This is a genomic window from Algisphaera agarilytica, assembly GCF_014207595.1.
Taxonomy (GTDB): domain Bacteria; phylum Planctomycetota; class Phycisphaerae; order Phycisphaerales; family Phycisphaeraceae; genus Algisphaera; species Algisphaera agarilytica.
On record NZ_JACHGY010000001.1, the window covers coordinates 3,769,032 to 3,884,374 of the forward strand.

93 protein-coding genes and 1 pseudogene (2 of these 94 cut by a window edge) are annotated in these 115,343 nt (G+C 63.0%); 46 read left to right on the top strand and 48 right to left on the bottom strand.

Going from position 1 to position 115,343, the window contains the following annotated elements:
- A protein-coding gene (locus HNQ40_RS16340) for an MGH1-like glycoside hydrolase domain-containing protein (RefSeq protein ID WP_184678887.1) crosses the window boundary here: on the bottom strand, positions 1 to 21 show its 5' portion. It extends 2,676 nt beyond the left edge of the window; only the first 21 of its 2,697 coding nucleotides appear in the window; it begins with the start codon at positions 19 to 21; its stop codon lies off the left edge, out of view.
- A 19-nt stretch (positions 22 to 40) separates the two neighbouring features.
- Between HNQ40_RS16340 and HNQ40_RS16345 the strand changes: the two genes are divergently transcribed.
- The 5 genes and pseudogenes from HNQ40_RS16345 to HNQ40_RS18755 all read left to right on the top strand — a co-directional run bounded on the left by HNQ40_RS16345 (position 41) and on the right by HNQ40_RS18755 (position 5,480).
- Positions 41 to 2,002: an ABC transporter ATP-binding protein gene (locus HNQ40_RS16345; RefSeq protein ID WP_184678888.1), complete on the top strand. Its 1,962-nt coding sequence runs from the start codon at positions 41 to 43 to the stop codon at positions 2,000 to 2,002.
- A gap of 139 nt (positions 2,003 to 2,141) precedes the next feature.
- Positions 2,142 to 2,522: a nuclear transport factor 2 family protein gene (locus tag HNQ40_RS16350; protein WP_184678889.1), complete on the top strand. Its 381-nt coding sequence runs from the start codon at positions 2,142 to 2,144 to the stop codon at positions 2,520 to 2,522.
- A 49-nt stretch (positions 2,523 to 2,571) separates the two neighbouring features.
- The gene (locus HNQ40_RS16355; protein ID WP_261356887.1) at positions 2,572 to 3,099 is read left to right on the top strand and encodes a DUF2721 domain-containing protein; all 528 of its coding nucleotides are present in this window, start codon (positions 2,572 to 2,574) and stop codon (positions 3,097 to 3,099) included.
- Between the two features lie 127 nt (positions 3,100 to 3,226).
- Entirely contained in the window at positions 3,227 to 3,508 is a 282-nt protein-coding gene (locus tag HNQ40_RS16360) for a DUF1622 domain-containing protein (protein WP_261356959.1), read from the top strand.
- Positions 3,505 to 5,480 (top strand): annotated as a pseudogene (locus HNQ40_RS18755) (thiamine pyrophosphate-binding protein). The gene HNQ40_RS16360 and the pseudogene HNQ40_RS18755 overlap by 4 nt, the downstream one beginning before the upstream one ends.
- 8 nt (positions 5,481 to 5,488) lie before the next feature.
- Here the strand turns inward: HNQ40_RS18755 and HNQ40_RS16370 are convergent.
- From HNQ40_RS16370 to HNQ40_RS16380, 3 genes are all read right to left on the bottom strand, one after another.
- Positions 5,489 to 6,820 carry a Y-family DNA polymerase gene (locus tag HNQ40_RS16370; protein ID WP_184678892.1) on the bottom strand — a complete coding sequence of 444 codons (1,332 nt, stop codon included), beginning with the start codon at positions 6,818 to 6,820 and terminating at the stop codon, positions 5,489 to 5,491.
- A 102-nt stretch (positions 6,821 to 6,922) separates the two neighbouring features.
- Complete coding sequence (locus HNQ40_RS16375; RefSeq protein ID WP_184678893.1) at positions 6,923 to 8,173, bottom strand: aminotransferase class V-fold PLP-dependent enzyme; 1,251 nt, start codon at positions 8,171 to 8,173, stop codon at positions 6,923 to 6,925.
- 132 nt (positions 8,174 to 8,305) lie between these two features.
- Positions 8,306 to 9,358: a hypothetical protein gene (locus HNQ40_RS16380; RefSeq protein ID WP_184678894.1), complete on the bottom strand. Its 1,053-nt coding sequence runs from the start codon at positions 9,356 to 9,358 to the stop codon at positions 8,306 to 8,308.
- A 180-nt stretch (positions 9,359 to 9,538) separates the two neighbouring features.
- Between HNQ40_RS16380 and HNQ40_RS16385 the strand changes: the two genes are divergently transcribed.
- The gene (locus HNQ40_RS16385) at positions 9,539 to 10,375 is read left to right on the top strand and encodes a peptidylprolyl isomerase (protein WP_184678895.1); all 837 of its coding nucleotides are present in this window, start codon (positions 9,539 to 9,541) and stop codon (positions 10,373 to 10,375) included.
- A 46-nt stretch (positions 10,376 to 10,421) separates the two neighbouring features.
- Complete coding sequence (locus tag HNQ40_RS16390; RefSeq protein ID WP_184678896.1) at positions 10,422 to 11,627, top strand: aminotransferase class I/II-fold pyridoxal phosphate-dependent enzyme; 1,206 nt, start codon at positions 10,422 to 10,424, stop codon at positions 11,625 to 11,627.
- Between the two features lie 112 nt (positions 11,628 to 11,739).
- Here the strand turns inward: HNQ40_RS16390 and HNQ40_RS16395 are convergent, their stop codons facing one another.
- Positions 11,740 to 11,928 (bottom strand): hypothetical protein, encoded by a 189-nt coding sequence (locus HNQ40_RS16395; protein WP_184678897.1) that lies wholly within the window; start codon positions 11,926 to 11,928, stop codon positions 11,740 to 11,742.
- A gap of 77 nt (positions 11,929 to 12,005) precedes the next feature.
- Between HNQ40_RS16395 and HNQ40_RS16400 the strand changes: the two genes are divergently transcribed.
- From HNQ40_RS16400 to HNQ40_RS16425, 6 genes are all read left to right on the top strand, one after another.
- A complete protein-coding gene (locus tag HNQ40_RS16400; protein WP_261356960.1) occupies positions 12,006 to 13,166 on the top strand; it encodes a Nif3-like dinuclear metal center hexameric protein in 1,161 nt (386 codons plus the stop codon).
- Positions 13,167 to 13,257: 91 nt separating this feature from the next.
- Positions 13,258 to 13,566 (top strand): 30S ribosomal protein S18, encoded by a 309-nt coding sequence (gene rpsR, locus HNQ40_RS18550; protein ID WP_315852781.1) that lies wholly within the window; start codon positions 13,258 to 13,260, stop codon positions 13,564 to 13,566.
- A 99-nt stretch (positions 13,567 to 13,665) separates the two neighbouring features.
- Positions 13,666 to 16,584: an excinuclease ABC subunit UvrA gene (gene uvrA, locus HNQ40_RS16410; RefSeq protein WP_184678900.1), complete on the top strand. Its 2,919-nt coding sequence runs from the start codon at positions 13,666 to 13,668 to the stop codon at positions 16,582 to 16,584.
- Positions 16,585 to 16,674: 90 nt separating this feature from the next.
- Entirely contained in the window at positions 16,675 to 16,947 is a 273-nt protein-coding gene (locus tag HNQ40_RS16415) for a F0F1 ATP synthase subunit epsilon (protein ID WP_184678901.1), read from the top strand.
- Between the two features lie 200 nt (positions 16,948 to 17,147).
- The gene (locus HNQ40_RS16420; protein ID WP_184678902.1) at positions 17,148 to 19,670 is read left to right on the top strand and encodes a penicillin-binding transpeptidase domain-containing protein; all 2,523 of its coding nucleotides are present in this window, start codon (positions 17,148 to 17,150) and stop codon (positions 19,668 to 19,670) included.
- Positions 19,667 to 20,899, top strand: coding sequence for an FtsW/RodA/SpoVE family cell cycle protein (locus tag HNQ40_RS16425; protein ID WP_184678903.1), 1,233 nt, complete (start codon positions 19,667 to 19,669; stop codon positions 20,897 to 20,899). Before HNQ40_RS16420 ends, HNQ40_RS16425 begins: the two co-directional genes overlap by 4 nt.
- A 112-nt stretch (positions 20,900 to 21,011) precedes the next feature.
- Here the strand turns inward: HNQ40_RS16425 and HNQ40_RS16430 are convergent, their stop codons facing one another.
- The gene (locus HNQ40_RS16430) at positions 21,012 to 22,730 is read right to left on the bottom strand and encodes a hypothetical protein (RefSeq protein ID WP_184678904.1); all 1,719 of its coding nucleotides are present in this window, start codon (positions 22,728 to 22,730) and stop codon (positions 21,012 to 21,014) included.
- An 89-nt stretch (positions 22,731 to 22,819) separates the two neighbouring features.
- Here HNQ40_RS16430 and rsmG point away from each other — a divergent pair, with 89 nt between their 5' ends.
- The 3 genes from rsmG to HNQ40_RS16445 all read left to right on the top strand — a co-directional run bounded on the left by rsmG (position 22,820) and on the right by HNQ40_RS16445 (position 25,571).
- Complete coding sequence (gene rsmG, locus HNQ40_RS16435; RefSeq protein ID WP_184678905.1) at positions 22,820 to 23,539, top strand: 16S rRNA (guanine(527)-N(7))-methyltransferase RsmG; 720 nt, start codon at positions 22,820 to 22,822, stop codon at positions 23,537 to 23,539.
- 114 nt (positions 23,540 to 23,653) lie between these two features.
- A complete protein-coding gene (locus HNQ40_RS16440) occupies positions 23,654 to 24,883 on the top strand; it encodes a VWA domain-containing protein (protein ID WP_184678906.1) in 1,230 nt (409 codons plus the stop codon).
- Positions 24,884 to 24,911: 28 nt separating this feature from the next.
- On the top strand, positions 24,912 to 25,571 hold the full coding sequence (locus HNQ40_RS16445) for an MBL fold metallo-hydrolase (protein WP_184678907.1): 660 nt from the start codon (positions 24,912 to 24,914) through the stop codon (positions 25,569 to 25,571).
- 8 nt (positions 25,572 to 25,579) lie between these two features.
- Here the strand turns inward: HNQ40_RS16445 and HNQ40_RS16450 are convergent, their stop codons facing one another.
- The 4 genes from HNQ40_RS16450 to aspS all read right to left on the bottom strand — a co-directional run bounded on the left by HNQ40_RS16450 (position 25,580) and on the right by aspS (position 31,640).
- Positions 25,580 to 26,686 carry an alpha/beta hydrolase gene (locus tag HNQ40_RS16450; protein ID WP_184678908.1) on the bottom strand — a complete coding sequence of 369 codons (1,107 nt, stop codon included), beginning with the start codon at positions 26,684 to 26,686 and terminating at the stop codon, positions 25,580 to 25,582.
- 69 nt (positions 26,687 to 26,755) lie between these two features.
- Positions 26,756 to 27,706, bottom strand: a complete 951-nt coding sequence (locus HNQ40_RS16455) for an endonuclease/exonuclease/phosphatase family protein (protein ID WP_184678909.1) — start codon at positions 27,704 to 27,706, stop codon at positions 26,756 to 26,758.
- A 101-nt stretch (positions 27,707 to 27,807) separates the two neighbouring features.
- The gene (asnB, locus tag HNQ40_RS16460) at positions 27,808 to 29,763 is read right to left on the bottom strand and encodes an asparagine synthase (glutamine-hydrolyzing) (RefSeq protein ID WP_184678910.1); all 1,956 of its coding nucleotides are present in this window, start codon (positions 29,761 to 29,763) and stop codon (positions 27,808 to 27,810) included.
- Between the two features lie 89 nt (positions 29,764 to 29,852).
- Entirely contained in the window at positions 29,853 to 31,640 is a 1,788-nt protein-coding gene (gene aspS / locus HNQ40_RS16465) for an aspartate--tRNA ligase (RefSeq protein ID WP_184678911.1), read from the bottom strand.
- Between the two features lie 95 nt (positions 31,641 to 31,735).
- Between aspS and HNQ40_RS16470 the strand changes: the two genes are divergently transcribed.
- Positions 31,736 to 32,407 carry a riboflavin synthase gene (locus tag HNQ40_RS16470; RefSeq protein WP_184678912.1) on the top strand — a complete coding sequence of 224 codons (672 nt, stop codon included), beginning with the start codon at positions 31,736 to 31,738 and terminating at the stop codon, positions 32,405 to 32,407.
- 28 nt (positions 32,408 to 32,435) lie between these two features.
- On the opposite strand, the gene HNQ40_RS16475 is transcribed toward HNQ40_RS16470, so the two are convergent.
- The 4 genes from HNQ40_RS16475 to gluQRS all read right to left on the bottom strand — a co-directional run bounded on the left by HNQ40_RS16475 (position 32,436) and on the right by gluQRS (position 36,659).
- Positions 32,436 to 33,719, bottom strand: a complete 1,284-nt coding sequence (locus HNQ40_RS16475) for an HD-GYP domain-containing protein (RefSeq protein WP_184678913.1) — start codon at positions 33,717 to 33,719, stop codon at positions 32,436 to 32,438.
- Positions 33,720 to 33,883: 164 nt separating this feature from the next.
- A complete protein-coding gene (locus HNQ40_RS16480) occupies positions 33,884 to 35,164 on the bottom strand; it encodes a PP2C family protein-serine/threonine phosphatase (protein WP_184678914.1) in 1,281 nt (426 codons plus the stop codon).
- 50 nt (positions 35,165 to 35,214) lie between these two features.
- Positions 35,215 to 35,727, bottom strand: coding sequence for a DUF192 domain-containing protein (locus tag HNQ40_RS16485; RefSeq protein WP_184678915.1), 513 nt, complete (start codon positions 35,725 to 35,727; stop codon positions 35,215 to 35,217).
- On the bottom strand, positions 35,706 to 36,659 hold the full coding sequence (gene gluQRS, locus HNQ40_RS16490; protein ID WP_184678916.1) for a tRNA glutamyl-Q(34) synthetase GluQRS: 954 nt from the start codon (positions 36,657 to 36,659) through the stop codon (positions 35,706 to 35,708). Before gluQRS ends, HNQ40_RS16485 begins: the two co-directional genes overlap by 22 nt.
- Positions 36,660 to 36,678: 19 nt before the next feature.
- Between gluQRS and purN the strand changes: the two genes are divergently transcribed.
- Positions 36,679 to 37,323 carry a phosphoribosylglycinamide formyltransferase gene (gene purN, locus HNQ40_RS16495; RefSeq protein ID WP_184678917.1) on the top strand — a complete coding sequence of 215 codons (645 nt, stop codon included), beginning with the start codon at positions 36,679 to 36,681 and terminating at the stop codon, positions 37,321 to 37,323.
- A 132-nt stretch (positions 37,324 to 37,455) separates the two neighbouring features.
- Here purN and HNQ40_RS16500 read toward each other — a convergent pair whose 3' ends face one another.
- Entirely contained in the window at positions 37,456 to 38,433 is a 978-nt protein-coding gene (locus HNQ40_RS16500; RefSeq protein WP_184678918.1) for an MDR/zinc-dependent alcohol dehydrogenase-like family protein, read from the bottom strand.
- A gap of 150 nt (positions 38,434 to 38,583) precedes the next feature.
- Between HNQ40_RS16500 and HNQ40_RS16505 the strand changes: the two genes are divergently transcribed.
- Both HNQ40_RS16505 and HNQ40_RS16510 read left to right on the top strand, forming a co-directional pair.
- A complete protein-coding gene (locus tag HNQ40_RS16505; protein WP_184678919.1) occupies positions 38,584 to 39,480 on the top strand; it encodes an NAD(+)/NADH kinase in 897 nt (298 codons plus the stop codon).
- Between the two features lie 26 nt (positions 39,481 to 39,506).
- On the top strand, positions 39,507 to 40,214 hold the full coding sequence (locus HNQ40_RS16510; RefSeq protein ID WP_184678920.1) for an HAD family hydrolase: 708 nt from the start codon (positions 39,507 to 39,509) through the stop codon (positions 40,212 to 40,214).
- An 11-nt stretch (positions 40,215 to 40,225) separates the two neighbouring features.
- Here HNQ40_RS16510 and HNQ40_RS18145 read toward each other — a convergent pair whose 3' ends face one another.
- Together HNQ40_RS18145 and bcp are read right to left on the bottom strand one after the other, a co-directional pair.
- Complete coding sequence (locus HNQ40_RS18145; RefSeq protein ID WP_221435592.1) at positions 40,226 to 40,522, bottom strand: DUF2934 domain-containing protein; 297 nt, start codon at positions 40,520 to 40,522, stop codon at positions 40,226 to 40,228.
- A 243-nt stretch (positions 40,523 to 40,765) separates the two neighbouring features.
- Complete coding sequence (gene bcp / locus HNQ40_RS16520; RefSeq protein ID WP_184678921.1) at positions 40,766 to 41,242, bottom strand: thioredoxin-dependent thiol peroxidase; 477 nt, start codon at positions 41,240 to 41,242, stop codon at positions 40,766 to 40,768.
- 188 nt (positions 41,243 to 41,430) lie between these two features.
- Here bcp and gmd point away from each other — a divergent pair, with 188 nt between their 5' ends.
- The 9 genes from gmd (at position 41,431) to HNQ40_RS16565 (ending at position 52,760) form a co-directional block, all read left to right on the top strand.
- Positions 41,431 to 42,495 carry a GDP-mannose 4,6-dehydratase gene (gene gmd / locus HNQ40_RS16525; RefSeq protein WP_184678922.1) on the top strand — a complete coding sequence of 355 codons (1,065 nt, stop codon included), beginning with the start codon at positions 41,431 to 41,433 and terminating at the stop codon, positions 42,493 to 42,495.
- A gap of 2 nt (positions 42,496 to 42,497) precedes the next feature.
- Complete coding sequence (locus HNQ40_RS16530) at positions 42,498 to 43,466, top strand: GDP-L-fucose synthase family protein (RefSeq protein WP_184678923.1); 969 nt, start codon at positions 42,498 to 42,500, stop codon at positions 43,464 to 43,466.
- A 125-nt stretch (positions 43,467 to 43,591) separates the two neighbouring features.
- Entirely contained in the window at positions 43,592 to 44,608 is a 1,017-nt protein-coding gene (gene fbp, locus HNQ40_RS16535; RefSeq protein WP_184678924.1) for a class 1 fructose-bisphosphatase, read from the top strand.
- A 35-nt stretch (positions 44,609 to 44,643) separates the two neighbouring features.
- A complete protein-coding gene (gene ribF / locus HNQ40_RS16540) occupies positions 44,644 to 45,645 on the top strand; it encodes a bifunctional riboflavin kinase/FMN adenylyltransferase (protein WP_184678925.1) in 1,002 nt (333 codons plus the stop codon).
- Positions 45,642 to 46,733 carry a DHH family phosphoesterase gene (locus HNQ40_RS16545; protein WP_184678926.1) on the top strand — a complete coding sequence of 364 codons (1,092 nt, stop codon included), beginning with the start codon at positions 45,642 to 45,644 and terminating at the stop codon, positions 46,731 to 46,733. The genes ribF and HNQ40_RS16545 overlap by 4 nt, the downstream gene beginning before the upstream one ends.
- A 567-nt stretch (positions 46,734 to 47,300) precedes the next feature.
- The gene (gene dcd / locus HNQ40_RS16550; RefSeq protein WP_184678927.1) at positions 47,301 to 47,873 is read left to right on the top strand and encodes a dCTP deaminase; all 573 of its coding nucleotides are present in this window, start codon (positions 47,301 to 47,303) and stop codon (positions 47,871 to 47,873) included.
- Between the two features lie 93 nt (positions 47,874 to 47,966).
- A complete protein-coding gene (locus HNQ40_RS16555) occupies positions 47,967 to 48,245 on the top strand; it encodes a hypothetical protein (RefSeq protein WP_184678928.1) in 279 nt (92 codons plus the stop codon).
- 27 nt (positions 48,246 to 48,272) lie between these two features.
- Positions 48,273 to 49,058 carry a hypothetical protein gene (locus HNQ40_RS16560; protein WP_184678929.1) on the top strand — a complete coding sequence of 262 codons (786 nt, stop codon included), beginning with the start codon at positions 48,273 to 48,275 and terminating at the stop codon, positions 49,056 to 49,058.
- Positions 49,059 to 49,154: 96 nt separating this feature from the next.
- Positions 49,155 to 52,760 (top strand): adenosylcobalamin-dependent ribonucleoside-diphosphate reductase, encoded by a 3,606-nt coding sequence (locus tag HNQ40_RS16565; RefSeq protein WP_184678930.1) that lies wholly within the window; start codon positions 49,155 to 49,157, stop codon positions 52,758 to 52,760.
- 344 nt (positions 52,761 to 53,104) lie between these two features.
- Here the strand turns inward: HNQ40_RS16565 and HNQ40_RS16570 are convergent, their stop codons facing one another.
- The 11 genes from HNQ40_RS16570 to HNQ40_RS16620 all read right to left on the bottom strand — a co-directional run bounded on the left by HNQ40_RS16570 (position 53,105) and on the right by HNQ40_RS16620 (position 67,751).
- On the bottom strand, positions 53,105 to 53,428 hold the full coding sequence (locus tag HNQ40_RS16570; protein WP_221435593.1) for a hypothetical protein: 324 nt from the start codon (positions 53,426 to 53,428) through the stop codon (positions 53,105 to 53,107).
- Positions 53,425 to 53,850 (bottom strand): HIT family protein, encoded by a 426-nt coding sequence (locus HNQ40_RS16575; protein ID WP_184678932.1) that lies wholly within the window; start codon positions 53,848 to 53,850, stop codon positions 53,425 to 53,427. Before HNQ40_RS16575 ends, HNQ40_RS16570 begins: the two co-directional genes overlap by 4 nt.
- A gap of 11 nt (positions 53,851 to 53,861) precedes the next feature.
- Positions 53,862 to 57,119, bottom strand: coding sequence for a hypothetical protein (locus tag HNQ40_RS16580; RefSeq protein WP_184678933.1), 3,258 nt, complete (start codon positions 57,117 to 57,119; stop codon positions 53,862 to 53,864).
- 83 nt (positions 57,120 to 57,202) lie between these two features.
- Positions 57,203 to 58,708, bottom strand: coding sequence for a PilW family protein (locus HNQ40_RS16585; protein WP_184678934.1), 1,506 nt, complete (start codon positions 58,706 to 58,708; stop codon positions 57,203 to 57,205).
- Positions 58,705 to 59,610 carry a PulJ/GspJ family protein gene (locus HNQ40_RS16590; RefSeq protein WP_184678935.1) on the bottom strand — a complete coding sequence of 302 codons (906 nt, stop codon included), beginning with the start codon at positions 59,608 to 59,610 and terminating at the stop codon, positions 58,705 to 58,707. The genes HNQ40_RS16585 and HNQ40_RS16590 overlap by 4 nt, the downstream gene beginning before the upstream one ends.
- 8 nt (positions 59,611 to 59,618) lie before the next feature.
- On the bottom strand, positions 59,619 to 60,518 hold the full coding sequence (locus HNQ40_RS16595; RefSeq protein WP_184678936.1) for a prepilin-type N-terminal cleavage/methylation domain-containing protein: 900 nt from the start codon (positions 60,516 to 60,518) through the stop codon (positions 59,619 to 59,621).
- Positions 60,519 to 60,520: 2 nt separating this feature from the next.
- Positions 60,521 to 61,099: a prepilin-type N-terminal cleavage/methylation domain-containing protein gene (locus HNQ40_RS16600; RefSeq protein WP_184678937.1), complete on the bottom strand. Its 579-nt coding sequence runs from the start codon at positions 61,097 to 61,099 to the stop codon at positions 60,521 to 60,523.
- A 61-nt stretch (positions 61,100 to 61,160) separates the two neighbouring features.
- Positions 61,161 to 62,483: a type II secretion system F family protein gene (locus tag HNQ40_RS16605; protein WP_184678938.1), complete on the bottom strand. Its 1,323-nt coding sequence runs from the start codon at positions 62,481 to 62,483 to the stop codon at positions 61,161 to 61,163.
- A 103-nt stretch (positions 62,484 to 62,586) separates the two neighbouring features.
- Positions 62,587 to 64,263, bottom strand: a complete 1,677-nt coding sequence (locus tag HNQ40_RS16610) for a GspE/PulE family protein (protein ID WP_246402917.1) — start codon at positions 64,261 to 64,263, stop codon at positions 62,587 to 62,589.
- A 463-nt stretch (positions 64,264 to 64,726) separates the two neighbouring features.
- A complete protein-coding gene (locus HNQ40_RS16615; protein WP_184678940.1) occupies positions 64,727 to 65,854 on the bottom strand; it encodes a type IV pilus twitching motility protein PilT in 1,128 nt (375 codons plus the stop codon).
- A 133-nt stretch (positions 65,855 to 65,987) separates the two neighbouring features.
- Positions 65,988 to 67,751, bottom strand: coding sequence for a GspE/PulE family protein (locus tag HNQ40_RS16620; RefSeq protein WP_184678941.1), 1,764 nt, complete (start codon positions 67,749 to 67,751; stop codon positions 65,988 to 65,990).
- A gap of 208 nt (positions 67,752 to 67,959) precedes the next feature.
- Here HNQ40_RS16620 and HNQ40_RS16625 point away from each other — a divergent pair, with 208 nt between their 5' ends.
- Together HNQ40_RS16625 and HNQ40_RS16630 are read left to right on the top strand one after the other, a co-directional pair.
- Positions 67,960 to 68,952, top strand: a complete 993-nt coding sequence (locus tag HNQ40_RS16625) for a S1C family serine protease (protein ID WP_184678942.1) — start codon at positions 67,960 to 67,962, stop codon at positions 68,950 to 68,952.
- A gap of 106 nt (positions 68,953 to 69,058) precedes the next feature.
- Positions 69,059 to 69,490 carry a PilZ domain-containing protein gene (locus tag HNQ40_RS16630; protein ID WP_184678943.1) on the top strand — a complete coding sequence of 144 codons (432 nt, stop codon included), beginning with the start codon at positions 69,059 to 69,061 and terminating at the stop codon, positions 69,488 to 69,490.
- A 322-nt stretch (positions 69,491 to 69,812) separates the two neighbouring features.
- Here the strand turns inward: HNQ40_RS16630 and glyA are convergent, their stop codons facing one another.
- Positions 69,813 to 71,105: a serine hydroxymethyltransferase gene (gene glyA, locus HNQ40_RS16640; protein ID WP_184678945.1), complete on the bottom strand. Its 1,293-nt coding sequence runs from the start codon at positions 71,103 to 71,105 to the stop codon at positions 69,813 to 69,815.
- A 101-nt stretch (positions 71,106 to 71,206) separates the two neighbouring features.
- Positions 71,207 to 75,514: an outer membrane protein assembly factor BamB family protein gene (locus HNQ40_RS16645; protein ID WP_184678946.1), complete on the bottom strand. Its 4,308-nt coding sequence runs from the start codon at positions 75,512 to 75,514 to the stop codon at positions 71,207 to 71,209.
- A 101-nt stretch (positions 75,515 to 75,615) separates the two neighbouring features.
- Here HNQ40_RS16645 and HNQ40_RS16650 point away from each other — a divergent pair, with 101 nt between their 5' ends.
- From HNQ40_RS16650 to HNQ40_RS16660, 3 genes are read left to right on the top strand one after another with little or no spacing between them, the layout of a single operon-like run.
- Entirely contained in the window at positions 75,616 to 76,707 is a 1,092-nt protein-coding gene (locus HNQ40_RS16650; protein WP_184678947.1) for an aspartate-semialdehyde dehydrogenase, read from the top strand.
- A gap of 57 nt (positions 76,708 to 76,764) precedes the next feature.
- Positions 76,765 to 78,063, top strand: coding sequence for a hypothetical protein (locus HNQ40_RS16655; protein WP_184678948.1), 1,299 nt, complete (start codon positions 76,765 to 76,767; stop codon positions 78,061 to 78,063).
- Positions 78,064 to 78,122: 59 nt separating this feature from the next.
- Positions 78,123 to 79,481: a hypothetical protein gene (locus tag HNQ40_RS16660; protein ID WP_184678949.1), complete on the top strand. Its 1,359-nt coding sequence runs from the start codon at positions 78,123 to 78,125 to the stop codon at positions 79,479 to 79,481.
- A 3-nt stretch (positions 79,482 to 79,484) separates the two neighbouring features.
- Here the strand turns inward: HNQ40_RS16660 and HNQ40_RS16665 are convergent, their stop codons facing one another.
- From HNQ40_RS16665 to HNQ40_RS16675, 3 genes are all read right to left on the bottom strand, one after another.
- A complete protein-coding gene (locus tag HNQ40_RS16665; protein WP_184678950.1) occupies positions 79,485 to 81,002 on the bottom strand; it encodes a sensor domain-containing diguanylate cyclase in 1,518 nt (505 codons plus the stop codon).
- A gap of 273 nt (positions 81,003 to 81,275) precedes the next feature.
- Positions 81,276 to 83,855 carry an ATP-dependent Clp protease ATP-binding subunit gene (locus HNQ40_RS16670; RefSeq protein WP_184678951.1) on the bottom strand — a complete coding sequence of 860 codons (2,580 nt, stop codon included), beginning with the start codon at positions 83,853 to 83,855 and terminating at the stop codon, positions 81,276 to 81,278.
- A 249-nt stretch (positions 83,856 to 84,104) separates the two neighbouring features.
- Positions 84,105 to 84,647: a c-type cytochrome gene (locus tag HNQ40_RS16675; protein WP_184678952.1), complete on the bottom strand. Its 543-nt coding sequence runs from the start codon at positions 84,645 to 84,647 to the stop codon at positions 84,105 to 84,107.
- A 192-nt stretch (positions 84,648 to 84,839) separates the two neighbouring features.
- On the opposite strand from HNQ40_RS16675, the gene HNQ40_RS16680 reads away from it, so the two are divergent.
- The 3 genes from HNQ40_RS16680 to HNQ40_RS16690 all read left to right on the top strand — a co-directional run bounded on the left by HNQ40_RS16680 (position 84,840) and on the right by HNQ40_RS16690 (position 87,270).
- On the top strand, positions 84,840 to 85,643 hold the full coding sequence (locus HNQ40_RS16680) for an enoyl-ACP reductase FabI (protein WP_184678953.1): 804 nt from the start codon (positions 84,840 to 84,842) through the stop codon (positions 85,641 to 85,643).
- Positions 85,644 to 85,766: 123 nt separating this feature from the next.
- The gene (locus HNQ40_RS16685) at positions 85,767 to 86,660 is read left to right on the top strand and encodes a hypothetical protein (protein WP_184678954.1); all 894 of its coding nucleotides are present in this window, start codon (positions 85,767 to 85,769) and stop codon (positions 86,658 to 86,660) included.
- Positions 86,584 to 87,270: a hypothetical protein gene (locus HNQ40_RS16690; RefSeq protein WP_184678955.1), complete on the top strand. Its 687-nt coding sequence runs from the start codon at positions 86,584 to 86,586 to the stop codon at positions 87,268 to 87,270. The genes HNQ40_RS16685 and HNQ40_RS16690 overlap by 77 nt, the downstream gene beginning before the upstream one ends.
- A gap of 145 nt (positions 87,271 to 87,415) precedes the next feature.
- Here HNQ40_RS16690 and queG read toward each other — a convergent pair whose 3' ends face one another.
- The gene (gene queG, locus HNQ40_RS16695) at positions 87,416 to 88,642 is read right to left on the bottom strand and encodes a tRNA epoxyqueuosine(34) reductase QueG (protein WP_184678956.1); all 1,227 of its coding nucleotides are present in this window, start codon (positions 88,640 to 88,642) and stop codon (positions 87,416 to 87,418) included.
- Between the two features lie 114 nt (positions 88,643 to 88,756).
- On the opposite strand from queG, the gene HNQ40_RS16700 reads away from it, so the two are divergent.
- The 6 genes from HNQ40_RS16700 to HNQ40_RS16725 all read left to right on the top strand — a co-directional run bounded on the left by HNQ40_RS16700 (position 88,757) and on the right by HNQ40_RS16725 (position 94,564).
- Positions 88,757 to 90,070, top strand: coding sequence for an NADH-quinone oxidoreductase subunit D (locus HNQ40_RS16700; RefSeq protein WP_184678957.1), 1,314 nt, complete (start codon positions 88,757 to 88,759; stop codon positions 90,068 to 90,070).
- 216 nt (positions 90,071 to 90,286) lie between these two features.
- Entirely contained in the window at positions 90,287 to 90,808 is a 522-nt protein-coding gene (nuoE, locus tag HNQ40_RS16705) for an NADH-quinone oxidoreductase subunit NuoE (protein ID WP_184678958.1), read from the top strand.
- A gap of 56 nt (positions 90,809 to 90,864) precedes the next feature.
- Positions 90,865 to 91,059, top strand: a complete 195-nt coding sequence (locus HNQ40_RS16710; protein ID WP_184678959.1) for a hypothetical protein — start codon at positions 90,865 to 90,867, stop codon at positions 91,057 to 91,059.
- Positions 91,060 to 91,111: 52 nt separating this feature from the next.
- Complete coding sequence (locus HNQ40_RS16715; protein WP_184678960.1) at positions 91,112 to 92,002, top strand: hypothetical protein; 891 nt, start codon at positions 91,112 to 91,114, stop codon at positions 92,000 to 92,002.
- A gap of 78 nt (positions 92,003 to 92,080) precedes the next feature.
- Entirely contained in the window at positions 92,081 to 93,445 is a 1,365-nt protein-coding gene (nuoF, locus tag HNQ40_RS16720) for an NADH-quinone oxidoreductase subunit NuoF (protein WP_184678961.1), read from the top strand.
- Between the two features lie 3 nt (positions 93,446 to 93,448).
- The gene (locus HNQ40_RS16725) at positions 93,449 to 94,564 is read left to right on the top strand and encodes a hypothetical protein (RefSeq protein ID WP_184678962.1); all 1,116 of its coding nucleotides are present in this window, start codon (positions 93,449 to 93,451) and stop codon (positions 94,562 to 94,564) included.
- 61 nt (positions 94,565 to 94,625) lie between these two features.
- Here HNQ40_RS16725 and HNQ40_RS16730 read toward each other — a convergent pair whose 3' ends face one another.
- Positions 94,626 to 95,033 (bottom strand): tetratricopeptide repeat protein, encoded by a 408-nt coding sequence (locus HNQ40_RS16730; RefSeq protein WP_184678963.1) that lies wholly within the window; start codon positions 95,031 to 95,033, stop codon positions 94,626 to 94,628.
- A 1,796-nt stretch (positions 95,034 to 96,829) separates the two neighbouring features.
- On the opposite strand from HNQ40_RS16730, the gene HNQ40_RS16740 reads away from it, so the two are divergent.
- From HNQ40_RS16740 to HNQ40_RS16750, 3 genes are all read left to right on the top strand, one after another.
- Positions 96,830 to 98,308, top strand: a complete 1,479-nt coding sequence (locus HNQ40_RS16740; protein ID WP_221435594.1) for an MFS transporter — start codon at positions 96,830 to 96,832, stop codon at positions 98,306 to 98,308.
- A 184-nt stretch (positions 98,309 to 98,492) separates the two neighbouring features.
- Complete coding sequence (locus HNQ40_RS16745; protein ID WP_184678966.1) at positions 98,493 to 100,181, top strand: SulP family inorganic anion transporter; 1,689 nt, start codon at positions 98,493 to 98,495, stop codon at positions 100,179 to 100,181.
- Positions 100,182 to 100,426: 245 nt separating this feature from the next.
- Complete coding sequence (locus HNQ40_RS16750; protein ID WP_184678967.1) at positions 100,427 to 101,896, top strand: alkaline phosphatase PhoX; 1,470 nt, start codon at positions 100,427 to 100,429, stop codon at positions 101,894 to 101,896.
- 220 nt (positions 101,897 to 102,116) lie between these two features.
- Here HNQ40_RS16750 and ccoS read toward each other — a convergent pair whose 3' ends face one another.
- The 13 genes from ccoS to HNQ40_RS16815 all read right to left on the bottom strand — a co-directional run.
- Positions 102,117 to 102,260, bottom strand: coding sequence for a cbb3-type cytochrome oxidase assembly protein CcoS (gene ccoS, locus HNQ40_RS16755; RefSeq protein ID WP_184678968.1), 144 nt, complete (start codon positions 102,258 to 102,260; stop codon positions 102,117 to 102,119).
- Positions 102,251 to 104,782, bottom strand: a complete 2,532-nt coding sequence (locus tag HNQ40_RS16760) for a heavy metal translocating P-type ATPase (RefSeq protein ID WP_184678969.1) — start codon at positions 104,780 to 104,782, stop codon at positions 102,251 to 102,253. The genes ccoS and HNQ40_RS16760 overlap by 10 nt, the downstream gene beginning before the upstream one ends.
- Positions 104,779 to 105,618, bottom strand: coding sequence for a sulfite exporter TauE/SafE family protein (locus HNQ40_RS16765; protein ID WP_184678970.1), 840 nt, complete (start codon positions 105,616 to 105,618; stop codon positions 104,779 to 104,781). Before HNQ40_RS16765 ends, HNQ40_RS16760 begins: the two co-directional genes overlap by 4 nt.
- Positions 105,615 to 106,160, bottom strand: a complete 546-nt coding sequence (locus HNQ40_RS16770) for a FixH family protein (protein WP_184678971.1) — start codon at positions 106,158 to 106,160, stop codon at positions 105,615 to 105,617. The genes HNQ40_RS16765 and HNQ40_RS16770 overlap by 4 nt, the downstream gene beginning before the upstream one ends.
- Positions 106,153 to 107,613 carry a cytochrome c oxidase accessory protein CcoG gene (gene ccoG / locus HNQ40_RS16775; RefSeq protein WP_184678972.1) on the bottom strand — a complete coding sequence of 487 codons (1,461 nt, stop codon included), beginning with the start codon at positions 107,611 to 107,613 and terminating at the stop codon, positions 106,153 to 106,155. Before ccoG ends, HNQ40_RS16770 begins: the two co-directional genes overlap by 8 nt.
- A 122-nt stretch (positions 107,614 to 107,735) precedes the next feature.
- On the bottom strand, positions 107,736 to 108,359 hold the full coding sequence (locus tag HNQ40_RS16780) for a cbb3-type cytochrome c oxidase N-terminal domain-containing protein (RefSeq protein WP_184678973.1): 624 nt from the start codon (positions 108,357 to 108,359) through the stop codon (positions 107,736 to 107,738).
- Between the two features lie 42 nt (positions 108,360 to 108,401).
- Positions 108,402 to 108,611 carry a CcoQ/FixQ family Cbb3-type cytochrome c oxidase assembly chaperone gene (locus tag HNQ40_RS16785; protein ID WP_184678974.1) on the bottom strand — a complete coding sequence of 70 codons (210 nt, stop codon included), beginning with the start codon at positions 108,609 to 108,611 and terminating at the stop codon, positions 108,402 to 108,404.
- Positions 108,611 to 110,995 carry a cytochrome-c oxidase, cbb3-type subunit I gene (ccoN, locus tag HNQ40_RS16790; protein WP_184678975.1) on the bottom strand — a complete coding sequence of 795 codons (2,385 nt, stop codon included), beginning with the start codon at positions 110,993 to 110,995 and terminating at the stop codon, positions 108,611 to 108,613. Before ccoN ends, HNQ40_RS16785 begins: the two co-directional genes overlap by 1 nt.
- A gap of 58 nt (positions 110,996 to 111,053) precedes the next feature.
- A complete protein-coding gene (locus tag HNQ40_RS16795) occupies positions 111,054 to 111,533 on the bottom strand; it encodes an RrF2 family transcriptional regulator (protein WP_221435596.1) in 480 nt (159 codons plus the stop codon).
- A 314-nt stretch (positions 111,534 to 111,847) separates the two neighbouring features.
- The gene (locus HNQ40_RS16800; protein ID WP_184678976.1) at positions 111,848 to 112,366 is read right to left on the bottom strand and encodes a MogA/MoaB family molybdenum cofactor biosynthesis protein; all 519 of its coding nucleotides are present in this window, start codon (positions 112,364 to 112,366) and stop codon (positions 111,848 to 111,850) included.
- A gap of 10 nt (positions 112,367 to 112,376) precedes the next feature.
- Positions 112,377 to 113,759: a magnesium transporter gene (gene mgtE, locus HNQ40_RS16805; protein ID WP_184678977.1), complete on the bottom strand. Its 1,383-nt coding sequence runs from the start codon at positions 113,757 to 113,759 to the stop codon at positions 112,377 to 112,379.
- Between the two features lie 10 nt (positions 113,760 to 113,769).
- Entirely contained in the window at positions 113,770 to 114,519 is a 750-nt protein-coding gene (gene surE, locus HNQ40_RS16810; protein ID WP_184678978.1) for a 5'/3'-nucleotidase SurE, read from the bottom strand.
- A gap of 119 nt (positions 114,520 to 114,638) precedes the next feature.
- On the bottom strand, positions 114,639 to 115,343 hold the 3' portion of the coding sequence (locus tag HNQ40_RS16815; protein WP_184678979.1) for an SDR family oxidoreductase. The gene runs 21 nt beyond the window's last position; only the last 705 of its 726 coding nucleotides appear in the window; its start codon lies beyond the right edge, outside the window — the gene reads right to left on this strand; it ends in the stop codon at positions 114,639 to 114,641.

The window sequence follows — 115,343 nt, forward strand, 5'->3', positions numbered from 1 at the left end:
GTTGGGTTTAGGTTTAGGCATCGGACTATTATTGTCACCGATGAGCCGTTCGTCTTCCAGCCGTGCCCGCTTCGCCGATTACAAAATCAAACTGCGCGACCGCCGCAGGGAACCCAAGAAGCGCGACAAACGCGGCAACGAGATCAAACGCACCCGCAGTTTCACCCAACTCCTGCGAGCCTTTCTCGGTTTGCTGCGTGGGCACCGGCTCATCCTCGCCGCGGCGCTGACGACGCTCACCTCCGCCACGCTGATCGCTCTCGTCCCGCTTTACGCGCCGAAGATCGTTGTGGATAACGTGCTCGGCGGGCAGCCCGTTCCCGAGGGCTTGGCCCGTTGGCTGCCCGGCTCGAGCGGCGACACCCCGAAAGCACTGCTGGTCACGCTGGTTGTATTCACTCTGATTCTGGCCTTCGTTTCCGTGGTGATTGGTCTCTGGGGGCGGTGGCACGCCACGCGCATCACCAAGCGGTTGCAGTCGGATGTGCGTCGCCGGGCGTTCGAGCACGCCAGTCGACTCCCGCTGCACCGGGTCTACGAGCTCAAGACCGGCGGGGTCGCGGGCATCCTGCGTGATGACGCCGGGGCGGTGGGCAACCTCGTCTTCGGGATGATCTACAACCCCTGGCGGGCGGTGATCCAGTTCCTGGGCACGCTCATCGTGCTGACCACGATCGATTGGAAGCTGTTGCTCGGCGGGTTATGCATCCTGCCGGTCGTCTGGATCACGCACCGCACCTGGATCGGCCGGATCCGCCCGATGTTCCGCGACGTGCGCAGGACCCGGCAACACATCGACGGCCACGCCACCGAGGTCTTCGGCGGGATGCGCATCGTCCGTGCCTTCGGCCAACAACGGGCCGAGTCGGGCCAGTTCGTCGGCGGCAACCACATGATGATCCGCCAGGAACTCAACACCTGGTGGTGGATGCGCGGCATCGACACGGCGTGGGCGGTGATCATCCCCGTCGCCTCGGCGTTGCTGCTGCTCTACGGCGGGCTGCGCATCCTGGACGACAACGCCGCGGTTGAAGCGGGCACGCTCGCCCCGGGCAAGGCGCTGACCATCGGCGATCTGGTGGTGTTCCTCGGCTACCTCGCGGCGCTGCTCGGGCCTATCGCGACTCTCGCCGCCACGGCCGCCTCGCTGCAGAACGACCTGGCGGCGCTCGACCGCACACTCGACTTGCTCGAGGAGCCGCGCGAGATGCCCTCGCCGCTCGACGCCTTGGCGGTCTCGCGGGACACAGTGCACGGCCGGGTTGAGTTTGATGGCGTGAGCTTCACCTACCCCAAGGCGGAGAAGCCGGTCTTTGCCGACATATCCTTCACCGCCGAGCCCGGGCAGACCGTCGCGCTGGTCGGCCCCAGCGGCGCGGGCAAGACCACGCTCTGCAACCTCGTCGCCCGCTTCTACGACCCGACTGTCGGGCGGGTCACCCTCGACGGCACCGACCTCCGCGATATCGACGTCGACAGCTACCGCAATCTGCTGGGCGTCGTCGAGCAAGACGTGTTCCTCTTCGACGGCAGCGTTGCCGACAACATCGCCTACGCCAAGGCCGATGCCACGGCCGATGACATCCAACGCGCCGCCGAGCAAGCCAACGCCCACGAATTCATCAAGGACATGCCCGAAGGCTACGCCACGCTCATCGGCGAGCGCGGCGTCAAGCTCTCGGGCGGGCAACGCCAACGCCTCGCCATTGCCCGGGCCATCCTCGCCGACCCGCGCATCCTCATCCTCGACGAAGCCACGAGCAACCTCGACACGGAATCCGAACGCCTCATCCAGGCGTCGCTGTCCGATCTCATGCAGGACCGCACGAGTTTTGTCATCGCTCACCGCCTCTCCACCATCACCCACGCCGACCGCATCCTCGTCATCGCCCACGGCCAGATCCTTGAGCAGGGCACCCACGACCAGCTGATGCAAGCGGGGGGCACCTACCGCGGGATGATCGAGATGCAGCTGGAATCCACGCCCACCCCAACGCTTTAAGCCCACTCTCGATATGCCTCCGGGTTTTTCCTAGGCCACCTCCGGAATAGTTATTTCGGAAGGCTTGTTATGAGAACGCTGCAAGTCGTTTGCGGCGTTTCTGAATCTCGACTCACCCACGAATCTTGGAGGCTTACCCATGAGCGAATCACTACTCGATAAGACGAAGACCATTCTCGAACAATTGAAGAACGGACAATTTGTGGAAGGCATGGAAGAGTTTTATGCCGACAACGTGGTCAACGAAGAGCCCACCGGCGCGACGATTGAGGGCAAAGCCGCGCTCATCGCACACGAACACGAGGTGCTGGCGAACGTCGCGGCCTATCACGGCTGCGAGGTGCGCTCCGTCGGCGTAGGCGAAGACGACGGCCAGGGTAACGGCGTAACTTTCGCCGAGTACAAGCTGTCGGTCGACATGAAAGACGGCAGCAAGTTCAACCCGGATCAAGTCCAGGTGATCCGCTGGGAGAACGGCAAAGCGATCCACAACAAGTTCTACTACAACCCGGATTTCTGATCGTCGAACGACCGAATCGCCGCTGGGCTTAACGGCCCAGCGGTGTTTTATGGAATCTCCGATTCAACAACTTCTCCCACCGGTGGTGATCATCTCGGCGTGTGGTCTGCTGTGCATGGCGCAATTCGCGCGCTACACGGCGATCGTCGGTCGGGTTCGGCAGTTCCACCGCGAGTACCTCAACGCATACGCCAAGCTCCAGCACTGCGCGCCCGACGAACGCCCGCTGCTGCAAGGCATATGCGCGGAGCTCGAGCAGCAGGCCCACGGCGTGCTCCGCCTCGCCTGCATGATCCGCAGCGCCCTGATGTTTCTCGTCGTCGCGGTCATCTGCATGATTGTCACGTCGCTGCTGATCGGGCTCGAATTGGTCTGGCCACGCGTCGGCGCGGGCTTGGGATTGGCGGTATTCGTGTCGGGCCTGGTGATGATGCTGGTGGGGATGGGGTATGTCTTCGCCGAGGTACGGATCAGCCTCCGTCTGGTTCAGCACGAGCACGCCGAGCTTGAACGGCGGGCCGCGGTTGGGGTGTCGTACTCCGGCATGAGCGATTCGAACTCCGAGGCGGAGGCGTGATCATGAGCTTGATCCTCGCCGCATCTGAAGTTCGTGCATTCGATCTCCGGCACCTCTGCGAAATGTTGGCGGCGGTGATCGCCTGGATCGGCGTGGCTGTCCTGGTTTACGGCGTGGGGAGAGCGGTCTGGTCTTTCATCCGGATCGAAAGCCACGGCAGCCCGCACGCAATCGGCTCCGCATGGACTTGGGGTTTTACCTGCTTCTTTCTTTGGAAATCCTGCTGGCCGCAGACATCATCGAGACCTTAAATGCCCCGGACCTCGAACACATCGTGGTCCTCGGAGCGATCGTGCTGATCCGGACGGTGATCAGCGTTTCATTGAACTGGGAACTGACCCAGGAGCGTAAGCAGCACACTTCTCCCTCCTCCCCGCCCCTGGCGGAATCCGTAAGCGAGACACGATGAGCCATCCTTCAGAGATCCCGGTTGAACTCACTTGGCACAAAGCCCTCGACCCCGAAGAGCTACCTGAGGGCCGGGTCAAGACGGTTACCCTCGGCACCAACACGCTCTGCCTCACCCACTACGACGGCAAATACGGTGCGCTCGACAACCGCTGCCCCCACCAAGGCGGTCCGCTGGGTGAAGGCACGATCGAGAACGGGATGCTCCGTTGCCCGTGGCACGGGTGGGACTACTGCCCGCTGACCGGCACACCCCCGGGAGACTACGACGACGGCGTCGAAACCTTCCCTACCGAAACCCGCGAAGATGGGGTCTACGTCGGCCTGCCCCCCGAGCCCGAACACGTCCGCGATGTGTCGGACGTGATGATCGAGACGATGGTCAACTGGGGCGTGAAGTGGTGCTTCGGCATGGTCGGCCACTCGAACCTGTCCGTCGCCGATGCGCTGCGGCGTCAGGAAGAAGCGGGCAACCTGAAATACATCGGCATCCGCCACGAAGGGGCCGCGTCGTTTGCGTGCAGCGCCTACGGCAAACTCACCGGCCGCCCCGCGTCCTGCCTCGCGATCGCCGGGCCCGGCGCGACCAACCTGCTCACCGGGCTGTGGGACGCCCACGTCGACCGTGCCCCCGTAATCGCGCTCACCGGCCAGGTCGCCTCTCAGGTACTGGGTCGGCACAACTTTCAGGAGCTCCCGCTCGAAAAGCCTTTGGGGGTGTGGCGAATTACACCCAAACCGTCTTGCCCAACTCGGCCCACGCCGAGTTGATGAACCTCGCCTGCAAGTCGGCCCTGCTCGATCGGGGCGTGACGCACCTGATCTTCCCCGACGAGGTTGCCGGGCTCGAAGCTGCGGAGAAACCCGTCGGAACCCCCGAGGGTCGCATCACCTCCACGAAGATCGCGCCGCCGGAAGATTCGCTCGGCGAAGCGGTCGAGATGCTCAAGACCGCCGAGCGGCCCGTGATCATCGTCGGCCACGGCGCACGGTACGACATGCCCGCGATCATCGAACTGGCCGAGTCCTTGAACGCCCCGGTCCTCACCACGTTCAAAGGCAAGGGGCTGATCCCCGACGACCACCCGCTGGGCTGCGGCGTGCTCGGCCGATCGGGCACGCCCGTGGCGTCGTGGTTCATGAACGAGAGCTCTCACCTGCTGGTGCTCGGCGCGTCGTTCAGCAACCACACCGGCATCACGCCCAAGAAACCGACGATCCAAGTCGACCTCGACCCGCACGTGCTGGGCAAGTTCCACGCGGTGGACGTGCCGGTGTGGGGTGAGCTGTCGGTGACGGTGAAGCTGCTGCAAGAACGACTGGCGGGCGTACGCGGCCAAGACGTCACGGGCGAGATCGCCGAGCGTTGGCGGATCTGGCGTGACGAGAAAACCAGCCGCCGCAGAGACGATCGCGGGCAGGGCGTCAACAGCGCGTCGATCTTCGAGTCGCTTTGGCAAACGATCCCGGACGACGCGATCTTGTCGGTCGACGTCGGCAACAACACCTACAGCTTCGGCCGGTACTTCGAGTGTCGGCGGCACGCGGTGCTCATGTCGGGCTACCTCGGCTCGATCGGCCACTCGTTCGTTGGCGCACTCGGCGCCTGGGTGGCGACGCAGGAAGACGACGAGCGTTTCCGCGGGCGGAAGGTCGTGAGTGTCTCGGGCGATGGCGGCTTCGGTCAGTACATGGGCGACTTCAACACCGCGGTGAAGTACGGCATGGACATCACCCACGTCCTGCTGAACAACACCAACCTCGGCAAGATCACCAAGGAGCAGCGGGCGGGCCACTGGCCGGTCTGGCAGACCTCTTTGACCAACCCGAGTTTCGCGGAATACGCCAAGATCTGTGGCGGCTTCGGCATCCAGGTCACCCAGGCGGATCAACTCGACGAGGCGATCGCCCAGGCCTTGGCCCACCCCGGACCGGCGATTGTTGAGGTGATGGCCGACCAGGAACTGGTTTAAGCCGCGCGTCACATCGCGATGTCTTTCTCGGGGATGCGGCCGAAGGCGATTTTGTCGTCCATTGCGTAGTCGACGACGTGCGTCATCGAGCCCGGGTGCAGGGCGTGGGCTTTGAACCGGCGGTTCACGCGGTCGATCACCTCGGACAGCTTGTCCTGCTTCTGGGTCTGCGCGAACAGGTGCCCCGGGGTCGAGCCTTCGGGGGTGAGTCCGCTCAGATCGACCGACACCTTCAGCGGCACGGGCATGGGTTCGGTCGAGCCCGGCAGCGCGTCCATCCCGCCGCGCCACGGCCGACGCCGCCACAGCCGTTCGTAATGCTCAAGAACAGTCGGCGTGTCGTGCACCGACGGCAGGGCGATCTCCTCGGCCCATGCGCCGCCGCCGACCAGCGACACGTGGACCCGCAAGCGGTGGGCGAAATACCCGTCGCGGCGGCAGCGCATCACGGCTTTGCACAGCAGGCGGGTCATGATGCCGTGGGCGCCTTCGTCGTTGCGGTACTGCGGCGGGAGGATGTGGGCGTGGCCCATGCTCGATCGGCGGGTCTTGGGTTCCTCGGCTTCGTGGCCGTGGTAGCCCATCCAGAAATACTCGCCCTGCACCGAGCCCCAGATGCGTCGGCAGTCGGCCTTGGTCAGCTCCCACAACGCCTCGGGCGTGGTGATGTCGTGCTGTCGGAGACGGGTGTCCATGCCGCTGCCGATGCCGGGGATGTCGCGCAGCTTCATCGGCGAGAGGATCCCGGGCATGCGGTCCATCGTGAGCACGGTCAGTCCATCGGGCTTCTGCAGTTCACAAGCGGTCTTGGCCAGCAAGCGCGACGGCGCGATCCCGACCGAGCAGGGCAGCGCATGATTGTGGTCCTCGGCGATCTGCTGCTTGATGCGTTTGGCCAGCTCCACCGCACGCTCGGGCCGACGCTCTTCGCCCATCAGGCGGATGGCCCATTCGTCGATCGAGTAGGTCTTGGTGGTGGGCAGGTGCTTCTCGATGCTGGCGTGGATCGAGTGGTGGAGTTCGACGTAGCGGGCGGGGCGGGCCTGCAGCAGCGTGATGTCGGGGCAGAGCTTGCGGGCCTCGGCCCCGCGCACGCCCATGCCGACACCGCGGGCCTTGGCCTCGTAGCTCGCTGCGATGACCGCACCGCCCGACGCCAACACCGGGCAGACGCCCACGGGCTTCCCACGCAACTCCGGCCGATCGTACTGCTCACAGGACGCAAAGAAGCTGTTGAGGTCGAGAAAAAACCACGACACCCGCGCCTCGCTCAGGGCTTGGCTGGAGGCGTGATGGGCCGGTTCACGAGCCGGGACGGATGGCGAGGGCTTCTGCCACATATACCAAACATAATCCTATCACTTGAATTTGTCCACCGTAAAAACACGCTGGCCACATCGGGGCAGGGCAAGCGTTGTTTACCGCGATCGGGGTGCGAACGGTTAAGACGAAACCGCGTGCGCCGCGGCCGATTCGCAGAGCTGCGCCAACGCGTCACAGGCGTATTTCACGTCTTGTGCAGTGACGAACGGGCCGAAGGACAGGCGGGTGGTGCCGCCCAGGGCGTGGGTGCCGACGGTCTGGTGGGCAAGCGGGGCACAGTGGATGCCCGCGCGGGTGAGGATGCCGTAGTCCTGTTCGAGGGCTTGGGCCAAGGCGTTGGGGTCGGCGAACCGGCCATCTTCGCTGTCGATGCGGACCGAGAAGACGCCGCATCGGTACTTGATCCCTTGCGGGCCGACACAGGAGAAGCCGGGCATGCTGGCGGTGTCGTGCAGGCCGTCGATCATGGTCTCGGTGAGCTTGCGGTCGTGGGCCCAGAGTTTCTCGACGGTCTGGTCGAGGATCCAGCCGAGCGCGGCGTTGAGGCCGACGATGCCCGGGGCGTTGTGGCTGCCGGGCTCGAAGCGGTCGGGCATGAAGGTGGGCTGGACGTCGAGCTCGGAAACGCTGCCGGTGCCGCCTTCGCGGACGGTGCGCATCATGTTCTCGATGCCGGGGCGGATGTAGAGGAAGCCGGTGCCCAGCGGCCCGAGCAGCGACTTGTGCCCGGGCGCAGCGAGCAGGTCAATGTTGTCCCGCTGCACATCCAGCGGCACGTGGCCCGCGGTCTGGGCCGCGTCGACGAGAAACGGCACGGCCGACTCACGGCAGATCTGGCCGATCTCGTAGATGGGTTGCAGCGTGCCGGTGACATTGCTGCCGTGGACAATGGCGACGAGGCCGGTGTCGGGGCGGATGGCGGCTTTGATGTCGGCCGGATCGACACGGCCGGTCCGCGGATCACACTCAACGCGGGTCTGCGTCGCCACGCCCTGGCTGACCAGCTCGTTGAACGGGCGGAGCACCGAGTTGTGATCGAGGTGGCAGGTAACGACGTGGCGGCGCTTGGCCTGGGGGTGTATCAGGCCGTGGATCGCCAGGTTCAGTGCATCGGTGGTATTGAGCGTGAAGACGACGTGGTCGGGCGACTCGCCGTTGAGCAGGGTGTTGATGCGTGAGCGGCACTCGACGAACAGCGCGGTGGCCTCGCGGGCCTCGGCGTAGGCTCCTCGGCCAGGCGATGCACCGAGCTGAGTGGCGTAGTGGTTCATGGCCTCGAGGACGCAGGGCGGCTTGGGGAAGCTGGTCGCGGCGTTGTCGAGATAGATACGACGAGGCGGGTTGGAGGCAGCGGAGTTCAGGTCGTTCACTAGGGCTTTCGGGATCGATGGCTAGGCCGGTGGGGCTGTCCAGAGGGACGAAAAGATCGGGGGTGGTACAGCGTCACCCGGCGTGGGCCGAGGTTTCGGGAAGCAGGCTTGTCGTGAATCGGGAGAGAGAGTTTAGCCTTCTCCGCTCCGCGTGGCGACAAAGGCAATCACCGCGGCGGCCACCAGCACGTTCAAGGCCACCAGCAGGACGACCAGCCAGTTGATCTCCCGGCGGGGCGGCAGGGCGGCGGGATGGGGCTCGTCGGGGGTTGAGGCGGTCAGCGGGGCCGGGGTTTCGGCCCGCTGGGGCGGGGCGTCGGGCAGGGGAGCCGGGTCGGGCGGCGGGGCGGGAGCCGAGGGCGGCGTCGGCACGGTGTCACCCAGCAAGTCGCTGATGAGGTCACGCTGCTGGTCGTCGGCGGCGGCGATAGCGGGGGTGCCCGCATCCTGCTCGAAGATCGATTCGGGAGCCTGATCGCCCGCTGCAGCGGCGGCGGCGACGACCTGATCCTGGTCCTCGCTCATGGATTCGGCGTCTTCGGCGGTGGTTTCGGGGACCTCGCCGTCGGCCTCGGCGGGGGCGATCCCCAGCAGGCGATTCAGCGAACGCTGCGCGGCCTCGGCCGCTCGGCGGTTGGGGAACTGCAAGCCCAGCTCGTTGCGCTGTTTCACGGAACGGAACACCGCGTCGCAGCTCGGGCAATTCTTCAGGTCCGCATCTTTGTCCACGTGTGCCCCGCAAGCGTGGCAGTAGCCCAGCATGTGAGCGATCCCCGGGACGTTGCGGGCGACCGACCAGAACTGACGCGTCGTCGGCCCACGCAGTACCGTCATTGGGCCGACGCCACCGGCCTCGATCATCTTGACCAACACCTCGTAGCTACAGCCCGGGCGGAACGGGCTGTTCTTGTTGCGGATGTACCACGGCCCCATCGCGATCTGCGTCGCCCGACGGCTGAGCGGCTCGAACAACCCGCCGCAGTCCGAACACCGGTCCGATTGCTGCTGGGCGTGACCGCAATACGGGCAGAGCACGACCTTGGGCTTCTTGGGCTTGGGCTCGTCACCGTTCTTGTTGACCGCCACCGGGGTCTCGACCGGGGCTTGGCTCGCCGGGGTGGGCTCGGCGGTGTCGGTGGCGGGCGACTCCTCGGGGGAATCGTGATGAGAATCCGAATCGGTCATGCGGCCTCCTTTGACAGTCTGGCGAGCCGGCCGTAGCGTGCGGGGACGATGCTGCGTGGTGTATTACTCCTGATGATTGTCGCCTTTATCGGCCCCGGCTGCCAGTCCCCAAACGCGGATTCCGGATCGGCGTCACCCGCCGTCCCAGCCCGTTCGGGGCAAACGTCTTCGGGCAAGATCATGGCTTACGTTGGCGGTGAACCGCTGCGCAGCGGCGACCTGCTCCCGCCGATGCTCGAAGCCACCGGCGGCGAAATCCTCAGCGAATTGGTCCTCGACGAAATGCTCCAACGCCGACTGGACACGGCTGGAATCACCCTCACCGAGGCAGACCTCGACACCGAGCGCCAAGTCCTGCTGCAAACACTGTCGGACGACGAAGACCAGTCGGTCCGGTTGCTGACGGAAATGCGCCAACGACGCGGCTGGGGCGAGGTGCGTTTCGCGGGGCTCTTGCGGCGAAACGCGGGGCTTCGGGCGTTGGTGAAGGACCAAGTCACGGTGCCCGACGCGGCGGTCGAGCAGGCCTACCGCTTGCGTTATGGCCCGTCGTCGCGCGTCCGGCTGATCGTCGCCGGTTCATTGAAGGACGCCCGCGATCTTCGCGACCGCATCACCACCGGGGGCGAGCCGTTCGGCGAGGTCGCCGCCCTGGAGTCCACCGACGTCAGCAAAGCCCAGGGCGGGCTGCTCTCGCCCATCCGCCCGGAGGACACGTCCTACCCGGCGGCGATGCGGCAGGCGATCGAACGATTGGAGGTTGGCCAGGTTAGCCAGCCGATCGCGATCGACGGCGGATTCGCGCTTCTGAAGCTGGAAGAAAAAATCGCGCCCGCTGAGGTAGAATTCGACGATGTGAGAGAAAGCCTGGAGCAAGCCGTCCGCGGCCGCACCGAGCGGGTGCTGATGCAGCAGCTGGCCCGGGAGCTCCTGAGCGGTGCCGAGCTGGTGGTGCTTGACCCCACCCTCAAGGCCCTCTGGCAAGCCCAGCGTGAGTCGCTGCTGACCCCCCAATAACCCGAAACCCCAGTCCGTCCCCCGGACACCCACCCAAGAGAACCCCGTGGAAATCAATTACTCCAACCGCATCGAACGCCTGCCCCCTTACGTCCTGGGCCGCCTCAAGCAGATGATCTACGACCGCCGCAAAGCCGGGGCGGACGTGATCGACATGAACATGGGCAACCCGTCGGATGCCCCGCCGGACGCGGTGGTGGAGAAGATCCGCGAGGCCGTGCTCGATCCGCGCAACAGCCGCTACTCGGTCAGCAAGGGTGTGTACAACCTGCGCCGCGACATGGCGCTGAAGTACGAGCGTAAGTGGGGCGTCGAGCTCGACCCCGACAAGGAAGTCATCGCCACCATCGGCAGCAAGGAAGGCTTCAGCCACCTCATGCTGGCCCTGCTGGGCCCGGGCGACACCGCCGTCGTCGCCGACCCCGCGTTCCAGATCCACACGACCGCCGTGGTCCTCGCGGGCGCGTCGACGATCAGCGTGCCGCTGGGCAACGACGACTCGTTCCTCGACTCGATCGACCACGTGCTCGACTCGATGCAGCCCCAGCCCAAGCTGGTCATCCTCTGCTACCCGCACAACCCCACGGCCATGACGGTCGACGACGACTTCTTCCCCAAGGTCGTCGAGCTGTGCCGCCGCCACAAGGTGATGGTCATCAACGATTTCGCCTATGGCGAGACCTGCTTCGACGGCTACAAAGCCCCGTCGCTCCTCCAGGCCGAGGGGGCGAAAGAGTTCGGCGTCGAGTTCACCACGCTCAGCAAGCCCTACAACATGGCGGGCTGGCGCATCGGCTTCTGCTGCGGCAACTCGAAGATGATCGACGGCCTCGCCACCGTGAAGGGCTACTACGACTACGGCATCTTCCAGGCGGTGCAGATCTCCGCGATCATCGCGATGCGTGAGGGCGACAAGCACATCGAGCAACAAAACCTCAAGTACGCCGCCCGCCGCGACATCCTCGTGAAAGAGCTCGGCAAGCTCGGTTGGGAAGTCGAATCGCCCAAGGCCTCGATGTTCCTCTGGGCGAAGGTTAACCCCGACCACCTCGTTCCGTACCAGGGCTCGACCGATGAGTTCTGCGTGTCGATGGTCGAGCAAGCCGAGGTCGCGATGACGCCTGGTGCCGCTTTCGGCCCCCGCGGCGAAGGCTATGTTCGACTCGCACTGGTCGAGAACGAACAGCGTATCCGCCAGGCCATGCGCAACCTCAACCGCGTGCTGAACAAGCCCGCGGCCGCGATTGGTTGATCTTTCGATATAAGCCGTAGGGTGGGCACGGCCCACCGGATCACCTCACGCGCAACGCAAAACGGTGGGCGATGCCCACCCTACGAAACCGTATCGATTGGATTACTGCTACTCACCCCGCGGCCCGGAGCTGCGACTCGGCCCGCTGGAGGAACGGCAGAATCATCTGGCCGGACTCTTCCTGCCGGGCCTCGGCGGCTTTGAGGCTCTGCTTGGCCAGGGCGATGCGTTGCTCGAGGCGGTCGTTTTCCCGTTCGAGGGCCTTCAGATCAGCGAGGATTTGGTCGGCAGTGCGTGGCATACCATGGTTATCGGCACAGGGGCTTGAGAACTTGAAGGCTCCGGCCCGTCACTCGGCGGGGCGTTATGCTTTGTGGCATGGCGATAAAACTACGCAAAGTGTTAATGGGGTTGAAGCAGATCGCGCCCGAACGGCTGGCGGAGTCCTGGGACAAGGTTGGGCTGCACGTCGGCGATCCCGAGCAGAAGGTCTCGCGGGCCCTGCTTTGTATCGATATGACCGAAGCGGTCGTTGCCGAGGCGGTCAAAAAACGGTGCCAACTGATCGTGGCATACCACCCGCCGATCTTCGATCCGCTCAAGCGGATGACGGCGGATGGCCCTTGGACCCAGCGGCGAATTTGGCAGGCGACAAGGGCGGGGCTCGCGGTCTATTCGCCGCATACGGCGCTCGACGCGGTGCGGGGCGGGACCAACGACTGGCTGTGTGACGGACTCGGCAAGGCGAGCTTCCGGGGATCTATTGGGAGCGAATTCGAGCGTCGTTACGGCCAGAAGGTTGTGGTTTATGTACCGCGAGACGATGCCGAAAAAGTACGTAGTGCGATGGCCGAAGCAGGCGCGGGTGGGATCGGAAACTACTCGGACTGTTCGTTTAATGTCGATGGGATCGGCACGTTCTATCCGGAGCTGGGATCTAACCCCACGATTGGCGAACACCACAAACTGGAACGCGTTGAAGAAACCCGGATCGAGATGATCTGTGACCACGGCGCGGGACTGACCGGCAGAGTACTGCGGGCGATCCGCGAGGCGCACCCGTATGAAGAGCCCGCCATCGATGTATTCGACCTGGCCGACAATTACCTCGCCGAAGACGAGGAACAGGGCGCGGGTCGCGTTGTCTTTCTCAAACAGCCGATCACCCCAGCGACGTTAGCCTCACGGGTGAAGAAACGGCTGGGCGTGAAGCATGTCAAACTGGCGGCTGCGGAACCCTTTGTCGGCACCGACCCTGACCTCTACCCGGGCAAGCTGTCTTCGGTCGCAGTCTGTGTGGGCTCGGGGGGCAGTCTTTTTGAGAAGTATCCCGGCGCGGACGCTTACGTGACCGGCGAGATGCAGCACCACCAGGTGCTAGACCTCGTGCAGCAGGGCCGGGTGGTCCTGCTAGCGGGCCACACGAATACCGAACGGCCGTACCTGCCGACCTACCGAGAAAGGCTGATAGAGACCATCGAAGGCAAACTCGATTGGGAAGTCAGCGAGGCAGATCGGGTCCCCTGGGTTTGGAAATAGCAGGTCGTCAGGCTGGCTCAGAGGGCGGTTTTGACGCCCGGGCGGGGGTTGATACACTGTGTAGCTCGAAATCGGCTGCGGAATGGTCCGCGTGCCCGATCTTTCCCGTCGGCCCGTCCCCGAGACCGGCCTACCTCAACCCAAGACGGAGTCTCCCATGAGCCAGTTCCAAGCCTTCGGCACCACCCCGCCCGCCAAAGTCGTCTTCAAGTCCAGCAACGGCACCACCTTCGTGGACTACAAGAACAGCGAAGACCTGCGTCGCTACATGACCCCCAACGGCAAGATCCAGGGCCGCAAAAAGTCCGGCCTGACCGCCCGCGAGCAACGCATCGTCGCCCAAGCGATCAAGCGTGCCCGCTACATGGGCCTGCTGCCGTTCACCTCGGCGACCCTGTAATCGCAGAAACAACACCAAATCCAGAAACGCAGGAAATTCATTTTCCTGCGTTTTTTCTTGTCCTGCTTTTCTGATTTTTCTTACCTACAATCGCCGCACATGGCACTCACCGAAATCTCCATCCGCGGCGCGCGGGAACACAACCTCAAGGGCATCGACCTCGACATCCCCCGCGATCAGCTCGTGGTCATCACGGGTTTGTCGGGTAGCGGCAAGTCGACCCTCGCGTTCGACACGATCTACGCCGAGGGGCAACGCAAGTACATGGAATCGATGTCGGCCTACGCTCGGCAGTTCCTCGACCAGCTCCAGAAGCCCGATGTCGAGTCGGTGGAAGGCCTGCCGCCGACGATCGCGATCGAGCAGCGCGGCAGCTCGCACAACCCACGCTCGACGGTCGCGACGACGACGGAGATCTACGACTACCTGCGTCTGCTGTTTGCCCGCGTCGGTCAGCCGCGGTGCTGGCATGTGGATGAGAAAGGCAAGGAGTGCGGCACACCGATCGAGTCGCAGTCCGCCACCCAGATCGTTGACCACGTCATGGGCCTGCCCGAGGGCAGCAAACTGATGGTGCTCTCCCCCGTGATCCGCGGCAAGAAAGGCCACCACAAAGAAGTCTTCGAGGGCATGGTCCGCCAAGGCTTTGTCCGGGCCCGGGTGAACGGCGAGGTGATGGACCTGCGGGAGATCGCCAAGACCAAAGCGGGCACCCCGTTCACGACCAAGACCCAGCGTTACCAGAAACACACCGTCGAGGCGGTGGTCGACCGCATCGTCGTCCAGCACGGCGAAACCGACGAGGACGGCAACAACCCCGTGCGGACCCGCGTGGCGGACTCGATCGAGCTTTCGCTGAAGCTGGCCGAGGGCTTGGCGGTCGTGACGGTGGCCAATGAAGAGGGCGGCTGGGACGACACGCTGTTCAGCGAGAAGTACGCCTGCCCGATCCACCCCGAGTGTTCGCTGGAGGACCTCGAGCCGCGGTTGTTCTCGTTCAACTCGCCGTACGGGGCCTGCCCGAGCTGTTCGGGGCTGGGCACGGTGTTCGAGTTCGATGCGGAGTTGGTCGTGGCGGACCCGGAGCTGTCGCTGAGCGAGGGCGCGATCGAGCCGTGGCGGAAGAACGGCAAGCGGATGAACATCTTCTACAACCGCATCATCCGTAAGTTCTGCAAAGAATTTGAGGTGAGCCCGCAGACGCCGTGGAAGAAGCTGCCCAAGCCGATCCGCCGGATCATGATGGAGGGCACAACCACCCGCGACGAGACGAAGTACGGCAGCCACTTCGAGGGCGTGCTGCCCAACCTGCAACGCCGGTTCGAGACGACCGACAGCGAGTTCGTGAAGCAGCGGCTGTCGAGCTACCTGTCGGAATCGGCTTGCGAGACTTGCGGCGGAGCGCGGCTACGGACTGAGGCGCTGCATGTGTTCATCGCGTCGGGGAAGAAGGAATACAACATCAACGACGTGGTCAACATGACCATCGAAGAAGCATCAGACTTCTTCGGCCGCTTGCGGCTTAGCGCCGAAGGCGAGCAGATCGCCGAGCCGATCGTCAAAGAAATCCGGGCACGCCTGGGCTTCATGCTCAGCGTCGGACTGGGTTATCTGAATCTTTCGCGGAACACCGGCACGCTCTCGGGCGGCGAGTCGCAGCGCATCCGCCTCGCGACCCAGGTCGGCAGCGGGCTCGTCGGCTGCTGCTACGTGCTCGACGAGCCCACCATCGGCCTGCACCAACGCGACAACGATCGCCTCATCAAAACCCTCCGCCACCTCACCGATATCGGCAACACCGTGCTGGTCGTCGAGCACGATGAGGACACCATCCGCGCCGCGGACTACCTGATCGACGTCGGTCCCGGCCCGGGACGCCACGGCGGCACCATCACCGCCCACGGCCCACGTAAAAAATTCCTCCGCGACAAGAAATCGCTCACCGCCAAGTACCTGCGTGGTGATGAAGAAATCCCCACGCCCACGGAACGCCGCTCGCTCGACCACAAGCAATGCCTCACCGTGAAAGGCGCCCGCCAGAACAACCTGCAGGACGTCACGGCGGCGTTCCCCCTCGGCGGGATCGTTACCGTCACCGGCGTGTCGGGCAGCGGCAAATCGACGCTGGTCAACCAGATCCTGCTCAAGGCCGCCAAGCGTTCTCTCCTCGGCTCACGCGTGAAACCCGGCGACCACGACAAGCTCACCGGCGTGACCAACATCGACCGGACCATCGAGGTCGACCAGTCGCCCATCGGCCGGACGCCGCGGTCCAACCCCGCGACGTACACCGGCGTGTTCGACATGATCCGCGACCTGTTCACCAAGACCAAGGAAGCCAAGATCCGCGGCTACAAGCCCGGCCGATTCAGCTTCAACGTCAAGGGCGGACGCTGCGAGGCGTGCCAAGGCCAGGGCACCAAGAAGATCGAGATGCACTTCCTGCCGGACGTGTTCGTGCAGTGCGATGTATGCAAAGGCAAGCGGTACAACCGCGAGACGCTGGAGATCACCTATCGCGGCAAGAACATCAGCGACGTCCTGAACATGACCGTGGAGGAGGCGCTCGAATTCTTCGACAGCTTCTCGGATGTGAAGCGGCTGCTCACGGCGTTGAACGACGTGGGCCTGTCGTATGTCCAGCTCGGCCAAGCCAGCACCACGCTATCCGGCGGCGAGGCACAGCGGGTCAAGCTCGCCACCGAGCTCGGCAAGCGCTCGACCGGGCACACGCTCTACGTCCTCGACGAGCCGACGACCGGCCTGCACTTCGCCGACGTGAAAAAGCTCATCAGCGTGCTCGACCGCCTGGCCGACGGAGGCAACACGGTGATCCTGATCGAGCACAACCTCGACGTGATCAAATGCAGCGACTGGTTGATCGACCTGGGCCCGGAGGGCGGCGACCGCGGCGGCACGATCGTGGTCACCGGCACCCCCGAAGACGTGGCCGAGCACGAGGCGTCGTACACCGGCCGGTTCCTCAAAACCCACCTGCCCGAGCCGATAACGGCCTGACCGGTTCACGCGTTTGACAGCACACGCCCCGGGTTTAGGATAGCCAGCCCTAACCGACCCTCCCGTTGGATCTTTTCAGGAACCACCCCCATGCCCGGCACCTTTTCCTGCAGCGTTGTGACCCCCGAACAGGAAGTCTTTGAAGGCGAAGTCTCCTACATCGTCCTCCCCGCGTGGGACGGCGAAATGGGCTTCGCGGTCAACCGGGCCCCCATCCTTGTGCAGATCGGCGAGGGCTCGCTCCGCCTGACCGGCGAATCGGGCAGCAAGACCACCATGAAGATCGCCGGTGGCTTCGCCCAGATGAAGGGCAACAAGCTTACGGTCCTGACCGACAAGGCCGAGGCCGCCGACGCCGCCTGATCCCCCGGTTCCCTCAAATTTTTACGTAATCCGAGCCGCGAGCGTCAGCGACCGGCTTATTGCTATGCGCCTGTGCTAACTGCACTCGCTAACGCTTCGTGCTCGGTTTGAATCCCAATCGCGTACGGGGGGCGGTCTGCGGTAGAATGCCACATCGAGACAAGGATGTCGCGTGTGCGGCGGAGCGTCTCGTCTGAGCCATGCGAAGCGTTCTGCGTCAGATCATCCCGAGCATGTTCCATCGCCGCCTGCTGCTGCTGGGCGGGGTGTCGATCGTCCTGATGGGCCTGCTGGCGGGACAGACCGCCAAGCTGACCACCGGCGAAGAACACGACAAACGCCAGGCCGCGCTCAAGGCCCACCTCGAAAACGCCACCTACACGCCCACGTCCCGCGGAAAGATCTACGACCGCAAGGGCCGCCCGCTCGCCGAGGACCGGCCCGGGTGGGACGTGCAGGTCAGCTTCGCCCTGCTCAGCGGCAACTGGGCCTACGACCAGGCCGAGATGGCGGCCCGTCGGACGATGTCCCGCCAGGCCTGGCGGAGCCTCACCCTCGAGCAGCGGGCTGAACAAACCTGGCGGTTCATCGAGCCGTATCTGGTCAAGATCGAAACCCTCAAAGTCACCCTGGCCGAGCTCGGCGGGGTGCAGATCGAACAGATCGAAGACCGGCAGCGAGAGGTCGTGCGGTGGGTCCAGACCATGGGCGCCAACGCCACCGCCGCCAACCGCCGCAACAAGTACAAGATCCTCACTGAGGACCAGGCCAAGAACCTGAGCTGGGCCGAGGTCGATGTGCCGGTGCGCGAAGAGTACCAGCCGCACTCGGTGCTGTACGACGTGACCCCGGAAACCGTCACGTGGATCGAACAGTTCATCGCCAAGGCGAAGCAGGAAGACGAGGCCTTCCAAGCCCAGGTCAAGCAAGCCCGAGTCAACGGCCAACCCGCTCCCGAAGACACCCGCGAATACGACGTCTGGCTCGAAGTCTCGCCGGTGCGTGTCCGTAAACGGGTGTACTACTGGGAGAGCCGGACGTTTGAGTTCGACCGCTCGACGCTGCCCACCCCGCTCGCCAAATCCGAGCCGTTGCTCGTCACCGTCGACGGCATCGGTCGGCACATCATCGGCACGCTCCGCCCCATCCACAAAGGCGACCCGCATTGGGACCGCTACCCGTTCACCCGAGATGCGGACGACCCCGAAGCGCCCGATGTCGTCGACCTCGCGGGCTACCGTCCCAACGACCTCATCGGCCGGTTCGGGATCGAACGCTCCATGGAGAGCGTCCTGCGGGGTAGCCGGGGGCAGCGCGTGCTCCACCTCGACACGGGTGAAGAAACCATCCAGCGGCCTATCGCGGGGGAGAATGTCCATCTCACGATCGATATCCAACTCCAGATGCGTATCCAGGCGATCATGTCACAGGACCCCGCGATCGGGTTGATGCGTTCGCAGCCCTGGCACAAGTCCGGCTACCCCTCGGAAAAGAAGCCGCAAACCCCAAAACCAGGCGATGCGCTCAACGGGGCGGCGATCGTGTTGGATATCGACAACAGCGAAATCGTCGCCGCCGTGAGTGTGCCGGGCCTATCGATCAACGATTTGGAGAACCGCAGCGTCGAAGTCTTCGGCGACTTCGAGAACCTGCCCACGATGTTCCGGCCGGTGGGCTACCGCTACGAGCCGGGCTCGACCAACAAGCCGCTGGTGCTGGCCGCGGGCATCACCGACGGCATCATCGGCCCGGACGAAATAATCGACTGCTCCCAAGGCCACCTCTGGGAAGACAGCCCGACCACCTTCCGCGACTGGATCTTCCGCCCGCCGCACTACACCAAGTTCGGCGAGCTCACCGGCGTCGAAGCGATCAAGGTCAGCTCCAACGTCTACTTCGGCCGGGTCGCGCAGAAGTTTGGGCAATCGCTGGGCTATCAGCGCATGGCCGAGTGGTTCAGCCTGTTCGGCTTCGGTCGGCTTTCGGGTTCGGGGTTAAACGAAGAAGTCCGTGGCGCGTTGCCGCCGGTCGGCAGCAAGGTCTCCGAACGGCAGGCGGCGTACATGGCGATCGGCGAGGGCGCGATGTCGGCCACGCCGATGCAGGTCGCCAACGCCCACGCCACCCTCGCCCGCGGCGGGCTCTACATCCCGCCCACCTTCATCCAGGACCGCAGCCGAATCGGCGCGCAACGCCAAACCTCGCAACTCCACCTGTCACCCGCCGCCCGCGACCGGGCCTTACGCGGCATGGAAGCCTCGGCCAACACCCGAGGCACCAGCGGCCTGGACCGCGGCACAACGTACTGGATCGGCTTCGAAGACGGCAGCCACGACCGGGTGTTTAACGTCGAGGGCGTGAAGGTCATGGCCAAGTCGGGCACCGCCGACGCGCCGCCTTTCCGCAGGGTCTTCGACGGCGGCGAAGAAAAGCCCGATGGCACCATCGCGAAAGCGGGGGAGTACAACCGCAACGGCGCGATCATCCGCGAGGGCTACCACGGCTGGGTCGTCGCACTCGTCCAGCCCGAAGGTGAGCCCCGGCCAACCCACGCGATCGCGGTGGTGGTCGAATATGCCGGTTCGGGCGGGCGGGTCGCCGGGCCGATCGTGAACCAGATCATCCGGGCGATGGCGGTGGAGGGGTACTTGGGTGAGGAGGCGCTCCGTGCGATGTTGCCGCAGACCGATTCCCCCGAGGGCACCGACGGAGCGGCCGGATGATCGAAGCCGCTGCCGCACGCTTGCGTGACCTGCTCCGGCCGAACTTTGGCTGGATCACCCTTGTGGCGGCGATCGCGTTGGCGGCCATGGGCATCATGGCTCAAGAGACGGTCGAAACCCTCGAGCCGGGCATCTCCAATTCACAGAAGCGCAATCTCGTGGTCGCCTTGGCGGCGATGGTCGTGATGCTGATCCCCCACCCCCGCGTGATCGGCTGGCTCGCCTACCCGATGTTCGGGCTCGCGATTGCACTTTTGATCTTCCTCTTGATTCCGTTTGTTCCCGAGAGCATCGTCCGGCCGCGCAACGGCACGCGCGGCTGGATCGACCTGAAGGTGATGGACTTCCAGCCGTCGGAGATGGCGAAGGTGACGTTCGTCATCGCGTTGGGCTGGTACCTGCGCTACCGCGAGAGCCACCGGTCGTTCTGGGGGTTGGTCCCGCCGTTTCTGTTCATGCTGGTTCCGGTGATGCTGATCATTGTGCAGCCGGACCTGGGGCAGTCGCTGGCGTTTGGCCCGGCGCTCTTGGTGGTGCTCATCGCGGCGGGGGCGAAGCTGCGCCACTTGTTTTCGGTGGTTGGCATGGGTGTGATGGTCATCGCGATCAACGTGACGCTGGTGCTGATGACCTCGGGCGTGCCGGGCGAGCCGGACTATGCGCCTTGGCTCAAGTCGTACCAGAAGTCACGGATCACCTCGATGATCAAACTGGCGTCGGGCGACTACAGCGAGGTTCAGGACGAGTCGTACCAGCAGCACAAGGCCATGACGCTGGCCGGGGCGGGCGGCACGCAGGGCTACGGCGGCGAGCGGTCCGAAACCTTCATCGAGTTTTACAAACTCCCCGAGGCACACAACGACATGATCTACGCGGTGGTGGTCAACCGCTGGGGCATGCTCGGCGGCTTCGCCATGATGGGGCTGTACCTGCTGTTGATCGGCTCGATGCTCGCGGTCGCGGCGGCGACCAAGGAACCGCTGGGGCGGTTGGCGTGCGTCGGCTTCGCGGGGATCTTCCTCGCCCAGGCCGTGATCAACATCGGCATGACCGTCGGCGTCCTGCCCATCACCGGCATCACCCTCCCGCTGGTCAGCTACGGCGGGTCGTCGCTGCTGTTCAGCTTCATCATGGTGGGTCTGGTGATGAACTTCGCATCCCGGCGGGCGACGTACATGTCGCGGCCGTCGTTCGAGTTCGACGGCCGCGCGGGGCGGCGCTCGGGTTGAGTCAACCCTAATAGGTTTAGCGGACGGCACGAAGTGCCCCGCGCTGCTTACAGATTGCCGACGCGGGACGCTGCGCGTCACCCGCTAAACCTGAACGCTAAATTCAGACCGATCACTCCGCGGCGTCGGACGACTCGGACTTCTTCCCACGAACCAGCGGACTGGTCAGCAGGGCCGCGACCGCAACCGCGGCGATCAGGCCCGGTCCCACCCAGCCGATTTTCGGGCTGATCCCGTCGATCGTCTTGGTCAGCCAATCACCGATCTTGCCGTATGCCGCCCAGGCCGACAGCAGGGTGTAGACGACCGTGACAAAGATGCCCACGACCAGCATGACCGGGCCGAATTTCGCGTCGCCCAGCTTCTTCTGCTGCCCCAGCAGCAGGAATCCCCACAAAGCGACCGGAAGCAGCATCAGCCCGATCATGCTGGTCGGGATGACCAAGTATGCGCTGAGCTCGCCCCAGAAGAACGGCCCAATGACCGCGACCAGCGGGAGGAGGCTGCCGATCTGCCGCGGGATCCCGAAGCCGACCTCGAGGGCGTAGCCGTTGATGAGCATGTGGACCAGGACGGTGGAGAGGGCGATGAAGAACACGCCGACCCCGAAGATGAACACCCCGGTCTTCCCGTTGAACAAGGATTCGAGGGTGGCGCCCAGCGCCGCGGTGCCGTGCTTGATGGTGGCGGCGGCGATGAGGCGTTCGGACTCGGGGATGGTGTCGAGCAGAACGTTGTCTTGCGCGACCTGTTCGGGCGTCTTGTCTTTGGCTTTTGTTTCTTTGTCCCAGCCCTCGATGTTGTCCTTGGCAAACGCCACCAGATTGTCGCGATACGGGCCCAGGCCGCTGGGGTTGGCTTCTCCGGGGTCGGAGAACTTCCACTCGATGAGCGCCTGATTCACGTTGGCCTTTCCGTGCAGGGTCGCGGCGGCGGCGGAGACGACGAACCCGCTCACCAGAATGAACGGGATCAGCAGCCCGACGAAAAGGTCGGTCCGGGCCAGGCCACGCTGCGACTTGCCCCAGCCCCGGGCGAGCAGCGTATAGGGCATGAGGAAGGTCATGTTGATCCCGACCGCGGCGCTAATCGCCGCGAGGGCGGTGTTGCGCTGGCTCGTGGTGATGCGATCCGACCAGAACTCCACGTTCACACTCTGGCCAAGCATCTCGGTGTAGCCCGAGGCGGGCTCAAAGAACAACGAGGGCGAAGGGATAAAGCCCTGCGCAATACTCCCGATCGACAGGCTGCCGGTGGACAGCAGCTTGATCACCACCGCGCCGAAGCAGATCACGATGCCCGCGACGACCAGCTGAATCAACCGGTCGAAGAGTCGCCCGCCTTTGCCCTTGCGGAGCTGCGTGAGCATGATGCCCACGGCGCACCCGGCCATGACCGCCGTGGCGATCACCCGGCCCATCGTCCCGCCTTCGCCACCCAGGGCCCCGTCCTTCCCGAGCACGCCCGGCACCACCATCTGCGTCAGCGCATCCGTGCCGAGGTTGTACTGCGGCAGGCCCCAGACCATGTTGGCCGCGACCGTGGCGATCAGCCAGCCCCAGCCCAGCACCGGGCTCACGTGCTGATTGATCTGGCCGAACGGGCTCTTCTCGGTGCTCAGTGTGACGTGCGTGATCATCAGGAGCACGCCGACGCCCAACAGCATCGCGAACGGCTGGATCCACAGGGCCGACAACCCCGCGAACGACCCGAGGAACAGGCAGGCCCCCAGCGTGCCGCCGCCGATGGTGCAGGCGCTCTGCAGGAAGCCCGGCCCGAGCTGTTTGAGGGTCTGGATCAAAGACTTGGGGGAGTCGTTGGTTGAAGACATCGTGTGGAGATTCCGGAGGGCGAAGAGACGGGGCGTGTGAGCGAAAATGCAAAAACGATTCGTGCGTATCGTAATGATAAAATCCGCAGATGGCTATCCCCGAATTTGTGCATACCGATCTGCAGGCGCTCGGCTTCGAGATGCCCACCGAAGTCCTCGATAAGCTCGAGGCCTACCTCGACTTGATCCTCAAGGCGAACGAAACCACCAACCTCACCGCGATCCGCCACCGCGAGCAGGCGTGGAGTCGGTTGATCGTCGACAGCCTCACACCGCTGCCCGGGATCCCCGAAGACGGTGACAACCTCCGCTTGATCGATATCGGCACCGGCGCGGGGCTACCCGGCATCCCGCTGGCGATCGCCCGGCCCGATGTGCAGGTCACGCTCCTCGAAGCCACCGGGAAGAAGATCGCGTTCCTCCAGTCGGTGATCGATGCGTTGGACCTGACCAACACCCAAACCCTGCAGGAGCGGGCCGAGACCGCCGCGCAGGACCCGCGGTACCGAGGCAAGTTTGATGTCGTGACCAACCGGGCGGTGGGCCCGATGCCGGTGGTGCTGGAGTACTCGCTGCCGATGCTCAAGGTCGGCGGGCGTCTGCTGGCGATGAAGGGCCCCAAGGCCGAGGCCGAGCTCGACGCCAGCGGCGACGCCCTGATCAAGCTCGGCGGCGGCGAGGTCGCGGTCGTGGACGCCTACCCCGAGTCGTTCGACAACGAACTGGTCATCGTCTCGGTGATCAAGGAAGCCCAGACCCCCAAGGATTACCCCCGGCTGCCGGGGCTGCCGAAGAAGCAACCGCTTTGATATTTGGCGATTTAGTGATTGTGCGATCTGGCGATCGAAGAACATGAACTGGCTATCTCAATCGCTAAATCACCCAATCGCCAAATCACGAAATAACCCCGCCTACGATTCCCCATGAAGTTTTCCTACTCCGAGTTCGACGGCCAGGGGTTTCTCAGCCCCGACCAACTCTTCGCGCAGCCGAACGTGATGAACTTCATCCTGCAGTACGGCGAGCAGGCGCTCGACGCGATGCAGCACCTCGAAGACCCCGACGAGCAGGAATACATCCAGGCGATGATCGACGCGGGGCTGCTCGAAGAGTACGAGGACGAAGACGGCAACACCCGGCTACGCCTCACGCCGCGCATGCTCAAGGGGTTCCAGCACCAGTCGCTCATGGAGATTTTCAGCGAGCTCAAGAAGGGGTCGCGTGAAGGTCACCAGACCCGGCACCAGGGCCGCACCACCGAGCGGGCCGACGGCACGAAGGCCTACGAGTTCGGCGACCCGATCAGCGAACTCGAGCTCGGTCAGACCCTGCGCAACGCCATCGCCCGGCAGACCGCCGAGCGGGCCAAGGCGGGGCAGTCGTCCGGCGGGGCATCGGTGCCGATCCAGATCAACCACGGCGACTTCGAGCTGCACATGACCGAGGGCTCGGCCGACTGCGCGACCGTGATGCTGATCGACCTGTCGGGCTCGATGATGCGCTACGGCCGGTTCATCCAGGCCAAGCGCATCGCACTCGGGATGCAGGAACTCATCCGCGCCCGCTTCCCGCAGGACACGCTGGAGTACGTCGGGTTTTATTCGCTCGCCGACCGGCTGCAGGAGCGCGACATCCCGCTGGTCATGCCCAAGCCGGTGTCGATCCGCGATTACGAAGTGCGTATCCGGGTGCCGTTGGATCAGGCCCGGGCGAACACCGAGAAGATCCCGCAGCACTTCACGAACCTGCAGCTCGGCTTGCGCACCGCCCGCCACATGCTGGCCCGCAGCGGTGCGGCGAACAAGCAGATCTTCGTCATCACCGACGGCCAACCCACGGCCCACGTGGCCACCCCCGGGGAGAACAGCCCGGAAGGCGGTGTCGACGGAGAAATGTTGTACCTGCTCTACCCGCCGACCGAGCAGACCAGTAATATCACGCTGCAGGAAGCGCTCAAGTGCCAGCAGATGGGCATCCGCATCGCCACCTTCGCGCTGATCGAAGACTACTGGGGCATGGACTGGGTTGGCTTCGTCGATCAGCTCACCCGCCTGACCCGCGGCCTGGCGTATTACTGCACCAGCGAAAACCTCAGCTCGACCGTGATCGAGAGCTACCTCACCGGCAAGAAAACCAAGTCGTTCATCCATTGAGCCGTCGGCTTCCCGGTAAGATGCTTCGATGCAAGAACCCGGCGCGATCAACATCGAAATCTTCCCCCTCGGCGACTTCCAGACCAACTGCTTTGTCGTGTCGCGCCCCAGCGGCGTGGCGTGGCTGGTCGATGTCGGGCAACATCCCGCAGAGATGCTCGACCACGTCGAAGAGGCGGGCCTGAAGGTTGAGAAGATCATCCTGACCCACGCCCATGCCGACCACATCGCCGGGGTCGCCGAGGCCCTGCAGCGGTTCCCCGACACGCCGTTGCTGATCCACGAGTCCGAGCGCGACTTCCCCGGCGACGCGTCGCTGAACCTCTCGCTCTACATCAGCCAACCCGTCGTCGCCCCCGACCCGACGGGCGTGCTCACCCACGGCCAAACCCTCGAACTCGACGGCGTCAGTTTCGAAGTCCGCCACACCCCCGGCCACAGCCCCGGCGGCATCACGCTCTACCAACCAGACACCGCCACCGCCATCGTCGGCGACACGCTTTTCGCCCAGTCCATCGGCCGGTTCGACTTCCCCACCTCGGATGGCCCGCTGCTGATCAAATCCATTCACGAACAGCTGCTCACCCTACCCGACGACACCCGCGTCCTGCCGGGCCACGGCCCCGAAACCACCATCGGACGGGAACGGGCGAGTAACCCGTATCTGCGCGAAACCGATCTGGTCTGACTCCGGTTTTAACGAGCCTGAGAATCTGCGAGGCCATCCACCCACGCCCGGAGGCGCGGCTCAATGTCCGTAAAATCATCGCGCAAGAACGATGTGTGTCGCCCCTTGGGATAGACCACCAACTCGACTCGGTCGGGGTTGGCGTCGCGTAGTTTTTCCGCGCCTTCGAGCGGGGTCGCCTCATCTTCCGCGCCTTGCAGGATCAGCACGGGTACCTCGACACGGGTGATCTGGTACAGCGCGTTGTTGGTGGCCATGTCGGTGCCGGTGCGTTCTTCGATCTTGGCCTGGGCCTCGTTGATCGCCTGCTGGTTGACGGCCCAATTGAGATAGAAGAACCAGGAGATCGGCCTGAACTGCCGAGCGAAGGCCCGGACCCCCGGCAGCATGCTGGGCCGGATGTCGGCCAGCGGGGCGAGACCGACCACGCCCTGGACCCGCGAGTCATGGGCCGCCCACTGGATCGCGACACCGCCGCCGTAGGAGTGCCCGATGACGCCAACGGGAAGCGGGGACGGTCCGTGCTGAGCTTCGACATGGTCGAGAAGCGCCGAGAGGTCTTCGACTTCCCGGAAGCCGGAGGTGACGTATTCGCCGGTGCTGTCGCCGTGACCGCGCAGATCGGGCAGGATCACCCGGCAACCCGCATCGGCGAGCGTGGCGCTGAGGTGCCAAAGCGTATCGGTGGTGCGGACCTGACTGGCCCAGCCGTGCAAGACCACCACGGTTGCGCGGGCCTCAGCGCCCGGAGCAGTGGGTCCGCGTTCGGTGCGGACCAGCCCTTTACCGGGGCGCTCCTTTGAATCGACGTAACGCCAGCCCGGAGCAGCGGCGGGGGCGGCTGTTTGCTCGGAGTCACGGATAAAACTGACTTTGGCGGGACCGGGTTCCATCACCCAGTAGGCGAGGCTGACTTGGGGCGGGCCGGGCACTTCCAACTCATCAGAGCGGTCGTAGATCGCGGCCACCGGGCGTTCCGGGTCTACGGCCTCCCGGCCACCGTTCGGGGCGTTGGTGAAGGCGATCGCAATGGCATTGGATATACAGCCGCTGGCCCCCACCAGACAAGCCGAAAGGAGTAAACCGCTGAGCACACGCGAAGACAGCATCGTCATGCGTAAGCGTAGGCTTTTGAACTCACCGTTGCCGGTCTGCATGCACAGATAACTGAAGCAACCTGCGTTTTAGTCCAGCCGAAACTCGGCCGAGAGCGGGCGGTGGTCCGAGCCCGAGGTCAACGACTCGGAACGGATCACGGTGGCCGATCCCTTGACGTAACGCTCCGCCATCGCGGGGGTGACCAGGATGTAGTCGAAGGTCGCCGGGGGGTATCGGCCGCTGCCGGGGATGGTCACGCGTTCTTTGTCGGAGAGGTCGGCGTGGACATCGATCAGCAGCGGATCATCGCCGGGCTCGGTTGCGAGCAGGTGCTCCATCGCGGGCCAGGGCCGGGGCTGTTCGGGGCGGGTTTCGTAGTTGGAGTTGAAGTCGCCGCCGAGCACCGCGAGGAAGCCGGGGTCTTTGTCGACCTCTTCCTGAATGATCTTCTTGAGCGCGATGGCCTCGGCGGTGCGGTAGAGGCGAGAGTTGGGGTCGTCCGGGCCGTCGCGGTTGCTCTTGAGGTGGATCGAGAAGACTTCGATCGGGCGGTCCAGCCCGGCATCGATTGTGACCCGCATGACGTCCCGGGCAAACTTCCACTCCCGGCCGGGGGCCTTGGGGTTGGTCAGCGTGGTGAAGCGGTAGCTCCGCAGTTCCTTGATGGGGAAGCGGCTGATCACGCCGAGGTTGATCCCACGGCCCGAGTTCGTGCGCTGCGCCGCGATGTATTCGTATCCCTCGTTGGGCAGGAACTCGTCGACCATCGCCTGCAGCAGATGCTCGTTCTCGAGTTCCTGGAAGACCACCACATCGGCGTCGAGCTTCTTGAGCGCCTTGGCCATCGTCGCGATGTCACGCCGCGACTTGACCCGCACGCCCTCGTCGCCGGTGTAGGGGTCATCGAAGACATCGAAGAAGTTTTCGACGTTGTACGCACCGATCGTAATCGTGTCGGCCGAAGCGGACGGAGTCATCCCCCAACCCGCCACGAGAATCATCAACCCCAGAACCACGCCATGAAGCGGTCGAAGCATCGAAAAAGCCTTCCAAAAAATCAAAACAAATACGTCAATACACCAACGGTTCGGCGGCTCGGGCCGACCCCTTAGCATAGCAGTGAAATGTGAGTAACGCTTTAGTCGATCCCGACGCGGGGCACGGGCGGCGGGGCGGTCTCGAACCAGTCGCACCACAGCGAAAGCTGCAAGAGGCTGAACAACCGGTGGGTGTGATCGGCCTGGCCGCTGCGGTGCTCTTCAAACATCCGCCGACTCACCGCGGCCTCGACGCCCAGCACATCAAGCTTGCCGTCAAAAAGATGATCGTGCAGGTCGTCACTCAGACGCTCCCGCAACCAGTCGCCCATGGGCACCGCGAAGCCCCGCTTCGGGCGTCGACAGATCGATTCGGGCAGATACTTCCCGGCGAGTTGCCGCAGCAGGGCCTTGGGTTTTCCGCCGGGCATCAACACCTTGGTGGGCAGGTGGCCCGCCAGGTCGCAGACCTGCGTGTCCAGCATCGGGCAGCGCACCTCCAACGCCACCGCCATCGCCGCCCGATCCACTTTCCGCAGCAGCTCAAAGGGCAGGTAGTACTGAAAGTCCCAGCGCATCGCGGCGTGGGCCAAGTCGTCCCAAGGCTGCCAGTTGGGCAAGTTCGCACCCGCGGAGCTCGGCTCAACCTCCTGGATCAAGCCCGGGACAAGCGACTCGATGTCCTGGTCGGTGAACAAGTGGATCATCGACTGATACTGCTCGCTCGGCTGAGACCCGGCACGGGCGGCATCCACCAGGCGCCCCAACCGTGCGCGCGAGGACTTGGCGTCGCCACCGAGCAGGCCGCGCGGGATCGACTTGATCCAGCCGCGGTGAGTCGCCAGCAGACGCATCGCGCGGTAGCGGTCGTAACCGCCGAACAGTTCATCGCCCCCATCACCCGAGAGCGCCGCCTTGCAGTGGGGGCGAGCAGTCTTGCAGAGCCAGTGGGTCGGCAGGAGCGAGCTGTCGGCGGTGGGTTCACCTGTGACTGCCATGAGGCGCTTGAGGTCCGCCATCGCGTCGCCGATCTCGCACTGCAGCACGGTGTGCTCGGCCCCGATGTGATTGGCCACCTCGATGGCGTGAGGCGTCTCGTCGTACTGCACATCGGGCATCGCGACGCTGAATGTCCGCAGCCTGCCCGCTTTGAGTTTGCCCAGACGCCGCTGCCCAATCGCCGCGATCACCGAGGAATCGATCCCGCCCGAAAGGAAGCAGCCCAGCGGCACATCGGCCTCGAGCCGTTTCTCGACCGCCTCGGTCAAAACCTCGTCGAGCGCGTCCACCGCGCCTAGGGCCGTGGAGTGTTTGCTGATCGGCGGGGGACGCCAATAACGGCGGATCTGGACTTCGCCATCCGCCTCGATCCGCATGAAGTGGGCCGCGGGCAATTCGTTCACCCCATCGACCATGGATTGGCCAAACGTGTAGCCCAGCCGGAGGTAATTCAATAGCGCCTGACGCTTGATCTGCGCCTTGTCGTCGGCGGGCAGGCCCGCGGTGATGGTGCCCACCAGGCTGGCGAAGACAAGTTCTCGCTGGTCCTGTGAGTAGCGGATGAACAAGGGTTTTTTGCCCGCACGGTCTCTTGCCATGAAGAGTCGGCGGTCCGCCTCATCCCAGATCGCAAAGGCGAACATGCCGTGGAGGTGCTTGGGCAGGTTCTCTCCCCACTGGCGGTAGCCGTAGAGGAGCACCTCGGTGTCGGAGTGAGTCGAGGCAAAGACGTGTCCGCGTTTCTCGAGCTTGCGGCGGAGTTCTTTGTGGTTGTAGATCTCGCCGTTGAACACCAGGTGCAGCGGGCCGGACGAGCCGCGGCGGGGGACAGCGTGGCGGTCGCCGTCCATCGACTCACTCGCCGACAGGTGCATGGGCTGTTGGCCCGACAGCAGGTCGATGATCGACAGCCGGGTGTGAACCAGCGCGCATCGCCCGTGCTCGCTGATGCCGTCGCCATCCGGCCCACGGTGCTTGAGGTGCGCGAGCATCGCCCCGAGCCGATCGGTGTCGATCGGCAGGTCGTCGAAGCGCACAATGCCTGCGATTCCGCACATGAAATGGCCATCCGTTAGCCCCCGGCTTTGCCGGGGGAGGCGGGGTGGAGACGACCCCTGGCACAGCCAGGGGCTAACGGGAACGTTGCTTACGCCGTGGGGGCTTTGACGGGAAGCTGGATACGTAGATTCAATTCTTTCAGCTGCTCTTCGTCAACCGGCGAGGGCGCTTCGGTCATCAGGTCGGCACCGTTCTGCGTCTTGGGGAAGGCGATGACGTCGCGGATGTTGGACGTGCCGACCAATTGCATGACGGTACGGTCGAGGCCGAAGGCCAGGCCGCCGTGGGGCGGTGCGCCGTAGTTGAGCGCGTCGAGCAGGAAGCCGAACTTGGCCTTGGCTTCTTCCTCGTCGATGCCCAGGAGCTTGAACACCTTGGACTGGACGTCGGGCCGGTGGATACGGATCGAGCCGCCGCCCATCTCGCTGCCGTTGAGCACCAGGTCGTAAGCCTTGGACTTGATCGACGCGATGGTGTCGTGGTCGTCCGAGTCGAGCTTGTCGAGGTCTTCGTCGTTCGGGGCGGTGAAGGGGTGGTGCAGGCTGTCCCAGCGCTTCTTGTCTTCGCTCCATTCGACCATCGGGAAGTCGACGACCCACAGCCACTCGGCCTGCTTGGGATCAATCATCTCGAGGTCATGCGCCAACTTCACACGCAGTTCGCCGAGGACGCGGTGGACCGTGGCGGGCTTGGGGTCGACGCCGAAGCAGATCAGGTCGCCGTCCTCAGCACCCATGCGCTCGACCAGCGGCTCGGCGATGGGCATCAGGAACTTGGCGACGCCGGTGGCGATCGTGCCGCCCTCGACCTTGCAGATCGGCAGGCCGCCCGCACCGAACTGCTTGACCCACTCAGCCAAGGCGTCGGTTTCCTTGCGGGTCATCTTCGCGCCGCCGGGCACGCGGATGGCTTTGACGATGCCGCCTTTTTCGACCGCGCCGCTAAACACCTTGAAGTCGGTCTGCGTCGCGAGGTCCGAGACGTCGATCAGCTTCATGTCGAAGCGGAGGTCCGGCCGGTCGCTGCCGTAGTCGTTCATCGCGTCGGCGTACGTCATCCGCTTGATCGGGTTGGGGATCTCGATGTCCAGCACGTCCTTCCAGATGCGACGCATCAGACCCTCGTTGACGCTCATCACGTCTTCCTGCTCGACGAAAGCCATCTCCATGTCCACCTGGGTGAACTCGGCTTGACGGTCAGCGCGGGGGTCTTCGTCGCGGAAGCAGCGGGCGATCTGGATGTATTTCTCGATGCCGCCGACCATGAGGATCTGCTTGAAGAGCTGCGGGCTCTGCGGCAGGGCGTAGAACTCGCCTTCTTGCAGGCGCGACGGCACGAGGAAGTCGCGGGCTCCCTCGGGGGTGCTGCGGCAGAGGAAAGGGGTCTCGACTTCGTAGAAGCCCTGCTCGTCGAAGTAGTCGCGGGTGATCTTGGTCACGCGGTGGCGGGTCTTGAGGATGTGCTGCATCGCCGGGCGGCGCAGGTCGACGTAGCGGTAGCGCAGCCGGGTCTCTTCGCCGACCTTCTCGGCCTCGTCGGGGATGAAGGGCGGGTTCGCGGCGTCGTTGAGCACGATCGCTTCGGTGGCGTCGACTTCGATCTTGCCGGTGGCGAGCTTGGGGTTCTCGCCGCCCTCACGGACGATGCACTTGCCGGTGACGGTGATGACGTCCTCACGACGCAGCTTCTGGGCCACGGCGTGGGCGTCGGCGGCCTCGGGGTGGAAGACGATCTGCGTGATACCCTCGCGGTCGCGGAGGTCGATGAACCGCACGCCGCCGTGGTCACGGTAGTTGTTGACCCAGCCCGAGAGGGTGACGGTCTGGTCCAGGTGGGTCTCGCGGAGCTCGCCGCAGGTGTGGGTTCGGTAGTTCATGGTGGGTCGATCGGGCCTGGGGGTTCAAAACACACCCGGGCGATCACGAGGCGTCGCCCGGGCGGGGATCGAGGATGATACCTAAACTGTCTTCCATGTTCACCGGCATCGTCCAAACCCAAGGCCTTATCCGTACGCTCACCCCCAACGAATTCGGGGCCCGGCTCACCATCGACCGCGGCGGGCTCACCCCCGACACCACCCCCGTGGCCCAGGGCGACTCGATCTGCGTCTCAGGCGTCTGCCTCACGGCCGTGGATATCACCGACCAGACGCTGGGCTTCGACGTGATCGCCGAGACCCTGGCCAAGACCAAACTCGGCGACCTGGCCGAGGGCGACACGGTCAACCTCGAACCCGCCGTCACCCCCAGCCAGCCGCTGGGCGGCCATTTCATGCAGGGCCACGTCGACGGCGTCGGCGAGATCGTCAAGGTGCTCGACTCCCCCGAAGAATGGCGGACTACCGTTCGGCCGCCCGCCGAGCTGATGCGCTACATCGTGCCCAAAGGCTCGGTCGCAATCGACGGCGTCAGCCTGACCATCGCCTCGGTTACCCCAGACACGTTCGATGTGGCACTGATTCCCGAAACGCTCAGCCGTACCACGCTGGGCGTTCAACGCGAAGGCACCCGCGTCAACCTCGAGGCCGACATCCTCAGCAAAACCGTGATCCACGCGATGGAACGGATGGGCGCGGCACCGGCCGCCAAGCCCAGCACCGAGGTCACGATGGACACGCTGCGCGAAGCGGGCTTCGCCAAGTAATCAATCTTTCGTATCCACCCCGCAGTGATCAGATCACCTGGGGCAGACGCGGCTTCTTCATCGCGATCAGTTGATCGATCGAGAGCCCGTTGCTGTGGTCTTTCGATTGAATCCACTCGTGCATGATCTCCCCAGCCTTGGCGAGGGTCGGTTCACTGAACCGGCAGAACACCTCGGCCATCTCGGGGTCGAATTGAGTCCCCGCACACTGGCGGATCTCGTCCATCGCCTCTTCGTGCGTTTTGGTTTCGCGGTACGACCGGTCACTGGTCATCGCGTCGTAGGAGTCGGCGATCGCTAACACCCGGGAAAGCACGGGAATCTGTTGCCCGGCCAGTTTGTCGGGATAGCCCTGGCCGTCCCATCGCTCGTGGTGGTGGCGGACGATCTGGTTCGCACGGTCCAGGTGGGGGATGCGCTTGAGGATTTCGTGGCCGACCACGGGGTGGACCTTGATGATGTCGAACTCTTCGGGGGTGAGCTTCTCGGCCTTGTTCAGGATGTCGTCGGGGATCGCGACCTTGCCGATGTCGTGCAGGAGCCCGCCGAGGCGAACGATCGATTGGTCTTCATCGCTCATCCCCAAGGCCTGAGCGAGCGCCACGGCGTAAGCGGTCACACGTTGGACATGGCCGCCGGTGTAGGAATCACGCGATTCGATCGCCAAGGAAAAACCGCATACCACTTCAACGATCATCTCGTTGAGCGACTCGATGAAGTGGCGGTTCTCCAGCGAGATCGCCACGTAACGCAGGATCGAATGCAGGAGTCGGTCGCGCAGCTCATCGCTGATGGGCGAAGCCCCCGAGGTGGTGAAAACCAGGCTGCCGAAGAACCTCTGGTGCATCAGGATCGGCATCGCGGTGGCGGTCTTGCCGTCGGCCAGCGTCATCCTGAGCCGACTGGGATGGGGCTGCTGATAGAACACGCTCTCACACAATGCCGCGATCTCGAGCGGCAGATCTGACTCGCCCACCACGACTTCACCCAGCATGTGCACCATGCCCAGCGCACCGGCTTCGGTGGCCTCAACGACCCAGACCTCGGCGCTGCCGGTCATCATCGCAACCTGTTCCATCGCGTCGGCGAGGAGTTCATCGTTATCGGTATGCACGGCCAAGCCATCGATGACCTGCTCAAGAACCCGCAGCTGCTTGTACTGCTGCAGCGAGGCCGTCGCCGCGGATTCGCTCTCGCGGTTGATCTGCGCCGCAAGATGCGCGATCTCTTCGATCTGTTGCAATACGGCCTGCGGCTCTCCGGGCGTTCCGGATTCCTGTTGCCGCGCGGGCTCACTCGTGTCTGAAATCATGATCCTCACTCACACAGATCGGCGGCACAAAGAAATGACACTCACGCCGAGGATTAGTCACCCCATAGAGGATCGGGCATTTCCCTAATCCAATTAAGTAAAACATCAGGCCCAAATCAGGGATTATGGCCTCCGGAAGCGGTTTTGAATGATTCGAAATGGGCTTACGCCACCGAGCGGGCATCAACCGCATCCATCGCCGCTCGTTGAGCCACGACATCCGCGTTAGCCGTGACGCTGGTGCAGATCACCGTCAGGTCATCGCGTTGATTCAATGAGCCGGATTGCAGGTCGAGTCGGCTTTGGAGGAAATCCAACGCCTGTTGGCCGCTCCCCTTGCGGAGGCCCTCAAACTCTTTGGTGTAGTGCTCGTTGGCCAGCCGTCCCTTTTCGCCGCGGCCCGGGAAGGCGACCTCGAACCCGTCTGAATACAACAGGAACCGATCACCGTCTTCCAGGTCGATCACAAGCTCCTCGAACACTTCTTCTTCGAAGATCCCCAGCATCGCGCCGTCGGGTTCAAGCCATTGGGTCTGGCCGTCGCCGCGAAGCAGCAGCGGGGCGGGGTGCCCGGCGCGGGCGATGGTCAGACGTTGGGTCCGCGTGTCAATGACGCCGTAGGCCGCAGTGCCGAGGCTGGCGCTGCCCGCGTCAAGTTCGATCATGGCTTTGTTGAGCGTGGAAAGCGCTTCGCCGGGGGGCAAGATGCGGTAACCCGGGCCGATGCCGGGCGTGATCTGACGGGTCTGGATCGACTGCTTGATAAAGATCGAAACCAGCGCCGCGGGAACGCCGTGCCCGACCGCGTCGGCGATGAATACGCCCACGTGGTGCTCATCCAGACGCTCCACGTCGTAGATATCGCCGCTGACGTAAGACGCGGGACGCCACATCACATCGAACCCCACGCCATCGAGGTCCGGGAGCTGCTTGGGGAGGAATTCACGCTGGATCTTCACCGCCATCCGCAGTTCTTCGTCGATCTTGTCGAACTGCCCAGCCATGCCCTTGCTCTGGGCTTGCAGCATGCGGGATTCGATCGATAGCGCGTGGACGGTCGACATCTGGGCGCTCAGGCCGGAGATGACCAGCTTGACCTCTGGCGTAGACGCATCCATGGGACACGCCACCACGCCGTTGTCCAGCGCGGTTCCCAGCGGTTCGCTCATGCCGGACCGAGAGACCAACACCGGGATGTTCTTCTCTTGAAACTCTGAGCAGAGCGCAAACTCGTGCGAGTCGGCGTCTGCGCTTTCGAGCCAGACCCACGCCAGCATCCGCCCGGTAAGCTCGAATTCGCCGGAGATCACGGCCAACGCGTTCACGGTCTGAAGGGTCGGCCGTTCGTTTTCGCCCAGCGCCTCGATCAACGCCTGGGCCGCGGCCAGTCCTCGCACGCCGCCGTCTTCCGTATCCGCCACGACCAGTAAGGTTGATCCGAGCATGCCCAGGCATTTCCTAGAAAAAGGAAAGAGTCTTCCCGGGAAACATCGACTTACTGAGCCCGGCGCTTAAGCTCCAAGATCGGCAGATCGATCTGATCACCCTTCTTAACCCCCAAACGCTCCACCGTTCCGCCCGCCAATTCGATAACCAACGCGGACTTCCCTTCGCTGCGGTAGCCCTTGAGGTCTTGTTCCGGGGTGCCGGGCGGCTCGATCTGCATCGCGTGAGTGTTCAGCACAACGCCCTTCGGGTCGAGGTACATGATGTCGATCGGCACCAAGCATCGGCGCATCACAAACGTCCGGTCCGCTTCGTAGGGAAACACAAACAACATCCCGCCGTCGGGGGCGATGAAATCGCGGTCGCTGAGGCCCTGGACTCGGCTGTCCTGATCCATCGCGAGCTCCAGCTTGAAGACCTCGCCTTTGATCTCGACCCGCTGCACCCCGCCGCTGGCCGTGTCGTTGGCGCAGCCTCCAAGTATCAACGCGAGCAGCACCAGCGCAAGCGCGGCAGGGGCAAACGCCCATCGGGATGAGTTCAGGTGTTTTGCATCAGCCATTGGTGGTCATCCGGGGTAAAGATAATGGGGTCGGGAGAGAGTTTGGCCCAGTCGAACGTGCGGAGGAATTCGTCGGCGGCAAGTTCTTCGCGGGTGTCGGTGAGTCCGCACCACCACGCGAGCAGGCCGACGATCCGCTCGGGGCGGACGCCCTGTTCGCGGTACATCGCGGTACGGGTGTCGCCGTGTCGTTTGGCCAGGCGGTGCCCGTCTTCGCCGAGCACGAGCGGGACATGGTAGTAGCGGGGGCGGGGCGACAAGCCCAGTGCGTCCTGGAGAAAGACCTGACGGGCCGTGGAACGCAGCAGGTCGTCGCCGCGGACGATGTCGGTCACGCCTTGGTGGTCGTCGTCGACCACCACGGCGAGTTGGTAGGACGGCAGGCCCGCTTTGGTCTGGACAATGAAGTCGCCGACCTGTTGCTGAACATCCACAGCCTGAGGGCCGTGCAGCTCGTCGACAAATGTGATCTCGCCCTCGGGGACGATCACACGTATCGCGGTGTCGGCTTCCTCGGGGATCGGCGGGGCGTCGGCGGGGCGGTTCTCCGGCCGGTAGAGCCCGGGGTAGCGCTGCTCGTGGTCGTCGACGTGGGGGGCTGAGGCCGCAGCAAGAATCTCGCTGCGCGTCGCGGGACAGCGGTAGGTCAGCCGCTTACGGCTTAGCGCTCCTAAAGCTTCTTCATAGCGAGACAGGTCGTGGGATTGGAAAATCGCCTCACCGTCCCAATCCATCCCCAACCAGTCGAGGATGTCGATGGCCTGCTGCGAGGCCTCGGGTTTGACCCGTGGGCCGTCGAGGTCTTCGATGCGCATGACGATGGCCCAGCCGTTCTGCCGGGCGGCGGCCCAGTTGATCAGGAACGTGCGCATGTTGCCCAGGTGCAGCGCCCCGGTGGGCGAGGGGGCCAGTCGTGTGACGCGGTCAGTCATCGCGGGGTATGTTACCCCGATGGCAAGCGACGACTCATCTCCGAAACCCCTGCCGATCGCGGTCCTGCTCAGCGGCGGCGGCACGACCATGCTCAACCTCGCCAAGCAGATCGAGGCGGGCACGCTCAACGCGCAGATCAAACTCGTCGTCGCATCGAACGACACCTCGGCGGCCAAGGGGATAGAGCGAGCCGAGGGGTTGGGCCTGCCGTGCCCGGTGATCCGCCGGAAGGGCCACGACGACACCGCGGCGTTTTCACAAGCGATTTTCGACCGGGTGCGTGAAGCGGGGTGTGAACTTGTGTGTCTGGCCGGTTTTCTGAGTCTGCTTTCGATCCCCGAAGACTTCGAGGGCCGGGTGATGAACATCCACCCGTCGCTGCTGCCCGCGTTCGGCGGCAAGGGCATGCACGGCCGACACGTCCACGAAGCCGTGCTCAATGCCGGGGCCAAGGTCTCGGGCTGCACGGTTCATATCGCAGACAACACCTACGACACCGGCCCGATCCTGGTGCAGAAGACCTGCCCGGTGCTGCCCGGGGACGACGCGGACGCGCTGGCAGCGCGGGTGTTCGAGCAGGAGTGTTTGGCGTACCCCGAAGCGGTCGCGGCGTTTGCCGAGGGAAGGGTGAAGTTCCACGACGGGATCGCGGTGGTGGAGTGAGAAACCCGCTCCCCCCTCGGGGGAGCTGTCGCCGAAGGCGGCTGAGGGGGAATGTGAGTCCTCTGCCGCAGAGATATGGGCAGAGCCCCCTCCGACCCGCTTCGCGGGCCACCTCCCCCGGCGGGGGAGGGGTTAGGGCTCGAGTAGGATCTTGATCGTGTCGGAACGGGTGGCGGCCTTGAGGGCGGCGACGCCATCAGCGAGTTTCATGCGTTTACTGATGAGGCTATCGACGTCGATTGTCTGGGCACTCAGCGCCTCGAGCGCATCGGGGAACGGGCCGCAGCGCGAGCCGATGAGGTTGATCTCGTGGATCACCAGCGGGCTGAGGTCGATGTGCGGCTCGTCCTGAGCGGGCGGGGTGGTCGTGGTTTTCATCACGATCGTACCGCGTGGACGCACCATCTGCATGGCCGTCTCGAGGCCGCGGGGCGAACCCGTGCAATCGATCACGATGTCCTGGTCTTGACGCAATCCGACGTCGCCGAGCAGGCGGTGCTTGATACCCCACTTTTCACAGCGGGCGAGCTTGTCTTCGTGTTTACCCACGACGCGGACGGTGGCGTTGAGCTGGTTCACGACCTGGGCGACCAGCAACCCCAGCCGACCGTCACCGAGCACGGTGATGAACGGCCGGCCTTCAACGGTGAGCTGACGCAGAATCTGGAACGCCGCCGCCAACGGCTCGGTGAACACCGCGTGGTCGTCGCTGACATTGTCCGGCACCTCGTAAAGGTTCTCGACCGGCAACGCGAACAAATCAGAAAAACACCCGTCCCGCTCGAAGATGCCCAGCACGCTGCGGTCCCGAGCGTGATCGCGGAGCCCCGCCTTGCAGAGGTCGCAGATCGAACGCACGCAGTTGATGTTGCCCACCACCCGCTTGCCGATCCAGTCGGCGTGCTTCTTCTCGGCGACGACTTCGACCACGCCCACAAACTCGTGGCCCAGTACGCCGGTGAACCCCATGTAGCCGCGGCAGATCTCCAGATCGGTCGAGCAGATGCCCAGCCGAGTTGGGCGGATCAGACACTCGCCCGGCGGCGCAACGGGTTCGTCGCGGCGGGGTTCGAGAATCGGCTGAGTTCCGTCGAAGACGAGGGCTTGCATGGGAAAAGCAGAAAATCAGGAAAGCAGCGAAACAGAAATCATACGCGTGATAGGGTCATCGGGTAGTGGGGCGGAGGGCTTTGGTTTTTTCCGATTTTCCACCTTCCTGCTCTCATGTTTTCCTGCTTTTTTATCCCGTACACTACTGCCATGCCCACGCGTCCCCGCATCTTGATTCTGGCGAACATGAAAAAGGAGCCGGTGCTCCGGGCCATCGAGGAGTTCGGCCCGTGGCTGCGAGAACGCGCCGAGGTCGTGGCGGTGATGGACACCTGGGAGACTCGAGACGGATTCGACGTCGAGCCCCCCGAGTGCGACCTGACGTTTGTGCTGGGCGGCGACGGTACGTTCCTGTCCCAAGCCCGGGTGATGGTCGATCGGGGCGTGCCGCTGCTGGGGGTGAACTTCGGCAAGGTCGGCTTCCTCGCGGATTTCGAGATCGAAGACGTCAAGGCCCACTGGGACGCGATCGCTTCGGGCACCTGCGTCCAGACCCAGCGGGTGATGCTCGACGTGGACGTCATGCCCATGGACACGCCCAAGTGGGACGGCAAGGATGTCGAGCCGGAGTATTCGTACACGGCGATGAACGACGCGGTGATCACCGCGGGCCCGCCGTTCCGGATGATCGAGATGGACCTGGCGATCGAGCCAGACGTCTCGCAGCGCTCGGCGCTGACGTTCGGCGGCGACGGGATCATCGTGGCGACGGCCTCGGGGTCCACGGCGTACAACCTCAGCGTGGGCGGGCCGATCGTCTCGCCCGGCGTCGACGCGATGGTCGTCTCGGCGATCGCGCCGCAGTCGATCGCGTTCCGCCCGATCGTGTTTGGGGCGGACTGTGATGTTTGGATCACCATGAACCGGGCGAACGAAGGGACGACGCTGGTGATCGACGGCCAGCAATCGACCAGCATTCAGGAAGGCCAACAGGTCCGAATCCAGCGGCACCCCAACCGCCTACAGTTGTTCCAGAACCCCAACCGCACCTACTGGAACACGCTGTCGCACAAGATGCACTGGGCGGTCCGCCCCAGCCGAACGTAGCTGAACGACTTCAGGAAAGCCCCGCCATGCCCCGCACCATGCTGTTGTTCGACATCGACGGGACGCTTGTGGACACCGGCGGGTCTGGATTGCGGGTGCTACACGACACTGCGGCGGAACTGTTCGACGGCCAACTCTCGTTCGAAGGCATCGACACCGCGGGACGGCTCGACCCCTCGCTTTTCGCCGAGGCGGCACGGAAGAGCGGATTTGATCCGGGGCCGAGCGATCATGACCGGCTGCGGGACGCGTACATCGAAGCACTCGACAGGGTTCTGGCATCCGTGGATACCCAACTCCGCTCGCTCCCGGGCACCCTCGACCTGATGGCCGAGCTTGCCCAGCTTGTAGCGGACCGTAACGGCGACGCCCCGGTGCTCGGCTGCCTCACGGGCAACTACGGCGGGGCGGCTCGGGTGAAACTCCGGGCGGCCGGGTTCGACCCTGGGTTATTCACGGTTTCGGTCTTTGGCGATGAGGCCCCGACCCGCCCGGGCCTCACGGAGATTGCTCTGCAGCGCTACGAGGCAGAACACTGCCACGCGCCCGACCCGGCTCGGGTGGTGGTCATCGGCGATACGCCTCACGATATTGACTGTGCCCACGCCCACGGCTGCGTCGCGCTCGCGGTGGCGACGGGGCGGTTTGATCGGCAGCAACTCACCGAGGCTGGGGCCGACATCGTGGCCGACGACCTGTCGGATGCTTCGGTGGTGCTGGACCTGATTCGTTAGAGGCTGAACGCTCAGCCGCGGAGTTCGGCGACGGCCTGATCCCAGTTGGCCTGTTCCTGGCCGTAGGGTCGGCCTTTTTCAAGCCAGATCTCGTAGGCCCGCTTCCCGATCTGCTCATCGGTGACGACCGGGGCCTGGGGCTGAACCTCGGCGGGCTCGGCGACCGCTTGGACCTCGACCACCTTCTTGGGAGCCACCGTTTTCGACTTCGCAGCCTTCTTGGGCTTGGATGCCGAGGCCTTAGCGCGGGGCTTCGTGGCGGTTTTCTTGGCGGTCGTCTTGCGTGCTGCGGGTTTGGTGGCGCTCATAATCAGAATCAATCCGGGAATAGGGGTGGGCAGGCTTCAGGGGTTCGATTCAACCGTCCCATACTCATGTTCTGCGGGAGCCAGGCGGGACCAACACAAGGGTTGGCGTAAAGCGGATCGCAGAATCGGACAACGATTAATTCGTTACGCCCAACATATCGATAGCGAAAAAATATATCTAGGCCCTAAGGGGCCTAAATACATATTTATTGCAATTTAACTGTGGACGTTAGGGCAGGATGATTACTTAGTGTGTTCTTCGAGAGCTTCGAGAACCGCCTCGACGTGGCCGGGCACTTTCACCTTGTCCCAGCGGTGAGCGACTTTGCCTTTGGGGTCGATGAGGTAGGTGGTTCGGACCACGCCCATGTACTTCTTGCCGTACATGGATTTTTCCTGCCAGACGCCATATTTGGTACAGATGGCCTGATCGGGATCGGCCAGGAGTGGGAAGTTCAATTCCTGCTTGGCGGCGAACTTCGCGTGGGACTTCACATCGTCCGGGCTGACGCCGAATACGACGGCCCCGGCCTTCTGCAAGTCCGCAGCGGCATCTCTGAACGCACAGGCTTCTTTGGTACAGCCCGGGGTGCTGTCCTTGGGGTAGAAATAGAGAACTACCCATTTTCCCTTAGAGCTCGAAAGCCGGTGGGATTGGTCATCCTGGTCCTTGAGATTGAATGCCGGGGCGGTCTGCCGGATTTCGATGAGTTCTGACATATTTTTTACTCTGAGGGGTGGTATTGCGGCGGTTCTTGAGTCAGACTGTAGGGTCGGTATCGAACACAATCGAACCGACCGAGATACAATCTCGTCTTGCTTGGAGGAACGAAGGGGGCCTCGCACCGAGCGGTTTGACGTAAACTGCCTAAATTATCGCTGCCCTTGCTGCCCGTCGGAGAATTGTTTTGGCTAATGAATCTAAATGCGCCCTGATCACCGGGATTACCGGCCAGGATGGCTCGTATCTTGCCGAATTTTTGCTCGAAAAGGGCTACGACGTCCACGGCATCATCCGTCGGGCTTCGACGTTCAACACCGACCGGATCGACCACATCTACACCGACCCGCACGACGACGGGCCCAGCCTGAAGCTGCACTACGCCGACCTCACCGACGCCAACAGCCTGTACAAGGTCCTGCGGGCCGCCAAGCCCACCGAGGTGTACAACCTGGGTGCCCAGAGCCACGTCCGCGTGAGCTTCGACCAGCCGATCTACACCGCCGAGGCCACCGGGGCCGGCACGATCAACCTGCTCGAGGCCGTCCGCCAGTACCAGGACGAATTCGAGACCCAGGTCCGCTACTACCAGGCGTCGACCTCCGAGATGTTCGGCGGCATGCCCGAGACCGCGCCCCAGTCCGAAGAGACCCCGTTCCACCCGCGTTCGCCCTACGGCGTCGCCAAGCTCTACGGCCACTGGATCACGATCAACTACCGCGAGTCGTACGACATGCACGCCTCCTGCGGCATCCTGTTCAACCACGAGTCGCCCCGCCGCGGCGAAACCTTCGTCACCCGAAAGATCACCCGCGCCGTCGGCCGGATCAAGCACGGCCTGCAAGACAAGCTGTTCATGGGCAACCTCGACGCCAAGCGCGACTGGGGCTTTGCTGGCGACTACGTCGAGCAGATGTGGCTCATGCTGCAGCAGGACACCCCGGATGACTACGTCGTCGCCACCGGCGAAACGCACACCGTCCGCCAGTTCTGCGAGCGTGCGTTCGGACGTGTCGGCCTGGACTACAACGACTACGTCGAGATCGACCCCCGCTACTACCGGCCCGCCGAGGTCGATCTGCTCTGGGGCGACCCGAGCAAGGCCAAGCGTCAGCTCGGCTGGGAGCCGCGTGTCACCTTCGAAGGCCTGGTCGACATGATGGTCGACGCCGACATGGAGCTGGCCGCTCGCGAGAAGACCCTGATCGACGCGGGCCATGAAGTTGCGGGCGTTGAAGGCGTGAGGCACTAAAAATGATTCAGTTGAAGGACCACCGGATCGTCGTGACCGGCGGGGCGGGCTTCCTCGGACGATTTGTCGTCGAGGCGTTGAAGTCGCGCGGCGTCACAGATGAGCAGATCTTTATCCCACGCCGCAAGGACTACGATCTAACCCAAGAGGCGGACGTCGTGCGGCTGTACGACGACGCCAACCCCGACGTTGTGATCCACCTCGCGGCCGAGGTCGGCGGCATCGGTGCGAACCAGATGCACCCCGGGCGGTTCTTCTTTGCCAACGCCGCGATGGGCATGCACCTGATTGAGCACGGCCGTCGCCGGGGTATCAAGAAGTTCCTGCAGACCGGCACCGTGTGTGCTTACCCCAAGTTCGCCCCGGTCCCGTTCAACGAGCAGGACATCTGGAACGGCTTCCCCGAAGAGACCAACGCGCCCTACGGCGTCGCCAAAAAAGCGCTGTTCGTCATGCTCGACGGCTACAAGCGGGAGTACGGCCTGGACAGCAGCGTCGTCGTCCCGGTCAACCTCTACGGCCCGCACGACAACTTCGACCTCGAAACCAGCCACGTCATCCCCGCGCTGATCCGCAAATGCGTCGAGGCCCGTGACAACGGCGACGCCAACATCACCTGCTGGGGCACCGGTAGCGCTTCGCGTGAGTTCCTGTTTGCTGAGGACGCGGCCGAGGGCATCGTCGTGGCGACCGAGTCGATGGACGACCCCACGCCGATCAACCTCGGCACGGGCAACGAGATCAAGATCAAGGACCTCGTTGAGCTCATCGCCCGCCTGAGCAAGTTCGAAGGCGACATCGTCTGGGACAGCACCAAACCGGATGGCCAACCCCGCCGTTGCCTGGACACCTCCAAGGCCGAGAACCTGATGGGCTGGAAGGCCCAGGTCGGCTTCGAAGAAGGCCTGGCCCGCACCATCGAGTGGTTCGAGCAGCACCGCCACGAGGTCCGCGAAGTCGTTTACGGCTAAGCACCGCTTAATAACTTCACCATCATTTTGTCTGCAACCCGCCACCTCCCGCCCCTGGGAACGGGCTACACTGCGCTGAGACAACCCAAGCAAGGCCCGCTTACCACCCCCTTTCAGGTTTACGCATGGCAATCAAAAAAGACGGCGACTTCGTCACTTTCACCCAGTTCATCCAGGACGAGCAGAAGAAATACCCCGGCGTGTCCGGGCGGTTCTCGTGGATGATGTCCGGCGTGGCGCTGGCGACCCGCATGATCGGCAGCTACATCCGCCGGGCGGGCCTGATCGACGTCTGGGGCGAGCACGGCACCACCAACGTCCAGGGCGAGGTCGTCAAGAAACTCGACATCATGGCCAACGACGCGCTCAAGCGTACCCTGGGCTACCGCGGCAACGTCGGCATCATCGCCTCCGAAGAAGACAACGAGCCCCGGGTCCTCCAGGAGGTCGACGAAGAAGACAGCTACATCGTCATGTTCGACCCGCTCGACGGCTCGTCCAACATCGACGTCAACGTGTCGGTCGGCACGATCTTCACCGTGTTCAAGAACCCGCCCGCCGTGGTCGGGGCCGAGCAATCGGTCCTGCAGCCCGGTGCGAAACAGGTCGCCGCGGGCTACGTGCTCTACGGCAGCTCGACCGTGCTGGTCTACACCGCGGGCAGCGGCACGCACATGTTCACCCTAGACCCGCAGTTCGGCACGTACCTGCTGACCCGCGAAAATATCCAGATGCCCAAGCACGCCCCGCAGTACTCGGTGAACGAGGCCTACAGCCACACGTTCCCCGAGGGCTACCGCCGGTACCTCGACTGGGTCAAGCTGCAGGATTCGCCGATCTACTCGTCGCGCTACGTCGGCTCGCTCGTCGCGGACTTCCACCGCATCCTGATCAAGGGCGGCGTCTACATGTACCCGCCCACGAGCAACGACCCGCAGGGCAAGCTGCGTCTGATGTACGAATGCAACCCCCTGGCGTTCATCGCCGAGCAGGCGGGCGGCCTCGCCACCGCGGGGGACCAGCGCATCATGGACATCAAGCCCACCGACGTCCACGAACGCGTGCCCTTCATTATCGGCTCGCAGACAAACGTCGAAGAAGTCCTCCGCTACGCCGCCCCGAAGCAAACCGCGGGGGTTTGAGCTAGCTGGCCCCGGATTCGCCGCAGGATATCACCATGTCCGACCGCACCGTTCTGACCCTCGGCAACTTCGACGGCCCGCACGTCGGCCACCTGGCCATCCTGAATAAGGCCCGCAGCCTGGCCGAGCCGCACGGGGCCCGGGTGGTCGCGATCACGTTTGACCCTCCGCCCATCCAGGTGCTACGCCCCGGGCAGGAGCCGCCGATGCTCGTGCCGATCGATCAACGGATCGCTCGGCTGAAGCGGGGCGGGGCAGACCAGGTGCAGGTGCTGCGGCCGACCCCCGAGCTGTTGGCGCAGTCCGCCGAGCAGTTCATGACCGGGCTGGTCGAGGAGCATCACCCCGTGGCGATCGTCGAGGGCCCCGACTTCCGCTTCGGCAAGGGCCGTGAGGGCGACATGCAGAAGCTCGCCGAGCTTGGCAAGCAGCACGACTTCGAGGCGGTCTTGGTCCCCCGCGTGGAAGCCCCGCTTTCAGACCTGCAGCTCGCGCCCGTGAGCAGTTCGCTAGTGCGATGGTTGGTGGGGCGGGGGCGGGTGGCCGATGCCGCGGCGTGCCTGGGCCAACCCTTCAGTCTCACGGCGGAGGTGGTCAAGGGCGAGCAGCGTGGCCGACAGCTCGGTATCCCCACCGCGAACCTCGACCCGCAGCAGATCGCTCCGTTCATCGTGCCCGCCGACGGCGTCTACGCCGGGGTCGCCGAGGTCCCGGGCGTTTCGGACGGTAACGAGATTCAGGCCTATGCCGCGGCGATCTCCATCGGAGTGAAGCCGACGTTCGGCCGCAAGGAGCTCACGGTCGAGGCCCACCTGCTGGACACGCCCACGCCGCTCGAAGCCTTCGATCTGTATGGGAAAAAGCTGACGCTGCACGTTGCCCGCTGGGTCCGCGACCAGTACCCTTTCCCGGGAGTGGAGGCGCTGCGTGAGCAGCTACTCCGAGATATCGAGCAGACCCGGCAGTGGCACGCCGCGGGGACGATGATGCCGATCGCCGCCGAATCTTCTTCGTATCCTTTCAAGGTCAAGGCTTGAACTTAGCAACGTACACCCAGCCCACGCTCGAACTTTCCCAGGTCGCCGACCTCTTCCGGCAGACCGAGGGCCCGATCATGGTGCTCACCCACGCCAAGCCCGACGGCGACGCCTTCGGCTCGGTCGTCTCGCTGGTCGCCACCCTCCAAAAACTGGGCAAGACCGCCCGCGGCGTGTTCGTCCCGCCCGTCCCCGAAGCCCTGGGCAAACTCCACGGGGCCGAACTCGCAGACGTCTGGGACGAGGGGTATAGCCTGCCATTCGAGCCCGAGCTGTTCGTCGTCGTCGACACCGGCGCCTGGTCCCAGGTCGGCCCGCTCCGCGGATTCGTCGAGCCGCATCTGGACCGCACCGTCATCCTCGACCACCACCTCTCGGGCGATATCGAGGCCCAGCACCGCCACGTCGTCGGCGACGCCGCGGCGGCCTGCGAGATCCTCGCCGAGCTGATCGAGCTGCTGATCCCCGCGTGCGTGCCCCCGCAGGGCGGCCCCGCCACCGGAAGGCGTGACACAGACATCGCGGGCTACACCCCGCTGCCCCAGACCATCCGCGAGGCGCTGTTTGTCGGCATCGCCTCCGACACCGGCTGGTTCCGCTTCTCCAACGTCCGGCCCCAGACCCACGAGCTCGCCGCCAAGCTCATCCGCCAGGGTGTCGACCACGCCGACCTCTACTCCCGCCTGGAGCAGGGCGAACGGCCCGAAAAACTGGCCCTGCTCACCCGCGCCCTACAGAACATGACCTTCCACGCCCACGGCACCGCGGCGGTCATGGTCCTACGCCAGCAGGACTTCATCGACACCGGTGCCCGGCCCGAAGAGACCGAACGCCTGATCGACACCCCGCAGATGGTGGGGGCGCTCCAGGTGTTTGTGGTCGTCACCGAGGCCCAGACCGCCGACGGCCAGCCCCAGACCCGGATGAGCTTCCGCTCGAAGCACACCACCGACGACAGCGCGATCAACGTCGCTGACCTCGCCAGCCGGTTCGGCGGCGGCGGGCACGCCCGTGCCGCCGGGGCCAAGGCCGATCGCACGGTGGATGAGGTGTTGGCCGAGCTTTCGGGCATCCTTGCCGATCTCTAACCCGACTGGGACCCCTCAACCGCGTTTCCGGGCCGTGATTGCACCCCCACATCTTGGGGTAATCGCACGCTAATCCGCTGCTCATCCGGGCCTCACACCCCACTCATATCGAGCCTTGGCTGTGGAAAACCTGTCCCGTGGTGTCGCTACCCTGTCATCCCACCCGAAAACGCCTACCATAAACCAAACCACTAGAAAAAAGTGAATCCCGTTAAGCGCTTGAGTTCATGGCGCTTAAGGAAAACGACTATAAATAATCACTAGGTTTAGTGAAGAAATCGGTTGAGATCGCAAGATATAGTGGTTATGATGGTCGCCGCTCAGCCAATCTGCTGAGCTTTGGACGCTAGGGGCGTCCAACGTAAGGCCATCTCAAGGGACGCCAACATACGCCGTATGGACGGTATTTGGTTGGCGTGAGAAGGCCAATGTTTAGGTGGATTTGCGAATCCCGTATTCCGCTTCAACCGGCAGCCGACTGTCGGAAGGAATGTCGCCGCCGAATCTCGAATCGCTCGCACGCCTGCCCGTGCTCACTCAGGGGAATCCCAAGGAAGACCGTAACCCATGCCCGTACTTTGTGACAGCCAAATCCGTGAACTGGTCCCGATCGAGCCCTTCGAAGACGCCGTGAAGCGTCCGGGGAAGATCAGCTACGGCGTCTCGTCCTACGGCTACGACGTCCGCGTCGGCACCCTCTTCAAGATCTTCACCAACGCCCCGACCGACGGCGGCCAGTCCATCGTCGATCCCAAGCAGTTCGACGACCGCAACTTCGTCACCGTCGACACCCAGGACACCAACCGCGACCACGTCATCATCCCGCCTAACAGCTTCGCCCTCTGCGAGACCGTCGAAGAGTTCGACATCCCGCGTGACGTGCTGGTGATCTGCGTGGGCAAGAGCACCTACGCCCGCTGCGGCATCATCGTCAACGTGACCCCGCTCGAGCCCGAATGGCGCGGCAAGGTCACCATCGAGATCAGCAACACCACACCGCTGCCCGCGAAGATCTACGCCAACGAGGGCATCGCCCAGATGATCTTCCTCAAGGCCGAGCGCGTCTGTGCCCAATCCTACGCCGACAAGTCCGGCAAGTACCAGGACCAGACCGGCCTCGTCCTCCCGAAAGTGGATTGACTCCCATTAGCCCCCGGCTCTGCCGGGGGACGATGCGTCTGTCTCATTCCAACCGCCCCCGGGCAGAGCCCGGGGCTAACGGATCAACGAACCATGCCTTTTGAATCACTCGAATCCGAACTCGCCGCCCACCTCACCCAGATTTGTGAGGCCCAGATGTCCGGCCAGTTCGACCCCCGCATGGTGTTCCAACCCGGCCAAGGCTTGTCTGCCAAGTCACGCACCGGCGGCGACGACCACGTGATCTCCGCCGACATCGACCGCAACGACCTCCGCGCCCTGGCCACCCACGACTACATCAGCCTCGCCACCCCCCGAGCCCACTGGTTCGTGACCGCGACGGCCAAAGCACTGACCGAATACGCCGACTAATTTTTACCGTTCCTTCGGAATTATCCCGTGGATATAGCATCAACACTCAACAACAAGCGACCATCCGGCTGGCTGACTCAGTTTGCAGTCGGAATCATGTGCTCGCTCTCGATGATGCCTCCCATTTTTTTAGTTGGCGGAGCGAGTATTTATAACGAAGGATTTCGCATTATTAATTCGGGAACCATAGGCGAACGCCTGATGCTACCCCTTGTGATCCTCATTCTTGGCAACTTTATCTCGCGAATTGCAAGAGCAGTTTTCTACAAATTAGAGTGGCGCAAGCCTCCGCAAACAAAAATTTCGCGATTCCTAGAGAAGAAGTTTTGGTCTAAGCTTTTTTACTCCGCACGGACTGACACTTCTGAGTACATAACATTGGAACTTGCCGCAAGGCGTATCTGGCTAAACAAAACTGCAATCGATCCCTCAGACTTGTCTTGGTCAGAGCGGGCCGCTATCCGACTTAGCCTTGTTGACGATGGGGCGGCGGATGGGTTGAGCCAAAATGAATTCAACGTTGAATATTCAAGATCTCTTGCTGCCGCCTGCTTTCTCTCCTGTTCATTGTGCATTATCGCTGCCAATATTTACGGAACTTGGTTGATATCAATCTTGCTCTTTACGCTTTACGCCGTGTTTTTAAGGATGCACTTGCGTATGAGCTCAAATGCTGCGGAAGAGTGCGCATTTGACGAACAATCTAAGTTGGCCAAGTTCGTATTTGAAAATAGCACGGCACATTCAACTTCACCAGACTCAGCAAAATCACAGGAATTAAGCAGAGAGCATCAGGAAGAAATTTTAACCTGACTGGGCTTTTCGACAGACCATACCCCGCCGCGGGCAGGGACGACCCACGGCTGACCGATTTATTGACTTTTATTTTTACAGAGGATTAGGGGCTACATGCAGATCAAACGGAAATTTACCGAAGCGGGCAAGGACGTCTTCAGCACCGTCGAGTGGACCACACGGTCGACCAAAATCGCCAACATGGACGGCAGCGTCGTGTTCGAAATGAACGACGCCGAGCTGCCCAAGGCCTGGTCACAACTCGCTTCGGACATCATGGTTTCCAAGTACTTCCGCAAGGCTGGGGTGCCTTCGGACGGCGGACCCAACGGCATCGCGTCGCCCGACTTTCAGGAAGGCGACAAGGTCACCAACGGCCCCGAGAAGTCGGCCAAGCAAGTCATCCACCGCCTGGCCGGTTGCTGGCGTCACTGGGGTGAGAGCCACGGCTACTTCGACACCGCCGAGGACGCCCAGGCGTTCTACGACGAACTCTGCCACATGATGCTGCACCAGCAGTGCGCCCCCAACAGCCCCCAGTGGTTCAACACCGGCCTCAATTGGGCCTACGGCATCAACGGCCCCGCCCAGGGCCACCACTACGTCGATCCCAAGACCGGCAAGGCCAAGAAGTCCGAAGACGCCTACACCCACCCCCAACCCCACGCCTGCTTCATCCAGTCGGTTGAAGACGACCTGGTCGGCGAAGCGGGCATCATGGACCTGTGGACCCGTGAAGCCCGCCTGTTCAAGTACGGCAGCGGCACCGGCACCAACTTCTCCAACATCCGCGGCGAAGACGAGCCCCTGTCGGGCGGCGGCAAGTCGTCGGGCCTGATGAGCTTCCTCAAGATCGGTGACCGCGCTGCGGGGGCGATCAAGTCCGGCGGCACCACCCGCCGTGCGGCCAAGATGGTCTGCCTCGACCTCGACCACCCCGACATCGAAAACTTCGTGTCGTGGAAGGTCCGCGAAGAGATCAAGGTCGCGGCCCTGGTTGAAGGCATGAAGCACCTCGGCGACGAGATGCAATACACCGCCAAGGAGCTCGGCCTCGTCCTCGACTACGACTTCAATGGCGAGTCGTACCAAACCGTCGCGGGTCAGAACTCCAACAACTCGGTCCGCATCTCCAACGACTTCTTCCGCGCCGTGCGTGAGAACGGCGACTGGGGCCTGGTGCGTCGTACGGATGGCGAGCTCGCCAAGACCGTCAACGCCAAAGAGCTATGGGACAAGATCGGCTACGCCGCGTGGCGTTGTGCCGACCCGGGCGTGCAGTACGACTCGACCATCAACGAGTGGCACACCTGCCCGGAAGCGGGGCGGATCAACGCGTCCAACCCCTGCTCGGAATACATGTTCCTGGACAACACCGCGTGCAACCTCGCGTCGCTGAACCTCCTGACGTTCTACAACGCCAAGGAACGCACCTTCGACGTCGAGCGGTTCGAGCACGGCGTGGCGCTGTGGACCATCGTGCTGGAGATCAGCGTGCTGATGGCCCAGTTCCCCTCCAAGGAGATCGCCGAGCTGAGCTACAAGTTCCGCACGCTGGGTCTGGGCTACGCCAACCTCGGCGCGATGCTGATGCAAGCGGGTATCCCGTACGACAGCGAACGCGGCCGGGCGATCTGCGGCTGCATCAGCTCGACGCTGACCGGCAAGAGCTACGACACCAGCGCCAAGATGGCCAAGGAGCTCGGGGCGTTCCCGGGCTACAAGAAGAACAAAAAGGCGGGTGACAACATGCTCCGGGTCATCCGCAACCACCGACGCGCCGCCTACGGCGTCACTTCCTCCAACGCCGAGGCGGCCGCGGTTGGTGGGTACGAAGGCCTCGAAATCAACCCCGTGCCCATCGACGCCGACAAGCTCACCGACGAAAGCGAAAGCTTCGGCACCCTCGCCAACAGCGACGACCTGATCGCCTCGGCCCGCAAGTGCTGGGACGACGCGCTCAAGCACGGCGAGAAGCACGGCTACCGCAACGCCCAGGCCACCGTCATCGCGCCCACCGGCACGATCGGCCTGCTCATGGACTGCGACACCACCGGCGTCGAACCCGACTTCGCCCTGGTCAAGTTCAAGAAGCTCGCGGGCGGCGGCTACTTCAAGATCGCCAACCAGTCCCTGCGTCCGGCCCTCGAATCGCTCGGCTACGACAAGGACCAGGTCAAGGACGTGCTCACCCACGTCATGGGCACCCTCTCGCTGGACGTCCCCGTCCCCGGCGGCGACCAGACCTTCGCGGGTTGGCTCATGGACAAGGGCTTCGAGAGCGACGACCTGGCGAAGATCACCGACGCCCTGCCGACGATCTTCGACATCAGCTTTGCGTTCAACGCCTGGACGCTCGGCGAAGACTGCATGGACCGCATCGACCGCGTCGAAGAAGCCAAAGACCCGAGCTTCAACCTGCTCAAGTCGCTGGGCTTGTCGGGCAAGCAGATCACCGAGCTGAACGCCGTGATCTGCGGTACGCAGACCGTCGAAGGCGCCCCGCACCTCAAGGACGAGCACCTGCCCGTCTTCGACTGTGCCAACAAGTGCGGCCCGACCGGCGAGCGGTTCATCCACGCCCACGGCCACATCCGCATGATGGCCGCGGCTCAGCCCTTCATCAGCGGCGCAATCTCCAAGACGATCAACCTGCCCAACGAGGCCACCATCGAAGACATCCAGGACTCCTACGAGCTGTCCTGGGAGCTCGGCCTCAAGGCCAACGCCCTGTACCGCGACGGATGCAAGCTCAGCCAGCCGCTCAACAACAAGGCGAGCGATGAAGAGGAAGACGACGGCGTCGAAGATGTCGAAGGCATCGAAGCCGCCCTCGAAGAGGTCGCCGAGGACATCGTCGAGACGGCCGCGGTCGCCGCCGCCGCGGATGCGTTGCAGAGCACCGAGACTGTCCGCACCGTCGAGAAGGTGGTCGAGAAGATCGTCGAACGCCCGATGCGTCGCCGTCTGCCCGACACCCGCACCAGCCGGACCCACAAGTTCAACGTCGCGGGCCACGAGGGCTACCTCACCGTCGGCCTCTACGACGACGGCCAGCCCGGCGAACTGTTCATCACCATGGCCAAGGAAGGCTCGACCATCGGCGGCCTGATGGACTCGCTCGGCACCGCGATCTCGGTCGCCCTGCAGTACGGCGTGCCCACCTCGTCGCTGGTCACCAAGTTCAGCCACCAACGCTTCGAGCCCGCGGGCATGACGCACAACCGCGACATCCCGTTCGCCAAGTCGCTCGTGGACTACATCTTCCGCTGGATGGGTATGGAGTTCGTCCCCGGCTACCGCGAGGCCAACGCCCCGCAACGCCCCAGCGACAAGAAGACCGAATCCAAGAAGGAAGAGGCCCCCAAGGCCAAGGTCGCGATGCCGGCCGTCGTCGAGGGCAAAGCCCAGGACGACAAGCCCAAGTCCGACCGCGTGAAGATCACCGATGTCGAGGCCAAGGCCGACGAAGCCACCGAAACCGGCGACCGTGCCTGGGGCTTCGCGGAAGGCAAAGCCGCCGACAAGACGACCGCCAAGGCTCCCGCGGTCGAGCAAGCGACCGAAACCGCCACGGCCACCGAGAGCAACACGCTCACCGAAGCCATGAGCTCGATGCAGGCCGACGCCCCGGCGTGCGACGTCTGCGGCACCATCACCGTCCGCAACGGCACCTGCTACAAGTGCCTGAACTGCGGTGCCTCGATGGGCTGCTCGTAAACCACACACCCCGCGTCGCACGCTCACCGGCGTGCGACGCGGTTGGACTCGCAACAGAGTCCGACAATTGAAGACGCCCCTAACCGAGGGGAAGCGAACGCGGCAGGTTCAACCCAAGGACGATTTTTGCAGGATGCCCCACTGAACCACGACTCTCTCTGAGCTCGCACGACGCGACGCCCGGGGCCAAGGCCGGCCCCAAGCCCAACAGCTTCCTTCTCCCTCCCCCCGATCGGACCCACCACCGATCGGGGGCTTTTTTATCCGCCCCAAGATGCACTATCTCAGCGCACGATAAAGCGCCCTCGGTATCTGACTAAAGAGCATGGATATCCGCCAGGAGATTACATCACCGAATGGCCGCAATGGATCAACTCGGAGGCCCGATACAGAGCTACCCCGGCGATGAAGAACGTCAGGAGAAACAGAATGATCGCGGCGAGCAGGACCGCCCAGAGATGGACCAGCGATGGTTCCACCCGAAGCCGAAAGGCGTGACGCACCGCCCAGACCTGGTCAAGCTTCTCCGCAGTCCAACCCGCGTCCAACGCGTGAATCCGGTGGTCCTGCCAATAACGAACATACACACCAGCCCCAATCCATCCCCAGATCACCGCCAGGCTTTGGCGCAGGAAACGGCTGGAGGTATGGGCACACTCAAACATCATGCGCTTCCCAGCGCGGCAACGATCTTCGCTTTTAAATCCGCCGCATCCTCATCGCTCAGCTGACCCGCAGGCCAATTGAATTCCAGCCCCGCGTGTGGGCTCTTGGCGGTATACCGCGGAATGAAATGGAAGTGCACATGCATCACGACCTGCCCCGCGGCGCCACCGTTGTTCTGCAAAACATTGACGCCGTCGCAACCGGTAGCGGCTTTCACCGCCGAGCACAGCCGGGGCATTACACGCCCTAGCGCGGCACCAACTTCTGCCGGCATCTCGCCAAGCTCCACATAGCAGACCTTAGGAATCAACAGGCAATGCCCACGCGACAGGGGGCCAATATCGAGAAACGCCAAGACGTGCTCGTCTTCGTAAATGCGATGGCAAGGTATCTCCCCAGCCACGATTTTTTCAAAGATCGACATGCTCTACAACATCAGGGAAGGGTTTGGAACGTGCCCACTTGGCTGGCGATGCCATTTTCTTTACGAACAAACAACCCGATAACCCGACGCTCATCGGTCACGGAGCTGAAGTCGCTCGCATCGTGCTCGCGTACCCAGATGTAGGCAGCAAAGCAGTCGCTCCGCGTCGTGGCGACCTGAGACAGCCAACGGTACACCAAAATCTCTTCTTCCCGGTCGTCGGCGACTCCGTCATCAATGGGGACACCGGCAGTATCCAAATAGTATTCGTTGCCAAAGTCAACGCGCACGTCAGTGCCGTCAACCTGCTCACTTGTCACCGTATCACCGACGTAATTACCTTGCGTTCCATTAGTGGTGAACACGTCGGCCAGGAGCGGCACCAGCTCGCTTACATAAGCAATTCCTTCGCTTTGCCCTATCGTGGTGCGGGCGCTGACACTGGAGCGCAGAGCACCTCCTGGATTATCACGAAAATCAACAATCACCGCTGCCACAGCATTGGCCAGTGTTGGATTAGAGAACGGAAGCGATCGCTCGATTAATTCCTGGCTCGCAGTATTGAGGTTGATCGTGCCGGGCGTGAATGAGTCTTCATAAATCGTAAACTGCTCAAGCATCAGCACCGCATGGGGAACGTTAAGAGAGTCCACCGCTGCATTGACTTTGGGTGCCCCTGGGGAGAAGTCCAGATACAGATCATCGGGGTTCGGGGTGCCGCCGTGGTCGGCTTCCCACAACAAGTTGATCGGCTGAGTCCCCGAGTAGCCTAGCCCGGTGATTTGAGCCAATTCCCCGATGTGGCGCATTCTGTTGTTGTCGTAGTTGGGGATGATCACCTGGGCCTGCGCGTCATTCATCGCGGTGTAACCGGTTGGCACAGCCTTGGCTTGGCCAAAATCCCAAGAGTTAGGCACAGAGGAGGGGGATACGGGGAATACATCCGGGCGATCCGGCGTGCCGATGGCCAGCATATTGATACCACCCCAAGCCGTAGTGGCACGGGCCTCGAAAAAGCTTTGCTGAGGCGCAATCGGCATCGACACATCGCTGGTATTCGTTAGCAGAGGAGGAACCGTGGAAATACTCACGGACTGGTAATTAGCGCCAAGCGGGGTGTTAGCTGCGGTTGAAGCCATCATCCCTAGCTCAAAATCTTCGGGAGCATTCGGCGTGCCTGCGGCTTGATCTGTTGGCCATGCTTGTAGCGCAGCGGCACCGCTCATATCCACAACGATTGTTTCGGTCGCGGTTACCGACGCCGTGATATCGCCTGCCATGGCCGTACCTAAAGGATCAACATAAAATACGATTGATTTACCCGGATACAAGAGTTCTTGCTCATTGATATCGGGCGTCGCCGCATTATTTGTTGTAATTCCATTCGCCGTGTTAAATGCAACCATAGCTGCTGGCGTGACGATGGACAACAAATCATCGGTGGACAACAGCGTCAACGAACCGCCGGGCGGTGTTACCGTTAAGTAAACATCATCGAGCGAAATTGGGAATTGGAACGGATTAGCAATCTCGATCGCGAAGATCGCACCACCAACATTGGACCACTCCGACTCGGTCGCGGTCGAACTCACCAAGTCATAGATACCGCGCCCGTAGGCCTCGGCGATGAAGGGGAGTGCCTCTAAGCCCGCGCGCCCCCCTGCGCCCCCTGTGACCGTAACAAAGTTGTCCTCATCAACATAGTCGGCGATGTTCGACGTGAACTGGTCGCTGATCTCAGGAATAGTGAAGCCCAGGGGGACACCGCCCCCCAAAAATAACTCGATACGATCGCTTACCGAGTTTTTAGTGTCCGCGTAATCGGCATCTGTGGCATCGAAGAGAGGCGTCAGATTAAGCCGGTTATTGGAAAACGGCACAACTCCGCTGGGGGCAAGGTGGCTAGTCCCACTCAGCACCGTCGAGTGGACGCGGGCATTGATCTCGAAAAATTCTTGAAGATCGACGGCATCGGAGGCCTTGTCACCGAGGTAGCGTTGATAGTCGGCTGACGTCTCATTGCCACTAAAGAAATCGCGGAGGCCGGTGCCGTTGGTTTCAAAAGCTTCGTTGGTCGTGGTGTCTTCGTTGACTCCTCCTTGATTGAGGAGTTCATACATGTCGTCTAACGTGTATGCGTTGGTGTAATCCGCCACGTAGTTATTCGTAGCAAAGCTACTGGCAGAACCATCCCAGAAAGCTGTGCGATCGTCGCGAAGTGTGGGGACGCCAGACGTTCCGGTATGCCGTGCGATGATATCGGTGCCGAGTAGGTTGAGATCTGCAGCGTTTGCCGTTCCGGGTACGGCCGCGTTTTCCGCATTACGCGTTTCGTTGACGAACCGCCCAAGATCGATCTCCGCGGGGGTGTCCCATCTCGGAGCGTGCTCACTGGCAACGGTGGTTGTGGAAGTTTCGTAGTCATACCTGGCGGTGTTGTCTAGAGGGCTGGTGGCGGTATTGAGATTAATCCGGCCCGACAAATCAATGATGCGCACTGCCATCGTATAGGCCTTGCCTTCGATAACGGGGATGGTCGCCCACGCCCAACGGCTATCAGGAACACCATCGCCATCCGCATCCACCAAAAGGGATAGGGTGGGATCCGCGAAATCGGCCGGGGCGGGTAGGGTATGACGCACATTCGTGTTAATAGAAACGTTGCTCATTCCCGGCGTTGCAACACCCGCATGATTAATCGGGCTCTCTGTTGGAGCCGATCCAGCCGCGAGGCTGGTCAGGTCGCTGTGTCCCGCGGCAGAAAGAAAGACGCCGTTCAGGTCTGTGATATTCTCCCAATACGGCGTACCGCCCAAGTCGCTGGGGCTCGAAGATGCGAGCCACTTGTTATCAAGGTGCCCGCCAACCGCGGCGACGGAACTCGCTGTGGTTAAAGAAGTGACCTGATAATTGTTGGCACCACCCGTCGCGACATTCGTCCACGGGTAATCGAACGGCTCGTCGCCCTGGGTTTGATTGACGATCCCGGTGGACAGCAGGTTGGCGTTATCGTCACGGGCATCATCTGAAATGGTGTCTTCAATTTTAACGAGGACCGCAGCGACGACGGTATCGATATCACCCGTGGATTGTCCGGCTTGCCCCCGCTGTACCCGAGCAACTTGTAGATAGGACGTGCCCAAGGTGGCCATGAGAACCAGCGCTACCATGACCAACAGCACCACGTTCCCCCGCCGCCGGGCAGGGTTTCGATAAGAAGCGATCAAACGCAAGTAGATCGTGGAGATAGATGTCGTTTGTTTAAACATCGTGTCAGTCCTTTCATGCAGGGCAATCCGCCTGCAGTGTTTAGCCCCGAGGGTTTTGCGGGGCGGACAAATATGGGTCGTTTTTATTGCGGTGTGCGTTCAACGGGGATCATGATTTCAAACCATCGCCCCACGGTAGGTTCGACTTCGCCGTTAGGCTGTGCGTCGTAGGTCACTGCGGGACTAGTCCGTTGCAGGTCTTCGTTGACATTCGTGTCTTGAGTCGTGGCCAATCGACCACGTCCGTCGTGTAGGCGATAACGGATGCGGATGATGTAAGGCCAGGAAGCGGGTTTATCGTGCCGCCAGACAAAGGCTGCGTCCGCGGCTACCGCATTCGCCGCAAGGCCCAACTCGCCTTCGGGGTCCGTGTCGATAAACGTTGCGTAAGCTTCCGCGGGGTTTGTGAACGCCCCGGCAGCTTGGATGGGGGGGAGGTTGTCCATGCTGTACCAAACGATGTCACCCGAACCCGTTGCGGTGCTGTCGTCAGCAATACCGTCTGAGTCATAGTCCAGGTCGGGCGTCCCGTCAGGAAAGCCCGTAATCGTGCCGTCGTTGTGATAATCCCCAGCAAATTCGATGATGAAATCGCTCACCCCTTGCATGAAGAAGGGGTGCATCTGTGCAATCCGCCAAGAATCATAGGGAACGATGGGCGCGTCGTTGATCTGCACCCGCTTGTTACGCTCTAAGAACATGCGCTGGAAGGCTGCGGTACGGTAATTCTGATCATTGGTGGTGCCGGAGTCACCCGGCCCAGAGGTACCAGCCGCGTCAAAGAAGCCCTCCTCGGCACCATCCGCAACAAGCGCGAATTGACTGACGTCAGCCAAAGAAGAATAGTTTTCTTCAGTCACGCCACTTGTCCCGCTATAACCGGAAACCGCACTATCCGCAGCCACGCCATCGACGTGGATCACGCCCGCAACAGACCCGCCCGCACTGGGGCGATCCGTTAGGTAAAGCTCCTTGCGTGCGAGCACCCACTGCCAAGGATTACGGTTTAGCCCGGTGAGACTAAAGTCATCTAAAAGTCCCGCAGGAGAGCCATTTTCGTTGGTACGGTTTCCGTGGCCGTACCAAATCAACGAGTGGCTTGCAACGTAGTTTCCAACACCCGCATAGCTGGTACGTATTGAAGGGGCCAGCGTATCGACAACCCCACCATTCCCATTTGTCTTAAGAAACATCAACTGGTCGCTTCTCAGCTGTCCGATCAAGGTCTCCTCGCCGATCCGTTCGGCATTGGTCATCGCGACTTGCGGATTCGCGATCGTCCCACCGCGTGTGACACGGTAATTGACAATGGCCAGCATGCCGGGCGTATCGCTTGGATCAAGAGCATTCCCCCCCGGATCATCGAGCGGGCCCAGCATATCTTCGCTGTCCACACGCAGCTGCTCGGTCATCGTGCGCTGATTCGCAATTACATCGCCGAGCTGAACACCGCGTGTCACCGCCTTGGTGGTGCTGTTAAAGATGGTGTTTACTAGGCCGATGATGACCAGGGTCAGGGCAACCGACACCAAAAGCTCCATCAGGGTGAAGCCTGCCCTAGCAGATTGAGGGGAAGTCACACGATTCATGGTTGATAATCGATCGATGATTGGGGGAAAATCAAGATACGGCGGGCCGGATTGCGATTGGCAGGGTCACCGTTGACCCGCCCACCGGGATCGGCGATCCACAGGGCATCGGGGGGATTCGGGTTCGCGCTGACAAAGCCAACAATCTGGATGATGTCGTCACCAGCTCCGTTCTGATCGACTGCATCGATGATATAAGTCGTGCCATTGCTATCGAGGATCGGCACTGCGGGAGCCAATTGGAAAGCGTCGATCGTTCCGTTGGGTACTTCGAACTGGTCGACGAGCACCGCAGAATTCGAAAAGCCGTTGATATCCACGCGGAGCACCGAGGGGTACAGCGCATCACTCGGCGACGCTGAATTGATGGTTGTTTCGGCGTGGGAATAGTCCACGTCGTCGCGCCGCTGCATCACGAAGGCATAGAGCTCCCATGTCCGGTTGCCTGATCCGCCGAGGGTGGGGTCTGCGCTGGCGTCGCGGATCAGAGGAACCCAGAGGCTCGCAGCATCCTGAGAGGCGTATACCGAGGGATAAGTACGGTCGCGGATACTGAATTGCCTGAACAAATCATTACCTGCCGCGACCCCGTTGATCAGAGGTTGCACTGAGTTACCAAGAGGCCCGGGCTGATCTGCGGCATCGGTGCTGTACTGCGTGTCGTATACTCCGCCTTCGATGATCCGAAGCTTGCGAGACGACACCATCGCTTCGGCATTGTTCACGGCCTGATCGAGTTCGAGGTCGTTTACGGTTTGTTTCTGAAGGAAGATGGCTGTCGGGAAAATCGAAGCCACCGCAACAGCACCGATGGCAAAGATACCGACAGCAACCAGCACTTCCATCAGCGTGAAGCCGGAAGATCGTCGGGACGAGAGGTTGGCGGGGGATAAGCAGAACATGGTGAGTCTTAGTTTCGGATGATGGCGCCGGTGGTGGGGCTGAAGAAGAAGATCTTCGCCAGGGTGTCGTCGTCTTGGGTCATAAAGGCTTGAATGTCGGCAGCTGAAGCAGAACCCCAGCCCCCGGTATCGACGTCGAAGGTTTGCTTGTCGTAGATCACGATGGCGGTCACCGTCTCGATCTGCTCGTAGGGTAATTCATAACGCAAGCGATTCTTCGGGTCGGAGATATCGCCGACGGTCGCCACCCCGGGGTTGATGCGGGCGTCCCAGTCATCGGGGTTGTAGCCGCCAGGGCGGCCGTCACCTGTGGTGTAATCCCCATCGGCGTCTTTGTCGTAATAAACGGCGCGGTCAGAACTAGCCGAGGCCGTACCTACGATAAGCTTTCCGTTTTCGTCAAAAGCAACCGCGAAAGGCGGAGGAACAAAAACCAAGCCGTTAATGCTTGTGGCGTTTGTGTTGCGGCGCATACCCGCCACGCCCGTCCCCTTGGGGAGGATGATGTAGTCGCGGCCCTCAATGTCCCTATACCCGTTTTTGGGCGGCGTGAGAAGTTCAAGGGGGTTGCCCGCACCGTTTACTGCCAACTGGTCGTTGACTACCAATCTACACTCGCCAGACGGCGTGAAGATGATCGCGGTCCCGTCGTAGTTGCCGGTGAGCCCACCCGGCAGGACACCAATCGCGAAGTTGTTTTCCGTCGCCGCGAGCGAACGGGCGGCGTCGACCGCAACCGAAACGGTATTGGTTGCCGAGGAAACCCGGCTGCTCTGCTGCATGGTTTGTAGCACCGGGAAGCTCAGCCCCACCATCAAACCAATGATGGCAATGGCCACGATCAACTCGATGAGCGTGAACCCACGATCACAAGTGCGCCGGAGGTTGTAATACTTGTAATTTTTCATGATTACGGCAACTCAAAGCTGTAGATATTGTCCGCGGCCGCGTCGTCCGGATCGGCCAGAACGCTGTGGTCACCCCATAGACCGTCGGGGCCTGCCGAAGCAAAGAACGGCTGGGCATAGGGGGGGAACTGAGCATTGGTACCATTGCTTGTGGCTGTAGCTGAACCGTCAGACAGTTCTCGGTACTCGATCTCTAACCCCCAGGCATCGACGACGGTCCCCGGTGTTCCGCCATCGGTTGGAGAGTAAAAGGCACGATTAACCGTCTTTTCAATCATCTCTTGGGTGATCGGTTGAGCTTCAACCTGCTCAACGAACCATTCAATCGAGTTATTGACGCCCGCAGTCGAGGAATTTGATGAATCGTCATCTGGGAATTTACCGTTGGTTTGCGCGCGGTACTCAGTTTCAACACCAGCAAGCTGTTGAAGCAAAACACGAATCTTTTCGACTTGCGCCTGCTCCCGCATCTTGGACATACCAACGGCTCCCAGCGCGAGAAGCAGGGCGATGATCGAAATCACCACGAGGATCTCGATCAGGGAAAAACCGGCGCGGGATGAGGCTAGCGTGTTTCGCATTGGGTTCCGTGGAGGCAGGTATAGGGGGAGACAAAGAGTCGCGACTGGCTACGCCGTGGCCTTACATCACCGACTGCATCAGCTTGACCAGCGGGAGGAACAGGGCGATGACGATCGCGCCGACGATACCGCCGAGCACAACGACCATGACCGGCTCGAGCAGCGAGACCAGACCCGCCACCGCGACGTCGACTTCTTCGTCGTAGTTGTCGGCGATCTTCAGGAGCATCTTGTCCAGGTCACCGGTCTCTTCGCCAACGTCGATCATGTTGACCACCAGCGGGTCGCAGACCTTGGCCTTACGCAGAGGCTCGGCGAACGAGTCACCCTGACGCACGCTGTCGTGGACGTCCATGAGGGCGTTGGAGTAGACATTGTTGGCCGTGGTCTCGGCGGTAATGGTGATCGCGTCGAGGATGGGAACACCGGCGTTGACCAGCGTGCCGAGGGTACGGGTGAACTTGGCGATGGTGGCTTTGCGGACCAGGCCGCCGAGGATCGGGGTCATCAGCGTGAGGCGGTCGAACACGGCCTTGCCGCCGGAAGTCTTCCGGAGCATCTTGACCGCGAAGAAGATGAAGAACGGGGCGAGCAGTACCCAGAGGATGCCAGGGATCATCTGATCCTGGTTGTAGGTACCGTCTTTGGCTCCGAGGAAGCCGAGCATGCTGCCGCCCAACCACTTGGACATGTCGATGAGTATGATCGTGAGCTTGGGCATATCGGTGTCGAAGTCGTCAAAGATCTCGATAAACTTCGGCACGATCAGGATCATGATGCCCAAGACGATGATCATCGCGACGCTGATCACCGCGGCGGGGTAGATCATCGCGGAGATGATGCGCCGCTTGAGGCGGGCCGCTTTTTCGAGGAACTCGGCCAGACGCTGCAGGATGAGGTCAAGCACACCGCCGACCTCACCGGCCGCGATCATCTTGGTGTAGAGGTTGTTGAAGGCTTTGGGGTGTTTGGCGAAAGCATCGGAGAGCGAGGCACCGGAGGAGACGTCTTCGTGGACCAGGCCGAGCGTGTCCTTCATGAGGCCGGGCTTCTGCTGTTGTTCGAGGATCGAGAGCGAACGGAGGATGGGCAGGCCCGCGTCTTGGAGCGTAGAGAGCTGACGGGTGAAGAGCGTCAGGTGCTTCTGGCTGACACCACCGATGTTGATGGTGATCTGGCCGCCTTTTTTCTTGGCCCCACCACCAGCCGCGGCACCACCGGCCGAACCGCCGCCGCCTTTCTTGACCTTCTGTTCCCGGATCGAGGTGGGGAAGAAGCCCTGGCTCTTGATCCGTGCCAACGCCTCGTCGCTGTTGGCGGCGTTGATCGTGCCTTTCTGTGGCTTACCCGAGTCGTTGAGTGCTTCAAACTGGAATGTCGGCATGGTGGGTACTCCTGCGGGGGGCGCGGCCCAAGCGGGCGGCGGAGTGGCGGTGGGGTTCCGCGGTGTTCGTGGCCGGGCCGAGCGGGGCACCGGCGTGAATGGATCAGTCTTCGATCATGGTTTCTTTGACGACTTCGTCGATGGTGGTCAGCCCGTCGTAGAGGGCCATGAGGCCGCCCTGACGGAGCGTGCGCATCCCGCGTTTGCGGGCTTCGGCACGGAGCAGCTGGGTCGAGGCTTGTTTCATGACCAGGTCCCGGATCTCGTCATCAAACATCATGATTTCGAACAAGCCCATCCGGCCCTTGTAACCCGACTGGTTGCAGTAGTCGCAGCCCACCCCGCGGAACAGCTGCCGACCTTCGAGGTCTTCGGGCGTGAGGTTGAGCATGAACAGCTCGTCTTCACTCGGCGTGTAGGCTTCCTTACAACGCGGGCAAATCTTGCGGACCAGACGCTGGGCCAGGATGCCCTCGATGGTCGCGGTGATCAGGAACGATTCAAGACCCAGGTCCAGGAGACGGGCGATCGAGGAGGGGGCATCGTTGGTGTGGAGCGTGGTGAACACCAAGTGGCCCGTGAGCGAGGCCTGCACGCCGATGCGAGCGGTTTCGAGGTCACGCGTTTCGCCGACTAGGATCACATCCGGGTCTTGACGGAGGAAGCTCCGCAGAGCCGCGGCGAACGTTAAACCCACTTCGGTGTTGACCTGGACCTGACACAGCCCGTCGATGTCGTATTCGACCGGGTCCTCAGCGGTGAGGATTTTTTCGGTGGGCTCGTTGAGTTCGGCAAGGGCGGAGTAGAGCGTCGTGGTCTTGCCCGAGCCGGTGGGGCCGGTGACGATCACGATGCCGTTGGGCTTGTGGATGAGCTGGCGGAAGGTCTCCAGGTCGTCGGGCCGCATACCGATCTTCTCGAGGTCGAGGTTCACGTTGCCGCGGTCCAGGACCCGCATCACGACCGATTCGCCGAACATGGTCGGCAGCACCGCGACACGGAGGTCGACAGGCTTGCCGCCCACGACCAATTCGATCCGGCCGTCCTGAGGGAGACGGCGCTCGGCGATGTCCAGGTTCGACATGACCTTCACACGCGAGACGATCGGGCCGGCCAGGTGGCGCGGCGGCGGGATCATCTCGTAGAGCACGCCGTCGATGCGGTACCGCATCTTGAACTCGTCCTCGAACGGCTCGAAGTGGATGTCCGACGCCTTGTCTTTGATCGCCTGGAGCAGGACGAGGTTCAGGAGGCGGACGACGCGGTTGTCGTTGGCCATCGCCATCTCGTCTTCGAGGTCGATCGACGCGTCGCCCTCCTGGAAGTCCGCCATCGACTCGTCTTCGGCGAGGTCGGCCACCAGCGAGGCAAGCGACTCGTCGTCTTCGCCGTAGAACCGGTCGATCGCGTGGTCGATCTGCCCCGCGGGGGCAACGACCGCATCCACGGTGAACCCCATGAGCAGGCGGAGGTCGTCGAGAGCCCGGAAGTTGTCGGCCGACTTCAGGGCGACCGTCAGCTTGTTGGTCGAGGCGTCGTGAGCGATCGGGATGATGTGGTAGGCGTTGGCCATCTCCGCGGGGACCATGCGGACCACTTCCTCTTTCAGATCGAGGTCCTCGAGGTCGATCGTCCGCATCCCCGCTTGGGCGGCCAGCGCGATGTTGATGTCGTCGTGGGTGCAGTAGCCGAGCTCCACCAGAAGCTGGCCCACAGGCACCCGCTTGGACTTCTGCAGCTCGAGAGCTTCCTGAGCCTGATCACGGGTGATCTTGCCCATTTTGGTGAGCACACGCCCAAGTCGGCGTCCACTGAGTTCAGAATTTGCGGCAGCTTTTTTGGCCATCGTGTTTTTCCCAAGATCGGGGTTAAGGATACAAACCAGCGGCCGATCGAAGCGTTTTTATCCAGGTGTCCATCGCAAGGCTATTCTTTGAAATTGCTTGATGTCAGAGACAATCGCGGGAATTTCGCGGAAAGGCATAGGGTCAAGGGTGCGAGGGAACGATTGGGAAGGATTCTGGCGGGTTTCTGCTTCGAAAGAGGCTTGGTTTAGGTAGATCCTCAATACTTATCGTATCGAAGGGACCAGAACAAACAAGGAATTTTGACGCTCCATAGTGATTGGACACATGGATTTCGATTTGGATCGGAGTTGATTTATGTGAATTGTGAGGGCGAAATCGGCCCGTTTGATGGCGGCCCACCCAGCCCCTTGAGCAAGGGGCCCAGCGATCTCTCGATCACGCGGCATCGTCATCCAGCTCGGGCCGACCGATCGTGCCACCGGCACGGTGGACTTTTTCGATCAGCTGATCGGAGTTGGAGCCCCGGTCGATCATGTCGCCCGCCGCGATCTTGCCCGCGGCGTAGAGCTCCCAGAGGAAGTCGTCGAGCAGCTTCATGCCGAACTTCTTGCCGGTCTGGATGGCCGACGGGATCTTGAAGGACTGGGCCTCCCGGATGAGGTTGGCGATGGCGGGGGTGACGACCATGAACTCGTAGGCGGCGCACATGCCCTTGGTGTCGACCCGCTTGAGCAGCTGTTGGGAGAGCACCGCGATCAGGGCGACCGAGAGCTGGGCCCGGACCTGCTGCTGCTGGTTGGTGGGGAAGGCGTCGATCAGGCGGTTGATCGTGCCCGCGGCGGAGTTGGTGTGGAGGGTGCCGAACACCAAGTGGCCGGTCTCGGCCGCAGTGATGGCGGCCTCGATGGTTTCGAGGTCCCGCATCTCGCCGACGAGGATCACGTCAGGGTCTTGACGCAGGGCCCGACGCAGGGCCTCGGAGAAGCTGGGCACGTCGGTGCCGACTTCCCGCTGGTTGACGATGGACTTCTTGTGGGGCTGGTAGTACTCGATGGGGTCTTCGACCGTGATGATGTGGCGGTCGAGGTTGATGTTGATGTAGTCGATCATCGACGCCAGGGTGGTCGTCTTACCCGAGCCGGTCGGGCCGGTGACCAGGAACAGGCCCCGCGGGCGGCGGATGAGGTCTTTGACGATGGGTGGCAGGCCGATCTTGTCGATGTCCAGCAGCTTGTTGGGGATCCGCCGCAGCACCATGGCGACGCTGCCTTTTTGCCGGAAGATCGACACACGGAAACGGGCGGACTTCTCGGGGTCGTCCTGCGGGCCGTAGGCGAAGCCGAAGTCGGAGCCGCCTTCTTCCTGCAGCTCGTTCTGCGCCCGCTCGGGGCTGATCGACTTCATCAGCGAGGTGGTGTCTTCCGAATCGAGCGACTTGGTCTTGAGCTCGACCAGGCGGCCCGACATCCGGACGGTGGGGGGCTTGCCCACGGTCAGGTGTAAGTCGCTGGCTTCCTGCTTGATCACGGTGTCAAGCAGACGGTCGATTTGCATGGCGGACATAGCGTTACCTTTATTTGGCGATTTAGTAATTTTGTGATTGGGTGATTGAATAAACCAGGAAGCGAAACAGCGGTTCGAAGCGTGTTGGCTGTGAAATCACCCAATCGCCCGATCGCGAAATCGCCCAATGCGCCTACGCGGCCAAGTCGTCGTCTTCGAGCTCAACGGTGCCTTCGACCTGAGCGATACGTGCGATTTCTTCGAGGGTCGTCTGGCCGTCGAGGACTTTCAGCTTGCCGTCGCCCAGCAGCGTCCGCATCCCGGAGGCGACCGCCGCCGCACGGAGCTTGCTGACCTGAGCCCGGTTAAACGCCAACTCGCGGAGCTCGGCGTTCATGAACATCAACTCGTACACCCCACGACGACCGCGGTAGCCGGTGTTGCCGCAGCGGGCACAGCCCTGGGGCTTGTAGATGGTCTGGCCTTCGAGGTCGCTGTCGGTCATGCCGCACAACGCCATCATCTTGCGGTCGGGTTCGGAGTCAGGCACCTTGCAGTGATCGCAGAGGATCCGCACCAGACGCTGGCCGAGCACCGCCTGGATGGAACTGGCCACGAGGAAGGGCTTGAGGCCCATGTCGATCAGACGGGTGATCGCCGAGGGGGCGTCGTTGGTGTGCAGGGTGCTGAAGACCATGTGGCCGGTCAGCGCCGCCTGGACCGCGACCTCGCCGACCTCCATGTCCCGGATCTCACCGACGAGGATGATGTTGGGAGCCTGACGCAACATCGCCCGCAGGATCAGCTTGAAGTCCAGCGGCGGGTCCATATTCATGTTGACCTGGCACTGGTTGATCCCCTTGAAGTTGTATTCGATGGGGTCTTCCGCCGTGATGATCTTGCGGTCGGGGCGGTTGAGCTCGTTCAGCGCCGAGTACAGCGTGGTCGTCTTACCCGAACCGGTCGGCCCGGTCACGAGGAAGATGCCGTTGGGCCGGTGGATGACTTTCTGGAAGCCTTCGAGGGTGTCGGCCCGCATGCCGAGCTTTTCGAGGCCGAGCATCGCCGCGTCGGGACGCAGAATACGCATGACGATCGATTCGCCGTGGTACGTCGGGCAGGACGAGAAACGGAAGTCGACGATCTTGCCGTCGACCCGCATCTTGATCCGGCCGTCCTGCGGAATCCGTTTCTCTTCGACGCGGACGCCAGCCATAATCTTCAGACGAGCCACCACCGAACCCTGCGTGCGCTTGGGGATCACGTCCCGCTCGTGGCAGACACCGTCGATGCGGTAGCGGAGCCGAACGCGGTCGGCGAAGGGTTCGATATGGATATCCGACGCCCGGCCGTTCACCGCCTCGGCGATGATCTGGTTCACCAGCTTGATGATCGGCCCCTGGTTGGGGTCGTCGCTGTTGTCCTCGATGTCGATGGATTGGTCCATCGAGCTGTCGAGCGACATGTCCATCGAGGTGTCGACGGACATGTCCATGGTCAGCTTGTCGATCGAGTCTTTCACGTCCGACATGACGCTGTCGATGTACTCGCTGATCTTGCCCTTGGCCGACAAGGCCAGCTCGACCTTCCCGCCGAGGCGGAACTGCAGGTCGTCGATCAGGTTGATGTCCATCGGGTCGTGGACCAGCACCTTGAGCGTGTTGCCGTCTTTGCCCAGGGGCAGGACCAGGTACTTCTTGACCATGTCCTGGGGGATCAGCTCAAGGTTGTCCCGGTCGATGACGTTGGGTTGGTCCAGGTCGACAAACTCCAGGCCGAACTGGGAGGCCAGGGCCTTGGCGACGTCGTTCTCGGTGATGTAACCCAGGGCCACCAGCGATTCGCCGATCCGCTTGCGAGAACCCTTGGAGATTTTCAGGGCTTCTTCGAGCTGCTGGTCATCGACCAACCGCCACTGTTTTAGTATCTGCCCGAGCTGTAACCTTTTGCGCGCCATCGGCACCTCTTGATGGGATAAACAGAATACCGATCCGAACAGACCGTCTCCCGCGGGGCGGGACTTAAAATTATGTGCCCCCGGCAGACGAACCGCAAGTAACACCTTCGCGGCGAACCCAAAAATCACGCGATGCGTATGCATCGATGACCGTGGCACGACACGCCACAACACCGACTCAATCCACCCCGGCATGAAAGGAACCGACATGAAATCTCGTTTTGCTGTACCCACACTGATCATTTCCGCCGGCCTCGCCGGACTCCACACGGCCGCGTTGGCCGAAGACGTTCCAGCCATCGAGCCCGAGGCTCAACCCCAAGCCGACCCGGCCGCGGCCGATAACGCTCCGGGATTCCTCGGCGTGGCGGTCGCCGAAACATTGGCCCCGCCCAACGCGGCCCCCGAAACGCCCGAGACGGTGCTCGTCGTCAGCCACGTCCTGCCCGGTTCACCCGCCGACGCTGCGGGCCTCCGCAGCGGAGATTTGCTGCTGAAATTCGACGGCCAGGTCATGTTGCACCCCACCCAACTCACCCGGCTCGTCCCCACCTACCCGGCCGGGCAGGAAGTCGAGCTCACGCTTCTGCGCGACGGTGAACAACTTAGTCAGCCCGCCACCCTCGCCGAACGCCCCGCCGAGCTCGGCGATCGACCGGCGGTTGCGCCCCGAATCGAGCAACCCCCGTTTGCCGAGTGGGAAGCGCTCCCGTTCGAACTCCAGCCCAACAACCTGCAACACGACCTGCAGGAGATGCAGCAACGCATGGACCGGCAGTTTGAGCAGATTTGGCAGATATTCCGCGAAGGACTCGGCGAAGGCTGGCCCGGCGACGACCTCTGGGATAACGGCGATCCCATCAAGCTCGACTTCGATCTCGACCTGAACAACCTGCCGGGCAACTTCGGCCAGAGCGTGACCGTCCTCCAGGACATGGCCCACAAACTCACCATCACCCAAAACCAGGACGGCCGACACCTCAAAGCCACCGACCTCGAGGGCAACACCCTCTTTGAGGGGCCGATCGACACCACCGAGCAACTCAACGCGGTGCCCGAAGATATCCGCACCAAAATCCCCGAGCCCGGCGACAACGCGATGCCCGAGCTCCGCCGGATCGTCCCCGAGAACTGGCCCCCGTTCCGCCAAGAGCGTCCGGATAACGTCGAGCAGCCGGCACCTCAAGGCCGTGCGGTCTGAATCGGGTCCGGCGAATGCCTGAGATTTTGAGTTTTTTCGGCAGACCTCCGCGTGTCATCACGGAGGTCTGCCGATATTCAATAGATATCCACCACCCGGGGCCGTTATGCAGCCACCACGCCAAAACACTCCACTCACGCCACCGATCACGGACGCCGAGATCGACGCGGTCCTGCGTGAACTCGACAAGGTCCAGGTCAGCCCCGACTTGATCGCGCAACGCGAACACCCCCGGATGCCTTACCGCGAGCCGGTCGCGGTGGTGTGCGAAGCGGGCGATTGGCCCGGCGACGTGGTTCGTTTCACCGCGGTCTGCCACGACCTGTCGGACGGCGGCCTGGGCATCCTTTCGCCGGTCTTCATCAGCCCCGGAACCCTGGCGGTTATCACCCTGGTCACCGCCAACGGCCATGAGTTGCCCGTCACCGCCACCCTCGCCTACTGCACCAAGGTGCGTGAACACGTGTACAAGTGCGGCGCGAAGTTCGACATCCCGATCGACAGCGTCGCGTTCAGCTCGATGCGACGCGCAGGCTGAAAATAATCCTAATCGAGTTGCCGGTGATATTCCTCGACTAGTCGAGCGGCAATTTTGTGATTGCGTTCAGGACGCTCATCTAATCCCATAGCCTTTGACTCGATCATGGCGAGGTATTGAGTGAGCTTGTACTGATCCGCTGCACTTTCTAGTAATTGGATCAACTGAGGGATGTAGTTGTCGTATTCATCGCTCGCAACCGAATATTGGTTGACGCCTATGGGATCCCATTCATTCCAAAGAATGTCATGGATTGCGTGCCACAACGAGTCTCGACTACCCATCGCATCAGGTCTGTAGTAGGAATAAGCGGGGCGCTAATTCAGTGCGGCATCGGATAACGTTTGCACAGCTCGACCACGTCCGCGCGGACGGCGTCGAGGGTGGCTTCGTCGCCCTTGCTGGTGAGCACGCGGTCGATCAGGTCGGCGACCTCGGGCATCACGTCCTCCTTCAGGCCACGCGTCGTGAGGGCGGGGGTGCCCAGGCGAATGCCGCTGGTCTTGAACGGAGAACGCGTCTCGTTGGGCACGGTGTTCATGTTCGAGATGATGCCGGCCGTTTCGAGCCAGACTGCCGCTTCCTTGCCGGTGAGTTCGGGGTCGGTGGGGCGGAGGTCGATGAGGACCAGGTGGTTGTCGGTGCCGCCCGAAGCCAGGGCATAGCCCTTGTCCATGAGCGACTTGGCGAGGACCGCGGCGTTGTCGACGACCTGCTTGGCGTAGACCTTGAACTCGGGCTGCAGGTCTTCGCCGAAGGCGACGGCCTTGGCGGCGATGACGTGCATGAGCGGTCCGCCCTGCGTGCCGGGGAAGATGCCGGAGTTGAACTTCTTGGCCAGGTCCTCGTCGTTGGTGAGGATCAGGCCGCCGCGCGGGCCGCGGAGGGTCTTGTGGGTGGTCGTGGTGACGACGTGGCAGTGCGGGAACGGGCTGGGGTGGGCGCCGCCGGCGACGAGGCCGGCGATGTGGGCGATGTCGGCCCAGAGGATGCAGCCGTGGCGATCCGCGATCTCGCGGAACTTGGCGAAGTCGATCGTGCGGGGATAGGCGGAGTAGCCGCACATCAGCACCTTGGGCTTGTGCTCGGCACAGACCGCCTCGACGGTGTCGAAGTCGATGTAGCCGTACTCGTCGGAATTCTCGTCCAGGATCAGGTCGTAGGTCACGGGGTTGAGCCACTTGCCGGAGATGTTGACCGGGCTGCCGTGGGTCAGGTGGCCGCCCTTGGACAGGTCGATCGCGGCGAAGGTGTCGCCGGGCTCCAGGAGGGCGAGTTGGACGGCGAGGTTGGCGTTGGCGCCCGAGTGGGGCTGAACGTTGGCGAAGTCGCAGCCGAACAGCTCCTTGGCCCGCTCGATGGCGAGGGTTTCGACGTCGTCGTAGAACTTGCAGCCCGAGTAGTAGCGCTTGCCGGGGTAGCCCTCGGCGTATTTGTTGGTCAGGCAGGACCCCTGGGCCTCCATCACCGCGGACGAGGCGTGGTTCTCGCTGGCGATCATCTCCAGGGTGTATTCCTGGCGCTCTTTCTCAGCGGCAATGATTTTGGCCACGGCCGGGTCGGCAGAGGCGAGGGCGGAGGGGGCGTCGTTCAGCAGGGCGGCGTCGGTGGTCATCGGTCGTCCGGGGGTAAGGGGGGCGGTCAATCAAGCGAATCGTATCGGGCTCGATGGGGCGGAGCAAAAACCCCGCTCCGCCGTCGCCCGGAATCGGCGTGCTAGGGCGTGGGAGCGGGTTGGGTGGGCTCGTCGGTTTCGGCGGGCTTCGTGCCGGGGATCAACGCGATCTCGCCGCGCCCCGCCACCAGCAGGTGGTCCCGGAGCAGCTCAACGGTGGTCAGCGCCCCGGCGTTGCCCAGGTTGGTCAGCATGGTCTGGGCGATCAGCCTTCCATTGGACCGGTCGAACGCCGAGAGCCGCATGCCCGGCGGGCCTTCGGGGCCACGATATTGCTCGAACGCGAAGACGTGCCGCTCGCCAACCCGGTGCGAGACCAGTTGCTTGGGCAAACTGGCCAGGCTGTCCTGCCAGCGGACGTTCAGGTCGGCATCCAAAGCAAACAACGCCTCGGGCGACAGGCTGTAGAGCATCTGGTCCCGGCCGAGCGTCACGCCACCGGTGGTGGTGCGATTCAACAGGTTAGGCGTCTGACGCTGGACCACCCCGAGTTCCAGATCAATCGACAGGAGCCTGATCCGGTCGTTGATGAAGACGCGGTCTCCGGCGGGCATGAGCGTGGGGGTGCCGTTGAACGGCGGCATGTCCAACCGCCAACGCAGCCCGCCGTCCCGCCGGTCGTAGCGCATCATCTGGTTGCGTGAGAACAGCACCGCGTCGCCGTCCTCCGAAAACATCAGGTCAGACGAGGGCTCCTGGTTTTCGATCGGCGGGAACCGCATCCGTCCCGTCGCCAGATCGATCAACAGGAAACGCCCCGACTGCGCCTCGGTGCCCGGGGAAACCGTGCCCAGCACCGCCAGCACATCGTCCCGGACCCGGGCGAGCGAAACCACATCGATCGGCAACGCCGACTGCCACAGCACCAGCCCGCTCGACCGGTCCAAACCAAACGCCCGGCCCCGCGCATCGATCACGGTCACCACCGCTTCCCCGGCCAACACATGCGGCGGTGTCTGGCCCAGGTTTCCGGGGTTACCCAAGCGTTCACGCGGATTCTGATTCGCGTTGATCGGCCCAAAGTCGGCCTGAATCACCGACAGCAAACCGCCCGCGTTGGCCTGCCGCGACTTGGCCAGCCCGCCCTCGCCGAGGTCTTCCAGCAGCGGCATGACTTGGATCGGGTTCCACAAGTTTTCGCCGTTGGACGCACTCAACGCCACGAGCTGCTGGGCCTGGGGTTGCCAGAGCACCAGGTTGTCCACGCCTTGATCAATCAGCCGCCACGACTTGGTGTACTGCGGGGTCTCCCAACGGTGTTGATGGGTCTCGGTGTCGTAAAACGTCAGCTGTGACGCGGGGCCGAACAGCGAGCGATCGTTGCCGCTGATGTAGAGCACGCCCTGCGAGCGGTCGGGCGGGTTCTCGGGATCGGCCGGGGGAAACAGCTCACCCTTGAACCGCAGGGTCTCGCCGAACGGCGGGGTCAACGAGGCACGCGGCGAACGGATCTGGGGCAGGTCACGCACCTGGGCCAGCCAGCCCTGCGCGTCAACAGGAAGGCCCGCCTGCATCGGCATCAGCGCCGGGTGGTCACGCTGAACCTGCTCCAGCCACAGCACCGCCGACTCGGGCTTGCCCGTGGCCAGGTAGTACTCGGTGAGGGCACCCGCGGCACGGCTACGCAGGTCGTCGTTGTCGGCCAGCTGAAACGCACGGCGGTACTGCGTGATCGCCCCAAGGTGACGATCGGTTTGCGCTTGGCGTTGGGCCGCCGCGAAGACGGCTTCTGCGGAAACGCGGGCCAACGGGTAACGCCGGGCCAGGTCCAGCAGGGCCTGCACGTCCGCGTTGGGACTCGCGAGCAGGTTGCTCAACTCGCGTTCGGCCTGTTGATCGAATCGTGCGTAGAAGTCCGTGTTCCCGCTTTCCCCCAACCGAAGCAAGCGCAGCCGCGCCGCGATGTCGCCCCGGCGGGTCGTCTGCCCACGGACCAAAGACTCGGCCGCCTGCTGCGGGTCGAGCAGGATCGCCTGATAGAAATCCACGGCCTCGTCGAGCCGTTCGAGTTTCACCAGGTAATCGCCCCGAGCCAGGTTGTACGCCAATAGTTCCGAAGGGGTCTCGGTGGTAATCGCCAGACGATCGAATAGACGCTCGGCGACCGTGGCGTCGATGGCCGGCTCACGCTCGGTCAGGTTCAACAACTCGCTGAAGACCTTTTGGCGGTCGGCCTGCCAGGCCTGCGGGTCTTTCTCCCGTCGGTCGATGTCGAACGACAACGCCTGGAGCGTACGATCGACGCCCTCGTTGATCGCTTCGGTCTGATCCGCGTTGATCGCCAGCATGGCCATGTTCAACCCGGGCTCGGGCGAGGTGGGTTGGTCTTCGGAACGCTGACGCAGGGTGTCGTAAGCGACCGACCACTCCAGGAAACCCGCCAGACGCCGGCCGGAGGTGACCACCCAGACATCGTCCGTCGCGAGTACGCCCCCGGTCCAAGGCAGCTCGATACGCTCGGTCTGTTGACCGGTTTCCAGGTCGATGAACTGCAGCCCCGTGGTCTCACGCGCCACCATGGCCACGCCCTGCCACAGCGAAACACGCGGGGTGATGCCCTCGACGTTGCGCGGCGTGATCGGCGTGGTCCACCGCGGCTCCAGCGTTTGGCCGTCCAGCCGAGCCAGCTGCGGGCCGATGACCAGCACGTCGCCGTCACTCAGCGGCGCGAACTCGTAAGCATTGGCCAACGGCGACTGGGAGTTGAATTCTTCGAGGATCTCGCCGGTGTCGGGGGCCAGGAGCATCCCCCGGGCCGAGTTGATCCGCATCGGCATGATCAGCCCCGCCTCACTACGGACCGGACGCGACGCCTCGGAGAAGGGGATCGAGATGATTTGCTGCCCGCGGGCGTTGGCCTGCTGCTCCAGCAGCACCCGAACCCAGCGGATACTGCCCGATCGCGCATCGACCGAGGCCGCCGCGCCGAGGTTGTCGCACAGGTAGATGATGTCGTTGTCGATCGACATCGAGGACATCGGCGGGAGCGCGTTGCGGCTGTTGGGCCCGGAGGTGCTGGCCAGGTGTCGGCGCCACCGCAAATCCCCGGTCACCGCATCCACTGCAAACAGATACGAGTCCTGGAAGCTCGACGCCTGGCTCCGCCGGGCCATAACGATGACCTGATCGCCGCACGACACCGGCGTGCCGTGAAACGCGGCACGCTCGAGGGTGGGGTCCAGCTCGCCGGGGGTCACCGACCAGCGGAGCTCGCCGGTGTTGCGATCGAGGCTGACCAGTTCGGTCGGATCGATCACCTGACGCCGGTGCCGCCCCTGCCAGGGCACCGCAAAGCCGAGGATGGCGTAGACATTCTCGCCGTGGACCAACGCCTCGCGTCGATCCTGCACAACACGGCCGGCACCGAACCCGGAGTTGAACGTGTTGTTGGGTCGCGCCTCTTCGTCGCCGTAGAGATGCGACCAGCGGAGACGGCCCGACACCCGGTCGATCGCATAGACCCGCTGGTTGTCGTTGATCAGGATCAGCGTCCCCGCCGCGACCGGCCGAAGCTCCACCGACTCGCCCGCGGCGTTCTGCGCTACGCGCGGTTGCGCCACGACCTTGTTGCCCAGCGATGATTCGATCCCGACCTGCCACAACGGACGCTGCATCGGTACGGAGGGCACCCGCGCGGGCTCATCGGCCGCCGCGTCGCCCTGCGGCAGATTCGACAGCGTGCGCGTCAACGAGGCCACCGCCGTGGCATCGCCAGATTCAGCCAATGCGGCGAGCGCCGCGTCACGGGCGGCCGAGTCCTGCTGCAACGCCGCGGACCAGGCCAGCAGTTCGAAGTACCGAGCATCCGCCGCCGATCGGTCGGGGTGGGTCTCGGCGAGCAGCAGCATCGCCGCGGCCCCGTCGCCATCGCCGCGCTCCAGCTGTAATCCCGTCAGCAGGAAAGCCGCTTCCAGCCCCGCCGGGGTGAGCGGGTAGCTTTCGAGCAACGCCATGACCCGGGCTTCGCGCTGGTCGCTTTCGCCCGCAAGTGCGTCCTGCAAGGCACGCTCCGCCACGGCAGAGAAACGCCGCCGGTAAGCGCTGAGCAACGCCTCGTCCCCGGCCAAACGCTGCCGGACCCAGCGGTGGGCATCGGTGTACCCGGTCTCGTCGATGGGCATCAGCTTGCCGGGGTATTCGTCGACGATGTCCTGGAGTTTCTGGGCCGCTTCCCCCAAACGCCCCTGGGCCTGGAGGTCCGCCGCTTCGTCCGCCAATTGCAGGGCGGCGGGCGAGTCTTCGAGGTAAACCGCCGCTAGAGCCGGCTGGGGCAAGCCCACGAGAATGAGCCCAGCGAGCAGCCCGGCCAACCCCTGCGATCTCAGCCACCAGCACTTCGTTGACGCCATACCCGATTGTAGCCGAGCTCGGGGGAAACAGGAGCCACGTTTGCTATGATGTGCGATTCTCATCAACCGCGGCCGAAGCCGCCCCGATTTTGGAATCGACCATGCCCGCCTCTTCCCCCGCATCGTCCGTCTCGTCGTCTTCCCGTCAGTCCGCGCCCCACGTCGCCATCGTCGGCGCTACCGGGGCCGTCGGCGAAGAGTTCCTCCGCGTCCTCAAGCAGCGCAACTTCCCCATCGGCAAGCTCACCCTGCTCGCCAGCGCCCGTAGCGCGGGCAAGACCCTCAAATTCGGCGACGACGAGATCACCTGCGAAGAGCTCACCGAAGACAGCTTCAAGGGCGTCGACCTGGCCCTCTTCTCGGCGGGCGGCTCGATCAGCAAGAAGCTCGGCCCCGCCGCGGTCGACGCGGGTGCGGTCGTCGTGGACAACTCCTCGGCCTTCCGCATGACCCAGGGCGTGCCCCTGGTCGTGCCCGAAGTGAACCCCGGCGCGATCGCCGAGGCCAACATCGGCCTGGGCAGCGACAACGTCGCGGGCATCATCGCCAACCCCAACTGCTCGACCATCATCATGCTCGTCGCGATCAACCCGCTGCACCAGGCCGTGCCCGTGAAACGCATGATCGTCAGCACCTACCAGGCCGCCAGCGGCGCGGGTGCCGCGGCGATGCGCGAACTCGAACAACAGACCCGCGAAGCCCTCGAAGGCGAAGTCACCACCAAGGACATCTTCCCCTTCCAGTACGCCTTCAACCTCTTCAGCCACAACTCCCCGATGCAGCCCAACGGCTACAACCAGGAAGAGTTGAAGATGGTCCACGAGACCCACAAAATCCTCGGCCAGGTCGAAGACGCCGACAAGATGGCGGTCAGCGCGACCTGCATCCGCGTGCCGGTCATGCGGGCCCACGCCGAGAGCATCAACCTGACCTTCGACGGCACGATGACCGAAGACCAGGCCCGCGACCTCATCGCCGCGGCCCCCGGCGTCTCGCTCATCGACGACCGCGACAACAACCGCTTCCCCACCCCGCTGGATGCTCAGCACCAGGACGACTGCTACGTCGGCCGCATCCGCCGCGACCTCTCGCAACCCGAAGGCGTGGGCCTGGACCTGTTCGTCTGCGGCGACCAGGTCCGCAAGGGCGCCGCCCTCAACGCGGTCCAGATCGCGGAACTGCTGGTGAAATAGCGATCCGACCCGGCAACATCCCCACGGCTGCAACATGGTCAGCCGTATGATGGGGCCATGAAGAAGCGCTACAAATTCGTGCTGATCCCGTTGGCCGTGCTGACGCTGCTGCTTGTGGCCAGCGCGTTGGTTGTTGATTGGCACGGCAAGCGGACGCTGGAGCGGAGCGTCGACGCGGTCGTGGCGGACGGCGGCTTCCGGGACTTCTCGGGATTTGCCCGGCCTGAGCTCGCGGACGACCAAAACGCCGCCACAGCGTGGCTCAAAGCCGCGGCTTTGGCTTGGGGTGAAACGGGTCACAACCGGAACGGTGAACTCACTGCCGAGCAAGAGGCGTTGAGTAAACCGCAATACGCCGATCTCGAATTGCTCGCCGCAGCGATCGACGCCCGGCAACAAGCCGTCGATAAAGCCTGGGAGGCGGCAGATCGTTCAGCGGTGCATTGGCCGATCGACTACAACGACCCCATATCTTGGATCGACAACGAATACATCGGCCAGACCCGCCTGGTTGGCCGTTTTCTGTCTGCCGACGCACGCGTCGCGCTTAGTCGGGGGGATTACGTTAGGGCCGAGCAAAGCCTTCTGGCGATCCTCGCGCTGTCGGACGATGTGTCTGTTCCACCGGCCCTGATCAACAGCATGGTCTCGATTTCGCTCGACGCTTTGGCGATGAATGTGATCGAAGACAACGACGCCAACCTGAGCCGAGACCTCCCTACCCTGCGTGAGGCCCTCAGCACCAGGCCTTATCGATCATTGATCGCGGATGCACTTAGAGGCGAAATACCCTTCGGCCTGGCTTACATGCATTCCAACGACACGGAAATCGCTTATCTAGGCCGCTGGCCCGTTCGGCTGTGGACCCAATACGACATGGCGAACTACGTTGAGGTTTTGCATCAGTTCGGAGCACTAACCGAACAGCCGTATGCAGAAGCCCAGAGTTCTTTGGCGGCGCTAGACGAGCCCCGCGGCTTTCCGTATGTGCTCTCGGGCATCATGCTTCCTGCAGGCAAGGCCGCAGCCCAGACCGCAAATCATGTTGAGCTCCAGCGCGACCTCTTACTGCTATCCGATCAGATCCGGCAGACACCGGTGTCGCAGCGGATCGATCGGTGGGGCGGTGAACGCGAACTCCCTGTCGATCTTTTAACCGGCCATCCGGTGCGTGTGTGGCTAGCCGAGGACAGGGGGATTGTTGTTTGGAGCACTGCGGCGGAAGCGTCTGACTACGGCCCGAGGCGTTTCTCGCTGGTCTGCCAAACCAAAACCGATTCCTTACCACCCGAACTCGAAGCGTACCAGCAAGAATGGAAAGATTATTCTCCACGCGCACAACGAAAAGTAGACTGATCGCACTGCGCCAACCGTGAGTCGAACGCCACAACATCCGTGATCCTGCAGGAGCACACATGAAGACACGATACAAGCTGGCGATCGCGGCTTTTATGGTGACGATTGGGTTTATCGCCGCGTGCGCCTGGCTGATCGATTTCAGCGGCCGCAAGCAGTTCAACGAGGCCTACGCCCAGATCGAGGCCTTGGGCGGGGTCGTGGATTTCTCGACTTACGGCGAGCCGCGGGTTCCGAATGAAGAAAACGCGGCGTTGCTGTGGGTCGAGGCGGCCGAGCTATTGGAAAAGATCGACGAAGCCTCGCCGGTCGCGACGGCGGAGAATTCGGAATCGACGGAGGAAGTCGATCCTTACGGTTTCGGGGGATACGGAGACAACTACGGCGACTGGGGAGACACCCAGCCCGAGGTTCTCGCTATCGAAGACCCCTTCACGGCAGACCCGGAAGTGCTCGCCGCCGCGATTGCGGCGAGGCAAAAAGTATTGGACATCGCGTTGCAGGCCTCAACATTGACAAAGTGCCAGTGGGAACTTGACTACGACGCCAAGAATATGATTCTTGTTTTGCTGCCTCACCTGGGGCAATGCCGTGCTGTCGCGAGGCTGCTGATCGCGGATGCATATTTCGCCGCTAAATCAGACGATTGGAAGCGTGCCGACGAAAACCTGACCGTGGCTTTGCGCCTAGCGGAGCATGCCGGCGAGCCGCCTTTTTTGATCAATGTTTTGGTTCGACAGTCAATCGATTTATTGGTTATCCAAGCGATCAAGGCCATCGGCTTGCCGCAAGCGTCGCAACTCGAATCAACGCTATCTATCCTGGAAACCCGCCAATACCGCGAGCAGATCAGCCGAGGCATTCTCGGGGAGTCACCGCTTTACGCCCACAGTGTGTTTACCGGGCCGGAGATGGAAGACTTCTCGAGTGGTATGCCCGAGGAGCGGTGGACGCGGCTGTGGCGGAACCAAGACCGGGCCTTTCTTCTCAGGGGCCTTGTCCAGGCTTCACAGCTGGCCAAACAACCCTATTACGAGGTGGCCGGCAAGTTTGAAAGCCTTGAAGACGTGGAGATACCGATGGTCTTCACGATCGCAAATCATTTCATGTATTCGTTTTCGTCACCGGTGAGAAATGCCGCAACCGTCGAGGAGCAACGCGACCTGCTCTTCTGGGCCCTACGAATCCACAGCAGCGCAGATCACTCAAGTATTGAATCCGAGCCACCGATCGGCGTACTCACCGGAAAACCCATGAAGCGATGGCACCCCGAAGAGGGCGGTTTCGTCGTTTGGAGTGTATCTGCCGAGTCGCCAGAAGAAAGCGTGTCCCGTGAGAATCTGGTCTTACGGGTCAACACCTCCGAGCTCCCGCCGGAGCTGGAGCCGTATGCGGATGATTTGAACTCAGAAGAGTAAGCCCTACGCCGCGGCTTTCTTGCGGGGCGTGAAGACGCGGACGCAGTTGCGGCCGCCTTCCTTCGCGGCGTAGACGCCCATGTCGCTGGCCTTGATCATGACCTCGGCGCTGTTGAAGGTTTCGCCTTCGTGACAGGCGACGCCGATGGAGCAGGTCACGCCCAGCACGGTGCCGTCGTCTTTGGTGATCTTGCAATCCGCTTCGACGGTTGCGCGGATGTGCTCGGCGAACTTGGCGCCTTCCAGGCGCGAGGTGCTCGGGCAGATGATCGAGTATTCCTCGCCGCCGTAGCGGAAGACACGGCCCTGGTCGCCGGTGGCGGCCTCGAGGACCTGGGCGAACTTGACCAGCACCTCGTCGCCGACGGCGTGGCCGTGCGTGTCGTTGAAGACCTTGAACTTGTCGATGTCCATGAACAGGATGGTCAGCGGGGCGTCGCCGGTCGTGGCCTGGAACTGCTCTTCGACGTATTCGTCGAACGCCCGGCGGTTGGCGCTGCCGGTGAGCTGGTCGGTGTAGGCCTTGTCTTCGAGCTTCTGGTTCTGTTCCTGCAGGTTCGCGGCTTGCTCCTGGAGCTGGCTCGATTCCTGGTGGGCCTGCATGGTGAGGTTGAGCAGGGCCTCGTTGGCCGAGGCGAGGATGTCGTCGGCGTTGCCCAGCCCGCCGGTGGGCAGGTCGAACAGGCGTTGCATCTCTTTGGTGAGCTTGTGGATGTCCTTGAGCAGCGTCTCGCATTCCTCGGCGGGGATATTGCACCACTCCTGGGCCTTGGCTCGGTAGTTTTCGAGCGCGGCCCCCGACTCTTCCTCGGGCAGCACGAACACATCCGCCACCAGGTTGCCCAGCGCCACGCACTGCACCACCGGGCGGGTGTCGATTTCCGAAGCGTCGGGGTCGTGGTGGAAACGGATCGCGCTGGAAAGCAGCTTGGGCAGGCTCCACGACTCGGCGAGCTTGGCGCCGACCTCGGGGTGGGGCAGGTCGAGTTGCTCGCGTTCCAGATCTTGCAGTTTGGCGTGCGACGTGCCGGCCTTGGCGATGAGGATGTTGTACTCGTTGCCCAGGGTCTGGTTCATGGTCAGCATGCCCAGGTCCTGGAGCAGGCCGCCGAGGAAGGCTTCTTCTTGCTGAACCACTCCGGCCTTCTGAGCCAGGGCTTTTGAGGCGGTCGCGGTGAAGAGCGAACGCTTCCAGAATTCCATGTGATCGAAGCCGTCGCCGCCCTGGTCGGCCAGGTTGTTCACGAGGCTGAAACCCAGGGCGAGCGTCTTGACGCTGTTGAGCCCGAGCACAACCAACGCGTGGCTGATCGTGGAGATCGAGTACGCCTGGCCGTAGAAGCTGGAGTTAACGGTTTTGAGGATTTTGCTGGACAGCGCCGGGTCCATCTTGATGGTGTCGGCGATCTGCTTGATGTCCACGTTCTTCTGCTGGACCAGGTCGATCACCTCCAGGGCGATCGTGGGCAGGCTGGGAAGACGGGGGGACTGAAGGACGCGTTCGAGAAGCTGCTCGTTCATGCCTGATGCTTACATTCCCCCCGGGGACCGACCCCATGTATACCGCGGCGAAACTCCTCCGCATGCGGCGATAGCGAGTAGCTAAACCCCTTTGAAAGGCCCAGCCGGTGCTATGCTTTATTGATTTCGGGCATCCCCGCCGATGACTTGAACGTTTTCCGAAGTCTCACGCCCTGCTAATGATCTTCAGCACCACGAAAAAACCCGCCATTATCGGCGGGCTTTTTCCAGTTTGTGATTCGTTGACCGATTACGGCCGGGGGAAGCCGCGGCTTAGCTGCTCTCGGCACCGGCCTCGGCAGGCTCTTCGGTGTCGGTGCCTTCCTCGCCGTTGTCGCCCTCAGCGGACTTGTCGTCCTCGGGAGCGGCGGGCTTGTCTTCACCCACGAACTTAAGGTAATCCTTTTCGTCTTCGCGGGTCACCTTGATGATCTGGCCGTCGTGGAAATCTTCCTTGAGGATGCCTTCGGCCAGCGGGTCTTCGACGTACTTGCTGATCGCGCGACGCAGCGGACGGGCACCGAAGTCGGGGTTGTACCCCTTGTCGATGAGGAAGTCCTTGGCGGCGTCGTCGAGCTCAAGCTCCATGCCGCGCTCAACCAGACGCTTGAACACCTTGCCGAGCTCGAAGTCGACCACGGTGTGCAGGTCTTCCTTGTTCAGCGGGCGGAACACCACGATCTCATCCAGACGATTGATGAACTCGGGGCGGAAGTAACGCTCGATCTCAGACTGCAGCGTCTTCTTGATCTTGTCGTAGTCCGCGTCCTCGTCGTGCTTGGCAAAGCCGAAGCCCGCCTTGTTCTTGATGAGGTCGGCGCCGACGTTGCTGGTCAGGATCAGGATCACGTTGCGGAAGTCCACGTGCCGGCCGAACGAGTCGGTCAGCTGGCCTTCTTCCATGACCTGAAGCAGCATGTTGAACACGTCAGGGTGGGCCTTCTCGATCTCGTCGAGCAGGACCACGGAGTACGGCCGACGACGGATCTGCTCGGTGAGCTGACCGCCTTCTTCGTAGCCGACGTAGCCGGGAGGCGCGCCGATCAGGCGGCTGACGTTGTGCTTCTCCATGTACTCGGACATGTCGATGCGGATCAGCGCGTCCTGTTCGCCGAACATGAATTCGGCCAGGGCCTTGGCGAGCAGGGTCTTACCGACGCCCGACGGGCCGACGAACATGAACGAGCCGACGGGCAGGCGTTGATCGCGGAGACCGGCCCGCGAGACGCGGATGGCCTTGGACACGATTTTGACCGCGTCGTCCTGCGACACAACGGTCTTGTGCAGCTCGTCTTCGAGTTGCAGCAGGCGCTGCGACTCTTCTTTTTCGAGGCGGGTCAGCGGCACGCCGGTCATCTTCGAGACGACTTCGGCGATAACTTCTTCGTCCACGACGCCATCGATCTCTTTGGACTTGGCACGCCAGTCACGCTGGATCTGTTCTTTCTCGCGACGCAGCGACTCGGCCTTGTCACGCAGCTCCGCGGCACGCTCGTAGTCGGCGGCCTTGACCGCCTCGTCCTTTTCGATGGACAGACGCTCGATCTGCTCCTCGATATCGGCGAGGTTCGGGGGCTTGCTCATCGACTTCAGGCGGATGCGGGCACCGGCCTCGTCGATCACGTCGATCGACTTGTCGGGCTGGACGCGGGCGCTGATGTAGCGGTCCGACATCTCCACCGCGGCCTCGACGGCTTCGTCGGTGATCTGCACGCGGTGGTGGGCTTCGTACTTGTCGCGGATGCCCTTGATGATCTGGACGGTGTCTTCCTTGTTCGGCGGCTCGACCATGATGGTCTGGAAGCGACGCTCTAACGCACCATCTTTCTCGATGTACTTGCGGTATTCGTCGAGCGTGGTCGCACCGACACACTGGATCTCGCCACGCGAAAGGGCGGGCTTGAGCACGTTCGAAGCGTCGATCGCGCCCTCGGCGCCACCGGCACCAACCAGCGTGTGCAGCTCGTCGATGAACAGCAGCACGTTCTTGGCGCGACGCACTTCGTTCATCACGGCTTTGATGCGTTCTTCGAATTGACCGCGGTACTTCGTGCCGGCCACCATCATGGCCAGGTCGAGCACGACGATGCGGCGATCGATCAGGATCTCGGGCACATCCTGCCCGATGATCTTCTGGGCGAGCCCCTCGACGATCGCGGTCTTACCGACGCCCGCTTCACCGAGCAGGACGGGGTTGTTCTTCGTACGGCGGCAGAGGATCTGAACGAGGCGTTCGATCTCGTGTGCCCGGCCGATGACGGGGTCCAGCGAACCCTCGCGGGCCAGCTCGGTCAGGTCGCGGCCGAAGCTGTCGAGCGCCGGGGTCTTGGACTTGCCGCCCTTGGACTTGCCGCTGCTCGACGACGAGCCGCCGCCGGACGACTCTTCGCCGCCGGTGGTTTCTTCGGGGTCGACGCCTGCGCCGAGCAGGTTCAATACTTCTTCGCGGACGTCATCCAGCTTCAGGCCCAGGTTCATCAGGACTTGAGCGGCGACGCCTTCGTGTTCACGCAGCAGGCCGAGCAAGAGGTGCTCGGTGCCGACGTAGTTGTGGTTGAGGTTGCGGGCCTCTTCGATCGCGTACTCGATGACCTTCTTGGCACGCGGGGTCTGGGGCAGCTTGCCCATGGTGACCATGTCGGGGCCGGACTTGACCAGCTTCTCGACTTCGAGGCGGACCTTGCGGAGATCGACGTCCAGGTTCTTCAGGACGTTGGCTCCGACCCCTGAGCCTTCTTTGACGAGGCCCAGGAGGATGTGCTCGGTTCCGATGTATTCGTGGTTGAACCGCTGGGCTTCCTGATTAGCCAGGGCCATGACTTTGCGAGCACGGTCAGTAAATCGTTCGAACATAGGTTCTCGCTATCTGAGGGGACTACGGGTAGAGCGTCTGCAATAACCATTGTAGCGCCGGTTACCCGTCGGGGGCCGCAGGTCTTCGTTTGGATTCTAACGTTTCGCTGCGATGCAAGACTGAGACAGCAACCACGATGCCAACCGAACGCCTGCGTACGGGCCGATCATCCGGCCTGTAACGGAGCTATCGGCCGAAAATTCGGGTCAGCGTAAAACCAATCGATGCCTATCGGGCATAAACCCGGATTATTCCTGCGGAATCGGCAGTTCGGCGACAGGTGAATCCGGTTCGCCGCCGTTTTCAGGCTCTGCAAACGGGGAGTAACGCTCGAGATACACCACCAGCGCGGCGACGTCTTCGGCGGGCAGGTGGCGGTAGGACGACATCTGCTGCGGATAGCCCACGACGATCTGGTCCTGTGAACGCAGGATCGAGCGGACGACGTAGGCCCGGTCGCGGTCGATCTTGGTGCCGTCGCGGAGGATGGCCTGGGTGGTGTAGAGGTTGGCCAGGCGGGGGGCTCCGGTCGGGATGCCCTCGACGACGTGGCATTGCTGGCAGTTGTTCTTGAGAAACAGACGCCGGCCAAGGTCGCCCATGGCATGCAACTCTTCGTCGCTGCGCGGCTGTTCCAACACCGTCAACACATCCGCCTCGGTCGCGAAGTCCGGCGAGCCGCAGCTCGGCAGCATCGCCACCAAGCCCAGCACCGGCACGAGTGCGATACCTCCGACCAACGGCCGGAGTCGGCGGCGGCGTGGGGGTTGATGTCGTGGTTCGGTGGACATGCCCGCAGTGTAGAACCCCCGGCGCATGGATTCCAAAACACCACCCGACGTTAGCCACGGGGCCTGACCCCGCGTTGCGGCAGACCGCGGCCCACGCCCCCGCCCGCTTTGTCCCCGCTTCTAGGTCCTGCTAAGTTGTACGGTCACGACTCAACCCACCAACCACCCGCTATCGCATCAGGAGATTCGCACATGGGACTCATGGACGGCAAAAAAGGCATCATCTTCGGCATCGCCAACGAGCGGTCCTACGCCTACTTCATCGCCAAGCAGCTCGTCGAGCAGGGTGCCCAGCTCGGCTTCACCTACCTGCCCATCGGCAAGATGGAACACCGCGTCGCCAAGGCCGCCAAGAGCCTGGGCATCGACGACCCCTGGCTGGTCCCCTGCGACGCCAACAGCAACGAATCGCTCGACGCGGTCTTCGCCAAGTGGCAGCAGGACGAAGCGACGCTCGACTTTGTCGTCCACTCCATCGCCTTCGCCGACAAGGACTACCTCAAGCCCGACATGTTCCACAAGACCCCGCGCGAGGTGTACCTCGGCGCGATCGACACCTCGGCCTACTCGCTCATCGCGATGTCCGAGCGGGCCATGCCGCTGATGACCAACGGCGGGGCGATCATCAACATGTCCTACTACGGCGGCGAAAAGGTCACGCCCGGCTACAACGTCATGGGCATCGCCAAGGCCTGCCTCGAACACACCACCCGCTACCTCGCCTACGAGCTCGGCCACCCCGACCGCAACATCCGCGTGAACTGCATCTCGGCCGGCCCGTTCAAGACCCTCGCGGGCTCGGGCGTCGGCGGCATGGACCAGATGATCGCCTACCAGGAACACACCAGCTCTATGAAGCGGGCCAACACCGGTGAAGAAGTCGGCGACACCGCGGTCTACCTGCTCAGCGACCTGTCCACCGGCGTCACCGGTGAAACGATCCACGTCGACTGCGGCTTCAGCATCGTCGGCGTCCCCGAAGGCCACGGGGCGTAAGCCGCTCTTGGGTTACTTGTTTTGCTAACCCATCCGTAACAATAACCTCAACCCGCCTCCTTATCTGGACGATCAAGACAGATAAGGAGCAGCGTTGTTGTGGGTCAAGTACATCGCATCCAGGTGAGACGGTTTGCGCAAATCGCCGGCGTTTCGGCGTTGGTGGCCGCGTGTTTTGTTGGGCTGGCAGGCGTATTAGCCTGGGCTTACGAACGCAGCGGTGCGGGGATTCCGCTGGGCGCTCTGACGCGAGATATCGCATCGGTCGCCCGGGTCCATCCGCTGACCGGGGCGATGTCGCAAGCGGGGCTCGCGTTGTGGGCCGCCGCGGCAGCCGTCTGCGGGTACAGCGCATTGCGTCACTTCCGGGCGGGCAGCCACGGCTGGATCATCCGGTTCCACCTCGTGGCGGGGGCTGTCACCGTGGCGCTGCTGGTGGATGACGCCTTCATGGTGCACGAACACTACGCCCCCAAGCTGTTGGGCATCAACGAGATCTGGGTCCTGGGGTTGCTGAGCGGGGCGGTGTTTACGTTCCTGCTCACCTACCGGCGATTCATCCTGGCCAACCGGGCGCTTCCCCTGCTGGTCATGACCTGCATGTTCTTCGGCATCATGCTCACCACCGACATCTACCAGGGGCGGATGGGCGACGCGAACTTCCGACACCTGCTGGAAGACGGCATGAAGTTCATGGGCATCGCGGGCTGGCTGTCGTGGCTGACTTGCTGCGGCCTGATCCTGGACCGCGAGATGCCGCAGAGCTCGTTGGCTCGTGACATGGTGGACAACCTGGCCATGGCGGTCACCATCAACGAGCAGCTCCAACAGGCCGTCGCCGACATCCCAGAGCCCGAGTTATCGGCTGTCGAGGCCGAATCTCGTAGCCAAGCGGGCGTGTCCTCCGATAGACCATTGTTTGATCACCCGGAGATGCCCCATGTCTACCCCCGGCTCAACCGCAACGCTCTCGAAGAAAGAACGCAAAGCGCTCCGCAAGCAGATGATGGAGCGTAAGCAGGAGCTCATGGCCAAGCACGGCCGCAGCGACTCCCGCACGGGTTCCTCACGGCCGTTCTCCGATATCAAGCCCAAGCTCCCGGCCGACCCGCCAAAGCCGAAACTCCCGACATGGACGCCGCCCGAGCCCAAGCGCTCGCTCACCGCCACGACGCCCAAGCCCGAATCCAAGAAGGGCCCTTCGTCGTATCGCCGCAGCCTTCGGCCGCGCGTCCGCGACACCGTGTACCAACCCAAGCCGCGTCCGATCCCTGCCGTGGTCGACCTCGACGACGCCGGGCCGGGCCCGCTGACGCGTTTTGCGGCGGCCGTGGAAAACACCAGCCGCCGTGCCGTGCGGATGTGGCAGGAACGCCCCTGGAAAGACACCGGCGACCAGACCCGCGGCGAAACCCACCGCACATTGAGCCTCATGATCAAGCCGCTGCGCACGCTCGGCCTCGTCGCCGTGGCGGGTGCGATCGTGCTCGGCCGTGAGTCGCGCAGCATGGGTGCCTCAGAGACCGGCAGCTTCGTCGTGCTGGGCATGGGCCTGGGTTTGGCGATCGGCCTGCTCGCCCTGGCCGAGATCGCCAGCGCGCTGCGCACGATTGTGCGTCGCATCTGACCCCAGCTTCCAATCGCTTCGATCCTCCAGGCCCTCGCATAACCTCCGGGTGGTGCGGGGGCTGTTTTTATCCCCGTGTTTAGCGGGCGACGCGAAGCGTCCCGCGTATTCGTGCGCCGACAAACGGGACGCTTCGCTTCGCCCGCTAAACGGGTTGAATGCGATCCCACACCTGCCGTGCGGTCGTCGCGACGAGCTCGCTTTCATCGTCCAGGCAGCCTTGCACCGCATCGCGCAACCCCGCATCGTCGCGCTGGGCCAACACGTTGCCAATCGCGATCAGCGCGTTGCGCCGGATCATGTCGAGCTTGATGCGTTTGAGGGCCGACCCTTGGAACACACGGGTACGGTCGTCTGCGGCCCACGACAACACCTCAACCAAATCCAGACCGTCGGCAAACCCGCGCGGCCCCGGGTCGTATCGCTCGTGCACCGGCAGGGGGTTGCGCTGCCCGACCGTGTTGTACGGGCAAACCTCCTGGCAGATGTCACACCCCGCGATCCATTCGCCGATTCCTTCGAGGAACTCACCGGGCACCGGCTCGCGGTGCTCGATCGTGAGATAGCTCACGCACCGCGACGCATCGATCGAATAGCCCTCGGCCGCGATCGCATCCGTCGGGCAGGCGTCGATACACCGCGTGCAATTCGCGCAGTGATCCGTCGCGGGCACCGTCACGCCCATGCCCGGCAACTCGGGATGGCCCAGCTCTTCGGAACTCGGCAGTTCGAGCGTGGTCACGACCAGGCCCAGCAGCGTGTACGAGCCATGACGGGGGTGGATGAGCATGGTGTTCTTGCCCTGCCACCCGAGGCCCGCCCGCGCCGCGATCTCGCGTTCCAACGCCGGGGCGGTGTCGACCGCCGTGCGAAACGCCGCTTCGGGGAACCGCTCGGCCAGCGTATCCGCCAGCTTGTGCAGCCGTTTCTTGAGCACCTTGTGATAGTCGTCGCCCCAGGCGTAGCGTGCGATCTTGCCCCGCGGCAAATCACTCCCCTCCCTTGAGGGAGGGGCCGGGGGAGGGTGGGGGTGCTGAGCATCCGCATACTCCCCACCGCCCATGCCGTGGTCCGCGTCAGGTTCACTCACCCTCACCCCAGCCCTCTCCCTGAAGGGAGAGGGGGCCGAACCCTCCGGGGCTTCCGGGGGCTGCGACGCATAAGCATCGCACACCGCCACCACGCTTGCCGCCCCCGGCAACAGCTTCTCCAGATCGACGCGGATGTCCAGGTGGTTCTCGATCCACCCCATCGTGCCGTGCTTGCCCTGGGCGACCCAGTCGCGAACCGCGTCCGCCTGCTCGCTGGGCCCGGCCGGGGCGATGCCCGCCAGCGCAAAGCCCAGGTCCCGGGCCGATTCCAGAATGGCCATCGCCGTGTCCCGCATCGCGTTAAGTTTATCTCTCCAACGCAGTTGGCGGGGCTGGGGGTGTCGCCTTACAATCGGCATACGCCCGCATTCCCCCGCGACGGACGATCAGCCACCATGCCCTACGACCTCAAGCCCATCGACCTCGACGTCGAAACCACGCCCTACCTCGACGACCCGCTCCGCCCCGGCGGACTCGGACGCGACGAAGTACCCGGCGGCGACAACCGCTGGACCCTCAACTTCGGGCCCCAGCACCCCGCGACCCACACCACCCTCCGCATGGTCATGGAGCTCGACGGCGAACGCGTCGCCCGCATCACCCCGCACATCGGCTACCTCCACTCCGGCTTCGAGAAGCTCGGCGAGGCCCTCGACTACAACCAGTACGTCACCATCGTCAGCCGGATGGACTACGTCAGCCCAATCAACAACGACATCAGCTGGCACCACGCGGTCGAAAAACTCTTCGACATCGACATCACGCCCCGCTGCAAAGCGGTCCGCACGATCATGGCTGAGCTCGGCCGGATCCAGAACCACCTGCTGGGCGTCGGCGCCGCGGCCCTCGACCTCGGGGCCTTCACCGGCTTCCTCTACGGCTTCAACGAACGCGAAGCCATCATGGACGTGGTCGACTACATCTCCGGCCAACGCTTCCACCCCGACTACACCCGCGTCGGCGGCGCAATGGCCGACCTGCCCGATGAAGAAGTCTTCAAGACGATGGTCAAGTCGATCATCCGCGAGAAGCTCCCCCCAGCCATCGACGACCTCGCGGGCATGCTCAACAAGAACCGCATCTTCCGCGACCGCACCGAAGGCATCGGCGTCATCACCAAGGAAGAAGCGATCAACTGGTCCTGCTCCGGCCCCGTCGCCCGCGCCTCGGGCGTGATGCGCGACGTGCGGAAAGACAACCCCTACCTCTGCTACGCCGACAACTGGGACGGCCAGGGCGCCCCCGGCGTGAAGTTCAAGGTCCCCGTCGCCACCACCGGCGACGTGCTGGGCCGGTACCTCATCCGCCTCGAAGAGATCCGCCAGTCGATGCACATCATCGAGCAGCTCATCGACCACATCCCCGGCGGCCCGATGAACACCTGGGCCGATGGCAAGATGATCAAACCGCCAAAGGCCGAGGTCTACGGCAGCATCGAAGGCCTCATCGAACACTTCCAGCTCGTGATGACCAACCGCAAGTGGAAGGCCCCGATCAACGAGGTCTACGCCGCCACCGAAACCGCCAACGGCGAGCACGGCTTCTACATCGTCAGCGACGGCGGCCCGCACCCCTGGCGCGTCAAACACCGCGCCTGCAGCTTCATCCACTTCTCGCTCATGGCGAAGATGCTGGAAGGGCACCTGTTGTCGGATGCGGTTGCGGTGCTCGGTAGCCTGAATATCATTGCGGCGGAGTTGGACCGATGAGTGATACAGTTTTCAAAACTCGGTGGAACTATGTCGTGTTTCCAGCCCTTTTGGCTGTCATGTGGGCGGTAGCGCCATTTCGAGGATTGAGTAAGGAGTATCCGTTCATTGATCTGGCGATAATGGTGGTGGTCACGTTCTCATTGGCCTGCATCTATATGCTCGAACCTAAATCAAATAAGAAGGCTACCGAAACAGTCACGGAAGAGTAAGTTTATGGCTTGGATCACCAAACCCTCCGGCACGATGCAGATCGATCGCCGCGACACCCCGTATCTCACCGACGAGATCAAGGACGCGTTCGAGAAGCGGTACGCCCACCGCTACCCCAACCGTCAGGCGATGGCGCTTCCGATCCTCCACGAGATCCAGCACCACTACAACTGGCTCCCGTACCAGGCCCTCGAAGAGGCCGCCGAGTTCCTCGGCCTCGAAGCGTCCAAGCTCCTCGACACCGCCACCTTCTACGAAGAGTTTTTCCTCCAACCCCGCGGCAAGCACACCATCTGGGTCTGCCAATCGGTCAGCTGCGAGGTCATGAACGAGGCTAAAATTACCGAAACCGTCAGCGAAAAGCTCGGCATCCAGCCCGGCGAAACCACCGATGACGACAAGTTCACCTTCATGAAAGTCGAATGCATCGGCGCCTGCGGCGGCGCCCCCTGCATGCTCGTGGACGAAACCCTCCACGAAAACCTCACCCCCAACAACGTCGGCGACGTCCTCGACAAGCTCTAACCCCGAAAGCCCGCGGCTGCGAAGCTGCCGCGCGGCTCAACCCACAACGGCAGCCCATGTCCTGGTTCCAAAAAGCCTGTCGCAACCTCGGCCTCACCGTCCACAACGTGGTCAAGCCTGTGCAAGACCACCAGAAAACCACCGTCCGCAAAACCGTCGAAGAGAAACAACTCGACACGACCACCACGCTCCGTCGAACCACGATCGAAGAGATCGAGATCACCCCGCGTAAAGACGACTCGACAAATTGATCCACCACCCGCGGCGACTGGCCGGTCCGCCGCTTACACGGGAGCCCGTGTCATGATGTTCCGCCCCAACCCCGCCGTCCGCTGGTGCCTGCTGTCGCTCGCGCTGTGCCTGCTGTTCGCCGCCCCCACAGAGCGCCGCGGCTCCGCCGCGCACGCCGCCGAACCACCCGCCACCTCCACAACCCCTGCCGCCACGGAATCCCCCGCCAAGCCGCCCGCCGTCACCGGCCTGCCCAAAGACCTCAACGACCTCACCCGCGAAGAGCTCATCGCGCTGGTCAAAGACCTCACCCTCCAGAACCAGGTCATGGCCGTGTCCCTCGCCGAGCAGCGCCAGGCCCTCGAAGACGCCGCCCCCGACCTCCAGGCCCGCATCGACTGGCAGGCCCGCACCATCGAACGCCTCCGCGGTAAGCTCGCCAAAGCCGAGGCCCAACTCGAGCAGGCCAAGACCGACGCCGCCACCCAGACGCCCACGCCCGGCCAAACCCCCGCCGACCCTAAAAACCCCGACGCCGCGCCCGAAAGCTCCGCCGCTTGGGAGTACCGCTTCGCCTACGAGTTCGGCCTCATCCGCACCTCCGGCAGCGGCAAGACCATCCTCCGCGACGAAAACGGCAAACGCCAACGCCACGAGTTCGACTACTCCGAGTACCGCCGCGACGCCATCTGGGCCAACGTCTTCCTCCGCAACGACTCCGAAACCCCCATGCGCTTCTCCGGCATCATCGAACTCCAGGGCGACAAACCCTTCGGCAACAAGCAGCCCCGCGAACGCCTAGGCAACAAAGCCTTCCGCACCCCGCTGCTCCAGCCCGGCGAGGTCTTCCAGCTCAGCGAAGACGAAATCTTCACCGAACGCCCCTGGAAGGTCGACATCATCGAAATCACCGAGGTCAACGCCTACGAAGAACCCGCCGAGCCTGCCCCCGACGCCGGATAAAGCTAGAATCAGTCCAACCTTGAAACTCGTTTAGCCGGCGATCGCAGATCGCCGCTCCAACCCCAGCGAACCCCGCCCATGCCCCTCGACCAACCGCTCCTGTTCAAACGCATCCCCACCCCGCCCTGGGGCGACTTCGCCGACCGCAAGTACATCGGCTACGACGACTACGTCAAGCAAGACGGCTACGCCGCGCTCGACCAAGCCCTCGAACAAGAGCCCAAAGACATCATCGAAACCGTCAAAGCCGCCGAGCTCCGCGGCCGCGGCGGGGCGGGCTTCCCCGCCGGCATGAAGTGGTCTTTCCTGCCCCCGCTCGACGACGGCCCCCGCTACCTCTGCATCAACGCCGACGAGTCCGAGCCTGCGACCTTCAAAGACCAGATCCTCATCCAGTACGACCCGCACAGCGTCATCGAAGGCATCGCCCTCTGCATGCTCGCCTGCCAGCTCGACACCGCCTACTTCTACATCCGCGGCGAGTACCACCACCACCGCGACGCCTTCGAAAAAGCCATCCAGGAAGCCTACGACAACAACGTCTTCGGCCCCAACTCCCGCATGGGCAAGATCAACGGCCGCGAGCCCCGCCTCTTCCTCCACCGCGGCGCGGGCGCCTACATCTGCGGCGAAGAGACCGGCCTGATCGAGTCTCTCGAAGGCAAACGCGGCTGGCCCCGCATCAAGCCGCCGTTCCCCGCCGTCGCCGGCGCTTTCGCCCGGCCGACGATCATCAACAACGTCGAGACCCTTGCCAACGTCCCCTACATCGTCCTCAACGGGGCCGACTGGTGGAAGTCCCACGGCAAGGGCCGTCCTGAAGGCGCCCCGCCTCAGGTCCCCGCCTCCTTCGGCACCAAGCTCATCGGCATCTCCGGCAGCGTCAACCGCCCCGGCGTCTACGAAGACCACCTCGGCGTCAAACTCACCGACGTCATCGAACAATACGGCCAGGGCGCTATCAGTGGCCGACCCACCAAAGCCTACTTCCACGGCGGCATCTCCATGGGCGTCGTCTCCCAGGAAGAAGCCGAGCAGGGCGTCGAGCTCGACTTCGACATCGGCAAGAAATGGGCCAACCTCGGCCTGGGCACCGCCTGCATCACCGTCATCCCCGAAGACGTCTCCATGGTCGCCATGGCCCGCAACTGCGCCCACTTCTACAGCCACGAATCCTGCGGTCAGTGCACCCACTGCCGCGAGGGCAGCAAGTGGCTCTACAAACTCCTGTCCCGCATCGAAGCCGGCGACGGCGAGATGAAAGACCTCGACCTCCTCCTCGAACTCGCCGCCAGCATGGGCTCCATGCCCGGCAACAATATTTGTGGCCTCAGCGACGGCGCCAACTGGGCCATCCGCACCATCGTCAACAAGTTCTGGAGTGAGTTCGAAGCGAAGGTCAGCAAGTCACGGCAGGTGAGTTTGGCTGTGGTCGGAACTTGATCGATGAACTACCAGCCACTAATTGTGGCATCACTTTGCGCCAAAAGTATCAAACTAACCGCGGGGACCACATTGGAAACACATCAGCCTCGTCTGCTGTCATCTAAATTTTATCTGATACTTCTGTTCCTGTTCATTTGCGGAACAGGCACACCGACTTGCTTTGCCCAACTATCTGACAAAGAAGACCCGGAGTACAAGCGATTAATTAAAGCGATAGAGCCACTTAAATACCAAGGAAACTTCCAGGCCTATCACTTCGAGATCACAGAAATCCTCCAGCAACACCCTCACGTTCCGAGCCTATGGAGTGAAGCTGCTTTCAATTTGATCTACAACATTCCTAGCACCAAGCAAAGCTATGCGGAACGCTGGAAAAACGTAAAAGACGGCTTACAGTTGATTGGGCAAGATGCCGTCACAAAAAACCCTGAGTCTGCAGAACTAAGAACAGAAATGGCTTGGTTCTATCTGCATCTATTTAGACATAGATTCGATGAGATCCACAATTACTATACAGTGAGACATCTCGAAGAATGGAGCGCAACTCTCGCGAAAAATGAGCTCGAGATTGCGCTAGTATCAAATAACATTTCAATTGAGCTAGTCGGAAACCTAGAAAACCACCTCGGCACTTTAGATTGGCGACACCCATCAACTCACGGCATTTACTGGGCAACCGAAGCATTCTTGCTTTCAAACGGCCTAGAGGTCATTGATGGCAACGAAACTGAATGGCTGATCGACAGGATGGTGTTTTTCCATCTTCGCAATCTTCTCTATGAAGGTACCATGTCGATATCCGAGATCGAGAAGCAAGAAACAATCTCCGTCAATCCAAACCCTCAATACTTAGAGATCGCAGAAAAAGCACACCTGGCAATCTTCGATGCTGGCTTGATGTCGTCACCAACTGTGGAACTCGAAGATTTTTACATTTCAGGGATTTACATTAACGCGCGTTTCGGGAACATAAATGACGCCGAGACATTTCGGAAGCACGCTCTACAGACAATGTTAGAAAAAGGAGTTTCCCCTGAGGTCACCTTACTGGACGGCAGCACCAATCAAATAGTTGAGTATGTTGATTCCTCGGTATCGGCAAGTAACCCTGAGTGACAGAGTAAGTGAAGAGGGCAGATAAGGGGAGGTGTGGACTTGATTTGGCTGTATTCTCCTCTCAGATATGCGCACGCGTTTTGAGGAATTCGAAATACTTAGGGTCCTGACCCTCAATTACTGCCTCAGCATCGCCCATGTAAGCTCGCATCAGTTCGTCTGCAGCAAGATCCAAATCATTCATTTCAAATCGACATTGCCCTAATCGCATATGGATGTAGGGGTTACCGAATCCTGTGGCTGAAAACAAAGCTTTATGAAATGCCACGTGAGCCTCTTCATGCCGATTCATAAAAAGAAGAGCATCGCCTATGGCGGTGTACAGCCAAACGGATGCGGCATAGTCATGCTTTGGTTCAGGTACCAACGATAAAGCTTCTTGGTAAGCAATTAATGCGCCGAGAAGATCTTGGCTGTCGAGAAGTCTGTCTCCTGCCTGACATAGATCAGTGATCTTTGGGTCTAGCATCGACTTCCTGGGTCCGGACAAGAGCTTGGCTTTATTATCGGCTGAGACGCTTGGCAAAGTCTAACGTTATTGAAGGGCAAAGGTGGGGACAGGGACAGAAAAAGGGAGGCGTACATTATTCCCAGGGGCGGCAAGTATCCTTTCAGACAGCAAGAGAGTTCTTTACGGCTCTGAGAGACTTCTTTCCGCACCTTGAAGAGTTCATTCCGACGCGCAAAGCATACTTTCCAGACCGAAAAGTATGCTTTGCGCTCCTGAAAGCATGCGCCAAGGCCCGCAAAGGATCCTTTTAGGTGCGCAATGAGTTCTTCAAGCCTTAAAAAGGATCCTTTTCAGAGCGTAAAGAAGTCTTTGAGCCGCAACAGGTGTGCTTCAAGCACCGAAAAGACTTCTTTATGGAGCATTTTCCCTGCACTATCCCATTTATTCAGACGCCAGCAGATTCCGGGGCATCACGTTGTTCTGGCCCGGCCACCCATGCCTAGCGACGTGTTCCGCACCTCAATTCACTGGCGCGCATGTGGAGTCCTCGGTATCAGCCGGGGGCTCTGAGGAGCGTAAGCGGTGAGAAGCCGACTTCGAGTGAAGATAGACGGCGCGGCCACCTATCGGCAACAGCAAACAGTTGAAAAGGAATGCCCAGAGGACCGAACCCAATACCCATATGCCGTCGTAATCAGGCCAGACTCCCGATGCCAGGGCAATAAACCCGATCGCCCAAAAACCAGGAATGGCAAGAAGTTGTGCTCCGAGGAGGCCAAGCAAGCCGTATTTACGGGCCAATCTCCACGTTGCTAGCGTCAGCAGTAAAAGGATGAGGCACTGAAAGATGTTACCCACGTGTTCCACTAAGCACCTAACGTCAAAAGCTCAATTGCTGGCCGCCCGCGGGATGGGACGTTCCCCGGTAAACACATTTTACACGCACCCGTCAGCGGCGGGTTGGTGCGCACGAGGAATCACACGCGGGTGATGTATTCCAGAATATTTTTGGCGATCTATCCCACGATTCGGCTTCGCCTTGCGCGTTTCGGGGTTGAAAAAGCGCGCACAAACGCGGCGTGGTACCCCCTAATGACAGGCAGATATCGGCACCCGGTGGCGGGGCGGTGGTGACAGGCAAGGACCATCGTCTCGGGCACGCCGGGAGGGCCGGGCTCGCGCTCTTAAAGCGTGGGGGTTTCGGCGTTCGTCGGTGAGTCACCTTGCCGACAACAGACACGATGGACTGTGGCGTAATCGCGTTGCCACCCCCAACACGCGGGTCGAGGACGACGGCAGGTTTCGAGATCGGCAGGCGTGTGGGCCGTTGCACGCGTCGGCCGTGGGCCGAGCGTTCGCTCTTTGGCAATTTGGGGGCTTGGGTGTTGGGGGCTTGGGGGCTTGGACTGCCCGCGGGGAGATTTCTGTCGGTCAGGCATGCTTGCCTGACGTGGAGTTTCTGTGGCTCGGGTTTCAGGCAGGCATGCCTGACCTACAGGGCTTGGGGTTGATGTTCGTAGGTCAGACGCAGGGCGTCGTGGTGATGCGTGGGGGGCGTCAGGTCGAAGACCTGACCTACAGGCCGCGTTGTAATGCAAAGCTGGCTGGCCGGAACGGTGTTCCAAAATTTGCCCAAATTAGTCAACGAAGAGAAAGCTCTAGGCTTGGAACGATGTTCCAGCAATTTCGCCATAAAACCCGTAAAAATGCGGAATTTTTCGCACGCAAAGGTTTCGCCGACGGGCCGTCTCGCTAAGATGCGTGTCCGATCGTTTCAGTTTTGTTCATCTCTTTGTTTCATCCAGGAGCTTGCGTTGACCGAATCATCCGAACCGGCGGTGGCCCACGAGAAGGTGGCCTTGTCACAGAAGATCGCGTTTGGGGTGGGGATGCTGGGGAACCAGATGTTCCCGGCGGCGCTGGGCATCTTTATGGTGGTGCTGGTGCAGGGCTTGGGCATGAGCCCGGTGTTGTGGGGCATCCTGTTTTTCCTGCCCCGGCTGTCGGACGCGCTGACCGACCCGGTGATGGGGTTTGTGTCGGACAACACCAAGTCGCGCTGGGGGCGGCGTCGGCCTTACGTTTTGATCGGGGCGCTGGTGGCGGGGATCGCTTACATCCTGATGTGGCAGATCGACCCGGCGAACAGCGAGACGTACAACTTCACGTACTTTTTGATCTTTGCGTTTGTCTTTTATCTGGGGCTGACCATCTTCGCGACGCCGTACGTGGCGATGGGCTACGAGATGAGCGACAACTTCCACGAGCGGACCCGCCTGATGGCGGTGGCGCAGTGGATCGGGCAGTGGGCGTGGGTGATCGTGCCGTGGTTCTGGGTGATCCTGTACGACCCGGCGATCTATCCGAGCGAGGACGATCCGAGCGTGGCGGACCCGGTGGCGGGGGCGCGGAACCTGGCGATCTGGGTGGGCGTGGGTTGTATGTTGATGGCGATGGTGCCGGCGGTGTTCTGCAAGACCCAGCCGGTCGACCCGAGCAAGCAGGAAGACCTGTCGCTGGCGAACCTGGGCAAGAACCTGGCGAGCCTGCTGCGGGGCGTGGTGGCGACGTTCAAGTGCAAGCCGTTCGTGCGGATCTGCATCGCGACGTTCTTCGTGTTCAACGCGTTCAACACGGTCGCGGGCTTTTCGTTCTTCATCATCGTGCATTACATGTTCAACGGCGTGACCGGGCCGGAGGGCTCGGACACCTGGCCGACGTGGTTCGGCACGGTGAGCGCACTGACGACCTGCTTCCTCGCGATCCCGGTGGTGACGTTCCTCTCGGAAAAGCTCGGCAAGAAGAACGCCTTTGTGATTTCGCAGGCGGTCTCGATCCTCGGGTACCTGAGCTTCTGGTGGTGCTTCAACCCGAATAACCCGTGGCTGCTGTTCCTGCCGCTGCCGCTGTTCTCGTTCGGCATCGGCAGCCTGTTCACGATCATGATGTCGATGACGGCTGACGTCTGCGACCTCGACGAACTGAACACCGGCTCGCGGCGGGAGGGGGCGTTCGGCGCGGTGTATTGGTGGATGGTCAAGTTCGGCTTCGCCATCGCGGGCCTGGGCGGCGGGCTGATCATGGCGTGGGTCGGCTTCGACGAGTCGGCGGCCACCCAGACCCCCGAAGCGATGCGCGGGATGCGGCTGGCCTACATCATCCTGCCGTCGCTGGGCACGCTGATCGCGATTATCGCGATGCTGGGCTACGACCTAACCGAAGAGCGAAGCCACGAGATCCGCGAGGAGATCGCCAAGCGGAAGAACGCCGAGGGCGAGACGGCCACGGCGTAACCTCGGAAGCGGCGTGAGGTGTGGGCCAGGTCTTCGACCTGACGCGGACACCTAGACACTGCGCAATGCGACGCACAGATATACGGCGTCAGGTCGAAGACCTGACCTACGGGGGCTGCCGTGATTATCGCGGACCGGCACAGGCGTCTGCCGAGCACGGGAAACATGGCTACCATGCGTGCGCATGACGAGTGTTTGGCGAAAAATCGTGGACCCCGACAAACGCTTCAGCGAATTCAATTGGGTCGGTGATCTGTTCGGCGGCGTGACCACCGCGGTGATCTCGTTGCCGTTGGCCCTGGCGTTCGGCGTGGCGTCGGGAGCGGGGCCGCAGGCGGGGCTGTACGGCGCGGTATTCGTGGGCCTGTTCGCGGCGCTCTTTGGCGGAACACGGACGCTGATCTCCGAGCCGACGGGCCCGATGACCGTGGTGATGACGGCGGTGATCACGACGCTGATCGCGGCGGACCCGGAGAACGGGCTGGCGATGGCGTTTGCCGTGGTCGTGGTGGCGGGATTGACGCAGATCGGCTTCGGGATCTTTCGGCTGGGACGATACATCACACTCATGCCCTACAGCGTGATCTCGGGCTTCATGTCGGGCATCGGGGTGCTGCTCATCCTCATGCAGTTAGGACCATTGACCGGGCAGGCTTCGCCGGGCGGCGGGGCGGTGGGCGTGGTGACCGCTCTGCCGGAGATGGCGGCGGGGATTCGCTGGCCCGAGGCGTCGCTGGCGATCCTGGCGCTGGTGGTGTTGTTTGCGATGCCCAAGGCGTGGCGGAAGTTTTGCCCGCCGCACCTCTTGGCGCTGGTGATCGGCAGCGTGGCGAGCCTGACGTTTTTCGCCTCGGCCGACCTGAACCGGATCGGCGAGATCCCGATGGGTCTGCCCGACTTCCAGATCCCCGTTTTCTCTCAGGAGCAGCTGAGGATCATCCTGATCGAGGGCATGATCCTGGGCCTGCTGGGCTGCATCGATTCGCTACTCACCGCGATGATCGCCGACAGCCTGACCCGCAAGCACCACGACTCGAACCGCGAACTCATCGGTCAGGGCGTCGGCAACCTGTTCAGCGGGCTCTTCGGCGGGCTGCCCGGTGCGGGCGCAACGATGGGGACGGTGGTCAATATCCAAGTGGGCGCACGCTCCCCGGCGGCGGGCGTGGTCCGGGCGTTGCTGCTGCTGATGGTGGTGCTGGTGCTGGCGCCGCTGCTCGAGTCTGTGCCGATGGCGGTTCTGGCTGCGATCGCGTTCAAGGTCGGCTTTGACATCCTCGACTGGAGCTTCCTCAAGCGGGTGCACCACGTGTCACGCTCCGCCACGCTGATCATGTACGGCGTGATGGGGCTCACCGTTTTCGTCGACCTGGTCATCGCGGTGGGGCTAGGCGTGTTTATCGCAAACGTCCTGACAATTGATCGGCTGTCGAAGCTGCAATCGGCCGACATCCGCACGATCACGACCAGCGACGCGGAACTGCCGCTGAGCCCGGAAGAGCGCGAGCTGTTTGAACGCGGCAAGGGCCAGATCATCCTGCTGTACCTCAGCGGCCCGATGATCTTCGGCGTCGCCAAAGCCATCGCCCGACAACACGACGCCATCGAAAGCAAGCAGGGCAAGGCGTTGATCATCGACCTGCACGACGTGCCGATCCTCTCGACGACGATCGCGCTGGCGCTGGAGAACGTGGTGCTTGAGGCGCGCAAGGCGGAGCTGCCGGTCTACATCGGCGGCGCCTCGGGCAAGACGCGCATCCGACTTGAAAGCATCGACAAGACCGGCACGGGCGAACTCGCCTTCCGCGACAACCGACTCGAAGCACTGGAAGCGGCGCTGACCCACGTGGAAGACATCCCGCAAGCCGATTAACCCGCATGACTTCGAATCAATTTCTTTTGCAAAATCGTGTCGCTTCTTCGCTCGAATGAGTGAGTTATGTGAATGCGTGGAACAAAGTCGGCTAAATCGCTTACCTGGTTCAATTGAGTGCGGCAGCGATAATAATCGTGATCAGTAGAAAAAGCAGCCTTCATGCCGCAGCGGGAGTGCGTTAGGGGGGTGTGAATTTCTTGAGGTGGGCGGGACAAGCGGCCGGGGGCAACTAAAATAGGTCTATGCAAGAACCAGAAGTATCTCGTCGCCAATTCATGCAGGCCGCCGCGGCGGTGTCTGCCGGGTTTGTGGGTTTGAGCCGGGTGGGGCAGGCCGCGGCCGGGGAGGCGGCGGGGCAGGCGTTTGGGTACGGGCCGTTGGTGCCCGACCCGCAGGGGGTGATCGATCTGCCCGAGGGGTTTTCGTATCGCGTAATCGCCCGCCTCGGCCAGGAGATGGACGACGGGCTCTTTGTCCCCGGCAAGCCCGACGGCTCGGCGGCGTTCGCGGTGCCCGGCGGCAAGCCCGAGGAAACCATCCTCATCGTCAACCACGAGGTCGACCCGCGTCGCTACCGCATGGGCCCGTTCGGCTGGTCGCTCGAGAAGATGACGCAGATCGACAAGACCAAGGTGTACGACTACGGCAAGGGGCGCAACCCCGGGCTCGGCGGGACCAGCACCCACGTCTACAACACCAAGACCGGCAACGTGTCGGTGCGGTACATGTCGCTGATCGGCACCGAGCGCAACTGCGCGGGCGGGCCAACGCCCTGGGGCTCTTGGATCAGCTGCGAGGAAACGGTCACGCGGGCCGGCGGCGTGATCGAGAAGGACCACGGTTACAACTTCGAGGTGCCCGCGTCGGTGAACGTCGGCGCGGTGGACCCGGTGCCGCTGACCGACATGGGCCGGATGAACCACGAGGCGGTTGCGGTCGATCCGGCGACGGGCATCGTCTACCAGACCGAAGACCGGCAAGACGGTTGCATCTACCGCTTCATCCCCAACACGCCCGGCAAGCTGCAAGACGGCGGTCGGCTGCAGGCGCTGATGGTGCGTGACCAGCCGAGCCTGGACACCCGCAACTGGCTCGAGGCGATCAGCGAGGAGGAAGCCAAGGGTTACACGTCGTCGGCGTCGTTCACCGCGATGGACGCCGCGGCGGGGAGCTCGGTGCGTATCCCGCTACTCGAGCCGATGGAGGTGACCTGGATCGATGTCGAAGACGTGACCTCGCCGGGCGACGACCTCCGCCACCAGGTGTTCGCGAATGGCGGGGCACGGTTTGCCCGCGGCGAGGGCATGTGGTGGGGCCGGCAGAGCGTGTTCTTCGCCTGCACCACCGGCGGGGTGAACCGCAAGGGCCAGGTCTGGCGTTACGTGCCCAGCCGGGTCGAGGGCCAGCCCGAGGAAGAACGCTTCCCCGGCAAGCTGGAGCTGTTCCTCGAGCCGAACGACCACGAGCTGGTGGAGAACTGTGACAACGTGACCGTCGCGCCGTGGGGCGACCTGGTGCTGAGCGAAGACGCGAAGACGAAGAACGACCTGGTCGGCGTGACGCCCCACGGCGAGGTGTACAAGCTCGCGCGGAACTTGCTGAGCCACAGCGAATTTGCCGGCAGCTGTTTCAGCCCGGACGGCACGACGCTGTTTACCAATGTGCAGGCGGACGGGATCACGTTGGCGATCACCGGGCCGTGGCGGACGTGAATTTGAGGGGTGAGGATTGAGGGATGAGGGGTGAGCCTAGGCAGAGCGACTTGCCCGTGGCGTTCTTTCTTCTCCCCTCCCTTGAGGGAGGGGCCGGGGGAGGGTGCCGAGGTGTGTGTGTGTGTGCACCGCGGTTTGGGGCGAGGTTTCACACCCTCCCCTAACCCCTCCCTCAAGGGAGGGGGATTAAACCCGACGCTACGGGCGCCATAGGAATGCGCTAGTCTTCGTCGTCGAAGAGCATCCGCTTCGGCGGCGTGTCGAGGTCGTCGAGTTGGCCCTTCTTGACCGACCAGATGAACCCCCACAACGCGGCGGCGGCGAGGACGATGGCCAGCGGGATCATCAGGTAGATCACGGACATGACGGCGATCCTTTCCATCGACTCAGGCGTGACACGGCCAGGCTGAGCACGGTCAGCGAGCTGATCGGCATCAGGATCGCCGCGATCCAAGGCGTGAGCAAGCCCGCTGCGGCGAGGGCCACGGCCGTGGCGTTGTAGCCCAGCGACACCCAGAGGTTCTGCCGGATGAGGCGGACGGTGTATTTGCTCAGGGCGACGAGTTCGACGACGGGCCGTAGTCCGGGGCGGGCGGTGTACGCATCGGCGACGGCCATCGCGGCCTCGGCTCCGCCTTGCACGGCCAGCCCCACGTCGGCGGCGGCGAGTGCGGCGGCGTCGTTCACTCCGTCCCCCACCATGAGCACGGTCTGGCCAGGTTCGCGGTAACGCTCGACGAGCTGCGTTTTGTCTTCGGGGGCGAGTTCGGCGTGGACGTGTTGTTCGTGGGTGTGCAAATGATCCGCGACGCGGCGGACGGCGGGCGTGAGGTCGCCCGAGAGGATGGCCGAGGACCAGCCTTGCTCGGCGAGGTCGTGCGTCGCGGCGGGGCTGTCGTCACGCAACGTGTCTTCCAAGGCAACGAATGCCGCGATGTGGTCATTCACGGCGACCCACACCAGTGACGCGCCGTGTTGTTGATACGGGGCGGCGCGGCCGATCCAGTGTTGGTCGATGGTGAGGTTGTGGGCGGCGAGGAAGCGGGCGTTGCCGAGGCGCAGTGTGGAGCCTTCGCGTTCGGCGATCAGGCCGCCACGCGGGTCTTCGACGATGTGGGTGAAAGGGACGAGGTCGTCGACAGATTCAGCGGCGTAGGCTTCGCGCAGTGCCCGGCCGACGGGGTGGCGGGCGTCGCGTTCGGCGTTGCCGACGTCGGCTTGCAGTGCTGCGTCATCGTCGCCCACCCAGGCGACGACGCGGAGTTCACCGCGGGTGAGGGTGCCGGTTTTGTCGAGGGCGAGGACGCCTGGGCGGTCGGGTAGGACCTTGGCGAGTTTCTCGAACACCGCGACGTCTTTGACGAGGATGTCCCGCCGTGCCGCGACGCCGATGCCCAGTGCGAGCGTCAACGGTGTCGCCAGGCCCAGCGCACACGGGCACGCCACGATCAGCAGTGCCACCGCGTGGTTGATCGCGGGTTCGAGGCCGACGGCCGCCCACCACCCGCTGAAGACGGCGGCGGCGAGCACGATGACACACACGGTAAATACCCCCGCGATGCGGTCGGCGAGGCGCACGATCGTGGGCTTGGCCGCCACACCCGCCGCGGCGTCTTCCATCAGCCGGGCCAGGCGTGTCTCGGTTCCCACGGCTTGCACGTCGATCTCGATCGCAGCGCCGACGTTCTGCGAGCCCGCGAAGACCTCGTCGCCAATACCGATGGAAGTCGGGCGTGACTCGCCGGTGAGCGAGGCGGTGTCGATGGAGGATTGCCCCGCCACGATGACGCCGTCCACGGGCAGGCGTTCGTTGCTGGGCACACGCACCCGGTCGCCGGGCGTGATCGCTTCGAGGGGCAGCTCGACCCACTCGCCGCCGCGCCACACCGCGCAGCCCACGGGCGTGAGTGACTGCATGAGCGTCACCGCGTCGGTTGTTCGGCGTTGCTGCCGCATCTGCAGATAACGCCCCACGAGCAGGAGAAAAACCAGCACGCACAGCGAGTCGAAGTACACCTCGCCCCGGCCGAGGACGACGTTGAACATCCCCGCGATCCCGCCGACGCCCAGGGCCAGCGCGATGGGCAGGTCCAGCGTGACGTGTCGCGTGCGCAGCCCCGCCCACGCGCCTCGGAAAAACAATGCCCCGGGCCAGCACAACGAAATCGCCCCGAGCCCGAGGCTGACCCAGCGTAAGAAGGTCTGGAACTCGTCGGCCATGCCGTCGATCAGCCCCATGTACAACGCCACCGCCAACAGCATCGTGTTGCCGGCGCACACCCCCGCGACGCCAACGCGGATGAGCATCTTGCGCTCGCCCTCGAGACGCGCGGTCCGGGCATCGGCTTCGCCCGCGGGGTGGGGCGGGTAGCCCAGGCGGTGGATCGCCAGCGCGACTTGTGACAAGGCGACTTGCGTGGGGTCCCAGGTGATGCGTGCGACGGTTTGGCGGAGACTCAGGCGGGCTTCGATCACCCCGGGGCAGACGCGGGGCAGGCGTTCGATGAGCCAGACGCAGGCAGCGCAGTACACGCCCGACAGACGCAGGTCGATCTGCATGAGCCCATCGGTCAGCGGCTGTGCGTGGGTGTCGAGAAACGCGGGGTCGTCGAACGTGGTGTAGCGATTGGACGCGGGCTCGGCCAGAGGCCCCTGACGGTCGGCGGGCAGTGCATCGCGCAGTTCGTAATAGCGCCCGAGGTCGCAGCCGTGGATCATCCGATACACGCTGGCGCAGCCCGAACAGCAGAACTGCTGCTCCGCGCCCGCGACCTGGAGGCCGTCGGGCACCGGCAGGCCGCAGTGGTCGCAAGCGACTTCCTGGGCGAGCTCGGTGGCCGACGTGGAGAGAGACGAAGGGGTTGGCGGGGACGCGAGGGTGCTCACGGCTGCGCCTCCCGGGTGGAGCTGCCGTGGCATCGCAATTCATTGGGTTCGATGAGCAATCCGGTTTGCGGGTCGAGCGTGATGGAAGATGTCTCGCCTTCGCTTTGCGAAGCCAAAGCGCTGGCGGTCTGCCCGTGGGCGGCCCAGGCCTGGCTGGTGAGGTCGGGGATGTCGAACTGCGATCGGCTGAACACCGCGAGGCCGCCGAACACGATCAACGCGACACAGGTCAACTCGGGTAGTCGTTTGCCGAAGCGCCCCGCCAACGCTTGAACGCCCACGCCGCACGACACGAGCGCGGGCAGAGTGCCGCTCCAGAACACGACCATGACGAGTCCGCCGAGCAGCGGGCTGGCGGTGCCGCCCGCGGTGGCGGCGAAGGCGTAGAGCCAGCCGCAGGGCAGCAGGGTGGTGAGCATGCCGATGGCCGCGGCGCGTTGGGTCGAGGGCATCTGGATGGCCAGGCTCTGCAGCCGATGCACGCGTCCCGACCACGCGGGGGGCAGATGGAAGCGTTGGATCGACACGCCGCGTTGCCGGAGCAGGCCGACGACGCCGAAGACGATCACGGTGATGCCCGCGAGGGGCAGGGCGATCTGGTTGATGCCCGCGAGGGTGCCGCCGAGGTCGAGCAGCGACCCCGCCGTGCCCGCCGCGACGCCGAGGGCGGTGTACGACACGAGACGTCCACCGTGATACGCCACGGACACCCGCCACCGCCCCGACTCGGGGACGTCGGTGAAGGCGAGCGCAAGAAAAGCCCCGCACATGCCCACGCAGTGCAGGGAGCCCAGCACACTGGCCAGGAAGACCGCGATGACCAGCGTGGTGATCACGCACCGTCCTCCGTGAAGAGGGCGACTCCACCGCGGGCCTGGATTTCATGCTTCTGGATGAAGCGTTGGCCGTCGTGTTCAACCACGAGGTCGGCCACGTACCAGCCCGGGGCGGGGCAATCTGCCGCCGTTTGGTATGCACCGGCTCGATCCGCGTTGGGCAGGAATTCGGTCTCGATCACGCGGCCGTCGGCGAGGCGCGTGAGGCGGAGGTTGATCGTGGCGCCATCCATCGGCAAGTCAGACGCGTCGGACAGCGTGGCGGTGATCAGGCGTTGGCCCTGCTCATCGACCAACGAGCCGGGCGTGAGCCTCACTTCCCAACCCAGTTCGGCGCTGGCGGCGAGCTCGGCCTTGTGCTGATCGAAGTCCACGGCCTTGGTGTAGTAGTCCGACACCACACCCCGGCCCGAGCCGCCCACCGCGAAGGTGACTGCGGTGATGATCAGCGTTGCGTGGCCCGCGAGAAGGCCGACCACGATCAGCGGCCAGCGGACACGGCCCTTGATGGATGCAGCGTTGGAAGGGGTGGTCTCATTCATCGTTGTTCTCGTGGGTTGGTGGGCGGGTGGATGTGCCTGGTTTGGCGGTCGGGCCCTGCAGCGTCAGCTTGTGGTCGAAGGCGGTGTCTTGGTCGTCGGTGATCTGCAGGGTGGCTTGGAGTCGGCCGCCGCGGAACGATTCGAAGGGCAGCACCACGCGGATCGGTTGGGTGAGGGTGTCCCCGGGCTCGAGGGTGAGGGTGTCCTGGCCGGTGATGACCTGGGCCTCGGCGAGTGCGGGCATGGCGAAGCGGTAGTCGCGCGTTTCGTCGGTGCGGTTGGTGATCTTCACCCGCAGCGTGTTGTCGACCAGCCCCTCGGGCGTCACGGAGAACGGCCGGCCGAGCGTGCGCAGCACCTCGATATCCGACGTGGGCTTGTTCAACAGGAACACCAACAGCCCGGTCAGTAGCAGGCAGATGGCGATCGGGTACAGCACGACGCGCAGGCGCAGGATGCGCGTGGGTTTGCGGTCGATGGCGTCCTGCGAGCCGTAGCGGATCAGGCCCAGCGGGCGATCGAAGCGGGCCATCACGTCGTTGCAGGCGTCGATGCACTGGGCGCAGTTAATGCATTCGAGTTGCAGACCGTCGCGGATGTCGATGCCGGTGGGGCAGACGTCGACGCACTGGTTGCAGTCGACGCAGTCGCCGACGACGGGGAGCGCGACGTCCTGGCCGCGTTTGGCTTTGCGCGGCTTGCCGCGGGGCTCGCCGCGCTGCGGGTCGTAGCTGATGATCAGCGACTGGCGGTCGAGCATGACGCTCTGGAACCGGCCGTAGGGGCAGCCGATGATGCAGAGCTGTTCGCGCCAATACGCGAAGTCGAACATCATGAACGCGGTGATGCCCACAAACAGGAAGAACGGCCCAGGGTGTTCCCACGGGGCGCTGGTCCAGATCCACTGCGTGAGTTTGTCAGTGCCGATGAAGTAGGCCAGGAACGTGTTGGTCAGGTGCGCGCAGATCACCAGGAAGATCACGTACTTGAGCACGGTGCGCCACGGCGCGATGGACTTTCGCGGTTTGCCGCCGACGCCCTTACGGCCGTGCAGCAGGCGCTCGATGGGGCGGAAGACGAATTCCATGTACACCGTCTGCGGGCAGCCCCACCCGCACCACACCCGGCCGAGCACCGCGGTGAGGAAGAAGATCGTCAGGAAGATGATGAGGATCGCGAGCGCGAGCGGCAGCGTGTCGGTGGGCAGGAACGTGGTGCCGAGGATCAGGAACTTGCGGTTGGGGATGTCGAGCAGGATCAGCGGCTGGCCGTTCCACCGAAGCCAGGGGACGATGGTGAAGAAAGCGATCAGGCCGTAGGCCATGAGGCGTCGGCGTTGCCAGTGCTTGCCCTTGGATAGACGCGGGTGGAGCCACCTGCGTTTGCCGTCGGCCTCCAGCGTGGAGAGGACCCGCTCTTCGGGGTTCAGCAGGTTTTCGTTGGAGGTGGCCATGGGTTTGTCACGCTAGGGTTTAGAGGAGGGGGATGGCCTTGCCATTCGCCGCGACGTCGCTGCGTCTTAGCACCCTCCCCCTGCCCCTCCCTCTAGGAAGGAGAGCAGTACCCGGAATCACATCACTGTTCGCTGAAGAACGGCGGGATGACTTCGCCCTCGGGGACGCGGGGGCTGGGCAGGTTCTGGCCGCGGAGCGAGGCGACGTAAGCGCTGACCAGCACGATCTCGTTGGGCTGGAGCTTGTTTTCCCAGGCGGGCATCGCGCCGTTGTTCGCGCCCTTGTTGATCACGTTGATGATGCCCAAGGCGTCTTTGATGTTGAGGTAGTGGTCGTCGGTGAGGTTGGGCCCGGAGACACCCGCGCCGTTGCCGCCGTGGCAGGCGGCGCAGTTGGCGACGTAGATGGATTGCCCGGCTCCGAGCCACTTGGCGTCGTCGGGGGTGGGGTTGTGCGCGAAGCGTGCGAGGGTCGCTTCGTCGGGCGAGAGCTCGCCGAGCGTGGCAAACTGCTCCATGAGCGCTGCGGTCTGGGCGGCCTCGTAGGACTCTTCGTAGCCGAAGAGGGTCGGGACGCCCGCAGCTACGATCAGGTAGAGCGGGGCGAAGAAGATGGAGGCCACGAAGAGCCAGGTCCACCACCCCGGGGTGGGGTTGTCGTATTCCTGGATGCCGTCGTAGTTGTGGCCGGTTAAGGGATCGTCGGGGATGTGGCCGGCTTCGGATTCGGGTTTGGTTTCGGGCATGGTCGGTTACCTGGTGTGGGTCGCACGGGGCGAGTCGTTGGGTCAGTCTTGGGGTTTGGGTTGGGAACGGTCGTCGACGATGTCGTCGGGGTCATCGTGCAGGGGCATCGACGCCCAGCGGTCCACGGTCTTCTTCTTGCGGGTCAGCACCCACACGGTCACGAGGAGAAACACGGCGACGAAGATGACCAGCGCGATGCTGGAAAAGGCGTCGGCCGAGGTCGACTCGAAGATCTCTTTGAACTTTCCCATTAGTTGGCCTCCGAGAGCTGTTCGGCGGGTTCAGCCGAAACGGTTTCTTCTTCGGTCGCGGGGGCTTCTTCCTCGGCCGGGGCGGGGGCGGGCTTGGTCAGGTCGGTGCCGAGCCGCTGCAGGTAGGCGACCAGGGCGATGGCCTGACGGTCAGAAAGGTCGATCGGTTCGCCTTCGCCTTTGTTGGAGACGTAGGGGCCGACGTTCTGATCGAGGAAGATCTCGTGCATCTCCTGGGCCTGCTTCTTGGCGTCTTCGATGGCCGAGGCGATCTGCTCGTCGGTGTAGGGCACGCCGACGGCGCGGTTGGCCTTCATCCGCAAGGGGATGGACTTGAAGTCGATCTTCTTTTTCATCAGCCACGGGTAGGCGGGCATGATCGAGCCGGGCACCATGCGTGGGTTGTCGAGGTGGGCGATGTGCCAGGAGTGGGTCCGGATGCCGCCCTCACGGGCCAGGTCGGGGCCGATGCGTCGGCTGCCCCACTGGAAGGGGTGGTCGTAGACGGATTCGCCGGGCTTGGAGTAGTCGCCGTAGCGTTTGGTCTCGCTGAGGATCGGGCGGATCATCTGCGAGTGGCAGTTGTAGCAGCCCTCGGCGACGTAGATGTCGCGGCCGGCCAGCTCCAGCGGGGTGTAGGGCGTGACCGAGGCGATCGTGGGCACGTTGGACCGGATCACGAACGTCGGGATGATCTCGAACAGCGAGGCCACCACCACCGCCACGATCACCAGCACCGTGAACTTCACGGGCATGCGTTCCCAGGTGCGGTGCCACCACATGGTCTTCCACACGTCGAGCTTCTGGGCGATGGGCACGACACCGTCGAGCGTCGACACGGGCTTGACCTCACGCTCGAACTCCTTGGAGAGCGGGGCGGCTTCGATCACCGGCTCGTCGTACTTCTCGGGGCGCTGCTTCCAGGCTTTGTACAGGGCGTACGTGCCGACCACCGCACCGCCGAGGTAGAGCAGGCCGCCGCCGACGCGGATCCAGTAGAACGGGATGATCTTCGTGGTGGTCTCGACGAAGTCGGGGTAGGCGAGCTGGCCTTCGGGGGTCATGGCCCGCCACATCAGGCCCTGGGTCAGGCCCGCGACGTACATCGAGATGACGTAGAGCAGGATGCCGACGGTCGCCAGCCAGAAGTGCAGGTTGGCGAGCTTGACGTCGATGGCCTTGGTTTGGAACAGCTTGGGGGCGAGCCAGTACACCATGCCGAAGACCATGAAGCCGTTCCAGCCCAGGGCGCCGGAGTGGACGTGGCCGATGCCCCAGTCGTTGTAGTGCGACAGGGAGTTCACGGCTTTGATCGAGAGCATCGGGCCCTCGAAGGTCGCCATGCCGTAGAAGGTGATGCCGACGACGAAGAACTTGAGGATCGGGTCGGAGGTGACCTTGTGCCACGCCCCGCGGAGGGTGAGCAGGCCGTTGATCATGCCGCCCCACGAGGGCATCCAGAGCATGAGGCTAAAGACCATGCCCAGCGACGACGCCCACTCGGGCAGGGCGGTGTAGTGCAGGTGGTGAGGGCCGGCCCAGATGTAGATGAACACCAGCGACCAGAAGTGCAGGATCGAGAGGCGGTACGAGAACACCGGCCGCTGCGCCGCCTTCGGCAGGAAGTAGTACATCAGCCCCAAGAACGGCGTCGTGAGGAAGAACGCTACGGCGTTGTGGCCGTACCACCACTGCATCATCGCGTCCTGGACCCCCGCGTAGATCGGGTAGCTCTTAAGCACGCTCAACGGGTTGCCGGGCATTCCCCACGCGACGAGCGGGACCCAGAGGTTGTTGAAGATGTGGAGGATGGCGACGGTGACGATCGTGGCGATGTAGAACCAAAGCGCGACGTACATGTGCCGCTCACGCCGCTTGATCAGCGTCATGAAGAAGTTGCCGCCGAAGAAGCCCGCCCAGACCACGGCAATCGCGATGTCGATCGGCCACTCGAGCTCGGCGTATTCCTTGCCCTGGGTGATGCCCAGCGGCAGCGTGACCGCGGCACTCACGATGATGAGCTGCCAACCCCAGAAGTGGAGCTTGCCCAGGAGGTCCGACCACATGCGGGCCTTGCAGAGGCGCTGGGTCGAGTAGTAGATCGCCGCGAAGATGGCGTTGCCCGCGAAGGCGAAGATCGCGGCGTTGGTGTGCAACGGACGCAGCCGGCCGAAGGTGATGTACTCGATGCCGCCGTTGAGCTGGGGGACGGGGAGCTCGACCGCGAGGATCAGGCCGATGAGGAAGGCGACCAGCCCCCAGAGCATGGTGGCCCAGAGGAACATGCGAACGATTTTGTCGTTATAGGCAAATCGATCTAGATGTCCTTTATCGATTCGGGGCTCGGGGTTCTCGGCCGGGGTTTCCGGGGCAAGCGTGTTCATCGGAGGCGTCTCGGAGGATGTTGGGAGGTCGGGTTCAGTGAAACGATGGCGCGGCGATTTACCGCCGGATGCCGGTGGATCGGTCGTTGGGGAGTGATTTCTTGCCCTGAACGGTCAGCCCGCAGAGGGGTTTGACGCGGTTGGGCTTCTTGAGCATCTCGCCGATGGTGTGGTTGGCGAAGGCTTTTTCGATGTCGATCATGACGTCGTCGAGGGTGCGGTGGAGGTTGCAGAGGTTCTTGCCGTGGGCTTCGAGGCCCAGCGGGCAGGCCCGGATACGCTGCACGGGCTCGACGGCGTTGACGACTTCGAGGATCGACAAGCCGTTGGGGTCGCGGGCCAGCGTGTAGCCGCCCTTGACGCCGCGCTGCCCGTAGACGATGCCCGCGTGGGACAGGCTCTTGAGGATCTTCGAGAGGTAGCTGCTGGGCATCTTCGTGGCGTCGGCGATGGAACTGCTGGTGTGCGACTCTTCGGGGTTGTCCGCCAGCCACACCACCGCCCTCAGGGCGTATTCGACGGTGTTGGACATTTGCATGGGGCGGGCTCCACTAATTTAGATAATAAAAGATATTTAAATACCTTAATCGGCTTGTGTCAACCCGGACATGAAAAACCTTGGATCAAAACCTCAAATTGCCCCTGTGAGCGGTCGCTCCTGATGGGGATGCGAATCGTAATTGACACCTCACAAGCCAGATATGAATCTCAGGCCGATGGATAACCGTGGCCGGATTAAACTCAATTCCGGACCTAATTGGCTCTGCACGCAATACACCGGCACCGGTTCGCTTCGTTGTTGAACGAATTAACCTTTTTGAAATACGCATTTTTTGCGGATCACCGCAGTCCTCAGCGTGCCCGTTCCCAGATCAGGTGGGGCAGTTCGGGGATGATCAGCTTGGACATCGCCAGGCCCACGGCGTTGGTCGAACCGGGGAGGGTGAAGAGCAGGGTCTCGCCCGCCAGGCCGGCGACGGCGCGGGAGAGCATCGCGGCGGGGCCAACCTCGTCCCAGCTGAGCATGCGGAAGAGTTCGCCGAAGCCTTCGAGCTCTTTGTCGAGGTGTCGGCGGACGACCTCGACGGTGGTGTCACGCGAGGCGATGCCCGTGCCGCCGGTGGTGATGATCGCGTCGAAGGGCGGTTGGGCGGCGAGCCAGTCGGCGAGCTGCGGCTCGATGGCGGTCGGCTCATCCGGAAGAATTTCGTACGCCCCGATCTCGTGCCCCGCGGTTTCGAGTTGCTCGATGATGAGCTTGCCGCCTTTGTCGGTGTCTTTGGTGCGGGTGTCGCTGACGGTCAGGACGGCGCAGCGGGCGCGTTGCTCGGCGGCGGCGGCACGGTGTTGGGCGGTCGATTCGCTACTCATGGTTCATCACTCAAGTCGTCGGAGTCGTCAGGCTGGCGAGCATCATCGTCGCCAGCGCCAGCACCACCAGGAAGCTCACCAGATCGACCACGGTGGTCACGACCGGCCCGGACGCCATCGCGGGGTCGAGCCCGATTTTTCGCAGCAAGAGCGGCACGCAACCCCCGGTGATCTTCGCGGTGATCAGCACCAGCGGCACCGACCCGCCCACGACGAGGCCCATCACCGGGCTGCCCTGCCAGATCCACACGATCAGAAACAGGACGACGCCGAGGATCACGCCGTCGATGAACGCCACCGCGGCCTCTTTGCCCATCACCGTGATCAAGTCGGCGGGCTTGATCAGGCCCAGCGAGATCTCCCGCATGCTCACCGCCACGGCCTGCCCGCCGCCGCTGCCACACAACCCCGCGACCACCGGCAGAAACATCGCCAGCACCGGCACCTGTTCGACGGTTTCGATGAACAAGTGGATCACGCTGGCCGAGAGCATCAGTAGCCCCGAGATCGGCAGCAGGTACGACAAACGCCTACCGGCCCGCGACGCCAGTGGCATCGACCGCAATTCCTCACCGCGGACGATACCGCCGAATTTGGCCAGGTCTTCCTCGGCCGCCTCACCGCGGGCTTCCTGCACCGCGTGGCGTTGAACCACGCCTACGAGCTTGTGCGCTTCGTCGATCACGGGGACCGACGAGAAGTCGATCCGGTCGAAGAGGTCTTCGAGTTCGTCGACGTGGGTATCGACCGTGACCACAATCGGGTCGCTAAGGATCAGCTTGGACACATGCGTGCCGCGCGGCGACATGACCAGGCGACGCATGGGGACGGTGCCGATGAGTTTGTGGTCGGCATCGACGCTGTAGATGTAACGGACTTCGTACTCGCCGTACTCGTCGCCGTGCTCGCGCAGATCGTCGGCGACGGCCTCGACGGTTTGATCGACCGAATAAGCAAGGTACTCGGTGATCATCAGGCCGCCCGCGGTGTCTTCGTCGTAGCGCATCCGCCGACGGGCGTCGATCGCCTCTTCGGGCGACATCTCGTCGAGGATCGCCTCGGCGTCTTCGCTGGGCAGTTCGCCGAGCACGTCCGCCTGTTCGTCGGAGTCCATCTCGTCGACGATGGCGGCGGCGGTTTCGGGTTCGAGGTCCCCGACGATGTCCGCGGCGTGCGCATCGTCGAAGTGTTCCATCAGGTCGGCGGCGAACTCCGGCTCGGACTCGGCCAGGAGCGAGAACATCTGCGTCCGCCGCTCTTCGGTGATGTGCGAGATGGTGTACGGCGTCTCTTCGGGCGGCAGGTCGTGCAGGAACGCCGCGATCGCCGAGGCGTCGCCGCCGTCCACGAGGTCGCTGAGCTCCAGCACCGGGTCGAAGGGTTGGGTGGGCATCGCCACGGGATCAGTCCCCCAAGAGCTCGGCCCAGGCGGGCGTATTGGTCGGGCAGGTCGTGTCGAAGTGTAGCGGCGTCACGGTGATGTACTTGTCGTACAACGCGGCCACGTCGGTGTCGGGCTCGCGTTGTGCGAACGTCATCGTGTTGCACACGCGGTAGGTGGGGTTGCCCGCGTCGTCCGTGCCCGGCTCGTAGTCGACCACCATCTTGCTCAGCGACACCGGCGCGACCTTAACGCCCACCGGCTCGGCGCCTTCGTCGAGGACCGGCACGTTGACGTTCAGCAGGGTGTCGCCGTCCATCGGGCCGGTGATGAGCTGATCGATCGTGCGGCGGGCGTGCTCGGCGGCGCGGTCCCAGTGGTCGTGCTCCCAGTCGCCGATGTGGAGGCTGACCGCGATGGCGGGGATGCCGTTGAAGTTGGCCTCGCGGGCGGCGCCGACGGTGCCCGAATAGAGCACGTTGATGCCGACGTTGGCGCCCGAGTTCATGCCGCTGATGACCAGGTCGACGGGTTCTTCGACCAACGCGTGGAGGCCGAGCTTTACGCAGTCGGCGGGGCGTCCGGACACGGCGTAACCCAGCCCGCGTTTCTCGACCGAGATCGGGCGGTGAAACGTCACGGCGTGGCTCGTGGCCGATTGCACCAGCGCCGGAGCGATCACGTGGACCTCGCCCAGCGATTCGATTGCTCGGTAGAGCGCGGCGAGGCCCGGGGCGTCGATGCCATCATCATTGGTCAGCAGAATCCGCATGAGAGGGATTGTAACGTCCGGCCACCGTTAGATTTCGTCGAGCAAAGGGTTGGCCCCCTAAAGCCGAAGGACACCGGCCCTGAGGTCCGCGATGAACCACGGAGCTTCGTGATACGGCTTCACGGGCTCGGCAGCACGATCGTTTCCCCCGGGGTGATCTCTCGCTGCCCGGTCAGGATGTCCCGGGCCAGGCCCGCCACGACCAGGGGGTCGAGCGTCTTGTCTTCGGGGATGGCGTTGGTCGGGAAATTGTCCCGCAGCATCGGCGTCTCGATCGCCCCCGGCGCGATCGCCGCCGCGATAACGTTGAACCGCTTGCCTTCGTCGGCGGTCGCCTTGGTGAAGAGGTTGACCCCCGCTTTCGCCGCCGCATAGACGTTGAACCCCGTGAACGGGTCGATGCTCGCCATCGACGAGATGTTGCAGATCGCGCCCTGCTTCTGCTTGCGGAACGCGGGCCAGGCAGCGCGGGTCACGTACAACACCGACTTGAGGTTCACGTCCAACGCCGCGTCGATGATTTCGTCGGTCATCTGCGCGATCGGTTGCAGCGGGGCGGAACCCGCGCAGTTGGCGATCGCGTCGATCCGGCCGAACTTGTCGAGGACGGCCTGGACCATCTGATCCACCGCCGCGGAGTCGCTCACGTCGGTGGGCAGCACCAGCAGCTCGGCGTCTTCCGGCCCCTCGCTGCGGATGTACTCGGCCGCTTCCTGCAGCTTCGACTCGGTGCGGGCGACCAGGGCGACGGCGTACCCCGCGTCGGCCAACAAAAGAGCGGTGTCACGGCCCACGCCGCTGCCCGCGCCGGTCACGAGGGCGAC

What these genes read in the sequence shown, in the direction of transcription:
- HNQ40_RS16725 (WP_184678962.1), top strand. Translation starts at nt 93,449, where the DNA reads ATGAACTACCAGCCACTAATTGTGGCATCACTTTGCGCCAAAAGTATC.
- ccoN (WP_184678975.1), bottom strand. Translation starts at nt 110,995, where the DNA reads ATGAACACGCTTGCCCCGGAAACCCCGGCCGAGAACCCCGAGCCCCGA.
- HNQ40_RS16510 (WP_184678920.1), top strand. Translation starts at nt 39,507, where the DNA reads ATGCCCCGCACCATGCTGTTGTTCGACATCGACGGGACGCTTGTGGAC.
- HNQ40_RS16780 (WP_184678973.1), bottom strand. Translation starts at nt 108,359, where the DNA reads ATGCCCGAAACCAAACCCGAATCCGAAGCCGGCCACATCCCCGACGAT.
- HNQ40_RS16500 (WP_184678918.1), bottom strand. Translation starts at nt 38,433, where the DNA reads ATGCAAGCCCTCGTCTTCGACGGAACTCAGCCGATTCTCGAACCCCGC.
- HNQ40_RS16450 (WP_184678908.1), bottom strand. Translation starts at nt 26,686, where the DNA reads ATGACGATGCTGTCTTCGCGTGTGCTCAGCGGTTTACTCCTTTCGGCT.
- HNQ40_RS16445 (WP_184678907.1), top strand. Translation starts at nt 24,912, where the DNA reads ATGCAAGAACCCGGCGCGATCAACATCGAAATCTTCCCCCTCGGCGAC.
- mgtE (WP_184678977.1), bottom strand. Translation starts at nt 113,759, where the DNA reads ATGCCCACCCAACCCTTCGACCCGGTGCTGGAGCTCAGCGACCTCGTG.
- HNQ40_RS16345 (WP_184678888.1), top strand. Translation starts at nt 41, where the DNA reads ATGAGCCGTTCGTCTTCCAGCCGTGCCCGCTTCGCCGATTACAAAATC.
- HNQ40_RS16570 (WP_221435593.1), bottom strand. Translation starts at nt 53,428, where the DNA reads ATGATGTTTGAGTGTGCCCATACCTCCAGCCGTTTCCTGCGCCAAAGC.
- asnB (WP_184678910.1), bottom strand. Translation starts at nt 29,763, where the DNA reads ATGTGCGGAATCGCAGGCATTGTGCGCTTCGACGACCTGCCGATCGAC.
- HNQ40_RS16415 (WP_184678901.1), top strand. Translation starts at nt 16,675, where the DNA reads ATGCCCGGCACCTTTTCCTGCAGCGTTGTGACCCCCGAACAGGAAGTC.
- HNQ40_RS16750 (WP_184678967.1), top strand. Translation starts at nt 100,427, where the DNA reads ATGCAAGAACCAGAAGTATCTCGTCGCCAATTCATGCAGGCCGCCGCG.
- HNQ40_RS16475 (WP_184678913.1), bottom strand. Translation starts at nt 33,719, where the DNA reads ATGATTTCAGACACGAGTGAGCCCGCGCGGCAACAGGAATCCGGAACG.
- HNQ40_RS16700 (WP_184678957.1), top strand. Translation starts at nt 88,757, where the DNA reads ATGCCCTACGACCTCAAGCCCATCGACCTCGACGTCGAAACCACGCCC.
- HNQ40_RS16355 (WP_261356887.1), top strand. Translation starts at nt 2,572, where the DNA reads ATGGAATCTCCGATTCAACAACTTCTCCCACCGGTGGTGATCATCTCG.
- uvrA (WP_184678900.1), top strand. Translation starts at nt 13,666, where the DNA reads ATGGCACTCACCGAAATCTCCATCCGCGGCGCGCGGGAACACAACCTC.
- HNQ40_RS16485 (WP_184678915.1), bottom strand. Translation starts at nt 35,727, where the DNA reads ATGGCTGATGCAAAACACCTGAACTCATCCCGATGGGCGTTTGCCCCT.
- HNQ40_RS16655 (WP_184678948.1), top strand. Translation starts at nt 76,765, where the DNA reads ATGAAGAAGCGCTACAAATTCGTGCTGATCCCGTTGGCCGTGCTGACG.
- HNQ40_RS18145 (WP_221435592.1), bottom strand. Translation starts at nt 40,522, where the DNA reads ATGAGCGCCACCAAACCCGCAGCACGCAAGACGACCGCCAAGAAAACC.
- HNQ40_RS16795 (WP_221435596.1), bottom strand. Translation starts at nt 111,533, where the DNA reads ATGCAAATGTCCAACACCGTCGAATACGCCCTGAGGGCGGTGGTGTGG.
- HNQ40_RS16675 (WP_184678952.1), bottom strand. Translation starts at nt 84,647, where the DNA reads ATGTCCACCGAACCACGACATCAACCCCCACGCCGCCGCCGACTCCGG.
- HNQ40_RS16385 (WP_184678895.1), top strand. Translation starts at nt 9,539, where the DNA reads ATGGCTTACGTTGGCGGTGAACCGCTGCGCAGCGGCGACCTGCTCCCG.
- HNQ40_RS16615 (WP_184678940.1), bottom strand. Translation starts at nt 65,854, where the DNA reads ATGTCCGCCATGCAAATCGACCGTCTGCTTGACACCGTGATCAAGCAG.
- ccoG (WP_184678972.1), bottom strand. Translation starts at nt 107,613, where the DNA reads ATGGCCACCTCCAACGAAAACCTGCTGAACCCCGAAGAGCGGGTCCTC.
- HNQ40_RS16555 (WP_184678928.1), top strand. Translation starts at nt 47,967, where the DNA reads ATGCCTTTTGAATCACTCGAATCCGAACTCGCCGCCCACCTCACCCAG.
- HNQ40_RS16580 (WP_184678933.1), bottom strand. Translation starts at nt 57,119, where the DNA reads ATGTTTAAACAAACGACATCTATCTCCACGATCTACTTGCGTTTGATC.
- HNQ40_RS16690 (WP_184678955.1), top strand. Translation starts at nt 86,584, where the DNA reads ATGTCTACCCCCGGCTCAACCGCAACGCTCTCGAAGAAAGAACGCAAA.
- HNQ40_RS16420 (WP_184678902.1), top strand. Translation starts at nt 17,148, where the DNA reads ATGCGAAGCGTTCTGCGTCAGATCATCCCGAGCATGTTCCATCGCCGC.
- surE (WP_184678978.1), bottom strand. Translation starts at nt 114,519, where the DNA reads ATGCGGATTCTGCTGACCAATGATGATGGCATCGACGCCCCGGGCCTC.
- HNQ40_RS16665 (WP_184678950.1), bottom strand. Translation starts at nt 81,002, where the DNA reads ATGAACGAGCAGCTTCTCGAACGCGTCCTTCAGTCCCCCCGTCTTCCC.
- HNQ40_RS16595 (WP_184678936.1), bottom strand. Translation starts at nt 60,518, where the DNA reads ATGAAAAATTACAAGTATTACAACCTCCGGCGCACTTGTGATCGTGGG.
- HNQ40_RS16470 (WP_184678912.1), top strand. Translation starts at nt 31,736, where the DNA reads ATGTTCACCGGCATCGTCCAAACCCAAGGCCTTATCCGTACGCTCACC.
- HNQ40_RS16710 (WP_184678959.1), top strand. Translation starts at nt 90,865, where the DNA reads ATGTCCTGGTTCCAAAAAGCCTGTCGCAACCTCGGCCTCACCGTCCAC.
- HNQ40_RS16630 (WP_184678943.1), top strand. Translation starts at nt 69,059, where the DNA reads ATGCAGCCACCACGCCAAAACACTCCACTCACGCCACCGATCACGGAC.
- ccoS (WP_184678968.1), bottom strand. Translation starts at nt 102,260, where the DNA reads ATGTCCGTGATCTACCTGATGATCCCGCTGGCCATCGTCCTCGCCGCC.
- HNQ40_RS16610 (WP_246402917.1), bottom strand. Translation starts at nt 64,263, where the DNA reads ATGGGCAAGATCACCCGTGATCAGGCTCAGGAAGCTCTCGAGCTGCAG.
- HNQ40_RS16370 (WP_184678892.1), bottom strand. Translation starts at nt 6,820, where the DNA reads ATGTGGCAGAAGCCCTCGCCATCCGTCCCGGCTCGTGAACCGGCCCAT.
- fbp (WP_184678924.1), top strand. Translation starts at nt 43,592, where the DNA reads ATGGCAATCAAAAAAGACGGCGACTTCGTCACTTTCACCCAGTTCATC.
- purN (WP_184678917.1), top strand. Translation starts at nt 36,679, where the DNA reads ATGGCAAGCGACGACTCATCTCCGAAACCCCTGCCGATCGCGGTCCTG.
- HNQ40_RS16645 (WP_184678946.1), bottom strand. Translation starts at nt 75,514, where the DNA reads ATGGCGTCAACGAAGTGCTGGTGGCTGAGATCGCAGGGGTTGGCCGGG.
- HNQ40_RS16670 (WP_184678951.1), bottom strand. Translation starts at nt 83,855, where the DNA reads ATGTTCGAACGATTTACTGACCGTGCTCGCAAAGTCATGGCCCTGGCT.
- HNQ40_RS16680 (WP_184678953.1), top strand. Translation starts at nt 84,840, where the DNA reads ATGGGACTCATGGACGGCAAAAAAGGCATCATCTTCGGCATCGCCAAC.
- nuoE (WP_184678958.1), top strand. Translation starts at nt 90,287, where the DNA reads ATGGCTTGGATCACCAAACCCTCCGGCACGATGCAGATCGATCGCCGC.
- HNQ40_RS16400 (WP_261356960.1), top strand. Translation starts at nt 12,006, where the DNA reads ATGGCGATAAAACTACGCAAAGTGTTAATGGGGTTGAAGCAGATCGCG.
- HNQ40_RS16455 (WP_184678909.1), bottom strand. Translation starts at nt 27,706, where the DNA reads ATGCTTCGACCGCTTCATGGCGTGGTTCTGGGGTTGATGATTCTCGTG.
- HNQ40_RS16530 (WP_184678923.1), top strand. Translation starts at nt 42,498, where the DNA reads ATGATTCAGTTGAAGGACCACCGGATCGTCGTGACCGGCGGGGCGGGC.
- HNQ40_RS16730 (WP_184678963.1), bottom strand. Translation starts at nt 95,033, where the DNA reads ATGCTAGACCCAAAGATCACTGATCTATGTCAGGCAGGAGACAGACTT.
- HNQ40_RS16565 (WP_184678930.1), top strand. Translation starts at nt 49,155, where the DNA reads ATGCAGATCAAACGGAAATTTACCGAAGCGGGCAAGGACGTCTTCAGC.
- HNQ40_RS16350 (WP_184678889.1), top strand. Translation starts at nt 2,142, where the DNA reads ATGAGCGAATCACTACTCGATAAGACGAAGACCATTCTCGAACAATTG.
- HNQ40_RS16585 (WP_184678934.1), bottom strand. Translation starts at nt 58,708, where the DNA reads ATGAATCGTGTGACTTCCCCTCAATCTGCTAGGGCAGGCTTCACCCTG.
- bcp (WP_184678921.1), bottom strand. Translation starts at nt 41,242, where the DNA reads ATGTCAGAACTCATCGAAATCCGGCAGACCGCCCCGGCATTCAATCTC.
- HNQ40_RS16605 (WP_184678938.1), bottom strand. Translation starts at nt 62,483, where the DNA reads ATGCCGACATTCCAGTTTGAAGCACTCAACGACTCGGGTAAGCCACAG.
- nuoF (WP_184678961.1), top strand. Translation starts at nt 92,081, where the DNA reads ATGCCCCTCGACCAACCGCTCCTGTTCAAACGCATCCCCACCCCGCCC.
- HNQ40_RS16600 (WP_184678937.1), bottom strand. Translation starts at nt 61,099, where the DNA reads ATGCGAAACACGCTAGCCTCATCCCGCGCCGGTTTTTCCCTGATCGAG.
- gluQRS (WP_184678916.1), bottom strand. Translation starts at nt 36,659, where the DNA reads ATGACTGACCGCGTCACACGACTGGCCCCCTCGCCCACCGGGGCGCTG.
- HNQ40_RS16620 (WP_184678941.1), bottom strand. Translation starts at nt 67,751, where the DNA reads ATGGCGCGCAAAAGGTTACAGCTCGGGCAGATACTAAAACAGTGGCGG.
- HNQ40_RS16505 (WP_184678919.1), top strand. Translation starts at nt 38,584, where the DNA reads ATGCCCACGCGTCCCCGCATCTTGATTCTGGCGAACATGAAAAAGGAG.
- aspS (WP_184678911.1), bottom strand. Translation starts at nt 31,640, where the DNA reads ATGAACTACCGAACCCACACCTGCGGCGAGCTCCGCGAGACCCACCTG.
- HNQ40_RS16425 (WP_184678903.1), top strand. Translation starts at nt 19,667, where the DNA reads ATGATCGAAGCCGCTGCCGCACGCTTGCGTGACCTGCTCCGGCCGAAC.
- HNQ40_RS16770 (WP_184678971.1), bottom strand. Translation starts at nt 106,160, where the DNA reads ATGAATGAGACCACCCCTTCCAACGCTGCATCCATCAAGGGCCGTGTC.
- rsmG (WP_184678905.1), top strand. Translation starts at nt 22,820, where the DNA reads ATGGCTATCCCCGAATTTGTGCATACCGATCTGCAGGCGCTCGGCTTC.
- HNQ40_RS16430 (WP_184678904.1), bottom strand. Translation starts at nt 22,730, where the DNA reads ATGTCTTCAACCAACGACTCCCCCAAGTCTTTGATCCAGACCCTCAAA.
- HNQ40_RS16380 (WP_184678894.1), bottom strand. Translation starts at nt 9,358, where the DNA reads ATGACCGATTCGGATTCTCATCACGATTCCCCCGAGGAGTCGCCCGCC.
- HNQ40_RS16590 (WP_184678935.1), bottom strand. Translation starts at nt 59,610, where the DNA reads ATGTTCTGCTTATCCCCCGCCAACCTCTCGTCCCGACGATCTTCCGGC.
- HNQ40_RS16440 (WP_184678906.1), top strand. Translation starts at nt 23,654, where the DNA reads ATGAAGTTTTCCTACTCCGAGTTCGACGGCCAGGGGTTTCTCAGCCCC.
- queG (WP_184678956.1), bottom strand. Translation starts at nt 88,642, where the DNA reads ATGGCCATTCTGGAATCGGCCCGGGACCTGGGCTTTGCGCTGGCGGGC.
- HNQ40_RS16480 (WP_184678914.1), bottom strand. Translation starts at nt 35,164, where the DNA reads ATGCTCGGATCAACCTTACTGGTCGTGGCGGATACGGAAGACGGCGGC.
- HNQ40_RS16395 (WP_184678897.1), bottom strand. Translation starts at nt 11,928, where the DNA reads ATGCCACGCACTGCCGACCAAATCCTCGCTGATCTGAAGGCCCTCGAA.
- HNQ40_RS16800 (WP_184678976.1), bottom strand. Translation starts at nt 112,366, where the DNA reads ATGAGTAGCGAATCGACCGCCCAACACCGTGCCGCCGCCGCCGAGCAA.
- HNQ40_RS16745 (WP_184678966.1), top strand. Translation starts at nt 98,493, where the DNA reads ATGACGAGTGTTTGGCGAAAAATCGTGGACCCCGACAAACGCTTCAGC.
- glyA (WP_184678945.1), bottom strand. Translation starts at nt 71,105, where the DNA reads ATGACCACCGACGCCGCCCTGCTGAACGACGCCCCCTCCGCCCTCGCC.
- ribF (WP_184678925.1), top strand. Translation starts at nt 44,644, where the DNA reads ATGTCCGACCGCACCGTTCTGACCCTCGGCAACTTCGACGGCCCGCAC.
- HNQ40_RS16575 (WP_184678932.1), bottom strand. Translation starts at nt 53,850, where the DNA reads ATGTCGATCTTTGAAAAAATCGTGGCTGGGGAGATACCTTGCCATCGC.
- HNQ40_RS16650 (WP_184678947.1), top strand. Translation starts at nt 75,616, where the DNA reads ATGCCCGCCTCTTCCCCCGCATCGTCCGTCTCGTCGTCTTCCCGTCAG.
- HNQ40_RS16660 (WP_184678949.1), top strand. Translation starts at nt 78,123, where the DNA reads ATGAAGACACGATACAAGCTGGCGATCGCGGCTTTTATGGTGACGATT.
- HNQ40_RS16715 (WP_184678960.1), top strand. Translation starts at nt 91,112, where the DNA reads ATGATGTTCCGCCCCAACCCCGCCGTCCGCTGGTGCCTGCTGTCGCTC.
- dcd (WP_184678927.1), top strand. Translation starts at nt 47,301, where the DNA reads ATGCCCGTACTTTGTGACAGCCAAATCCGTGAACTGGTCCCGATCGAG.
- HNQ40_RS16625 (WP_184678942.1), top strand. Translation starts at nt 67,960, where the DNA reads ATGAAATCTCGTTTTGCTGTACCCACACTGATCATTTCCGCCGGCCTC.
- HNQ40_RS16785 (WP_184678974.1), bottom strand. Translation starts at nt 108,611, where the DNA reads ATGGGAAAGTTCAAAGAGATCTTCGAGTCGACCTCGGCCGACGCCTTT.